A 114316-nucleotide genomic window follows, 5' to 3' on the forward strand; every position below is an offset into this window, starting at 1 on the left:
AAAGCTCCTTCAGGTTCCGAGTATGGCATATCGCAGCGGTATAATATCTGTTTGGGATGCGTACTTGAAACGGGAAAGGTAAAGTTAGGCACTTATTCCTGATTCCGCTTGAAAACAGAAAGGTATTTGAATGGATATTGCAGCGTACATGGCTGAGGTTGGGCAGCAAGCCCGAGCAGCGGCAACCGGAGTGGCTCGTTCGACCACGGTCGTGCGTAATCAGGCGCTCCTGGCGACGGCCGAGGCTCTGGATGCAGCCAGGGAAGAACTGGGCCTGGCCAATGGCAAAGACCTGCAGAGGGGCCGTGAAAATGGCCTGGATGCGGCGATGCTCGACCGTCTGGAGCTCACGCCCCAGCGAATCGATACCATGATTGAGGGCCTTCGTCAGGTTGCGTCGTTGCCGGACCCGATCGGTGCTATTACCGACATGGCCTACCGTCCCTCCGGTATCCAGGTGGGCAAGATGCGTGTTCCGCTTGGCGTCATCGGTATTATTTACGAGTCACGCCCCAATGTGACGGTCGAGGCTGCGAGTCTGTGCCTGAAATCCGGCAATGCAACCATTCTCCGGGGCGGCTCCGAGTCCATTCATTCCAACCAAGCCATCGCCCGTTGTCTTTCTGAGGGGCTGGCGAAAGCCGGGCTGCCCGAGAACGCGGTACAGGTAATCAAAACAACGGATCGCGCGGCCGTGGGTGAGTTGATCACCATGCCGGAGTATGTCGATGTGATTGTGCCCAGAGGTGGCAAAGGCCTGATCGAGCGCATCAGCCGAGATGCCCGGGTGCCGGTCATCAAGCACCTGGATGGTGTCTGTCATGTTTACATCGACAGCCATGCGGATCCGGAAAAGGCGATGAAAGTGGCGATCAATGCCAAAACCCATCGGTACGGTACCTGCAACACTATGGAAACCCTGCTGGTCGATACCGAGATCGCCGAAGATATTCTGCCGCTGCTTGCGCAGGCTTTTGTTGAAAAAGGCGTGGAGCTGCGGGGCTGTGAACGAACCCGGGCTATCGTTGACGGCGTGGGCGAAGCCACCGAGGGAGACTGGGAGGCCGAATACCTGGCTCCGGTGCTGGCGGTGCGCGTGGTTGACGGGCTGGATGGCGCCATTGAACATATCAACCGTTACAGTTCCCAGCATACCGACAGTATCATCACCGAGAACTACACGCGGGCGCGTCGGTTCATCACGGAGGTGGATTCCAGTTCGGTGATGGTTAATGCGTCCACGCGCTTCGCGGACGGCTTTGAGTATGGTCTGGGGGCTGAAATCGGTATCTCCACTGACAAGATCCACGCCCGGGGTCCGGTGGGGCTCGAGGGGCTCACGTCCCAGAAGTACGTGGTCTTCGGTGACGGGCATATCCGGACCTGATGCCCATGCATGTCATTTATGGTGGAACCTTCGATCCGGTGCATCATGGCCACCTGAGGCTGGCCCTTGAAATCAGTGACCGTCTTGGCGTGGAGTACGTCAGCCTGGTGCCCTGTCATATTCCGCCGCATCGGGGCCAGACCGGGGCTTCCTCTGGCCAGCGCCTGGCGCTGCTGAGGCTGGCGGTGGCCAACGAGCCCCAGTTACGGATTGACGACCGGGAACTGGCGCGGGAGGGGGCCTCCTACACGGCCGATACCCTGCGTCAGCTGCGGGCCGAGCTGGGACCCCGTGAGCCCCTGGTGATGGTGGTTGGCACCGATGCCTTTGCCGGGTTCGATCGCTGGCGGGAATGGCAGCAGATTCCGGAACTGGCCCACGTGGTGGTAGTCCGCCGGCCCGGTCCGGCACTGGACCCGGGGGGCGAACCTGCCCGGATGCTCGCTGAACGGGGCGTGAGCGGTCCCGAGGCTCTGCACGAGGGGGCCTTTGGCCATTTCCTCGAGCTGGATCCACCACTCTTGGATATTTCCGCCACCGGCATCCGGGAACGGATTGGTGACGGGCGGTCGCCACGCTACCTGATGCCGGATCCCGTATGGGCAGAAATTCGTCGCCTTGGGCTCTATGGTGCATGCCCCGACGGGAACTTTTAGTGCTACAATCGCGTCTGAATATGACATTTCGGGCGGCCATACCGGCAAACGCCCGTCCAACAGGGTGATTATGCAGGCAGAGCAACTGAAAGATCTGGTAATTAATGCGCTTGAAGATGTGAAAGCACAGGACATCAGCGTGATTGATGTCCGTGACCGCACCAGTGTCACCGACTTTATGGTTCTGGCATCCGGAACGTCCAATCGACATGTAAAATCTCTCGCCGACTCCGTGGTTATTGAAGCCAAAGAGCAGGGTGTGCGAGCAAGCAATGTTGAAGGCGCTGGCGTCAGCGACTGGATCCTCGTGGACCTGGGCGATGTGGTTGTTCACGTAATGATGCCTGCCACACGGGAGTTTTACGATCTGGAGCGCTTCTGGCGCGATGCTCCCGATCTTGGTGTTGCGGGCAGCGAATAATCATGCGGTTACGCCTGATCTGCGTGGGGCAGAAAATGCCCGACTGGGTCAGTACCGGATTCGGAGATTACGCTCGCCGCATGCCGCCGGAGCTACCCGTGGAACTGGTTGAAATTCCCGTCGCCCACCGGGGCAAGAATCCCGACATTCCCAGACTGATGCAGCGTGAAAGTGACGCCATCCTCGCGGCGACTGGTCCGAAAGACCGGGTGATCGCACTGGAGGTTGGCGGTCGCCCCTGGTCGACGGAAAAACTGGCGACCCAACTGGAAAACTGGCAGCAGGATGGCCGAGATGTGAGCTTTCTGGTTGGCGGACCAGACGGCCTTGCCGAAGATTGCCGGAAGCGGGCCGACCAGCAGTGGTCGCTGTCCGCGCTCACCTTGCCCCACCCGCTGGTACGCATTGTTCTGGCAGAACAGCTGTACCGGGCCTGGTCGATCACCCGCAATCACCCGTATCACCGGGCCTAGGGGCTAGTTATGCCATGGGGTGAATTCAAGGATACAGCGGCAGAACGCCGGCTCTTCCAGCGCCGGACCCTGGTAATGCTGGCTTTTGTAATGCTGGCGATTGGCGGCCTTATTGCGCGGATGTACCAGCTTCAGGTCGTCGAACACGAGGTATACACCACCCTTTCGGACAAAAACCGCGTCCAGGTTCAGTCAGTGCCACCCCCGCGGGGGCTGGTGTACGATCGTAATGACACCCTGCTAGCCGAGAACCGGCCCGTTTTCAGCGTAACGCTCGTTCCTGAGCGGGTGCAGGGCATGGATGATACCCTGGCTCAGCTTGGCAAAATCCTGGAGATTTCCGACGAAGACCGCGAACGTTTCCAGCGCCGGCTTCAGGAACCCCGTCGACCCTTCCAGGAAATTCCCCTCCGCTACGACCTGAATGAACAGGAGATGGCCCGTCTCGCCGTGCATCGTCATGAGCTTCCTGGGGTAGAGGTCAAGGCTGAGCTTGTTCGTTTCTACCCGCACAGTGAATTGACGGCCCATGCCCTTGGCTTTGTCGGGCGTATCAACCGCGACGAGTTGCAGCGGATCGATCCGGTCAACTATGCCGGCACCAACTACATCGGCAAGTCGGGCATCGAACGTTTCTATGAAGAGATCCTTCACGGTCAGGTCGGCTACCAGCACGTTGAAACCAACGCACGGGGTCGAACGCTGCGAGTGCTGGAGCGGGAAAACCCTGTGCCTGGAGAAGATCTGCAGCTGCACCTGGATCTCAGGTTGCAGCAGCGCGCCCACGAGCTACTGGACGGTCGCAGGGGCGCCATTATTGCGATTGAGCCTGATACCGGTGGCATTCTTGCCCTGGCCAGTGTGCCGGGTTTTGACGCCAATAAATTCGTCACAGGGATCAGCGTCAACGACTATCGGGAGCTGAGCGACAGTAAGGACAAGCCCCTGTTCAATCGGGCCCTGCGTGGGCAGTACCCTCCGGGTTCGACGGTGAAACCGATGCTCGCAGTAGCCGCCCTCGATAGCGGGGCCACCACCCGGGATTACACCATCTGGGATCCCGGGCATTTTCGTCTGCGTGAAGGCGGCCGGCTATGGCGGGACTGGAAGCGGACCGGACATGGCTGGGTTGATCTGAAGGATGCGGTGGCCGAATCCTGCGACGTTTATTTCTACGAGGTGGCCGTGGAGATGGGGGTGGATACCATGCACAGTTATCTGTCCCATTTCGGTTTCGGAGAAGACGCTACTCTCGATGTCTCGGGTGCCCTGAGCGGTTTGCTGCCTTCCCGGGACTGGAAACGGGCGGTCCGGAATGAGCCCTGGTATCCGGGGGATTCCGTCAATATGGGCATTGGTCAGGGTTTCATGTTGGCTACACCCTTGCAGTTGGCCACGGCAACCGCCTTGATTGCCAACCGTGGCCGATGGGTAGAGCCAAGGCTGCTGAAAGACATCAAAGGGGACCGGCCGGTCGAGGAATTCCTGCCTGCCGAGACTCACGAACCGCTCAATCTCAAGAACTCCGACGACTGGGAATACGTCGTCGACACCATGGTTGAGGTCATGCATGGGCCGAAAGGAACGGCACGCTCTGTCGGCCGGGGCGCGTCCTACAAGATGGCGGGCAAGACTGGTACAGCGCAGGTTTTCAGTCTTGCAGAAGATGAAGAATACGACGAAGAGGAAATCCGCGAGCGGCTCCGGGATCACGCGCTTTTTGTCGGTTTTGCGCCGGCGGATAAACCGGAAATCGCGGTTGCTGTGATTGTCGAAAACGGGGGCAGCGGCAGTGGTACCGCCGCGCCGGTGGCCCGGGCCCTGTTTGATTCCTGGCTGCTTGAGTACAACCAGGCCGATGGCGCACTGGTCAGTGGGGTTGGTGAGGTGGCCAACTGATGGCTTTCAAGGCGTTACTGGATTCAACCGCGAGCAATCCACTTGGCCGGCACCGAAGTATCTGGACCGCGCTGCATCTGGATCCAATTCTTTTGCTCCTGCTGCTTCTGCTGGTTTCCGGCGGGCTGTTCGTTCTGTACAGCGGCGCTGACCGGAACTTCGAAGTCGTCAAGGCCCAGGGCATACGCCTGGGTGTCGCGTTTGTGGTGATGCTGGTGTTTGCCCAGCTGGATCCTTCGGTGTTCCGCCGATGGGCGCCCTGGCTATACGCAGCCGGCATTGTTGCATTGATTGCCGTCATGCTGGTTGGTGTCGGTGCCAAGGGCGCTCAGCGTTGGCTGGCGATACCGGGGCTGCCTCGTTTCCAGCCCTCGGAGCTTATGAAACTGGTGGTTCCCATGATGGCGGCCTGGTACCTGTCCAGGCATTTCCTGCCACCGAGGTTCCGGCATGTGGCTGTGGGGCTCGCGATCGTTCTTGTGCCCATGATCATGATCATGCAGCAGCCGGATCTGGGGACGTCGCTGCTGGTGGGCATGGCGGGCATTTTCGTGGTGTTTTTCGCAGGCATCAGCTGGAAACTGATCACCGCTTTTGTGGCCCTGGTGTCCGTGTCGGCTCCGCTGATGTGGTTTTTCGTCATGAGGGAATATCAGAAACAACGGGTACTGACACTCCTCGATCCGCAAAGTGACCCCCTGGGTGCTGGCTGGAACATCATCCAGTCCAAGACGGCGATTGGTTCCGGGGGTGTGGACGGGAAAGGCTGGCTGCAAGGCACTCAGTCACACCTTGAGTTTCTTCCGGAGAGCCATACCGATTTTATCGTTGCGGTGCTGGCGGAGGAATTCGGTTTTGTAGGTATGCTGATCCTGATGACGGTGTATTTCCTGATTATCCTTCGTTGCCTCTACATTGCCGTCACGGCTCAGGACTCCTTCAGTCGGCTGCTGGCCGGTGCGCTCACCATGACGTTCTTTATCTACATCTTCGTGAATGTCGGGATGGTAAGCGGACTTTTGCCCGTGGTTGGTGTGCCATTGCCCCTGATCAGCTATGGTGGCACTTCGGGTGTGACCCTGATGGCAGCGTTTGGCGTTCTGATGTCGATCCATACGCATCGACGAATGATTGGTGCCTGACCGGTGGTCAATTGAACCATGGCGGTCGGGTAATGGTGATTGCGGCGCAGAACCCGTTACAATGATAGCCAGAGCGCCGAACACCTGACGGCGGTGCCAATGAAGTGAAGAGGAACTCCGGACAGTGAACTTCAAGCCCTCATTCTTTCTCCTGCTGACGGTTGTGGTGTCCGTGATACTCGGCGGCTGCGCGTCAGCTCCGGAAACCGACCACTCCTCTCGCTATACCCTGGCGACCGACAGGGCGCCCTCGGGCAATTTTGATGTCTCCGGGCTTGATGATGCGGTCCCGGTTTATGAGGCGCCCCGCAGGGCCGGTAATAAATCGCCCTACAAGGTCTGGGGAAAGCAGTATCACGTCCTCGACAGCAACGACGGTTATGTTGCCCGGGGCACGGCCAGCTGGTACGGGGAGAAATTCCATGGCCACAAGACGTCCAATGGCGAAACCTTTGACATGTATGCCATGTCCGCCGCGCACAAATCCCTGCGGATTCCTGGTTTTGCCCGGGTAACGAATCTGGATAATGGCCGCTCGGTGATCGTCCGTGTCAACGATCGTGGGCCTTTTCACAGCGACAGAATCATTGATCTGTCCTACGCTGCCGCTAAAAAGCTGGGCTACCAGGCCCGGGGCACGGCGAGGGTGGAAGTCGCCGCCATTACGGTCAGACCGGATGGAGCCATGTTCATCGCCGGTCAGCCCTTTTCTCCGGGAGACGCGACCCCATACGCAGAAAGCCGGGTGAAGGCGAGCGGCGACATGGCGATGAGCAACCGGTCATTGTTTGTGCAGCTGGGCTCCTTCAGCAGCCGGGACCCGGCCGAGAAGCTGCTTAGCCAGGTAAGGTCGGTGCTGGCAAACCCGATGCGTGTTCGGGCTGTTGATACCTCCTCGGGGCGATTTCACCGGGTTCAGGTGGGCCCGTTCAGCGATGAAGACAGCGCCAGGCGCACCCAGAGCCTCCTGGAAGCTCGGGGTTTCGATCAGTCCATCGTGCTGACCGATACGCACTGAGCATGGCAAACAAGACACCTTCATAAGAAACACACTTAACGACGAATGAATGGACCCATGGCCTTAAACTCTGTTTTTCGAACCCTATCTATTGTCTTTGTGTTGATGCTTGCTCTGACAGGCAAGGCGATGTCCCAGGCGGTACTGATTCCGTCGCCGCCGCAGATTGCTGGCAGCTCTTATGTGCTGATGGATCCCAAGAGCGGACGGATCATCATGGAGGAGAACAGCCACGAGCGTTTGCCGCCCGCCAGTCTGACCAAAATGATGACCGCGTATATCGTTGAGCGGGAGCTTGATGAGGGCCGGATTGCCATGTCCGACATGGTGCCGATCAGCGTGAATGCCTGGAAAACCGAGGGGTCCCGAACCTTCGTCCGGGAAGGCACTCAGGTGTCGGTTGAGGATCTGCTCAGGGGGGTGATCATTCAGTCGGGCAACGATGCCTCAGTCGCCCTTGCGGAATTTGTTGCCGGTAGCGAAGACGCCTTCGTTGATATCATGAACCAGCAGGCCCAGTTGCTGGGCATGAAAGACACCAACTTTGAAAACGCTACCGGTCTGCCGTCGCCGGATCATTTTTCAACGGCCTATGACCTGGCCATGCTGGCGCAGGCAATCATCAATGATTACCCGGAAAACTATCCGCTGTACGCTGAAAAGCACTTCACCTATAACAATATCCGCCAACCGAACCGGAACAGCCTGCTCTGGCGTGATGACAGCGTCGATGGTCTGAAGACCGGTCACACCGAGGAAGCCGGCTACTGTCTGGTTGCTTCGGCCAAGCGCAACGACACCCGCCTTATTGCGGTCGTCATGGGTACCAACAGCTCAGAAGCTCGGGCTCAGGAAATCCAGAAGATGCTGAATTACGGCTTCCGCTACTACGAGAGCGAACGCCTGTTCCAGTCCGGCCAGGAGCTGATTGAAGCCCGTGTCTGGGGTGGCCAGACTGATCAACTGTCAGTCGGCATGACCGAAGACGTCTATGTCACCATCCCCCGGGGTTCGAGAAACGATCTGGAGTCCACGGTTGACCTTGATTCTGTGATCAAAGCACCCATCAAGGTCGGGGATGAGCTGGGCCGGGTCAAGGTGTCCTATAACGGTGAGGTACTGGTTGATCAGCCGGTGCTGGCCCTGACCGAAGTTCCGGAGGGCGGATTCTTCAAACGCATCTGGGATGCCATCAAGCTCTTTTTCGTTCAGTTATTTCAGTAGGGTGATGTTGATCCCGGGGAGTAAAGCGGCATGAGTCAGCCGAAAGCACCAAAAATTGAGTTTCCTTGCGACTACGTGATCAAGGTGATCGGCAATGCAGCGCCGGATTTCACCGAGTTCGTGGTTGAGGTTGTGGAGCAGCATGCGCCCGGGATCAGCGAAACCGACATCACGGTTAACGACAGCAGCAAGGGCCGGTTTTCCTCGGTCCAGCTCAAGATTGTGGCAACGGGTGAAGCACAGCTCAAAGCCCTGTTCGAAGATCTCAAGGCCAGCGGCCGCGTGCACATGGTGCTCTGAGCCCGATGCCTGACCTGATTGTTCGATCCCTAGGGGAGCAGCCCTACCTGGAAACCTGGGAGGCCATGAAAGCGTTCACCGCCGACCGCGATGACAGCGTGGTGGACGAGTTATGGTGCCTTGAGCACCCCCGGGTTTATACCCAGGGCCAGGCGGGTAAGGCGGAGCACATCCTCGCTCCGGGGGATATTCCGGTGATCCCGGTGGATCGGGGCGGGCAGGTGACCTATCACGGGCCCGGTCAGTTGGTGATTTACCTGATGATCAACCTGACTCGAAAAAAAATGGGTGTGCGTTCCCTGGTGGATGAGATTGAACAGTCCATAGTCCGCACCCTGGCCGGTTTGGGTGTTGAGGCCGCCCCCAGGCCGGATGCGCCCGGTGTTTACGTGGGAGATGCCAAGATCGCTTCCCTCGGCCTCAGGGTTCGCCGTGGTTGTTCTTTCCACGGACTGGCATTGAACGTGGATATGGACATGGAACCCTTCCAGCGGATTAATCCCTGTGGCTATGCCGGTATGGCCATGTGCCAGGTGCGGGACTTTGTTCCGGGTATAACCCTGGCCGACGTGCAGCAACGACTGTCAGAGCAACTCGTCAACGGCCTGGCCCGCGGGGATGTCGAGTTCTGCCAGGGTTGGTAGTTCAGGCCGCCGCTTCATCCTCATAACCGCAGGCACGGTTTCGGCCCTCGGATTTGGCCCGGTACAGGGCTTCATCTGCCCGCTGAAGGAGGCGGTCGATGGACTCGGATCCCCAGATTGATGCCACGCCCACACTGATTGTGGCCTGCACCTGACCCTGCTCGGTGCTGACGGATCTTTCGGAAAATGCTTCCCGGATCCGATTGGCAGAGGACATGGCCTCCTCGGTGGTTGTCTCGGGCAGCAGTACCAGGTATTCCTCACCGCCCCACCGGGCCAGGGTGTCAACCTTGCGACATTGCTCCCGCAGTGTTCTGGCAACCAGGGTGATCAATTCGTCGCCGACGTGATGTCCGTAGTTATCGTTGACGCTCTTGAACAGGTCGATGTCCATCAGCAGTACAGAAAACGACCGGGCGTTGCGAAGGTAGCGCTGGTATTCGATGTCCAGCTGCTCGAGGGCTTCCCGTCGGTTGGCAAGGCCGGTGAGTGCATCATGCTTGGCCGCATACTCGAATTCCGCGGCCAGTTTCAGCAGGCCCAGTTTGCTGCGCCGGCGGCTCTGGTCAAGGATGTAGCAGGTGACCATCTCAAAGCCGAGAACCGCCACCATGGTAATCCGGAAACTGGTGCTGTGAGGGGGCTCAAACAACAGGTCGCCCAATGGGCTGAACAGCAGAATGACGGCTGCAAATCCGGCGCCGCAGGCGAGCACGCCAACCCGGGATTCGCTGATGTAAAAAATGATGGGAGGGTAGGCAAACAACCAGACAATGGCTGAGCCATCTTCCACTGCAAAGATCGCGAGGTAGGTGAACAGCACTGTGATCAGGGTAATGAAACCCCGTCGCTGCAGGGTTTTGTTTCCGAACAGCAGATAGGTTACAGAATTGATCGCCAGAAGGATGGCAAAGGCAACCAGCAACAGCGGCGTGATCGGATCGTTCTGCATGCTCGAACGCCAGCCAAAAAACAACAGCAGGGGAACGGCAACGGTAGTCAGCCAGTTGATCAGAATCGGGACAGGAATCTCGCCTTTGACCCGGAACTGGGACAGTTCCGTATCCGGCGTTTTTCTTGCGGATTGCGGCATGTTCGGATCTTGTTCTTGTGATAATCGTTGCTGGACCTTACGTATGTAGAAATAGTAGACCGGTTTCCTGCCAGAAACTGTGTCGAAACGTAAACGATCCGGTTGCCCAGATGTAAACCGGGGGCGGTGTTGGCACATTGGCCCCGTGGCCGCAGAAAGCCGGTCGACTCGGTTAGGTCAGCTCCCCTGACTATCCGTATAATGGAGTTAGACGCCAAACGTGGTGAAATTCTCTGATCCGAACAGGTCATTATGTCTTCCAGACGTTCAGGAAATTCGGTTTCCCGCATCAAGACAGGCAGTTTCGAGCGCAGGTTGAGCCTGACCCGTGCCGGGTTGTTTGCGGGTACCCGTATGGCTTCTCATATGGCAACCAACTGGTTCAGCAGCCGGGAAAACCGGGAGAAGCGGCACCGCGCCATGCTCTCTAACCAGGCGCGGTTCCTGGTGGATGAGCTGGGGCAACTGAAGGGTAGCGTGGTCAAGATCGGCCAGGTCATGGCCCTGTATGGCGAGCATTTCCTGCCCGAGGAAGTCACTGAAGCCCTTCACACCCTGGAAGACCAGACCACGTCACTGGAATGGCCGGCCATTGAGCGCGTTCTTAAAGACGAGCTGGGAGCAGATCGCCTGGCTCAACTGGATGTGGAACCCGAACCCATTGGGGCTGCCTCGCTGGGGCAGGTGCACCGGGCCTGGCGCAAAAGCGACGGCCTGGAGCTGGTGCTGAAGGTTCAGTACCCCGGCGTTGCTGATGCGGTTGATAGCGATTTGAATGCGGTTGCCCAGTTGTTACGGGTGGCAAGGTTGGTCAGTTTTGGCCCGGAATTCAATGACTGGCTGGAAGAAGTCCGGCAGATGATGCACCGGGAAGTGGACTATCGTCTGGAGGCGAAAACCACCGAGAAATTCCGCACCATGCTGGCCTCGGATCCGAGGTTCATCGTACCCAGGGTGCTGCCGGAATTCTCAACGGCGCACGTGATTTGTTCGACCTACGAACATGGCCATTCGGTCAGTTCCCAGGCGGTAAAAGACCTTCCTCTGGAGCGTCGGAGCGCCCTTGGCAAGGCCGCGCTGGAGTTGTTTTTCCGGGAGTTGTTCGTCTGGGGCGAAATACAGACCGATCCCAACTTCGGCAATTACCGCATCCGGATTGCTGGCGAAGAAGGTGATGACCCTGGTTACGACCGCATTGTCCTGCTTGATTTCGGGGCTGTTCAGGCCTACTCGGATGACTTCCTCAAACCGGTTATCCAGATGATCAGGGCGTCCTATGAGAACGATCTGCAGGCGGTGATTGATGGTGGCGTCAAGTTGCGCTTCATGAGCACCGAGTGGCCCGACGAAGTGCTGGAGAAATTCGGCCAGGTGTGTATGTCGGTGCTCGAGCCGCTATCCAGTGACAAGGACGCCTGGCCGGATTATGCGGTGAACAGTCACGGCGAATACCGCTGGAAGCAGAGTGAGTTGCCGTCCCGAGTGGCAAGACAGGCCGCTCGATCGGCTATCAGTCGCTATTTCCGTGTTCCTCCCAAGGAATTTGTTTTCCTTAACCGGAAACTGATCGGGGTCTACACCTTTGTTGCGGTGCTGAATTCCGAGTTCAACGGCGAGCCACTGCTCAGGAAATACCTCTACGGTGAGGGTGATGACGCGCCGGATGCCTCGGCAACAAGCCAGAGCACGAAGGCGTAGCGGGCGCCCTTGCCAATCCCCACCAGAATGACAAAGTTGAGCCAGGGCACGCGCATGATCCCGCCAACGAGGGTCAGCGCGTCACCCCCCAGGGGCAGCCAGCCCATCAACAGTGACCACTGGCCATAACGGTTAAATCGGTTCCGCGCCTTGTGCAGCTGCATTTCGCTGACCGGAAACCAGCGTTTATGCTTAAAGCGATCCACCTGCCGGCCGATAACTCCATTAACGACCGAGCCCAGCGTGTTGCCCAGCGTTGCCCAGAACCAGAGCCACCACCAGGAGTAGCCCTGGGTTATCAGGGTGCCAAGCAGGACTTCCGAGTAGGCAGGCAGCAGCGTGGCGGCAGCGAACGCGGTCAGAAATAGCGTCAGGTAGGCCACCGTGCCCTCCGTGCTTTAAGATGAAACGAACCTCCAACACTCCGCAGGTCCGGCCTTACCATGAAACAGTTATCGCTGCGCTTCAAGCTCTATGCCCTCGTTGTGTCACTGCTCCTGATCATGGGCATCAGCATTGTGGTCACGGCCCAGTTATCCCTCGGCGACATGGAAGAAAGACTGACGGCAGAAACCCGGGATACGGTGCAGGGTATTGTGATGGATCAGCTCGGCGCAACCGCCGGCAAATATGGTGAGCTGGTCAGTGGCCAGTTTGCGACCGCTTTTCGCACGCCGGAAGTCGTTCGCAACGTCATCATCCGCAATATTCAGGCCGACAGCTCCGGGCGTATCAGCCGGTCAGCCCTTCAGGAGACCGTTGGCGCGGTTCTGGAGGAGCAGAAAAGTCTGAGCTCGATCTACGCCCAGTTCGAACCGGATGGCTACGATGGCCAGGATCGCTATTTCACCGGTGGTGTTGAAGAGCATAGCAGCGACGAGGGCACCCTGGAGATTTACTACTACCGGGAGCCGGACGGGCAGGTCCAGTTCAGCCGCACAGAGGACCCCTCCACCAAGTATCTGGATAACCTCAACGAATTCGGGATCAGGGAAGCTGAGTGGTATCTCTGTTCGCGGGACACCAAAGCGCCCTGCATTATGGAGCCCTACGAATATGAAATCAGTGAGGGCTATTCCGAGCTGATGACCAGTCTGGTGGTTCCGATTCTGGATGACGGAACATTCGCCGGTGTGGTGGGTGTCGATATCAATCTTTCGACCCTGCAAAAAACCATTGCCGGTGTCAGCCAGGAGCTGTTTGGAGGCCAGTCCAGGGTCACGCTGATCAGTGAGCAGGGTCTTATCGCGGCCTCCAGCCATTATGAGTCGCACCTTGGCCGGCCTCTGCAGGAAGCTGTGCCCGATCACGGCAGCACCTTCGCAGGGCTGCACCAGGGTGAGGGCACCTTTGATGACGGTCAGACCCTTGCCGTGGCCTATCCCGTGGAGATCCGGTTGCCGGATGCCGAGTGGTCGCTGCTGATCGAGTTGCCCCGGGATGCCGCGCTGGCAAGCGTTTCGGAAATTACTGGCCTGTTGTCGGACGAAGTTGCCGCCACAGCCACTCGCCAGAGCCTTGTGGGTATCGGTGTGGTTGTCCTGGCCATTGTGGCCCTGGTGCTGCTGGTGCGCTCGGTGACCCGCCCGCTGGATGAAATTCGGGATCGTATGAAGAACCTGGCCAGCGCCGAAGGAGACCTGACCCGTGAACTGGAAATCGACACCCACGCCGAACTGATCGAGCTGGCCGGCGGTTTCAATGCCTTCCTGGCGCGTCTGAGAGAAATGATCAATGATCTGAAGGACGTGAATGTAAAGGTCCGCGAACAGGCCAGGGATGTAGGCAGTATTGCGGTCGAGACCGATGAACAGACAGGTCGACAGCACCAGGACATCGACAGCGTGGTCACCGCCATGAACGAAATGTCCGCCGCTGCAGGAGAGGTGGCAGGGTTTGCCGGCGAAGCGGCCGATAACGCCCGGATGGCCCAGGACGGCATCCGGTTTACCCAGGATACGCTGTCATCGGCGGTGAATGGAGTGAGCGCGGTGGCCAACGATATGGGCGAGGCCAGTACAGCGATCGGGCAGGTGGCCAATCGCAGCGAGGATATCAATCGCATCCTGGATGTCATCCGAGGCATCGCCGAGCAAACCAACCTTCTTGCCCTCAACGCTGCCATCGAGGCCGCCAGGGCTGGCGAACAGGGACGCGGATTTGCCGTGGTTGCCGATGAGGTCCGCACGCTGGCCTCCCGCACTCGGGAATCCACCGATGAAATCAGTACCATGATCGACGGCCTCAAGCAGGATGTGAACGGTGCCGTTTCGGTGATACAGAGCGGCGTTGATCGCGCCACCTCGGCGGTTGATGGCACCCAGGAAGCGGCCCATTCGCTGGCCACGGTAGTCGACCGGATCGGGACCATCGTTGAGCATGTAACCCAGGTGGCCACTGCGGCGGAAGAACAGAGCTCGGTGAGCGAGGAAATCAACCGCAACCTCACTCATATCGGCGATGCGGCCAACGATCTCCGGGAGCTTGCCAGCAGGGTCAAGGGCAGTGGTCAGGCCCTGGACCACGAGGTGCAGGTTCTGGAGCGTGAGCTCAGCCGGCTCAGAACATGATGGCTCGCTACTATGGCGGCGATTCAAAGCATCAATTTTCAATTACCGGGTGCCGTGTCATGATTCGCTCATACGATTTTAATCCCGGAATTTACCGCCAGAGATCTTGGAGGTGTTTATGGAGCAGGTCACGATTTACGGCCGCTCAAGTTGTGGGTTCTGTGTGCAGGCCAGGCACCTGTGTGAGGCCAGAAACATTCCCTATGTGTGGGTCGATATGATCGAGAAGGGTATGAGTAAGCAGGATATTGCCGACAGGATCGGCCGGCCAGTTTACACAGTGCCGCAGATTCTTGTGGGGAGCCAGTATGTGGGAGGTTTTGATCAGTTCTACGCCTATGTTCGAGACCATCAGGCGGAATTGGCTCGCTAGCACACAGCGATGACTCTTCAAGCAACCAAAAAAGCCTGACAGCGTAAAGTGTCAGGCTTTTTTATTCGCTGAGTCCTGCAGTGGACTAGAGTTCAAAATCCGTTTTCAGCTTCTTCTCGGTCAGCGTGTTCTGGAGCCTGGCAACCCGAGGCAAGCCATTATCGAACGGCGGGAAGCTCTCTCCGGCAATGAGGGGCTCCAGGTAGTCCCGGCAATCCTGGGTGATGCCAAAGCCATCATCGGTGATGAAGTGGATCGGCATCTTCTTTTCCTGGTTTGCCACCTCACTGAGGGGCGCTTCGCCAATCTTCCAGCGGTACGGCTTTGCCTGCTCGCGCACGATGGTGGGCATCAGCGCCTGCTTGCCTTCCAGGGCCATTTCCACCGCCGCCTTGCCTACCGCATACGCCTGTTCAACGTCGGTAGCGGCGGCAATGTGGCGGGCGCTGCGTTGAAGGTAGTCGGCAACGGCCCAGTGGTATTTGTGGCCCAGGGCCTGCTTGACCATGTTGGCCAGGGCGGGGGCAACACCACCGAGCTGGGTGTGGCCAAACGCGTCCTTGGCTCCGGCATCTGCCAGGAACCGGCCATCTTCATACTGGGCACCTTCGGAGGCGACGACAACACAGTAGCCGTATTCCTTCACACAGTGGTCTACGCGCGCCAGGAAAGCGTCGCGATTGAAAGGAATTTCAGGGAACAGAATGATGTGGGGCGGCTCGCCGTCGCCCTGTCCCGCCAGGCCGCCGGATGCGGCAATCCAGCCGGCGTGACGGCCCATCACTTCCAGGATGAACACCTTGGTGGATGTCTCGCACATGGATTTGATGTCGAGGCTGGCTTCCAAAGTGGACGTGGCAATGTACTTGGCAACCGAGCCGAAGCCCGGGCAGCAGTCGGTGAACGGCAGGTCGTTATCCACCGTCTTGGGCACGCCGATGCAGGTAATGGGATATCCCATTTTGTCCGCGATCTGGGAGACCTTGTAGGCGGTATCCTGTGAATCCCCGCCGCCGTTATAGAAGAAGTAGCCAATGTCGTGAGCCCGGAATACCTCAATCAGACGCTCATACTCGCGGCGGTTTTCGGAAATGTTCTTTAGCTTGTGGCGACAGGAGCCGAAAGCGCCGCCCGGGGTATGAATCAGCGCCTGGATGTCATCGTCGCTCTCGAGGCTGGTATCAATCAGTTCTTCCTTCAGCGCCCCGATAATGCCGTTGCGTCCGGCAAACACTTTGCCGATTTTGTCCGGATGCTTGCGGGCAGTCTGGATGACGCCACAGGCACTGGCATTGATGACGGCGGTGACACCGCCGGACTGAGCGTAGAATGCGTTCTTGATGGCCATCTCGGGCTGGAGCCTCCTGCTGGTTCGACAATGGCGCAGATGATACGCCAATCGCCGGCAATTTTCATGAGCAGGATTGCGGATAGCATGGCTCTTGACGGGGTGGGGCGGATACGGGAGGCTTGTCGGGTTTCAACTCAGAGGGCAGTTGCCGAATGCACATTCATATACTCGGAATCTGTGGCACCTTCATGGGCAGCCTGGCGGTTCTTGCCCGGGAGCTGGGCCACACCGTGACCGGCTCTGATCAGGGTGTTTATCCGCCCATGAGCACGCAGCTGGAGGCTCAGGGTATCAGCCTGATGGAAGGCTACAGCGCGGATCACCTTGAGCCCAAACCGGATCTGGTTCTGATCGGCAACGCCATGTCCCGGGGCAATCCGGAAGTCGAAGCGGTGCTTAACCGGAACATTGACTACATGTCCGGGCCCGAGTGGCTGAGCCGCGAGGTGCTTCGGCATCGTTGGGTGATGGCGGTGGCCGGTACCCATGGCAAGACCACAACCACGTCCATGCTGCTCTGGATCCTGGACCAGGCCGGGTTCGAACCGGGTTACCTGGTGGGCGGTGTTCCCCGGGATTTTCCCGTCTCGGCACGGCTGGGCAACAGCGACTTTTTTGTGATCGAGGCGGATGAATACGATAGTGCCTTCTTCGACAAGCGCTCCAAGTTCGTTCATTACCGTCCCCACACCCTGATCCTGAATAATCTGGAGTTTGATCACGCGGATATTTTCGACAACGTCGAGGCGATTGAGCGACAGTTCCATCATCTGGTTCGGACTGTCCCCTCCCAGGGCCTGATCATTCGTCCCGCAGTAGATCGCCACCTGGATAATGCCCTGGAATTGGGCTGCTGGAGCCCGGTCCAGGACACCGCCATTGGCAGCGAGACTCCTCGCATGTCGGATTGGCGGGCCGAGCTGCTCTCGGAGGATGGCAGCCGGTTTCTGGTTATTCACCACGAACAGCCGGTGGCAACGCTGAAGTGGGATCAGACCGGTCTTCACAATGTCCGAAACGCCCTGTCTGCCATTGCCGCTGCCCGCCATGTGGGTGTCACTCCCGATCATGCCGTGGCGGCGCTTTGCCGGTTCTCTGGCGTCAAGCGGCGCATGGAGTTGCTGGCAGACATCGACGGCGTGCGGGTCTACGATGACTTCGCCCACCACCCGACCGCCATTGCCACCACCCTTGAGGGCTTGCGTAATCAGGTGGGTGAGGAGCCTATCCTGGCGTTGATTGAACCGCGCTCGAACACCATGAAGCAGGGCGTTCACCAGCAGACGTTGCTGCCAAGTGCAGAAACCGCCGACCGGGTTCTGTGGGCCAACCTGAACAACATGGACTGGCTGCCGGAACTGATTTCCGGATGGCAGGCGCTGAACGCTGGTTCCGAGAGGCACAGGGTCGAGGCCTCGGTGGAAGACTTGCTGGCACGTACCCTGGAAGATCTGCCCAGCCCCTGCCACATTGTGATCATGAGCAACGGTGGCTTTGGCGGTATCCACAGTAAACTCATTGCCGAGCTTGAGCGTATTCGTGGCTGATCCGGCGTGGCCGGTGACTTTTCCTGACTGACAAGTGGCGACATCCATGAGCAACGACCAGAACCGGCCTTCTACCGTTAACCTGGCCATGACCGGCGCCTCGGGCGCCCAGTATGGTCTGCGCCTGCTGCAGTGCCTGGTATCGGCCGGCTGCCGGGTGAATGTGATGGTCAGCCGGGCCGCGCAGGTAGTGATCGCCACGGAAACCGACCTCAAGCTGCCGGGAACCCCGCCGGCCATGCAGGAAACCCTGTCTGCCTATTCAGGCGCGGAGCCGGGCCAGGTTCTGGTGTTTGGCCGGGAAGACTGGTTTGCACCGCCGGCCTCCGGTTCCGGGGAGAAAGCGCCGCTGGTGGTATGTCCCTGCAGTACGGGAACGCTCTCGGCTCTGGCGACCGGAGCCAGCAACAATCTGATCGAGCGGGCCGGTGATGTGGCCCTGAAGGAACGTCGCCCGCTGATTCTTGTGCCCAGGGAAGCGCCTTTCTCCGAGGTGCATCTGGAGAACATGCTGAAACTGACCCGGATGGGGGCCGTCATCATGCCGGCGAGCCCTGGCTTCTACCACAAACCCCAGGCAGTCGAGGACCTGGTGGACTTTATTGTTGCCCGCATCCTTGATCATCTGAATCTGCCCCAGGATCTCATGTCCCGCTGGGGCGAAGCCCGCGCCGAGGATAAGCGCAAGGCCTGAGGCTGCCCGAGACGATGGTTTTGGCCAGCCCGATTGATGCTTTTCATCATTGAGCAAACCGGGCTCCGGGCCGAGACTTGGTGAACGACAATCACAACACAGGTCATTCACCGAGGTTCACCATGATTCCACGTACTCTCTTCGACGCCGACCTAGAAGGCTTCCGCGATTCTGTCCGCAAGTTTCTGGAGCAGGAGGCTGCGCCTTACCATGATCAGTGGGAGAAAGACGGCCAGGTCAGCCGCGAACTCTGGCAGAAGGCTGGCGAGTTGGGTTTTCTGTGTCCCTGCCTGCCAGAGGAGTTTGGCGGTGTTGGCGCGGACTTCCGGTACAGCGCGGTGTTGATCGAAGAGGTCGCCAGGGCCGGCTTGACGGGGATAGGCTGGGGCCTGCACTCTGACATCGTGGCGCCTTACGTGCTCAACTACGGCTCGGACGAGCTGAAAAATCATTATCTGCCCAAACTGGCCAGCGGTGAAATGATTGGCGCCATCGCCATGACCGAGCCGGGGGCCGGCTCCGATCTGCAGGGTGTGAAAACCACGGCGGTCAAGAACGGCGATCATTACGTTCTGAACGGTTCGAAAACCTTTATTACCAACGGTCAGCTTGCCGATGTGGTTATCGTGGTCGCCAAGACCGACCCGAAGGAAGGCGCCAAGGGTATCAGCCTGTTCATGGTGGAGACCGCCTGGGAAGGATTCGAGAAAGGCCAGAACCTGAACAAGGTGGGTATGAAGGCCCAGGACACCTCCGAGCTGTTCTTCCAGGACGTAAAGGTACCTGAAAAGAATCTGATCGGTCCGGGCGAAGGTCAGGGCTTTTTCCAGCTGATGCAGGAGCTGGCGGCCGAGCGCCTGCAGGTGGCTCTGGGCGCTGTTGCCGCTGCCGAAGCTGCCTGGCAGTGGACGCTGGATTACGTCAAGGAGCGCAACGCCTTTGGCAAGCCGGTGATTGCGTTCCAGAACACCCGCTTCAAGATGGCGGAGATGAAGGCGGAAATCACCGCAGCCCGGGTGTTCACCGATCGATGCCTGGAGCTGCATCTGGACAAGAAGCTCGACATCCCCACCGCGGCGATGCTCAAGCAGCTCACAACGGACCTGCAGTGCAAGGTAATGGATGAATGCGTACAGCTTCACGGGGGCTACGGGTACATGTGGGAGTATCCGATCGCACGGGCCTGGGCAGACTCACGAGTGCAGCGGATCTACGCCGGCACTAATGAAATCATGAAGGAAATCGTTGCCCGTTCTTTCTGAACCCTGGCCGCTTGGCCTGGTCATAAGGGCAATTGAGGGCAGTGCTGGCACTGCCCGATTCCTTTGATCAGGAGAGGTACAGATGAACAAGCCGTTGTCGCGAGAAACCCGTTTCGAAGTGACCAACCTCGAAGAACTTGCACCGATGGCTGACTATTCGCTGATGGATCGCCTGAACGGTGATCCGGATGCCACGCCCGATGGCGTTGACCATCGACCAAGACAGGTCTATTCGGGGCATTATGTTCCCGTCCGGCCAACGCCCATCGCGAATCCTGACTACGTGGGGCACAGCCCCGGCTTGTTCCGCGAATTGGGTTTTGCAGACAGCCTGGCTCAATCCGATGACTTTGTCCGAATGTTCTCCGGAGACCTCTCACAGGTGCCGGCGCCCATGAGCAAAGTCGGCTGGGCCTGTGGCTATGCACTTTCCATCTACGGCACCGAATACACCCAACAGTGCCCGTTCCAGACCGGCAACGGCTATGGCGACGGTCGCGCCATTTCGGTTTTGGAAGCTGTTCTGAACGGTCAGCGCTGGGAAATGCAGCTCAAGGGGGGCGGACAGACGCCGTATTGCCGTGGTGGTGATGGCCGTGCGGTCCTGCGTTCCAGCGTTCGTGAATTCCTGGCCCAGGAGCACATGCACGCACTGGGTGTGCCGACCTCCCGGTCGCTGAGTCTCTATGTTTCTAAAACAGAGAGAGTACGGCGCCCCTGGTACTCCCCGGGCTCCCATTCCCTGGATCCCGACCAGCTCATTTCGGAGCCGGTTGCCATCTCCACACGTGTCGCCCCGTCCTTCATTCGGGTGGGCCAGCTGGAACTTTTCGGGCGCAGGGCCCGAAGGCAGGAACACCCCCGGGCGCTTGAAGAACTCGAGCAGCTGGTGCTGCACCTGATTGATCGGGAGTACCACGGCGTTATTGACCAGTCCCTCGATACGCCCACAAAAATCGTGATGCTCGCGCGGGAGTTTCGCGGCCGCCTTGCCTCGCTGGTGGCGAACTGGATCCGGGTTGGTTACTGCCAGGGCAATTTCAACAGCGACAATTGCGCCGCTGGCGGTTTCACGCTGGATTACGGGCCTTTTGGCTTCTGCGAACTATTCGAGCCGTTCTACCAGCCCTGGACCGGTGGCGGGCAGCACTTCTCTTTTCTTAACCAACCCGCAGCGGCAGAACGGAACTTCAAGAGTTTCTGTTCGGCCCTTCAGCCGCTGCTGGCAGATCACGAGAACGAACAGGCGCAACTCCAGGAGATTCACGGTGGATTTGCCGAGGTAATGCAGGCGGAGCTGGAAAAGATGTGGGCAGCGAAGCTGGGACTTGGCACTTTTGACGCCGAACTCTTCAGGGAACTGATTACGCTGATGACCCGGCCCCCAGTGGATTATACGATGTTCTTCCGGGAGCTTTCCTCCCTACCCGAAGACATCGAACCCCTCAAAAACAGCTTCTACAGATCATTGGATGAGTCAGCAGCGGCCGATCCGGAAGGGCTACTCAACCGCTGGTCAGAGTGGTTTGCCAGATGGAAATCGCAGATTGGGATCGATGGCTCTACTGGCAGCTCCCAATTCCGTGAGGAGCTATCCCGGAACATGAAGCTGGTGAACCCCAAATACACCATGCGTGAGTGGTTTGTGGTTCCTGCCTATCAGCGAGCAGCAGAGGGCGATTACCAGCCCCTGCGTGCTTTGCAGGGTGTTTTGACGCAACCCTACGCAGAGCAGTCGAATGCTGTTGAGGCGCAATACTACCGGCTGAAGCCGTCGGAGTTGTTCAATCTGGGTGGGGTTTCACACTACAGCTGCTCGTCGTGACTGAAGCCCCGCCTGGTTACCAAACTTTACAAATTGCCAAACCTATCAAGGTCTACAGCCACCACATCCCCTAAAGTAGCGGCACAACCTCTAACAAGGATAAACGGTTGCCGCGATGAAACGCCTGATTGGTCTGCCTGTTACTGCTGTCTCCCTCATCCTCGCCGGTTGCGGTGAGGAATCCGACCAGTTGCCCGTGGACGGGCGGGATTTCGATGGCGTGGAATACAGCGAACCTGCGCCTTACACGGGTAAGGTCATCGACGGCTACCTGAAGAACGCCCGGGTCTGGCTCGACATGGATGGGGACAGTCAGTTTACCCCGGGGCCTCTGGTTATCGAGCTGGATAACGGCAGGGAAGTTACCCTTGCCTCGGGGGAGCCCACCGCCATGAGTGGTGCCGGCGGTCGTTTCGCAATGGATATTTCGGAACTGGTCCTGGACCCTTCAGTGGGGCCGGATCTTGATCCACGGGATTATGCGCTGCACGCCGTAGCCCTTCCGGGTAAAACCCTTGAGGAAACGCGTAACGGGGAAGTTCCGGTGGTCAGTGCCTACCTGATGTCGGCGCCTCCGGGTGTCCGCAATATCACGCCATTAACCACACTGGCCCGTTACCGGGGCATCGTCGGCCTTGGTACCTTCCTGCAAACACCTTCCGGCGCGGCAGCGAGCCTGGCGGACCTGAATCTGGTGCGGGACTATATCCTCGCCCAGGACGAGCGCTCACATGCCTATGCCCGGGCACTGGCAAGGTTCATGGCCAGCCAGATTCCCTCTGCCTACAACGACCTGCTGGCGGCCGGAGACAGTGACGGCACGGAGCGATTCCTGAGCAGGGAAGCGGCGTTTCTATTGGGCGTATCGCTGGTGCAGAACGCTGCAGATGTGATCGCGGTGGTTGATGATGTCGCCCAGGGTGATTTTGCCAATGTCGATGTGGACGCCCTGGTGCTCCCCGAAGTGGATGTGGAATTGAGCGACCCGGTGCTGCTGACCAGCCAGAAGGTATACGCCGAGCCCTCCAATCAGGACAGCCTGCCTGCCAACCGATCCGGCCTGCAGATCTCCGCCGAGCTGGCGTTCGCTTACAGTGAGAGCGGGCGCCTGCTATCCGTCTCCGCGAACGGCTGCCTGTCATCCTCCATGCCGGAGCTGGCACGACTGATCGATGTTAACGGCTACATGGCGGACCTGGAAACCCAGTGGTTGCCCTCCGCCGCGCTTTCGGAGCAGAGCCGTCTGAATTTCGACGAAGAGGGCACGGATGAGCGGCTGGTTTTCGATTGGGGCAATCGCCGCATTCACTTCGAGACCAGCACCACCTGTCATGAACACAGGGGAATTGCAGCGGATTCAACGGAATTGGGCGGCCCTCCAGAGGTCACCTACAGCTGGACGACGGACAGCGGCGATCTGGTGGAACTGGTTGCTGAGACCAGCGGTGGCGCAAGGCGCACGCTGGTTCCGGAAACCGACAATTCCTCGTCCGTTTTTCCCGGATACCGGATTTCAGAGCAGGGCGTTGAGGTGGAGGCCGTAACCTTTTCGGCGGGTATAGACAGCTGCGCTCCACAGCAAGAGGCTGTCGACGCGAGTCAGGTTGTGACAGGCGTTCAGGCGTACCAGTTTTCCGGCTATGATCCCCAGCCTGCGGGTTTCACCGATCCGGTGCTTGAATTTGATCGACGGGAGTTTTCCGGGCCCGAACAACCGAATCTCCGCCTGTTGCGCTATGGATTCCTGGATCCGGATCTTCTACAGCTGCCCCGCGTGACTGGCGATGGCAGTTTCGAGTGGGCGATAAACTATCCGGCAGCAGACGGGCCAGGCTTTGTTGCAGAACAACCGAACCTTATCCGCGATGCCTATCTGAAAAATTACAATTCGTCCGGAGAATGCGGCCGCGAGTTTGAGGGTGTGCCCAATTCTGCTTATGCGAAGGTAGAGTTTGGTTACCAGAGGTTGTCTGAGTACCTGGTGGGACTGCTGGATTAGTCGCGATCAGTGGCAACCTGGCTTCTGGCAAGAAGACTGCGCGGATCGGATGCTATTTGAGGAAATTAACGACGTCGCCGGTTGGCTGTCTTGCCATTTCCTGAGGGAGGAAATGGTGCCGAGGAGAGGACTTGAACCTCCACGGGGTTGCCCCCACTAGCACCTGAAGCTAGCGTGTCTACCAATTTCACCACCTCGGCAGGTGATTTGCAGAAGCTTAGCTTGTTGAAAACTAAACGTTTCTGCCAGCGTTGAGGTGTGTCCCTCAACCGATGGCGCGTACTTTAATAATTCCCGCCGAGGCTGTCAAACATTTTTTCGCAAAAAGAATGGCAGGTATTTGTGCCTATTCCTTGCAGGTTGATAGGCAGGAGCTCCATCCCAACGTTATACTCCATTGCAAACGAATCTGAACTGTGCCGCGTTGGTACAGCCTCTTAACAAGGATCCGAATGGTTTCCAGGAAGAAAAACGACCGGGATCCTCACGCCAGCCGTGAGGCCCAGAAATACGAAAATCCTATTCAAAGCCGGGAATTTATCCTCGCGCATCTCAAAGAGCGTGGCGCTCCCGCAACCCACGAAACACTGTGTTCAGAACTTGGTCAGTCGTCAGAGGAGGGGATTGAAGCCCTTCGTCGGCGATTGATTGCCATGTGTCGGGACGGGCAGTTGATTTGTAACCGGCGTGGCGCCTATCTTCCCATTGAGGAAGCCGACCTGGTGACGGGGCGGGTGATTGGGCACAAAGATGGCTTCGGCTTTCTGGTGCCGGATGACGGGGGCTCCGATCTGTTTCTAACTGCCCGACAGATGCGTCAGGTGTTTCATGGGGATCGGGTGGCCGCTCGGGTTGATCGGGTTGATGATCGAGGCCGGCGCGAAGGTGTGATTGTTGAAGTTCTGGAATACCGGACCAGCCAGACGGTGGGACGCTTTTTCCAGGAAAGTGGTATCAACTTCGTTGTTCCTGAAAACGCGCGGATCAATCACGAAGTACTGATTCCCCAGGAGAATTGCGGCAATGCCCGCCACGGCCAGTATGTTGTGGTGGACATAGTTCGCCAGCCCACGGTGCGCACTCAGCCACTGGGCAAAGTTGTTGAGGTGCTTGGCGAACACATGGCACCAGGGATGGAAATTGACGTTGCCATCCGTTCCTATGACATTCCCCACAGCTGGCCGCCCGCGGTCGGTGAGCAGACGGCACAGATTCCGGAAGAGGTCACTGAGAAAGACAAGGCGAACCGGAAGGACATCCGCAATCTCAGGCTGGTAACCATCGATGACGAAACGGCCCGGGACTTCGACGATGCTGTCTATTGCGAGCCAAGGCCTCGTGGTGGCTATCGCCTGATCGTTGCGATTGCCGACGTGTCCCACTACGTCCGGCCCGGTTCCCCACTGGATGAAGAGGCGTTAAACCGCAGTACGTCGGTTTATTTCCCCGACCACGTTGTGCCAATGCTGCCAGAAAAGCTGTCCAATGGCCTTTGCTCGTTGAATCCGGGCGTCGATCGCCTCTGCATGGTGGCCGATATGACCATTAGCGCCGCCGGTAACATCAGCAGCTACAACTTTTATCAAGCGGTCATGTTCAGTCATGCGCGGCTTACCTACAACAAGGTAAGTACCATGCTGGAGCATCCGGACACCGAGCAGGGCTATAAGCTGTGCGAGCAATACGCCAACGTGCTCCCGCAGTTGCACAATCTTTATGGTCTCTACCAGTTGTTGCGCAAGGCGCGTACCGAGCGTGGTGCAATTGATTTCGAAACCACCGAGACCAAGATCGTGTTTGACGCCGACCGGAAGATAGAAGAAATCGTTCCGGTACAGCGCAACGATGCCCACAAGATCATTGAGGAGTGCATGCTGTGTGCGAACGTTGCCACAGCGCGATTTCTGAAAAAACACAAGCTCCCGGCACTCTACCGGGTGCATGACGGTCCTTCCGAGGAGCGCCTCAATGCGGTGCGGCTGTTCCTGGGTGAGCTGGGTCTGCAACTGGGTGGTGGTGATAACCCCACGTCTGCGGACTACCAGGAGTTGCTGGAAAGTATCAAGGACCGCTCGGATGCCAATGTTATCCAGACGGTGATGCTGCGTTCACTCAGCCAGGCCGTTTACAGCCCTGAAGAGGGCGGCCATTTTGGCCTTGGTTATGCGGGTTATGCTCACTTCACGTCGCCGATTCGACGTTATCCGGACCTGATCAATCACCGGGCCATCAAGTCGGTTATTCACGGAGGGAGGCCTTCCAAGGATGTGGTTCCGCCTCCCAAGCCGGATCCCGAGCTCGCCGAGTACCCGTATGATATGGCCCGGATGGAGCAGCTGGGTGAGCATACTTCAATGGCGGAACGCCGTGCCGATGATGCCACCCGGGATGTCATGGCCTGGCTGAAGTGTGAGTACCTCAGTGATCATGTCGGTGAGGAGTACGATGGCGTCATTGCCTCCGTCGTGCCCTTCGGTTTCTTTGTGGAGCTTTCTGGCGTCTACATAGAAGGTCTGGTGCACGTGTCGACGCTAAGCGGTGACTTCTTCCATCACGATTCAGCCAAGCATCGCCTCATCGGTGAGCGCACAGCAATGAGTTTCCGGCTCGGGGATGAGGTCCGTGTGAAGGTCGTTCGGGTTGGAATGGAGGACCGCAAGATCGACCTGGAGCTGATCAGCGAACCGGTCCACCGACAGGCTGATCGCGACGCGCTTGCGGTTCCTGATAAAGGCGAGCGAGGAAAGGCCAGGCGTAACTCCGGCAAAGGCGGCAAACCGCCGGGCAAAGCCAAGCCTGCACGAAAGAGTGCATCATCCGGCGAACCTGGCCTGAAGCGCCCGAGGAAGCGCCCGGCGTCGACGTCATCGAAGAAAAAGGGGCCTGAGGCCTTCGATGATAATGAAACGCCTTCTGCCAGGGATGAGCTGGTTGCGAAGGCTGCGAAGCTCGCCCTGAAAAAAGGCAAGAAGGGCAGTGGCGCTGGCAAAGGCGACAAGAAAGGCAAGCCGCGCAAATCAGGCAAGTAACAGGAAGCAGAATCAGTGTCCGGAGAATTTGTGTTTGGCTGGCACGCGGTTGAGGCTGTCCTCAAACGCGAGCCTGAGCGTCTGCAGCAGGTCTGGATCCAGACCGGCCGGCAGGATAAAAGGGTCAAGAGTATTACCGATACCCTCGATAGCCTCGGTGTGCGCTGGAAAGTTGTGCATCGCAGAGAGCTCGACGAGCGGGTGTCCGGTGTTCACCAGGGTATTGTCGCGGCCGTAAGTGAAAGCCGGGAATGGACCGAAGACGATCTCCTGGCGCAATTGGCCGGCAGTGACAAGCCGCCTTTCCTGCTTGTGCTTGACGGTGTGACCGATCCCCATAATCTTGGCGCCTGCATGCGCACCGCTGATGCTGTGGGTGTTCAGGCGGTCATTGTTCCCAAGGACAAGTCCGCTTCGCTGACCCCGGTTGCCCGCAAGGTTGCCTGTGGTGCTGCCGAGACGGTGCCCTTTGTGCGGGTCACCAATCTCGCCCGTTTTCTGCGCAGTTTGCAGGATCAGGGTGTTTGGCTGATCGGTACTGCCGGTGAGGCAAAGGCAACGCTATACCAGGCCGATTTCAAAGGCCCGGTGGCGCTGGTGATGGGGGCCGAAGGCAAAGGGATGCGCCGACTGACCCGGGAGCACTGCGACCAGCTGATCAATATCCCTATGCTCGGCCATGTCGACAGCCTAAACGTGTCCGTGGCTACGGGTGTTTGCCTATACGAAGCCCTGCGTCAACGGCTTGGTTAACCCTTGCACACAAGGGCTTCCCCGCCTAGAATACGTGACCCCTTTTTTAAGGGGTGGTTTTGTATTGTCTGAATACCGGCAATCCGAAGCCAAGCTTTTGATCAAGCCTTTCTTGTAAAGCCTTATTGATAAAGCAAAAAGAAACCGGCAGCAGAATGCTGTCAACTCCTTGCTTTCATGTTTGTCGGTCGCGGGTTCAGATCCGTGCCGGGAAAAAGGAAGCTGTTTAAACCGTAGGGAGAACTCATGCGTCACTACGAAATCGTTTTTATGGTACATCCGGATCAGAGCGAGCAGGTGCCCGCGATGATCGAGCGTTATACCGGCGTCATCACTGAAGATGGCGGCAAGGTACATCGCCTGGAAGATTGGGGCCGTCGTCACCTGGCATACCCGATCAACAAGATTCACAAGGCTCACTACGTACTGATGAACGTTGAATGTTCACAGGCCGCAATGGACGAGCTGACTCACAACTTCCGTTTCAACGATGCAATCATCCGCGACATGATCCTGCGCCGCGATGGTGCGGATACAGAACTGTCCCCGATGAAAGCTTCCGAGTCCCGTGAAGACCGTCGTGGCGGCGATGATCGCCCGCGTCGTTCAGCCGAATCTGACGAGCCACGTCAGCGTGCTGAAACCCAGGACGAAGAAGAGTAATTAACCGGAGTTGAGGAGTTAAGTTATGGCTCGTTTTTTCAGACGTCGTAAGTTCTGCCGCTTCACGGCAGAGGGTGTAAAGGAGATCGATTACAAAGATCTGGACACCCTGAAAGGCTACATCACTGAAACCGGCAAAATCGTGCCCAGCCGCATCACCGGCACCAAAGCACGTTATCAGCGTCAGCTGGCTACCGCTATCAAGCGTGCCCGCTACCTGGCACTGCTGCCGTACTCGGACAGCCACGATAACTAAGTAACAGAAACACAGGACTTGGGACCATGCGTGCACTTGCACAGTATGTAATGCGCGGTCCCCTCCAGGCCGGTGGGGTAGCAGCAGTAACAACTGCCGTACCCTTGTTGTTCTGGATTGGCGCAGCCGTTGTTGGCCTGGTCATTCTCAGGCTTGGCATCAGTCAGGGGCTCAATATCGGGCTCTGGGCATTACTTCCGGCGCTTGGCTGGAGCATTTTCGGGCAGGACCCGACCGCTCTGGCCGTGTTGCTCCAGGTGATGCTTATGGCGTCATTGATCAGGACAACGCTGTCCTGGGAAAAAGCTCTGCTTGCGGGAAGTTTTCTCGCAATCGTCACGGGCCTGATGTTGCCTGTGGTGTACCCGGGGCTGCTGGATGATCTGGTCCAGGCCGGGGTGAGTTTTTACCAACAGTACAATGCCGAAATTGCGAAGAGTCTCGGCGATGACCTCGATAAGGTTATCCGGGACACGATGAACGCGAGCATGGCAGGCACCTACCTGGCAACGGGTGTGGGCATGACCATGCTGGCGCGGGCCTGGCAGGCGGGGCTTTACAACCCCGGTGGATTCCGCAAGGAATTCCATGGCCTGAGGCTATCTCCGCCCATTGCGGTGTTGTGCGCGGTGACCATGGTAGTCGGTCCGTTCCTCGGGCTGAATTCCATGCTGCTGGCCTGGGCCGCGGGAACGCCGCTGTTCCTGGCCAGCCTGGCGCTGGTGCACGGCGTTGTTGGTTTGAAACAGCTCAGTGGGAACTGGTTGGCGATGTTCTACGTAGCGCTGATCCTTCTGGGCCCAAGTCTGATGATTCTGTTAGTGGTTCTGGCTTTTGTGGATAGCTGGCTGGATATCCGGAGGCGCATAAGTCCTGCCGGGCCGGCTGAATAAAGCACGAAGAGGTTAACGAGATGGAAGTTATTCTGCTCGAGAAAGTTGCAAACCTTGGCTCCCTGGGTGACAAGGTAAAGGTCAAGGCCGGTTACGGTCGTAATTTCCTGCTTCCTTATGGCAAGGCTGTACCTGCCACCGAAGCAAATCTGAAGGCGTTCGAAGAGCGTCGTGCCGAGCTTGAGAAAGCGGCTGCTGAGAAGCTGTCTGCTGCCCAGGCCCGCGCCGAGGCCCTCGAGGGTGCTGCTTTCACAATCAGCTCCAAGGCCGGTGAAGAAGGCAAACTGTTCGGCTCTATCGGTGTGCGCGACATTGCTGACGCGATCACTGCCGGTGGTACCGAAGTCGAGAAGAGCGAAGTTCGTCTGCCGGAAGGCCCGATCCGGGTGACTGGCGAGTACGAGATCGAGCTTCAGTTGCACTCCGACGTTGAAGTTACGGTCAAGCTGGCGGTCGTTGCCGAGTAAGCCGTTTTCCCTGAAAACGGTGTCGGGGTTTTCCCGGCTCTGGTAATACGCTGGTGGCCCTCGCTGCCTCTTTATGAGGTCCAGCGCTGGCCAACCTGACAGGCCCGAACCGCATCTCGCGGCTTTCGGGCCTGTTGCTTTCTGGTATGCTGTTAAGTCCCTGTAACCCTCTCCCATTGCTGCGGCAGGTCGCTTAAACTGTTGTGGTTGTGATGTCCAACTGAAGATGTGTTCATGGCCAAGCCCAATCTGAAGCCCGCGAGTACCGATCTCGAAACCAGTCGTATCAAGGTGCCTCCCCACTCTGTGGAAGCAGAGCAGGCGGTATTGGGCGGCCTGATGCTGGATAACCGCCGGTTCGACGAGATCTCGGAAGTGATTTCGGCCGCCGATTTCTATCGGCAGGACCACCGCCTGATTTTTGGCGCCGTGGAGCGTCTTGCCAGTGAGAGCGAGCCACTGGATGTTGTTACCCTGGCGGAATTCCTGGAGCGCGCCGGCGATATTGAGGATGCCGGTGGCTTGTCTTATCTGGCGGAATTGGCGGAGAAAACTCCGGGCGCAGCAAACATCCGTGCCTACGCGGATATTGTCCGTGAGCGGTCCATTCTGCGACAGCTGGTAGAGGTGTCCGGCAAGATTTCCGATTCGGCCTTCAACCCGCTCGGCAGGAACAGTAATGAAATTCTCGACGAGGCCGAGCGGAGCGTATTCCAGATTGCTGAAGCGAGGGTCAAGGAAGGTTCCGGTCCACAGGCCATAAACCCGATTCTGGCCAAGACCCTGAGCCGGATCGAGGAATTGTTTGAGTCTGGCGAGCAGACCACCGGTCTGACGACGGGCTTCAAGGATCTGGACGAACAGACCTCGGGCATGCAGCCCTCGGATCTGATCATTGTGGCGGGTCGTCCCTCCATGGGTAAGACGACGTTTGCCATGAATATCGTGGAGAATGCCCTGATCAGCACCGGAACGCCGGTGCTGGTGTTCAGTATGGAAATGCCGGCGGATGCCCTTGCCATGCGGATGCTCTCGTCGCTCGGGCGCATTGATCAGACCAAGGTCCGTGGCGGTAAGTTGGAAGAGGACGACTGGCCCCGGCTGACGTCGGCGGTGAGTCTGCTCAAGGACAAACCTCTTTATATCGACGATACGCCGGGTCTGAGTCCCACGGAAATGCGCTCCCGGGCCCGACGCATTGCCCGGGAAAACGACGGCAAGATAGGCCTGATCATGGTCGACTACCTGCAGTTGATGCGGGTCCCCGGCAACACCGAAGGCCGGACGGCCGAGATTTCGGAAATCTCGCGGTCCCTGAAGGGCATTGCCAAAGAGCTTAGCTGCCCGGTGGTGGCGCTGTCCCAGCTCAACCGGAGTCTTGAGCAGCGGCCCAACAAGCGCCCGGTTAACTCGGATCTTCGCGAATCGGGCGCCATTGAGCAGGACGCCGACGTCATCATGTTTGTGTACCGGGATGAGGTGTATAACGAAGACACGCCGGACAAGGGCATTGCCGAGATCATCATTGGCAAGCAGCGGAACGGCCCCATCGGCACTATCCGCCTGGCCTTTATCGGCAAGTACACAAAATTCGAGGACCTGGCCCACGGCGATTACAGCGACTATGGCGGGGAGTATTGATGCCCCGCAGCACTGTTGTCCGGATTGATCTCGACGCCCTTCGCAGGAACTACCAGACAGCCCTGAATCGGGCCGGCGGGGCGCAGGTGATGGCCGTGGTCAAGGCCGACGGCTATGGCCACGGCATAGGGCCGGTGGCCTCGGCCCTGGACAGCCTGGCCCCGAAGTTTGCGGTGGCGTGTATCGAAGAGGCGGCGGCCATACGGGAAGCGGGCCTGGCACAGCCGGTAGTCCTGCTGCAGGGTGTCCACGCCGAAGCGGATATTGATGAGTGCGCCCGGAACAGGTTTGAGCCGGTTTTCCATAGTTTCCAGCAACTGTCGTGGCTGGAGCGCCTTGAAGCACGACCGGCGTTCTGGCTGAAAGTGAACAGCGGCATGAACCGTCTGGGCTTTCATCCGGATGAGCTGGCCAAGGTAATGGGCCGGCTGCAGGCCATGAGTGCGGAGAAGGGACTGTTGGGCTTTGTGACCCACTTCGCCTGTGCCGACGATCCGGATAGTGCCATGACGGCGCAGCAGACATCGGTGTTTGAGAAGGCTACCTCTGCGTTTCCCGGACTGATGAAGAGCGTTGCCAATTCGGCCGCCCATTTTCACCCTGACCAGCCGATGTTTGACTGGAGCCGACCGGGCATCATGCTGTATGGCGGTTCGCCAATGGTTGGCAAAACCGGCCCGGAGCTTGGTCTGGAACCGGTAATGTCGCTGGAGGCACCGTTGATCAGCACCCGAATGGTGCCAGCGGGTGAGTCTGTTGGGTACGGAGCCGGCTGGGTCGCCGATCGGGATACCCGGATGGGCATGGTGGCCATTGGTTATGGCGATGGGTACCCCCGGCATGCGGGCACCAACACACCGGCGGCGATCAATGGACAGCGGATCCGGCTCATCGGTCGGGTGTCCATGGATATGCTGGCGGTTGATCTTACCAATGCACCGGATTCGAAGGAGGGCGACACTGTCGAACTCTGGGGGCGCACAGTTGGTGTTGATGAGGTGGCGACCTGTGCCGGCACCATCTCCTACGAGTTGATGACCGGTATCACCCGGCGGGTACCGCGGCAATACCGGTAGCATTCAAGAGCGCCTCGTCAGCCCGCTTCCGGTTCGTGAATGATTTCCTCGATGAAGTCGAGGATGGCAGCGAGGCTGCGGTCGTCCAGCTTTTTGAGCACCTTGTGTACGACCATCTTGCTGCCCTTGAGCATGCTGCTGATGCCCATTTTGGCCATGCCCATCATCATGTTGCTGGCATGGAGGCGGCGAAGCGGCTCCAGGAAAAAGAAGTCCAGACCTTCTTCGGTCATGTCCACAATCAGGTTGAAGAGCTTGTCGATGGCCTCCTTGTCGGCCTTGCCCCGCTCGCGCAGTTCGCCGACGGTGTAAAGGGCCCGGGTTCGCAACTCGTCGGGGATCGGCGCCACAATGTGGCTCTGTTGTTTCAGCATGACAGTTCCTGTTGTTGTATGCTCTTGAAAGAAATAGCAAAGCATTAAGTTCAGACTGCATCAGTGTAGGCGCCGGAATCCAGAAGCCATTGGCCAGACCGGTTCCGAAATACCGTCACATAAGTGATACCAGGAGGCATTGAATCCTCGTGCATGTACTTGTTGTTCACGATTACGGCCCTTTGGGGAAGGTTCTGCTGGAGCGTTTGCGGGCTACGCACCTGCACGTCAGCCCATTGCTTGTCAGTGACCCCTCCAATGCCGACCTTGATGCACTGGAGAACTGGATTCCCGAGGATACCGATCTGATTGTTAACGCACTCTGGATGGCCGATCCCGAGGTCGCCGAGAAAGACCCAGAGGGCGTCCACATGGCTGCGTTTTCGCTACCCCTGGCCATGGCGGAGTTTGCCCGTGATCGCGGCATGGCGTTGCTCCAGCTTTCCTCCTGTTACGTATTCGATGGCCGTAAGCAGAGTGGGTATATCACCTCTAACCCCGGGCAGCCGGTGAACGAATTGGGGAACTGGCAATGGGAATGCGAGCAGGCTCTGCGCACCCTGCTGCCGAGACACATTATCCTGCGAACCGGCTGGAGCCTGGCGCGATTTATACGAAAGGTTCAGGCCAGCACTGCTGCCGGTGAGGTGCTGTCATTACCTGGGCGTTGCCGTGGCCAGCCTGTGGCGGTTCGGGATCTGGCCCGGGTGATCGAGGCGGTGGTTCTTCAGCTTGATTGCGGGGCCGAGGTGTGGGGCACCTATCAGTACGCCGGCGCCGAGGAAATCAATCTCTACGAGCTCGGCCTGGCAATCGCCGGCCTTCCAGGGATCCCGGAAGGTATTCGGGTCGTGGATGAGGTGCCTGAGTGGGGGCATCTTGAACCGGTGAATACCACGCTGATCTGCACCAAGATCCGAAACACCTTCGGGATCAAACAGATGCCATGGCGCTCGGGCCTAGTGGATGAACTGGCCATGTTGAAAAAGAATAATGGAAGGGAAGTGGAGAGTGAGCCCGCCGGTTCATGAAACCGACGGACACGAAGCAGCTTCTCAGTTATTGCACTGGCGAGAAAATTCCCGGCTGACCATCTGCAGGCCTTCGATATCTAAGAGTTCGACTTCCCGGCCCCTGGCCTTGATGAGCCCCTGATTCTGGAAACGCGTGAAGACCCGGCTCACGGTTTCGACAGCCAGCCCCAGGAAGTTGGCGATGTCGTTACGTGCCATGGGCAGGCTGAAGTTGGTCGGAGACATGCGTCGGCGCTGGAAGCGGCTGGACAGCGATAACAGCAGTGCGGCAATGCGCTCTTCGGCGGTATTCTTGCTTAGCAGCATGGCCAACTGGTGACTGTTCTGGATCTCCTGGCTCATCAGGTGATACATGTGATGCTGCAGTTCCGGCAGCTTGCCAGTGAGCTCCTCCAGTTTGTCGATCGGAAACTCGCAGATGCTGGTCCGCTCCAGAGCCTTGGCGGTGCACGCATAGTTCTCACTGCCAATGCTGTCCAGACCCACCAATTCACCAGGCATGAAAAAGCCGGTGACCTGTTCTTCGCCACTCTCGGTAATAATCGACGTCTTGATGGAACCACTTTTCACCGCAAAGCACGCGCGGTAGGGCGTGCTCTGGTCAAAGATATGTTCGCCGCGGTTGAAGATTCGCCCCTGCTGGACTATGTCTTCCAGCCGGTCAAGGTCGTTCTCTTCAACTGCCAGGGGAAGGCAAAGATTGCTCAGGCTGCACTGGTGGCAAGAGGCCTTGAGGGGAGAAGCCTGACGAAACGGAATTGCTTGAGCCATACGTGATGATCCGTCCGATTTGATCCATATCAACGATGTACCTTAATACGGATAGCGGTCTTTGCCAATAATCAAGCTTAATGATCTGAGAATATAATTGTTAAAAATAAGGGCCCGGAGGCCCTCGTACCACTCATGCTTACAGTTTTTCAAATACCAGAGACGCGTTCGTCCCACCAAAGCCGAAACTGTTGGACATCACGGTGTTCAATGCACCTTCGCGACTTTTCGGACCAACTAACGGCATGTCGCTGATCTTCTCGTCCGGATCGCTGAGGTTTCTGGTGCCTGCAATGAAGCCATTCTGCAGCATCAGGAGCGAGTAGATCGCCTCCTGTACACCTGCAGCACCAAGGGAGTGGCCGGTCAGTGATTTGGTAGATGAAATGGCGGGGATGTCGGAACCAAAGGTTGAACGCACCGCGCCCATCTCGGCAACATCGCCAACCGGGGTACTGGTGCCGTGCGCGTTGATGTAGTCGATCTTGCCACGGATGGTGGCCATCGCCTGTTTCATGCAGCGCTGGGCGCCTTCGCCCGAGGGAGCGACCATGTCGTAGCCGTCTGAGGTGGCGCCATAGCCGGTAAGTTCGGCAATGATGTTGGCACCGCGTTTCTTCGCATGCTCCAGCTCTTCCAGTACCATCATGCCGCCACCGCCGGCGATCACGAAGCCGTCCCGGCCGGCGTCGAAGGGGCGCGAGGCTGTCTCGGGAGCGTCGTTGTACTTGGTGGAAAGGGCGCCCATGGCGTCGAACATCATTGTCAGGCTCCAGTCCTCTTCTTCTCCGCCGCCGGCGAACACGATGTCCTGCTTGCCCGCCTGGATCTGCTCCATGGCATGGCCGATGCAGTGGGCACTCGTGGCGCAGGCCGAAGACATGGAGTAGTTCACGCCGCGGATTTTGTATGCTGTGGCCAGACAGGCGGAAACCGTGCTGGTCATGATGCGGGGCACCATATACGGCCCGATGCGCTTCACGCCTCTCTCACGCATGATGTCGGTGGCTTCAACCTGGCTGGAACAGGACGCGCCGCCGGAGCCCGCGATCAGGCCGGTGCGGTCATTGGAAATCAGCTCTTCGGTCAGCCCTGCCTGGGCAATGGCCTGCTCCATGGACAGGAAACTGTACATGGCCGACGGGCCCATGAACCGGCGGATCTTGCGGTCGATAACGGATGTGTCGACATCCACCGAGCCTGCAATCTGGCTGCGAAAGCCCATTTCCTTATAGGTTTCGTTGAAACGGATGCCGGACTTTCCGTTTTTAAGGCTGTCCCTGACTTCATCCAGTGAATTGCCAATGCAGGACACAATGCCCATACCGGTGACGACGACGCGTCTCATAAGTTCCTCCTTACCGACCGGCCGATGTGGCCGACCTTGCGATCAATAACGTTATTTAACAGTCTAGGCGCTTTGGCCCGGATACGATATTTGACCTTGGTAAGGGGAGAAGGCCGGATAAAGCTCCATAGAGTGTTCAGCGCTTGCCGCTTCGACCCTTTCTGGCGCCTTTCTTTGCGCCGCTGGCCTCCTCGCGAGCGGCTTTCTCAGCCGCGGCTGCCTCGGCTTCCCGGGCTTCGCGCTCGACCATCTCAGGGGTTTCCAGCGAGATGCGTCCCAGAGTTCCGGCCCGGAATTCGTTGAGCAACACCTCCGATACTTTGTGCAGATCCGGGATGCCACCGCGGCCGAAGAATCTCCGCTTCTCGGCAATTCCGTCCATCAGCGCCAGGGCATCTTTCGGTAGTTCCTCGAAGCCGTAGCGGGTTTTGACCAGCTCTGGATAGGCTTCCAGAAGGTACTCGGCCTCGAACATGGCCACATCCTCAAAGTCCAGCACCGCGCTCCGAATCGCCCCGGTTACCGCCAGACGATAACCACAGGCTTCGGGAGACAGTTTCGGCCAGAGGAAGCCGGGCGTGTCGTAGAGCAGAATGTTGTTGGGCAGTTTGATGGCCTGTTGCGCCCTGGTTACGGCTGGCTCGTTCCCGGTCTTGGCCGCAGGGCGCCCTGCCAGGGTATTGATCAGGGTGGATTTACCGACATTGGGAATGCCCAGAATCATCACCCGCAGTGCACTCTTCTGGCGATCATGATCGGGCGTCATCTCCTCTGCCAGTTTGAGGATAGCCAGCGCCTCATTGCGTTGGTTATGGGTAAGCGTAATGGCGCGGACGCCGCGCTCTTTTTCGAGCCAGGCTAACCACTGCTCAGTGATTTCTGGATCTGCCAGGTCGCGTTTGTTCAATACCTTGATCAGCGGGGTATCACCGCGCAGGGCAGGTACCAGCGGGTTTTCGCTGCTGAAAGGAATGCGCGCATCAACCACTTCGATGATGAGATCCATCTGTGGCATGACTTTTTTGATCTCCTTGCGGGCCTTGTGCATGTGCCCTGGAAACCAGTTGATGGCCATCGTATCTGCTCCAGATTGGTTTGAACGGCGCCATTATGAAGGGGAATGACCAAACTTTCACATTTGTTTGAATCCCCGTGTGTGGCGGCTTTTGGCGCGGAAGACTGAGAAGTATGTACAAAAAGAGGGCTGATCGGGGTGAAAAACCGTATCCGTATGTTTTAGGGTGTAGTCCCTGAACGATGAAACCAATGTATGTCGGTGGTATTTCAATTGTGGCCACCTTGTTTATGGAGAGAGTTATGAAGCTTGCAAAATTGTTTGGTGCTGCCCTGGTTGCCCTGAGCCTTTCGGTCCCGGCCGTGGCCCAGCAGTCCGGCGGCCAGCCTGATCAGATTGACCAGTTGGCCCAGATGGTAGGGCTGACCGAAGAGCAGCAGGCCGAAATCCGCGCCATCATCGACGAGATGCAGGGCGAAATCGGCGAGCTCCGCCAGGAAGCCCGCGCGCTGCAGCAGCAGATGCAGGGTGAGATCAAGTCAGACTTTGATGAAGCTGCGATTCGCGAGCAAGCCAAAGAGCTGGGCGAAGTGACCGGCGAGATCGCGGCGCTGTCCACGCTGATGCAGGCGAAGGTAGACAGCGTGTTTACCCAGGAGCAACGCGACGAGCTGGATAAGCGTATGCAGCAGATGCAACAGCAAATGCAGCAGCGTCGTCAGATGCAACAGCAGATGCAGCAGGGGCAAGGTCAGGGTATGCAGTAATCCTGCTTTCCCTCTAGCTGGATTTGAGAAGGGCCGCATCTTTTGGTGTGGCCCTTTTTTTGGTTTGTAGCCTGCTGGTTTTGGGGGAGAACAGGGGTGTGGCGCCCTCCCAAAAACCGCTACGAGCACATCCATGTGCGCTTGGCTGTGGCCATCCTTGGCCACAGACATTTTTGGGAGGGCGCCACACCCCTGTTCTTCAAGCGGTTCAGTAATCGCTTACTGATCATAAGATTGGCTGAAAGATTTGGCGCGGAGTGTCTTTCCATAACTCCTATTTCTGAAGCTTGGCGGGTGTGGGCCTTTGACAGAATGTCGGCGGCCACGGATGGCCGACGTCAAGCGCACATGGATGTGCTCGTAGCGGTTCTGGCAAAGGCCCTCACCCGACGAGCCACCCTCGAAACCAGAAGGCTAGGAGCCCAAGCCCGAAGAAGCCCCACCCGAGCCAAAGGGTTTAACGAGAACAATGAGCCGGGGAAGCAGGGTAAGGGCCCCCACCAGAGCCATGAACATGGCAAACCCCGTAAACAACCCGAAGTAGATGGTCGGGATGAAGTTGGACAGCACCAGTATCGAGAACCCGGAGATGATAGTCAGCGAGGTGAAGAACATGGCCTGGCCGATGCTTCGGTGGCAGCGGTGCATGGTGGCGATGTAGTCGCCGTCTTTCTGGAACTCGGTTTTGAACCGATGAATATAGTGGATGGTGTCATCCACTGCGATGCCCACGGTGATGGCGGCCACGGTGATGGTCATCATATCCAGGGGGATGCCCATCCAGCCCATCAGGCCGAGTACGGAGCCTGCGGCGATCAGGTTGGGGGCGATGCCGATCAGGGCCAGCTTCAGCGAGCGGAACAGGATCAGGAACATTGCCATGATGGCGGCGAAGACCACGCCGATGGTTTTGATCTGGGAATCGAACAGGCTTTGCAGCATGTTGTTGTACATCACGGTCATGCCGGCAAAGAGCACCTGGTCTTTCGAGTAGCCCAGTTCCGTGGTCAGGTGTTCGTGGATGCGGTTCAACAGCTCCTGTCGACGCAGTTCCGGCATGGTCTCCAGGATCCGGATGCTGAATCTTGCCTGGTCGTGCTCCTCGGAGATGTAGGGCGTCAGCAGGGTGTCCTGCAGGTCGTCCGGCACGGCCGCCGGTACAAACGCCAGCTCCAGGGCGTCCAGAGGCTCGCCCTGGTTGATTCTGGCGAGGATCCCCAGGGTGGTGTTGATGGACAGTACCTTGCCGGTTTCGGGTAATCCGTCCAGATACTCGTGAACGGCTTCCAGTTCCTCCATTTTCTGGTAGGTGTACCAGGTATCCCGGTATTCCTCGCCGGCGCCGCAGTCCTCCACGAATGGATCACAGTCGCTGGCAAACGGGTCGCCGCCGTTCGCGCCTTCTGGTGGCGGGTCGTCGGTGATAACCACGTCCAGGGGGGTAGTACCGCCCAGGCGGTTGTCGATGGTGATCATGCCCTGATGGATTTCGGTGGAGGATTTGAAGTAGTCGATGAAGCTGTTTTCCACCGTCAGCTTGCTCAGCCCCATAACGCAGAGCACCGCAATCACACCGGAGCCCACCAGTACCGTCTTGCCGAAGTGCTCCGTGAAGCGGGCAAAGGCATCGGTGAAGGGAATCTGATCGGAGGTAACCCGGCTGTCCAGTGGTGGCGGCAGCAGGGTCAACAGGGCCGGGAATATGACGAAGGTAATGAGGAAGGCCACCGTCAGCCCCAGGGTCATCATCCAGCCAAAGTCGATGACCGGGCGAATGCCGCTGAAGGTGAGGGACCCGAAGGCGACAATGGTGGTGATGGCCATGTAGAAGCAGGGCTTGATCATCGCCATCACGGTGTTGCGCAAGGTGTCTTTTGCGCTGGCCTCTGGCTCGTCATGCTGGAACTCCCGGTAGCGCACGATCAGGTGAATGGTGAGCGACAGGGTCATGATCAGCAGCAGGGAAATGAAGTTGGAGGAGATAACCGTCACCGGCCACTGGGCCCACCCCAGAAAGCCAATCATCAGCCAGACCGTAAAGCCGCAGCACAGCAGTGGGACCAGCACCCAGCGCCATTGCCGGAAGATAATGGCCAGGGTGAGTAGCAGAAATGCGAGCACGCCTAGCCCGAAGGTCGAGAGGTCGTTTTCGATAAACCGGATCATGTCCGCCACAATCATGGGCACGCCGCCCAGGTGGATCTCTGCGCCATCCCGGTACTTGTCCAGTATGGAGCGAACGGTGCGGATGGTGGCATCGCGTTCCACACCGAGGGTTTCGGTAACGTCGATGAACTCCTGCTTTACCTGCTCCAGTTCTGCCAGCTCGGCTTCGGAGGCTTCGCCAGTGTCGGCCTTGTCTCTCAGGTCGTTGCGTTTTCTCAGCAACTCGAAATACCGATCCGGCGTGGGCAGGTTGACCTGTATTGCCGTGGTTTGGCCATCTTCACTGATCAGCAGGTTGGGGTAGAGTGGGTTGTTCAGCAGCGCCTCGCGGGCCGTCTCTGGGGCCACACCGTGTTCGTCGAGGGTCTTGATCTCGCTGTCCACGGTGTCCAGCGTCAGATCCGGGCTATGCAGGAGCGGCACATTCAGGATGCTGTTGGTGGATCCGACTGCGTCCAAACTCTGCAGCTCATCTCGCAACGCGCCCAGCCGGGCGAGGCCCTCTTCCGAGAACAGCTCACCCTCGGGGGTATAGGTGACGATCAGGAAATCATCCGAGGTAGTGAAGCGGCGGTTTACCTGACGGTATTGCTCCAGGGAGCGGTCGTTTTCGAGTACCAGGGATTCGGCAGAGGCATCCAGCCGGAACTCGCCGAATTTTATGGCGGCGAGCGCCAGCAAAACAGCAAAGGCCGAGAGGATGATAAACGGGTGTGGAAAAATTAGGCGGTCATACAGGGCGCGAAGACGATTCATGAACAACTACTCTGCCAGTTCAAACGAGTGCAGAGTGTGCCACAAACCTCAGTGAACCGTGACCTTTGACGAGGCTTCTTCCAGGGAATCGATCAGCATTTTCAGGCGTCGGCTCATTTCCGCGCTCTCGGCGAGCTGGGTCACCATGCTCTGGGTGGTTTCGCGGATGCCCTGCACGTTGGCTAGCACGTCGTCGGTGCCAGCGGTCTGTTCCGCGGAAACATTGGCGATTTCCTGGTTGGTGTGATCGATCCGGCTGACCACCTCGTTGATGGCTTCCAGGGCGCGTCGGCCTTCTTCGGATTCGTCAACACAGCGGGTGGCGTCCTCGGAGCTGCCGGTCATCTGGTTTACAGCCGTGTTAATGGCATTGAGAAGTCGGTCGATGGTGCCCTGAATCTGATCAGTGGAGTCCTGAACCCGTTGAGCCAGTTTGCGTACTTCATCAGCCACCACAGCAAACCCTCGGCCCTGTTCGCCGGCCCGGGCGGCCTCGATGGCTGCGTTCAGGGCCAGCAAATTGGTCTGTTCGGCAATACCCCGGATCTCGGTGATCGCGTGGCTGATTTCATGGCTGTTCTCGGCCAGGGCTTCGACGCTGCTGGCGGAGTTGCGCACCACATCCGCAAGCTTGCGGATGCTGTCGGCGCTCTGGCCGACTCGGGTGCTGCCGTCGCGGGCCGCATCGCTGGCTTCGTGGGAGAGGGTCTTGGCAATGCCGGCCTGTTCGGCAATGCCGGTGAAGCTCTGCAGCATGGTTTCGATGACTTCCGCAGACCGGTCGGCGCCCTGTTGTTGACGGCTTAGGTCGTCCCGGCGTGCTTCGGCAGCCGAGGTGAGTTCTTCAACTTCGCGATGCAGCCGATCGATGGCTTCCTTCATGCTGCGTACCACGGCCACGGTGCGGTCCTGCATGGCATTGAAGGCGCTCGCCATTTCGCCGATTTCGTCGGTGGAGTCCACCACTGCCCGCTGGCTCAGGTTGCCCGAGGACTGAACGTCGACCATGGTGTTTTTCAGGCGATTCACGTGGCGCTCGATAAACGAGATCAGCAGCTGGGAGCCGGCCATCTCCAGCACCATGAGCACCGCAACCACCAGCGCAAAGCCGGGCGCTGTATCAGCGAAGACCTGGTCGAAACTTTTGCCGGTCTGCCCCGCCATGGTCTGCATGGCGTAAAGAACCAGCAAACAGAGAACTGCAAAAACGACAATGTTCAGCAACCAGAATTTGTACTTCAGCCGGGCATTTCGCAGCAGTGTCAGCATGAATTGTTCTCAGTCGATGGCCTTCACCGGAATCTGCATGGCATTGGAGGCCTGGGGAACCTCAGGCACGGCGAGGCCAAGATTGTTTTTATCGAATACCTTATCGGCCCGGTAGCTGGAGCGGACCATAGGGCCGGAGGGTACTTCCATGAAGCCCTTCTCCAGGCCGATTTCCCGGTAACGGTTGAATTCTTCCGGAGTGACGTAGCGTTCCACCGGCAGGTGATTCGGGGTGGGGCGCAGGTACTGGCCCAGGGTCAGGATATCCACACCGATGGCGCGCAGGTCGTCCATGGTTTCCAGGATTTCCTCCTCGGTTTCACCCAGGCCCAGCATCAGGCTGGTCTTGGTGAGCACATCCGGGCGGTGCTTTTTGGCATGTTCGAGAACCCGCAGGGTTTTTTCATACCCGGCGCGCGGGTCGCGGACCCGGCTGGTCAGCCGTTTAACGGTTTCCACGTTCTGGGCAAAGACATCCAGCCCGGAATCCACCACCTTCTCAACGTCAGACATGACCGCGTCGAAATCCGGCGTTAGCGCCTCAACGGCGACTTCGGGGGTGCGCTGTTTGATGGCTGAAACGCAGGCGGCGTAGTGGGCAGCGCCACCGTCGTCCAGGTCGTCACGGTCTACCGAGGTAAGCACGATGTAGCGAAGGCCCATTAGCTCCACGGACTTGGCCGTGTTCTCCGGCTCTTCATGATCCAGCCAGCCTTTCGGGTTGCCGGTGTCTACCGCGCAAAATTTGCAGGCGCGGGTGCAGACAGACCCCATCACCATGATGGTAGCCGTACCGGCAGTCCAGCACTCACCGATGTTGGGGCAATGGGATTCCTGGCAAACGGTGCTCAACCGGTGCTCACTGACGTTCTTGCGCACGGCCTCATAGCGCTCGCCGCCGGGCATGCGTGCCCTGAGCCATTTTGGCTTCGGCTCTCGCTTTTCCGCGGTTGTGGCTTCCTGCTTCGACGACCGCTTGACGCCATCCTTGATGGCTGAGAAGCCATGTTCATTGCGGAATTTGGAACCACTGGTAATGCGGGTTTTTGCGCTGTCGCTCATTGCAACCGGACTCTCGATTCGGGCATGGGGAACCCTAAAGAGTAATGGGCTGGCGGGGGAGTTACAAGACAGATAGGGGCAATCACGGGGGTGCCGGGCACGACATTGGTCGTACCCGGTTGACCCTTATCAAGCCTGGGCTTTGTCCAGGGCCTGACTGATGTCGGCAATGATGTCGTCGACATGTTCGATGCCGATGGACAGTCGCACCAGATCCTCGCTCACACCGGCGCTCTTCAACTCCTCCGGGTTCAGCTGTCGGTGGGTGGTGGTGGCCGGATGGCAGGCCAGGGACTTGGCGTCACCGATGTTCACCAGACGCAGGATCAGCTCCAGGGCATCAATGAACTTCGCACCGGCTTCCCGGCCACCCTTGATGCCGAAGCTCAGGATGCCAGACGCCTTTCCGCCGCAAATCTTCTCGCAGGTTGCCTTGTAGGGGCTGTTGGCCAGGGTCGCGTAATTCACCCACTCCACAGAGGGATGGTCCTGCAGGAAATTGGCGACTTTCTCCGCGTTCTCGCAGTGACGTTCCATGCGCAGCGCCAGGGTTTCGAGGCCCTGCATGATCAGGAACGCATTGAACGGGGCCAGGGCAGCACCGGTATTACGCAGCGGCACTACGCGGCAGCGGCCGATGAAGGCTGCAGGGCCCAGTGCGTCGGTGTAGACCACGCCGTGGTAGGACGGGTCCGGCTCGTTCAGCATCGGGAATTTGTCGGCGCTGGCTTTCCAGTCAAACTTGCCGGAATCCACTACTACGCCAGCGACGGTAGTGCCGTGACCACCGATATACTTGGTAAGCGAGTGGATAACGATATCGGCACCGTGCTCAATCGGGCGGCACAGGAAGGGGGTGGCTACCGTATTGTCCACCATCAGCGGAATACCGTGCTTGTGGGCGATCTCGGCCCAGCGCTGGATGTCGACCACATTGCCCGCCGGGTTACCGATGGACTCGCAGAACAGGGCGCGGGTGTTTTCATCAATGGCCTTTTCCACGGCATCGAAATCGTCGTGGGCGACCATCTTGCACTCAATGCCCTGGTTCGGCAGCGAGTGGGCAAACAGGTTGTAAGTGCCGCCGTACAGCTGGCTGGTGCTGACGATGTTGTTGCCCACCTTGCAGATAGTCTGCAGGGCATAGGTGATGGCCGCCATGCCAGAAGCTACGGCCAGGGCTCCAACGCCGCCTTCTAGCTCCGCCATCCGCTCTTCCAGAACCGCATTGGTGGGGTTCATGATGCGGGTGTAGATATTGCCCTGAACTTTCAGGTCGAACAGATCGGCACCGTGCTGGGTGTCGTCGAAGGTGTAGGACGTGGTCTGGTAAATCGGCGTGGTCGCCGCCCGGGTAGTGGGATCGCTTTTGAAGCCTGCGTGCAGCGCGAGGGTTTCCGGTTTCATGTCAACGGTCCTTGCTGGTGTGTTGTTCTTTATGGGTTTCAGCCCGTGAGTATGCCACAGAGTTTCTTGTGAGAGGATCGTTGCAGCTTGGAAGGAAAAGAATCGGGGTGAGGGGTGGTGCCGAAGCACACTAGTCTTCGCGCTGCCTGCTTTTAGCCTTCAGAAAGTCGCTGATGGATGGATAGAAAAAGATCCCCAGGCAAGCCCAGAAAACGCTGATCGACACGATGGCCGCCTTCACGCTCGCGCCGGCGAAGCCAAGGGCAATGGGAACCAGTATAACGGCCAGAAACACCGTGAGTGCATGGCGAGACTTCATGATGCGATACAGCCTTGAAACGCATTGGGGCGAAGTCTCTATCTTATCCGACTCTCGGCCCCGGGATTGTCAAAGTTTGTTTAAGTGGCGTTGGGTTTCTTGGCGTCCGTGTCAGGAAATATGGTGTCGTAACACCAGGTGAATACGAACGCATGCACCAGATAGAACACCACGAATGCAACATCCAGTGTCCGCGCACAAAAGACCATGAATTTCGACGGTAAAAGCCCGTTTAATGACGCAGAACATGAAAGAATGGCCAGAAAATGGGCAATTTGTCTGTTTGATCACTATCCTTGTGCGTAGTGGTGATCTGTCTACCATTGAATGGCAGCGTTTTAGCGACTTGATGCAGTCAAAAAGCACGTACCGGAACCGCGTGCTTCGGAGGTGGAAACATGGATCGGCTTCTTTCACCCAAACTTATCCAGTTTGTTTGGTTGTCCTTATTTTCCCTATCCCTGTTTGCTGACTCGAAACGCCCCCATGTCATTGGGGTTTTCGAAGGTATCGATCGGGAAATAGCTGTTGAAGATGGCGAGCTCGTGGGACGGTTTGCGGCTTATTATCAGTGTGTTTTCGGCCGAGTGCAGGGCGATTTCCAATTCGTTGAAATGCCATTGGCCCAGATGCTTTACCGCTTGGAGAAAGGTCGTATTTCCGCTGGTTTGCCGATGGTGCAGACGGCCGAGCGGGATGAATACGCTGATTTTGGTGGGCTACTGTTCCAAACGGAGTATGTCTATCTGTTGCTCCAGGATTTACCTCCCCTTGATAGTCTGAGTGGCCTCAGGTTCGCCTTTGTCCGGCAGTTCGTTGGAGACAAGCTCTTGAGAGGCGCTGATCCCCAGGTGATTCATGTCTCTGACTGGGGGCAGGCCGTGGAGATGCTCAAGCGTGCTCGTGTGGATGTTGTTGTTCTCCCCTGGGTTCTCATCGACACCTATATGAAGGGGTATGACAAGCCTTACTTCGAGAGGACCGCCGCCTGGGTGGATCTCTCTATGTATATTTCACATCGCTTGGACGATAGTGATTTGACGGAAGATCTCCGAAAGGCAATCAGAAAATGCCGGTTTATTGCAGAGCAAAACCAGGGCAGCCGGGATATTCCTGTCAGACGTCAGGATCTGAAAAATTGACCATGATGCAGTCAAATAGATGAGCGCAGTGCCGATACGACAGCTACTATGAAAAGAGCGTTCTAAGCTGAGGATTAGTTAACTTTCACCGTTTTTCGCTTAAATGCTTTGGATAGTGCGCACTGTATTCGCACAATTGGGGGTGGGGCATGCAAAGGCTCTTATGGTTCAAGCTTTTGAATTTGCTTTTGCTTTTGTTTTTCTCTCTATCCCTGTCTGCCGATTCAGAACGCCAACATATTGTTGGCGTCTTTGCCGATATAGAGCGCGAAATATCGGTAGAAAATGGAAGGCTCGTGGGTCGTTTTGCACCTTATTACCGGTGTGTTTTTAGCCGCGTATATGGGGATTTCAGATTCGTTAACATGCCACTGGCCCAGATACTTCGACAGCTGGAAAAGGGTGGTATTTCGGTTGGATTGCCGTTAATCCAAACGGTAGAAAGGGACCAGTATGCGGACTTTGGCGGTCCCTTGTTCCAGTTGGAATATGTGTATCTCATGGTTCAGGATTTGCCGCCTTTGGAAAGTATGACCGGGCTCAGGTTTGGATTTGTCCGAAAATTTGCAGGTCTGGATCTTTTAAAAGGCGATAGCCCTAACGTGATTCATGTCTCTGATTGGGCGCAGGCGGTCGAAATGCTCAGGCTCGGTCGTGTGGATGTCGTGGTTCTACCTTGGATAATGATGGATCTCTATCTCGAAGGTTATCGAGGGCCATATTATGAACGGACCGCCGCCTGGATAGATTTGTCCATGTACATTTCCCACAAAGTGAAGGATAGCCGGCTCAAGGACGACTTCAGGGATGCAATACGAGCCTGTCGCTTGATTGGCGAGAAGAGTCATGATGCCTGGGATATCCCCGGGAGACAGCGAGATCCGGAGGGCTGACTTAGCGTCAGTGAGTTGTCTGCCGACCTTTCAGGCATTAAAAAAGCCCGACTCTCGCGAGCCGGGCTTTTATAAATACTGGTAGCAAGGGGCGGAGTCGAACCGCCGACCCCAGCATTATGAGTGCTGTGCTCTAACCAACTGAGCTACCTTGCCATTTCGCTTTGGGCATCGCCCCAAACGAGGCGCGTATTTTCAGTAAATGGGCTCTTCCTGTCAAGGCTTGGGGGCAGTTTTTCCTGAAAAATTACACGTTGAAGCGGAAGTGGATAACGTCGCCGTCTTTCACGATGTAGTCCTTACCTTCCAGGCGCCATTTTCCGGCATCCTTGGCGCCGGCTTCGCCGTTGTACTGTACGAAATCGTCGTAGCTAACCACTTCTGCCCGGATAAACCCGCGTTCGAAGTCGGTGTGGATCACACCGGCTGCCTGGGGCGCTGTGGCGCCGATTTTCACGGTCCAGGCGCGGACTTCCTTCACCCCGGCGGTAAAGTAGGTCTGCAGGCCCAGTAGGCCGTAGCCGCCGCGAATTACGCGATCCAGGCCAGGCTCTTCCATGCCCATTTCCTCCAGGAACATGGATTTTTCATCGTCTTCCAGTTCGGAGATTTCGGCTTCTATCTTGTTGCAGATGGGCACAACCACGGCATTTTCCGACTCGGCGATCTTGCGCACCGTGTCCAGATGCGGGTTGTTTTCAAAACCGTCCTCGCTGACGTTGGCGATGTACATGGTGGGTTTGACGGTCAGCAGGCAGAGCTCCCGGATCAGCGCCATCTGGTCCTTGTCGAGGTTCATGGTGCGCACCGGCTTACCCTCGTTGAGCACGGGCAGCAGTTTCTCGAACATCTCCAGCTGGGCCTTGGCTTCTTTATCACCGCTCTTGGCGACGCGCTGAACCCGCTTGATGGCCTTTTCGACGGTTTCCAGGTCGGCCAGGGCCAGTTCGGTGTTGATCACCTCGATGTCGGAGGCTGGGTCTACCTTGTTGGCCACATGAATGACGTTGCCGTCTTCAAAGCAGCGTACCACGTGAGCGATGGCATCGGTCTGGCGGATATTGGCCAGGAACTGGTTGCCCAGGCCTTCACCCTTGGACGCGCCTGCTACCAGGCCGGCGATGTCGACGAATTCCATGGTGGTAGGCACGACCCGCTCCGGCTTTACGATCTCCGCCAGCTTGTTGAGGCGCGGATCCGGCATGGCGACAACGCCAGCGTTGGGCTCGATGGTGCAGAACGGGAAGTTCTCCGCGCCAATACCTGATTTGGTCAGTGCGTTGAACAGGGTGGATTTGCCGACATTGGGAAGGCCGACGATGCCGCAGTTAAATCCCATGGAGTGCCTCTGCTGGTACTGGAAAATTTGGGCGGATTATACCGGTTTGAAACTGTGCAGGCGATTCATGGCGGCTGGTAGTTTGCCGCTGGCTGCATCCGGTAATACCCGCATGATTTCGTCGATTACGGCGTTCAGTTCCTCGGTTTCCTGTTTGCCCAGGCGGCCGAGTACGTAGCCTGTGACCCTGCGGCTGTCGCCGGGGTGGCCAATGCCGATGCGCAGTCTCTGAAAATCGTTGGTGCCCAGGTGGGCGATGGTGTCACGCAATCCATTATGTCCGCCGTGGCCACCACCTTTTTTCAATTTGGCGGTACCCGGTGGCAGGTCGAGCTCGTCGTGGGCAATCAGGATCTGGTGGGGCTGAATCTTGAAGAAGTCTGCCAGCGCCTTGATGGCCAGGCCGCTGCGATTCATAAAGGTCGTAGGATTCAGGAGGTGCAGGTCCAGGCCCTGCCATTGAATGCGGGCGTAGAGCCCGTGGTATTTCTTTTCGGGGCGGAGCGTCTGGCCCGCACTGCGGGCCAGAGCTTCGACGAAAAGGGCGCCGGCGTTGTGGCGGGTATTCTCGTAGTCAGCGCCGGGATTTCCCAGCCCAACCACCATGACAATATCCTGCGCCATTCGCCATTGCCCTCCTCAAGCCAGGAGTGATTACTCCTTGTCTTCGCCGCTCTCTTCGCCTTCTTCGCCTTCTTCGCCTTCGTCATCAACCTTGGCGCCACGCGGCTTGTGGATAGCCACAACCGGCAGGTCGTGATCTTCACCCTGGAGCAGGGCGGCGATCTTGACGTCTTTCGGCAGCTTCAGGTCGCTCAGGTGAACTACCTGGTCCATCTCGACAGTGGTCATGTCCACTTCGATGAACTCGGGCAGGTTCTGCGGCAGACAGATCACTTCAACTTCGTTGATCTGGTGGTTCGCTACGCCGCCGTGGAGCTTGATAGCCGGTGCGGTATCTTCGTTGATGAAGTGCAGCGGTACGTTGACGTGGATCTCGTGGTCCTTGTCAACGCGCAGGAAGTCAGCGTGGGTCAGGATCGGCTTGTACGGGTGACGCTGCAGATCCTTCAGGATTACGCTTTCTTTCTTGCCACCGAGCTCGATGGTCAGGATGTGAGAGAAGAAGGCTTCGTTTTCCAGGGCCTTTTTCAGCTCGTTGTGCCAGATGGCAACCGGAGTAGCGTCTTTTCCGCCACCATAGATGATGGCCGGAATTTTACGCTCCTCACGACGCAGGCGGCGGCTCGCACCTCTCCCCTGATCGTCGCGAGGAAATGCTTCGATAACAAATTCCTGAGACATGGTATTAACCTCAATCGTCACCTGAACTGCCCGCGACCAGGCGTTGGATCAGGTGATGTTTCTGAAAAGCCGGATTTTTCCGGCTGACTAAAAGAGTCGGGAGCCTGTGTAGGCTCCCGACCCGGTAACTGCTTGTAATGCCTTGATATTACGACCGTTAGGTCGCTCAGGCATTCTCGAACATGGCGCTGATGGACTCTTCGTTGCTTACGCGGCGAATAGACTCAGCGAGCAGCCCGGCCATTCCGAGGACGCGGATTCTATCACAATTATGTGCTTTGTCACCCAGCGGGATGGTGTCACAAACCACAAGTTCGTCCAGTTGGGAGGCATTGATGTTATCAATGGCCGGGCCGGAGAGAACCGGGTGGGTGATGTAGGCAACCACGCGGGCCGCGCCGTGCTCTTTCAGGGCGTTGGCGGCTTTGCACAGAGTGCCGGCGGTGTCGATGATGTCGTCTACCAGAATACAGGTCTTGTCTTTGACATCACCTATGATGTGCATGACCTGGGAAACGTTCGCTTTCGGGCGGCGCTTGTCGATGATCGCGAGATCGGCGTCGTCCAGACGCTTGGCCACGGCACGGGCACGGACCACGCCGCCAACGTCCGGAGATACCACTACGAAGTTCTCGAAGCGCTGCTTGAAGATGTCTTCGAGCATGACCGGCGTGGCGTAAATGTTGTCCACCGGAATATCGAAGAAGCCCTGGATCTGATCAGCGTGCAGGTCGACGGTCAGAACCCGGTCCACGCCGATGCTGGAAATCATGTCAGCTACCACCTTGGCGCTGATGGCAACACGGGTAGAGCGTACCCGACGATCCTGGCGCGCATATCCGTAGTAGGGGATAACGGCGGTGACTCGCGTAGCGGAAGCACGGCGAAGCGCGTCGGCCATCACGATCAGTTCCATCAGGTTATCGTTGGTGGGGTAGCAGGTCGGCTGGATGATGAACACATCATGGCCGCGGACATTCTCATTGATCTCGACGGTGGTTTCTCCGTCGCTGAAACGGCCTACAGTAGCCTGACCCATGGGAATGTGGAGTTTGCGGGCAATCGCCTGAGCCAGTTCAGGGTTGGCGTTACCAGCGAAGATCATCAGTTTGGACACGACGGCATCCTTCTCAGTATCGGCGTTTGATTCAGAAGAAGCGGGAGAAAGGTGGCTGGGGTGGCAGGATTCGAACCTGCGCATGACGGGATCAAAACCCGTTGCCTTACCACTTGGCGACACCCCAGTATCGTGCTTTTTTGGCATCATTTCAGCTCTGTTAGCTTTTTGTGTAGAGGTGATATGTTCACCCCTTTAGCTACGAACCCCGTGACGCCGGAGGGTTTGCTTTCCCAGATGATCCGGGCTGCGGATTCTGTCGGGAAACGTCCAAATATGCAAGCCCCGGTTCCGGTTAATCTTGCAGGTCCGAATTGTGAAAGCCATTCCAGGCTCTGGTTAACCTCAGGATACAGTTTGCGAACTACATCCTCACAGTCGTTTCGGTACCTCGAGGCGTCTCCCTCAAAAGCGGGCGCTATTTTGATTCTCGGGGTGTTCCTTGTCAACCCTTGCTCGGAAAAAATCTTGCCAGTGTTTATGTTGCAGCCAGGCTTGAGAACAACAAACCAGTCTTCCGGCGGATTGGCATTGGTCAGGGTTTCACCAACACCTTCACCGAAGGCGGCATGGCCACGGACAAATACGGGAACATCGGCGCCCAGCCTCAGGCCGATCTCTGCGAGTTCATCGGTGCTCAGCTCGAGTCGCCAGAGATGGTTGAGTCCCAGCAGGGTGGTTGCGGCGTTGGAGCTCCCGCCGCCAAGACCGCCGCCCATGGGTAGCCGTTTGTTAATGCCGATGGTGACTCCGGGCAGCTCGCATCGGGCCCGTTCAAGAAGGGCCCGGGCCGCGCGGATGATGAGATTGTCCTCGTCGTTAACACCAGTGACAGGCTCCGCGAGCCTTGCGCCGGGCTCTTCGGGCGTGAGGGTGAAGCTCAGATCGTCACCGTAGTCGAGAAACTGGAACAGGGTCTGGAGCTCGTGATAGCCGTCGTCCCGGCGCCCTACAATGTGCAGAAACAGATTCAACTTGGCTGGTGATGGCAGTATCAGGTCGGGTGTCATTCAGGCTGCTCCTGCCAGTCGCTCACCACCAATCGAACCCGTTTTTCTTCCTTGAGTGCGGTAATGCGGGCGGGGAGTGCGGGATAGCTGGAGAGAAAGGCCTGCCAGCGGTCGTAGCGGATCTCCCAGCCGTTCTGGCGGATGATGGCGAGGGTGCCCTGATCATCAAACAGCAGACGGTAGTCGCTGGCCGGTGATGGCAGGCCGCGAATCCACCAGGTCAGGTTCTCCAGGGGCAGTTGCCAGCCCGTGGCAGCCTCAACCAGTGCTTCCGGCTCGCCCGATCGGTAGGTTTCGCCATTTGGCAGGGTCAGCTCAATAAAGCCGGGCACGCCTTTGAGGGTTGTGCTGCCCATGCCGAGAAAGGACGAGGAGAGAGCCAGGTCGTAAGCCTCGCCGTCCTGAATCCAGTGATTGATGATGGCGGTGCCGCTGTCGGAAGGTTGTCGGACGGCCAGCTTGCCCGTCAGCTTCCAGTGATCGAGCTCATCGAGACTGGCGGCGCGAGTGGTCCAGCCTGCCGGAGGCTGGTCGGTCATGCCCTCCGGCAATGGCTCGACCTGGATCGTGGTGCAGGCGCCGAGGGTGGCAAGCACTGTCAGTGTTGCCATAATTCGGGCCAGCCTCATTCCGACTCACCGCCGTTGGTCAACCGGTCAATGGTTTCTCTGAGTACTTCGTGGTCGCTGTCCTGCTCCAGACCTTCCTGCCAGATGATCCGGGCCTGTTCTTCGGCGCCGTTCATCCAGAGCGCCTCACCGTAGTGGGCCGCAACTTCGGGGTCCGGGAAAGCGGCCCAGGCGCGGGACAGGTAGTCGAGCGAAGGTTCAATCTGGCCCTCCAGGAAGAGGACCCAGCCCATGCTGTCGAGGATGGCCGGGTTATCCGGGTCCAGTTGCAGCGCTTTCTCGATATAGCCGCGGGCTTCCCTGAGCCTGTCGGTCCGGGTGGTCAGGATGTAGCCCAGGGCATTCAGGGCTACAGCGTTTTCCGGCTCCTGCTCAATAATCTGCCTGAGGTCGGCTTCGGCGTCGGCAGTCTGGCCAATGCCGTCGTAAAGCATGGCCCGAGCGTACCGTATCTCAATATTGTCCGGATGCTCTTCGAGGGCTTCCGTCGCGGTACTCAGGGCCTCCTGTTGCTGTTCCTGATCCAGAAGCAGGTTTACCTCCAGCAGCCAGAAGTTCTCTGCCTGCCGGGGGTTGGCTTCGCGGAGCCTGCGGATGCGGTCAATGGCGTCTTCGAGCTTGCCGTTCTCGGCCAGCAGGGAGCTGGCGCGGGCCAGGGCCGGGAAATAGTAGTTGCCCTGTTCCACGCTCTGGTAGTAGCCAATGGCCTGCTCGGTGTTGCCCGCCTGGTCCTCAATGCGACCCAGATAGTAATTGGCTTCGCTGGTGTGGTGGCCCTGTTCGGCCAGTTTTGTCAGTTCTTCCCGAGCAAGGTCGGTCTGGCCATTCTCAAGGGCAACCAGGGCGTGGGAAAGCCGCAGGCCCGGCGTTTCAGGGTATCGCTTAACCAGCCTTGCAAATTCATCCTGGGCAGCCTGTAATTCGCCTTCATTTATGAGCATGCGGCCGTAAAGCGTGCCCATCTGTCGGTTGGCCGGAAATCGGCGGGTGTTGGTCAGCATGTAATCCAGGGCGCTGCTTTTCTGGCCAGTCTGATAGAGCAGGTCACCCTTGAGAATAATGGCTGGCTGGAAATTCGCATTCTCCTCCAGCAGCGGTTCAAGCCTGTCGAGTGCTTCCTGCGGCTGCCCGGTGACTTTTAATAGCAGTGCGATGCTGTATTCGAGTTCCGGCGTGTCGGGATGGCGGCCCGACATTTCTTCGTAAAGTGCAAGCAGCTCCTGCTGTTGTTCCGGTGGCAGGTTTGCGGCCATGGCCGCCAGGCTGTCGAAGTCAGCGTCGCCTCCCTGATCCATGATCCGCTCCATGTGATGAATGGCGGTCTGGAGGTCGTTTCCTTTTACGGCCTGGATGGCAGAGATACGATGTGCCTGGAGGTTGTCCGGATCGATTTCCAGCCAGAGTTCGGCCAGCTGCCTCTGGGCGTTATCGCCGTTCAGGGACTGGGCAATTCTCATGGCTCGTTCGATAACCGCCTGGTCGCGGGACTGCTTGGCAGCTTTCAGGTAATTAACGAGGGTAATGTCGTAGCGACCGCGTTGGGCCGCAATTTCGGCAGACAGTAACAGATAAAGGGTTTCAGGCTCGAAATCGGCGTATTCAACCGGCAGCTGTGGCTCCGTTTTCGTCTCGGTGGCGGCTTTTTCGCCAGGAGCAGGCGCTTCCTCAGTGCCGGTAAGGCTGGCACACCCTGCCAGTGTTAGGCCAAGCAGGCAGGTAACCAGAAACGGTACGGACTTGTGCATGCAACTTCCCATGGTCTGTCGAAAACGCATCAATAATAACCACGCTCCAGCCCCTTTCTTGAGGTAGATCGGGTCCCGGCCTCGGCCGAATCCCTATAATGGCATAAGCGTCTGATCTTGCCCAACCTGTCCGCACTTGCCGAAGCGATGGCGGTTTCGGGTGGCAGCTCAGGCCGCTGACCGTTAAAATGTCCAGTAATTGCGCGTATCTGCACCGCTCATCGGCAAAGGGTTGTAAAACCACGAAATGGCACTGGTAACGCTAGGAATCAATCATCGCACGGCCCCCGTTGAATTACGGGAGCGAGTTGCGTTTACGCCTGAGCGTATGGCGGAGGCCTTTGCCGAGCTAAGGGCAACCTCTGGCGCCTCCGAGGCAGCGATCCTGTCCACCTGTAACCGGACCGAGCTATATCTGGCGGGCGATGACGACTGCGCACCCATGGTGTTGCGCTGGATGGCCGGGTTCCACGGCCTGGATGCCGCAGAGCTGGAAGATGCGTTGTATGTGCACCGGGATGGTGATGCCGTCAGGCACATGATGCGCGTGGCCGCTGGCCTGGACTCCATGGTGCTGGGCGAGCCGCAGATTCTCGGGCAGTTGAAGGATGCGTACACCCTGGCCCGGGAGCACGGCGCCAGTGGCTCGTTCCTGTCCCGGCTGTTTGAACACACGTTCTCGGTCGCCAAGCGCGTGCGGACCCAGACTGCTATTGGCGAGAATCCGGTCTCCGTTGCTTATGCAGCGGTGAGCATGGCGCACCATATTTTTGCCGATATGTCCCGTAACAAGGCTCTGCTGATTGGTGCCGGCAAAACCATTGAACTGGTAGCCCGGCATCTTGCAGATGCAGGCGTGAAAGATTTCCTGGTGGCCAATCGTACTCTTGAGCGGGCGCAGGCACTGGCCGAATCCCGTGGCGGCAAGGGGATCGTGTTGTCCGAGATCCCCGAGCACCTGGCGGATGTTGATATCATTATTTCCTCCACCGCCAGTCCACTGCCGATTCTGGGTAAAGGCGCCGTTGAACGGGCACTGAAGAAGCGCAAGCATCGTCCCTATTTTATGGTGGATATTGCCGTGCCCCGGGATATCGAGCCGGAAGTCGCCTCACTGGACGACGTCTATTTATACACGGTTGACGACCTGCGCCAGGTTATTGAAGAAAATATACGATCTCGCGAGGGCGCGGCCCGGGAAGCGGAGAACCTGGTGGCGTCCGGGGTGCAGGATTTCCTGAACCAGTTGCGGGCGCTGGATGCGGTGTCCACCCTCAAACAGTTCCGTCAGCGGGCCGAATTGCTGCGCGATGCCGAGACCGAAAAAGCCCTGCGCGCCCTGCGTAACGGCACAGATCCCGAAACCGTGCTGCGCAGTATGGCGCGCGGCCTCACCAACAAGCTCCTGCATGAACCCTCTGTGCAGGTTCGAAAGGCCACTACAGAAGGTCGCACCGAGGTGACAGAGTGGCTGCGTGAGTTGCACCAGCTGGATGCACTGGACGCGGACACGACGACTACCCCGGAAAAACTATGAAGCCATCGATCCAATCCCGCCTCGAGCAGCTCACCGACCGCTTCGAGGAAGTCAGCGCATTGCTCAGTGACTCTTCCATTATTTCCCAGCAGGACAAGTTCCGGGACCTTTCCCGGGAGTTCGCCGAGATTGAACCCATCGTTCAGTGCTTTCAGGCCTGGCAGCAATCGCTCGATGACATCGAGGCCGCCCGTGAGCTGGCGAAAGATGGCGACGCCGATATGCGGGAAATGGCCGAGGAAGAGCTGCAACTGGCCGAGCAGAAAAGCGAGGAGCTGGATGAAGAGCTCCAGCGCCTGATGCTGCCCAAAGACCCGAATGACGGCAAGAACGTTTTCCTGGAGATCCGTGCAGGCACCGGCGGTGATGAAGCCGCTATCTTTGCCGGCGATCTGTTCAGGATGTACCTGCGCTATGCCGAGCGGCGGCGCTGGCAGGTCGAAGTGCTGAGCGAGAGCGAAGGTGAGCACGGGGGCTACAAGGAGCTGATTGCCCGTGTGGCTGGCGATGGGGTGTACGGTGCCCTGAAGTTCGAGTCCGGGGCCCACCGGGTGCAACGTGTACCGGAAACCGAATCACAGGGGCGTATTCACACCTCCGCCTGTACCGTGGCGGTGATGCCGGAGGCTGATGAAGCCGAAGCCATTGAACTGAACAAGGCAGACCTGCGGGTGGACACCTTCCGTGCGTCCGGTGCCGGCGGTCAGCACGTCAACAAGACTGACTCTGCAATCCGGATAACGCACCTGCCAACGGGCATTGTGGTGGAGTGCCAGGAAGAGCGGTCGCAGCACAAGAACCGGGCGAAAGCTCTGAGCCTGCTGGCCTCGCGTCTGCAGAACGCCGAGACTGAGCGGCAGCAGAAGTCCATGGCCGAAACTCGCAAGAGCCTGGTGGGCAGTGGCGACCGGTCTGAGCGCATCCGCACCTACAATTTTCCCCAGGGGCGGGTCACGGATCACCGTATAAATCTGACCCTATACAAACTCGACGAAGTTATTGCCGGCGATCTGGACGCTGTGGTGGTGCCCTTGCAGCAGGAGCATCAGGCCGAGTTGCTTGCCTCCCTTGCCGATGACCAGTAAATCCTCACTGACCTGCGAAGCCCTTTTGCGAGATGCCTTGGCAAGAATTAACAGTGATTCGCCGAGGCTGGATGCCGAGCTTCTTCTCAGCCACGTAACCGGACTGAGTCGGACCAGTTTCCGGGCCTGGCCTGAGCGGGAGATTCCCAATGCTCACGCCGAGGCCTTTGAAGCGCTTGTGCAAGAGCGGGTGGCTGGCCGGCCCGTGGCACACCTTTTGGGGCAGCAGGAATTCTGGTCGCTGCCGCTGAAAGTCAGTGCCTCAACCCTGATCCCGAGGCCGGATACCGAATGCCTGGTGGAAGCTGCTCTGGGTTTGCCGTTGCCCCGGCGGGCCCGAGTACTGGATCTGGGGACAGGAACCGGTGCCATCGCCCTGGCGCTCGCCAGCGAGCATCCGGAGTGGCAGATCACTGCCTGCGATGCGGTGGCTGAGGCCGTTGAGCTTGCCCTTGAAAACACTGACGCGCTGGGTCTGGAAGTTTCCGTGGTTCAGAGCTTCTGGTTTTCCGAGCTTGAGGCTGGCCGGTTTGATCTGATTGTTTCCAATCCGCCCTATATTCCGGATAGCGATCATCATCTGACGGAAGGTGATGTCAGATTCGAGCCTGCCTCGGCCCTGGTTTCCGGCAGCGATGGCCTGGATGACCTCCGGCTTATTGTTGATCAGGCTCCGGCCTGGCTGGTTGAAGACGGATGGCTTCTCGTTGAGCATGGTTTCGACCAGGCGGAGGCCGTCGCAGGGTTGTTCCATGCCCGCGGGTTTAAAGATGTTGAGAACCACCAGGATTATGGCAACCGGGATCGGATGACGCTTGGGCGATGGAGCTCCGGTGCTGCGGTCCCTGATCCGGCATTAAACAGGGGAGATGCAGATGCTCAGTGACGACGAATTATTGCGCTACAGCCGGCAGATCCTGATGCCACGGTTCGACATTTCCGGCCAGGAAAAGCTGCAGTCTGCCCGGGTTCTGGTGCTGGGTGCGGGTGGCCTGGGATGCCCCGTCGCTCTCTATCTCGGTGCCGCCGGCGTCGGGACGCTGACCCTGGTGGATGATGACAGTATTGAACTGGCCAACCTCCAGCGCCAGATCGGTTTCGAAACCGCGCAGTTGGGGGAGTCAAAGGCGGAAAGCCTCGCCGACCGGATTCGGCGGATCAATCCTCTGGTATCCGTGAATGCCCTGAATCAGCGCCTTGAGGGTGAGGCTCTGGCGCGCATGGTTGCAGAGGCGACCCTGGTGGTCGACTGCACGGATAACTTCAACACCCGCTTCGCTTTGAATCGGGCCTGCGTGGCTGCAAAAGTGCCGCTGGTGTCCGGTGCGGCCATCCGTGGTGAAGGCCAGGTTTCTGTTTACGACAGCCGGCGTGAGGACAGCCCCTGTTATCACTGTCTGTATCCGGAGCAGGGCAATGAGGATCTGACCTGTTCAGAGGCGGGGGTGATTGCGCCGCTGGTGGGAATGATCGGGGCGACCCAGGCCATGGAGGCGATCAAGGTGATTTCCGGGGTGGGGACGCCGTTGATCGGGCGGTTGCTGATTCTGGATGCGTGGGAGATGCAGTGGCGGGAGATGAAGTTGGCTCGGGATCCTTCCTGTCCGGTTTGTTCTGGCTGACTTTGGTGCTGGCGGGCTTGGGAGCTTTCGGGCTGCAGCGCCGGGGATGACCTTCCCAAAACACGCTCCTTGCGGCACATCCCTGTGGCGCTTGGGCTACGCCATCCATGGCTCCGCACAGTTTTGGGAAGGCCATCCCCGGCGCTGCGTCAGAGCCTTGGAGTAGCCCGCCCCGTTGTGTTCCTCAGTTTTTCAATTCCTGAAACTTCGCTATAGCTTCTTTCCTGCTTTCTTTCAGATCAACGATCTGGCGCGGATATCCCTTCGGAATCACGCCCCCTTTCGCCCCCGGATCGTGAATCCGTTTGCGATCCAGTCTCGCTAGCTCTGGTACCCACTCCCGGATGAAATCCCCACCGGGGTCGAATCGCTCGCTCTGGGTAACCGGGTTGAAAACCCGGAAGTAGGGCGCTGCGTCGGTGCCGGTGGAGGCGCTCCATTGCCAGCCGCCGTTATTGGAGGCCAGGAAGCCGTCGATCAGTTTTGACATGAAGTAGGCTTCGCCCAGGCGCCAGTCGATGAAGAGGTTCTTGGTCAGGTACATGGCAGTGACCATGCGCAGGCGGTTGTGCATCCAGCCGGTCTGGTTGAGCTGGCGCATGGCGGCGTCGACGATGGGGACGCCGGTGTTGCCGGTTTTCCAGGCTTCGAACTTGGCGCCCGGGGTGTTCCATTCCAGAGCTTCGGTTTCCGGTTTGAAGGCGCGGTGCATGCTGACCCGGGGGTAGTGATACAGGATGTTGATGTAGAAATCCCGCCAGGCGATTTCGGTGATCCAGGTTCCCAGGTCTTCCTGGTTGCCGCCTGCGCCCTGTGCCTGTCTGCCGGCTATAAGGCACTGCCGGCCTGAGAGAACGCCGTTGGCGAGGTAAGGGGATATCAGGCTGGTGCCGTCGATTGCCGGGAAGTCCCGTTTTTCCTTGTACGAGCCTCCGCGTTCGTCCAGGAAGCGTTCGAGCCGGTCGTGGGCAGCGCTTTCACCGGTTGCCACCAGGGGTTCCGGGGCGTCTTGAAAGGCATCCGGTATGGTGTCTATCTGTTCCGGGCTTACTGCGTTGCCCCTGGCTTGCGGGACCGGGAACAGGCCTGGATGGGTCTCGTCTATCCAGCTGCGCCAGCGTCTGGAGAAGGGCGTAAATACTGAATAGGGTTCGTCCTGTTGGGTGAGGATTTCGCCTACCGGCGCAACCGTCTGGTCCCGGTATTTGCGAACGGCTATTCCGAGCTCGTCAAATCGGTATTTGACGGCTTTGTCGCGTTTGCGTTCGTTGACACCATACTCCTCGTTGAAGTGCAGTGTTGTCACCTTGTGTTCTTCACAATGGCTCTGCAGTTTCCCGATACTGTCGTCGAAGCGGTTGGCGTAGATAAAGGACAGGGGAATGCCGAGCCGGGCCAGTTCTTCGGCCAGGGCATTGGCGTGGGCGATGACAAATTGTACCCGGGCGGGCGACCAGTCGTGTTCCTGCCATTGGTCCGGGGTGAGAATAAAACAGGCTCGCGCTGCTTCGCTGCTCTCGCAGGCGGCGGTGAGGGCCGGGTTGTCGGCAACCCGGAGATCGTTTCGGAACCAGACCAGTTGTGTCATCCGTAATCCATAGTCGTCTGAGGGATTGATATAAGTGTAAATACAGCCCGGTGTTTCAATAAAATCACCAACTTGGATATTCGCCCGCGCTGCCTGATTGGATTATAGTTAAGGCACTTTTACCGCAAATCAGTCGACCGATCTCGAGGGAGTTCTGTGGCAGGAATGGAGAACAATACCGAAGGTCGTCGTGATGGCGTGTGGGCCCAGCCGTATGTTCTGGCTTCCGGCCAGACCCAGTTTCATGAGTTGGGGCATATTCGTTTATGGGTCACCCTGCTGGATCAGGAATGGCAGGTTCGTTCCGAAATGCTGGACCTGGATACGGACCCAGCCAGCTGGACAGAAACCATCGGCCATACTCTGCCATCTGCGTCTGTGCCGCTGCAGCGGTTCATTCGGGAAAACCAGTCATCAACCGTCATGTTCCTGCCGGCTCTTGCCAACCGGCCTACCGTCATTCGGCCATTCCAGCCACTGACTATTCCCGCTGGCGGGCGATGTACAATCTATGTGGGAACCCTGCTCTGGATGAAAGTTTGCGTCGGCGACAATCAAACCGTTCTGACGGAGATCCCGCTGGCGTCGCCGTCCATGACGTGGGTGGGTCGGACTACCATGGAAGGCGAGCTTTGTTATGCCTCGCCCAGTTTTGCCAGATTGGTCCTCGAGGCCGTGCCCAAACGTCCCTGGCGAGCAGTTACCCCGGTCACGCTCATCAACCGTCGGGAAGAGCCCCTGTTGCTGGAGCGGTTCAGTCTGCCAACACCGTTGCTCTCACTGCACCAGAATGAGCGAGGGCAGTTATGGACGCCCGGGGTAACGGTTGAAGTCGAGACCGATATGAATTCCGCCAGTCTGCATGTGGAGTCGTCATTGTTTGCTGCAGCCGGTGTTTGCAAGCATGTGGCGGATGCCCGTGAGAAGGTGGCTCGTGGCCGGTTGGTGCGCGCTTTTGACCGGATGTTTGGCTGAAATGGACCAGAGGGAGTCGACGCTTTGCTCGAAACAATAGAGACAGGTGTGATGAAGGTGTTTACTGATATCGCCTGGGGGCAGTGGATCAGTTCCGCTTTTCTTGTCGTGCTCGGGCTGTTTCTCGGTTCCCTGGCCGCTCGCAGTGTCGGCCGTTTCATGGCCCAGCGCACGTCCCGCCACCATACCGTCATGGTCCGGCGGCTGGTGTTCTATGTCATCGTTCTCTTGTTTTTCGTGGCGGCCCTGCGGGAAGCCGGGTTCTCCCTGGATGTCGTGCTTGGAGCCGCCGGTATCCTGACCGTTGCCATCGGTTTTGCCTCCCAGACCTCCGCGTCGAACATGATCAGCGGTTTGTTTCTGCTGGTGGAAAAACCCTTCGAAATCGGTGACTTCATTGAGGTAGATGCCACCATCGGCGAGGTAGTCGCAATCGATATGCTCAGCGTGAAATTGCGCACTCCAGACAACTTGTACGTTCGGATTCCCAACGAAACCCTGATCAAAACCCGGGTCGTCAATCGTTCCCGGTTTCCAATCCGCCGGCTCGACCTGACCGTGGGAATTGCCTACGCTGAAGATGTAGAACGTGTAGAGAGCCTGCTGCTGGACCTTGCGGAAAAGAACCCGGTATGTCTCGAAGAGCCCAAGCCGTTTACGCTGGTAACAGCGTTTGGCCCCTCCTCCGTGGATTTGCAGTTCTCGTATTGGGTGCCCAAGGAAAAGGTGCTCGAGGGGCGAAGCGGTATGATGGTTGCGATCAAGAAAATCCTGGATCGGGAAGGCATTGAAATTCCGTTCCCGCACACCAGCGTGTATGCGGGTAGCCATTCAGAGCCGTTCCGTGTTCAGCTGTTGGGGCCGGAAAAAATCACTGAAAAGGATCTCCCGGATGTCGACAAAGACAGCTGAAGTTATAAAAACCATCCCGCCGACCCCAGCCGAGAACAAGATGAGTCTTGGTTGGCGTGAATGGGTGGCGTTGCCGGATCTGGATATCAGCCGTATCAAGGCGAAAATTGACACGGGAGCTCGAACTTCCTGCCTCCACACATTCCGGACCGAGCCCTACACAGAAAATGGTGAACGTCGCGTACGCTTCTGGGTGCATCCGGTGCAAAACGATTTGCATCAGGTTGTCGAGTGCGATGCCAAGGTGCTGGACGAGCGGAACGTCTCCGACTCCGGTGGCCACAAGGAAATGCGCCTGGTTATCGAAACCACGCTGCTTATTGGCGGCCAGCAATGGCCCATTGAAATGACGTTGACCAACCGGGATTCCATGCGGTTCCGGATGTTGTTGGGCCGCACTGCCATGTCAGGGCGCTCAGTGATCTATCCCGAAGCTTCCTATCTTGCCGGCGAACCGGCCCTAAGGACTGAAAAATGAAAATTGCGGTACTGTCGCGAAATCGTCACCTCTACTCGACCCGTCGTCTGGTGGAGGAGGGCATCAATCGTGGCCATGAGGTGAAGGTTATCGACTGCCTTCACTGTTCGATGAATATCACCTCAGCCAACCCCCAGATCCACTATCACGAGGAGGTTCTGGAGGATTTTGACGTGGTGATCCCCCGTATCGGTGCATCGGTGACCTTCTACGGCACGGCGGTATTGCGCCAGTTCGAGATGATGGGCGTGTTCCCGGTGAATGAATCTGTGGCCATCAGCCGGTCCCGGGACAAGCTGCGCTCGCTGCAACTGCTGGCCCGGAAGGGTGTGGGTATGCCGATTACCGGTTTCGCGAACAAGCCGGACAACGTTCCAGAGTTGCTACAGATGGTGGGTGGGGCGCCGGTGGTGATCAAGCTGTTGCAAGGCACCCAGGGCATCGGTGTGGTGCTTGCAGAAACCCGCAAGGCTGCAGAAAGTGTGATTGAGGCTTTCATGGGCCTGAAGGCGGATATCCTGGTGCAGGAATTCATCAAGGAAGCCGGTGGCGCTGATATCCGGTGCTTCGTAATTGGCGACAAAGTGATTGCCGCCATGAAACGTCAGGGGGCTGAGGGCGAGTTCAGGTCGAATCTTCACCGGGGCGGCACCGCTTCACTGATTCGAATTACCCCGCAGGAACGCAGTACTGCGATCAAAGCCGCCAAAGCCATGGGGCTGAACGTTGCCGGTGTGGACCTTCTGCGCTCCAGCAGGGGGCCGCTGGTAATGGAGGTGAACTCATCGCCGGGACTGGAAGGTATCGAGAATGCTACCGGCAAGAATGTGGCGGGCATGATCATCAACTGGACCGAGAAAAATCAGAAGCCCTGGAAAACGGGCACCAAGGGCGGGAGAGGCTGACCGATGGCCCGAGCGCCCTTTGAAATTGCCGGCACCGAGATTAAGGCAGGCACCCGTCAAACCGTGGAAGTGCCGGTGGCTAAGCTCTATACCCACACTCCCCTACATATTCCGGTGGAAGTGGTGCACGGGCGCCGGAACGGTCCGGTACTGATGGTGTGCGGCGCAATTCATGGCGATGAGATCAATGGCGTCGAAATCGTCCGCCGGGTGCTCACCAATTCGGCACTGAGGCATCTTCGCGGTACCCTGGTGGCGGTGCCAATCGTCAATATTTTTGGCTTTGTGCAACGCACCCGCTACCTCCCCGACCGGAGGGATCTGAACCGCTGTTTCCCTGGCAGCGAGACAGGGTCTCTGGGCGGGCGCATTGCCTATCTGCTGCGCACCCAGATCATGGAGCGGGTAACCCACATCATCGACTTGCACACCGGAGCGATCCACCGGTTCAACCTGCCACAAATTCGTGCCGAGCTGAAGAACTCGGAAACTGTACGGATGGCCGAGGCTTTTGGTGCACCGATCATTATCAATTCCGGGCTGCGCGAGGGCAGTCTTCGTGCGTACGCCGATTCACAGGATATTCCGGTGATCACCTTTGAGGGGGGCGAGGCGCTGCGCTTTGATGATGTCGTGATTGGCAGCGGTGTGAAAGGCGTGATCCGGGTTATGCGTGAGCTGGAAATGATTCCGGCGAAAAAAGGGCCCAGGGCACCGAGAAAACGGTCTGAAACCGCTGCCAACTCCCAATGGGTGCGGGCAGATATCGACGGCATCATGCGGCCGGTTGCCCGGTTGGGCCAGAAGGTGCGCAAAGGCCAGAGGCTGGCGATGGTGGCGGACCCCTTCGGCGAATCAGAAACTGCAGTGGTGTCGCCCTGCTCGGGTATCGTCATCTGCGTCAACAACCTGCCACTGGTGAACGAGGGCGAGGCCATTTATCACGTTGCCCGGTTTGACGAGCTGAGCGAGGCGGAAAAGGCCATGGATTATTTTCGTAGCAGCTACGAAGGCGATGTCGGTGATGACGTGGTTCCGGTGCACCCCTGGGATGATCGCCAGAAATAGAAAGGAGGGTCACCATGATCTGGGATCAGTCGTTGATCGAATTGGCGCCTCTGCCCAGGGGCTTTCATCTGGTAACCAATGAAATCGTGGCCCAGGCGCCGGATATGACCAACTGCGAGGTTGGGCTACTGCACCTTTTCATCCAGCACACGTCGGCCTCCCTGGCGGTGAATGAAAATGCGGACCCGGATGTACGAGGCGATCTGGAGCGCCATTTCAATGTCATGGTTCCGGAGAATGCGCCGCATTATGAGCATGTGATGGAAGGGCCGGACGTACGGGTTATATAGACACGAACTATCGTACCGGGTTATGTGGCGGAGTGTGGACATAATCACTGTCGCCCCAACAGCTCTTTCACCGGGACATCAAACATCTCTTCACTCAGGCGATTTACTAGATTCTCATCGTCCAGATACTTAGCCAGCTTGGTCGCGACACTCACCGGATGCCTTTTCAGCTCTTCAGCCATCTGCCTTACCGTGCAAGAATACTCAATCATGTCATATAGAAGGTTCTCGTCCTCTTGGCTCCAAGTCTTCCCGAAATTCCTGGGCAGCTGAAGCTCCTCGGTGATGTACCGATGATAAAATTCTTTTAGTTCCCCCATGAAAATTTCTGATGCTGTACCGTCTTGGGACACGTGCTGGTATCGACCAGAGCGCGGCCATAGGTGCCATCGACGATTGCTGTAGCTCACCAAGTACTTGTGTTTGCTTAACTTCTTATGCGTAACCCCAGGATAAAGGAGTATGGCGTCCAGCTGGGTTTGCTTTCTATCGTTCCACATTAGTCTGCCCGTCATTACTTTAGATTCCCTGATTCTATCGCAAAAATACCAAATTGAGCGATATATCCCGTGGTGATATATGCAGTGTTTGGTGATAGTTCTGTATTTTGAGCAGAACAATTATGAAAGATTCACGGTTAGTCGCGTTTGGGCAGCAGGTTCGAAAAATCAGGAAAGAGAAAGGCCTTTCGCAAGAGGCGTTAGCAGATTTGGCTGATATAGATAGAAGTTACATGGGGCATATTGAGCGCGGTGATCAGAATGTCACGCTTACTAAAATCTATCAGATTGCAGATGCTTTGAATATTCCAATAAACCAGTTATTTATTGTTTGATATAAAGATGTTAGTTTTATGATATTGTTCATTTTAGTTTTCTTTGTTTTTTTAATTATTAATTATAGATTATTGTTAGGTGCGTCTGCCTGCGGGGAGTGGTAATGTCTGAAACGGGAAATATAGAAAAGCTTGCGAAATTAATATCAAAAGATATTTTTAAATGGTTCAAGTGGAACACTTGCTTGCCGAAAGATGAAGATTGGAGTTGTGAGTCAGATCATCATAGTAAAAAAACACATCCTTCAGATGTTGTATTTTACTACGATGATCCTTATTCCGGAAATACCAAATACTTAAATACGGATTTGAAGAGTTATGCTGCTGGAAGTATAACTAAAGGTAGTCTAACGAAGGCGCTTAAAAGCCTTGCTATGTCGGTCGAATGTGCAAACATCAGTGAGAGTTGGCAAAAAAAGTTTCTTATAGATGATGTGGGTTTTGGTGATGTTTCGGGTCTCCTTTTTATTTATAATCACGATGGTTTTTACGATAAGGATTTTAAGACGGAAGTTAAAAAAATAAATTTGGACGAAGTTCGTGTCGCGGATGATAATGAGTTGATGGTTGTGGGGCCGGATTTGATTAGGCTGTTATATGATGTCGTAAGTGATATGAAGATGTTAAAAGCGGATGAGCTATTTCCGTCTTATAATGATTATACATTTTTTTATCCGGATTTGATTAGAGCCCGTAGATGTGGAGACGAGTGGGGTAAACCGGCAACAATTGAAGCCTTAACCTCACCTTGGTTAATAATAAAACACCGGTCAGGTGATAACTTTGAAAGTGGGTTTGTAGTTTATTATCACGAAAGTGGTGAAGGTGTTGATGAATTTATTTACTTGATCGATGCAATGTCTCATTATCAAATGTTTAGCGGTGACTATTCAATAAGAGTTCGTTTAACAAACGCTGCTTCAGATGCTGGTATTAATTTTGAGAAAGCTAAACATGAGTACCTTAAAATGTGGGGTAATGATGAGGCTCGGAAAAAGCAGATGGACAGGTTGGATGTCGAACATATTACCAATTTTACTAAGAGCTTCAATCCCATGGAGATAGGAATGCGAGACGATGTCTAAAGTTAACTCCGGGCCATCGATATATATACCTACTGATAAAAATATCTTCGATGCTCTTCAGCATAAGAAAGTGACTCAAGGCGAACTCGTTTCTTTTCTAAGTAGAAGAGGGATTCTAGTTTCAAGGAATATTTCAAAACAGCAGTTGACAGAAAAAATTTGTGCAATGACATTGAGTTATTCTGATTTTAACTGGGTGGCAAAGCTATTAGAAAATCCGAATCGTAAAGACAAGACGACACACTCTAAGTTGAAAGGCGATGTTGAATATAGTCAAATCTCTAGTGCTTGTGCAACGGTTAAAGCAAATCTTACGGCATCTAGTGATGACTCCGTTAAGTTGACGAAAAATGGCGATAAGACAACGCTAACAATTACTTATGTTGATCACGATTTCACGAAAACCGAACTTCGACAACGTACTGTTAAAACCTGTGAGATTCAGATAGAGCAGGCGGATGATGGAGTGGTCATGAAACTTCCATCTACAAGAAAGGCAAAGGAAGTATCCGAACAGTTGAAATCTATAATGAAAGCACAAGTGATTGAGGCTGGTGGTGCTGAGCTTGAGGAATGTTCAATTTCTTTAGAAGCACTATGTGACGCAACGATTAGGAGTCAGTTTTTTGATCACTTGATTAGAAGTGTTCCTGGTTTTGAATTTGATAATGTTTCTAGTGTAGACGTTTATCATTTTGAAAAAGAACAACGTGATGAGTTTGAAGAGGATGATGAGTCGGATGCTAGATTGGCATCATATATAAATAAGGCAGCACTTGCCGGTGAAGGTGTCTTGGACTCAACGGAGTTTAAGCAACTTCACAAGCAAGGGTTTTATATTTATAAAATAATATGGACTGCTGTGGAAGATTCTTTTGAAGGGCCAAAGGTAGAGTTTGAAGCTCAGTTCGGAAAACCAGATTCGTGTACAGATTTTAAGTATACGGTTAGAGGAGTTTATCAATATAATAGCCGAACTGCGGAGCATAATGTAACACGGAGAGCTACGACGCTATATGAGAATGAAGAGTATAACTTGAAAATAAAGGATGCGTCCGAGAAAGCTTTAGAAATAGTCATAGGGAAATTCGGAGCGTGAAATATGATTAAGGCAAAGTGGTTGTATTCTGAACTTCCTATTTCGCTAGCTCAGCTTTCAAATGCAATGAAAGATCATCAATATACTGAAAGTTCTGGCTTCGGATTTTTGCTTACAAATTCTTCCCCATCAAAATTAGTGGGTAAGTATATAGAGAAGTTGGTTCGGAAGACTTTGGTCGAAGACCCTTTCGGACATACTTCTGAAATCGAAGTTATCAGTTACTATGTCTGTCAGTTTAATTGGAGTTCTAAGTCTAATTATATGTATATATCTGAGCCTCCGCGATCTTTGAGGAAGTTCTCCAGTAAATTGCATGACTTGACTGGCTTGGGCTTGGTTTTGTCCGAAGTTAATGTTGCTCCTGATCAATGGATCGAGTTAATTGAGAGCAATGCAGATTATTTAAAAATTCTAAAGATATCTTCTTATGGTATCCGTGTGTCTCAAAACTCGACGGCCAAAATATCGGTTGCGGGGGGGAGTGATGTAAGAGATGAGTTTTCGGAGTTGGTCTCGAGTAGACGTTATTTGGTTGACAGTGTTAAGTTCGAGGCGGGGTTTTCAAACTTGATTGTAAATGGTGAGCTGACTAAGACAGGAGTTTGTCGATTAAAGTCAGCTAATGCTGGATTTATTTTAGAGAAACTGCGTGATGCATTAGAAAGTAGTTCGCGACATATATTTTATTGAAAACTATTTTTATAAAATGGTTATATTGTTAATGATTTGTTTCTAGTAGAGTAAGTTGGGCAAAGCTGATTTGGTTATTTTATATATTTTAAATTAAGAGGCTTGCCATTTTGTCCAAATTTTCTTTGGTCTTTTCCCATTTAGGCATTACTTGGTTCATCAGCCGATAAAATCGTTCACTATGATTGTGTTCGGCGATGTGGCAAAGCTCGTGCAGAATGACGTAATCAATGCAGTCTCGCGGTGCTTTGACGAGATGCGGATTTAAAGTGATGTGACCATTTGGCGAGCAGCTACCCCATTGGGTTTTCATGTTCAAAATGCGCAGTGGTGGTCGCTCTTTAACCCATAGCGCTTGCTCCAGCATGGCATCGAGTCGTTTGGCGAAAGTTTCCTTTGCGCGCACTTTGTACCATTCAGTCAGGAGCTCTTTTACTTTCGCTGCGCTCTTGAATCGTACTGACACTTCCAACCTTCCTCTGAGCAGCTTCACACCTTGTGGTTTTTCAGGTGCTTCAATCACTTTCAGCAAATACTGTTTGCCCAGATAGTAATGGCTTTCGCCACTGATGTACTTGCGGGGAGTGGTGTGCTCAAGCTGTTTACGAAAATCACGCAGTTGCTCGTAAATCCAACGGCCACGCTTTTTGACAGCACACAGCACGGCTTCACTGTCTGCATCCTCTGGGGCCGACACCACTACTCGGCAATCCGGGTAAACCTTAATCAATACTTTGTTAGTTGTTTGTGGGCGTTTAACGCGCTCAAAAGCGATGTGTTCGTCGCCATAGCGAAAGCTCATAGGTTGGCTTTTGGGCTTAATCGGTACATTCATGTTATTTAGATACCACTCAAACCAACGCGTGTGATTTGCACAATCATCTCTACAATCTTCTTGGCCTGATCCATACCGCCACCAATGGCTTTGCATTCCTGGAACATGCGTGGCAGTAGCTTTTTACGAATGTCGGCTTCGATGTTCTGTGGATTGATAGAGTTTTCCGCGACAGAGGTTTCTACCGCCTGGTCAATTTCAAAGGCAACTTTGATCCATTTATCCTGAACTTGCTGGTCGAGCACAGCTAAGGCTTCCGGCAATACCTTTTTGAAAACACCGAAATAGGCCTGAGCATGGCGATTACCGGCAAATGCATCAGGTATGTCGTTTAAGCGCCTGTCTTGAACTTGCTCTTCAAATTCACGGAACAGCATGTACTGTTTCAGTGGATGGTCGAATAGCTTTTCGGCCTCTTCAATGGCCTGGCGCAATAGCTTGGAGAACGCTTCCTGAGCGTAAGGGTCATCCCGCAGCTCTTGCTCAATCATACGTGTCACACGGGTTTTGATAATGTCGGTTTCGTTGCGGGTTTTATCTTCGCTCCAGTCTTCTGGCTGTTGCTTTTGTCCCATCTTGCCCACTTCATAAGCGCCACCGGGTTCTTTAACCTCTACGCCTACCACATGCTTATCAAGCAGTTTTTTCACTTGTTCGGCGTATTCGTCGTAATTAATCCTCTCACCGGCATCTTGCTGCACCAGTTGGCGCAGGCTGGAGAATTGCTTAACCGTTTCTTTGTAGTGGCGACGATCCTCGTCGCTAAAACTCTTGTCTTCAAAGAAGGTGGCGGATTGCAGCGCTACCTTCAAGCAGCTGGCGAAGGCTGTCAGGGCTTCGTAGAAGTCTTCACGTACCTTGAGGTGTGCGTCAACCAGCTCACCATCTCTCTCTTCAATCTTTGGTACCAGTACCTGACGCAATTGCTCAATGTCGTTCTTGTTTTTCACGCCATCGAATATCGCCCATAGCTGCTTATACAGCTGTGGCAGGCGCTTGTACTCGGTACTCATCTGGTTGTAGAGGCCGGCAATATCATTGATGTCGTAACCGCCCTGAGTGCGGGAGGCCAGATCCTGATATTTCTGGATGGTGGTATCCAGCTCAGCCAGAATGCCGCGATAGTCGATGAGCAGACCAAACTTTTTCTTCGGGTGTAGTCGGTTTACCCGTGCAATCGCTTGGATCAGGTTGTGCTCTTTCAGGGGCTTGTCGATATAGAGCACGGCGTTTTTCGGCTCATCAAAGCCGGTGAGTAACTTATCAACTACGATGAGTATCTTCAGTGAATCATCTTTGTCGAAGCGTTCTATCAGGTGTTTGGTGTAAGCTTGTTCATCTTGGCTGCCAATATTGTCTTTCCACCACTGGGTCACTTCCGGTGTGGTGGCTTCATCGACAGCGGTATTGCCTTCACGGCTATCAGGCGGGCTCATCACAACGGCAGATTCAAACAAGCCTGCTTCGTCCAGATACTTTTTGTACTTGATCGCAGAGGCCTTACTGTCGCAGGCTAACTGGCCTTTCAAACCTTCGTCGATGTTCTTTACGAAATGGTTGGCAATATCCAGGGCAATCAAACGAATGCGGTCATCCGCACCGTATACCTGGCCTTTTTTGGCAAACTTGCGCTTTAGGTCGGCCTTTTGCTCGTCTGAAAGCCCTTCGGTAATACGCTCAAACCAACTGTCGATGGCACGTTCATTCACATCTAGGTCGGGAATGCGCTCTTCATATAGCAGAGGTGTAACAGTCTGGTCTTCCACCGCGCGTTGCATGGTGTAAGCATGCACAATGGGGCCAAACTTATTGGTGGTCTTGTCGTCTTTTAACAGTGGTGTGCCGGTGAAGGCGACAAAGGCAGCATTCGGCAGCGCCTGCTTCATACGGATGTGGCTTTCACCGCCCTGGCTGCGGTGGCCTTCGTCAATCAGCACAATAATGTCAGAGCTGTTGTTTACACACTCTGGCATTTTGGTAGCGGTATTAAACTTCTGGATCAGTGAGAAGATGATCCGCTCTGTGCCTTTACCAATCTGTTCAGCCAGGCGTTTACCAGAGGTGGCCATTGCTGCTTCTTTGTCTTTTTTACCGGCCAGTTCACCGCCCGAGGCAAAGGTTTTGCTCAGCTGGGTTTCCAGGTCTACCCGGTCAGTCACCACCACAATACGGCATTGCTTCAGGCTTTCGTGCAAGATCAGCGCCTTACTTAAAAACACCATAGTGAATGACTTACCCGAACCTGTGGTATGCCAAATCACACCGCCTTCACGGCCACCAGTGCTACTTCGGGTATTGATGCGCTCAATCAGTCGCTTAATACCAAACACCTGCTGATAACGGGCGACAATTCTGCCAGCCTTTTTATCGAACAAGGTGAAGTAACGGGTCATCTCCAACAACCGGGCAGGAGTTAACAAGCTGATCAGCAGTTGATCTTGCCCAGTCACAGCAAGCTCCCCCGGAGCGGTCAGGCTCTGGTACCAATCCAGGTCTTTTGCCGGACGGTGGCTGAATAAGCCTGCTAACTGCTCATTTTTGAGCGTTTTGTTTTTGATGGCGTACATCTCGGCATCGGAGATGTCTTCTTCACGCCAGGCGGCCCAAAACTTAGCGGGTGTGCCACAGGTACCATAGCGGCCTTCGTTGCCGTTTATGGATAACAACATTTGGCTATAGGCGAACAATAACGGAATTTCATCATGGCGCTGATTACGCAGGCTTTGCGAAATGCCTTCGTCAATGGTGGGGCCTTTCTTGGCATTGCCATCGGGGCGCTTGGCCTCAATCACAACCAGGGGAATACCGTTCACAAAGCAGACAATGTCGGGTCTGCGGCTTTCTACGCCGCCCGAGCGGGTAACGGTAAACTCTTCAGTGAATACAAAGCTGTTATTGGCCGGGTTTTGCCAATCAATCAGAGCAACCGTCGGGCTGGCCTTTTTGCCATCAACAAACTCAGTGACGGAGATGCCGTACAGCAGGTGGTTGTAGAGGCGCTCATTAGCAGTTAGCAAGCCTTCGTTAAGCGCCGGGCTGCACACCTCGGCAATCAGGTTGTCGATAGCCTTTTCAGACAGCTGGTAGCTCTTACCGGCAAAGGTAAAGCTGCGCTTTTGCAGTTCACCACGCAGCACCTGGCGCAAAACCACTTCATCGGCTTTACCGCCACGGGCAGCTAACGCGAGTTCAGGAGAGAGGAACGACCACCCGAGGTTGGTCATCAACGTCAGCGCCGGTAATTTGGCACTGTATTCTTCCTGAAATTTGGGTGTGTATTGTGTCATTCGTTATCTCTCTTCAACCCCTGATACCCGAGGTGCAGCTTCGGGTTATGGCTTAGATGCTGTACAAATAAGGGTGGTGATGTCGGAAATGGAACAAGCTAAGCCGATGATAATCACGAGAATCGTTAGCCATAACGACAAAGGAATCTTGTCACGGAAAAAACTGAACTTGAGTTGCTCGTTTACCCATTCAATTTGGTGTTCCCAATAGAACTTATAGTGTGCATACCAGTTGCTAAACAAAATTTGTTTGCTGATACATGCCGGATAATAACGATTCTCAATTTCTGAAAGCTCTTTCTGTAATTCTGAAAAGTCACTTTCTTCGTCAATATTTTTAACCTTGAGGTAAAGTGCTTTCAGCTCGTTATACAGCTTGGTAAGAGCTACACCTGACTGCTCATAGGATGATTTCTTATGGTCATACAGGCTGATGTAGAGGCCAACAACACCCAATACGATAAAAATCGCTGAGATTAATTCCGTTGATAGCCCTTTTACTGCAAGTGCTAAAATGCCGAAGGCCATCGATGAAAAACTAATCAAACCAGGTGCCTTTTCAATAATGTCGTAGGTAGCAAAGTGTTTCTTAGCCCCAAAGCCCACATCGTAGCCTTTTTCAGCAATGCTTTTTAAAAGATCAGACTTGTTCATGTTATTTCTCTACTGAATAGGGACATCAATGGATGCGCGGGCCACGACAATGCCATCTTGGATTGCATAGCACTCAACAAAGTGTTCGCCTTGGAATGTTGTAGATTCGTTTTTCGTTCTGTAGCCGTCGTCGTTGACAATTTGACCTCGAATTTGGTCTTTTCTCTGAGCTACAGTGCCACGATTGAGGACTTTCCATTTTAGAGTGAAGACTCCTGGCACATCACACTCCGTAACTCTGAACAGGAGCTTTTTATTGGCAAGAAGAGGGATCTTTTTCATCAACATAAACCCAAGTGAATTCTCCCTAAAACCGTTTTGAGATACATCGCAGTCCAAACTGATGTTGTATCGAATATCAACTGGATATTGATCTTCGATGAATTCTTCAGTGTTTCGCCAAGACGCCGATGCTTTCTCTACAGACTCTTCCACAGCTTTTGCCGACGGGAAAGGTCGTCCATAAACCTTCTTCCACTTGTCATTTTGATTGCTGCTTCCTTCTGCCTTTATCGCATTCAGGCAAAGTTCATAGGCTTCCTTGGCCTTCTTTTGAAACTTTTTCTTAACCTTTACGTTTTGGTTGCTACCAGGGGCTTTATAGTGATCTTGATCTGGTAATTCGGACAGGTACTTGAAAAAATCACGACTCAACCAGTCAAAGTAGATATAGCCTTTATCGTCATATTCACTGGTTGATTTTAAAAAGTTAAAGGCAAGTGTATCTATCAATAGCCCACCCATTACTACGCCATGTTTGTTTCGCCAGGCTCTGGCCATTTTACACAGCAGTCGTAAATTCTTGTTTTTCTGATCATTAAGGTCTTTTACGGCTTTCATCTCTTGACGCGGTTTGGTGACCTTCCAACTACCACCATTGTAGGTGTCAGGGTATTGGAAATAGCTTTCACCATCATCGCCAGTCTCTTCAAAAACCGGTTGAACTTCGACATGGAAGTTCTGATATGTCACCGTTACAACTAGGCGATCAACCCGAACATCTGTTTTGGGGTATCTAGCCTTAATGGCGTCCTTAACGTCAGTTAGAAGTTGAGATTGTTTACCATTCTTGTAGGTATCCCACTTAGATTTAGGCATGATATACAGCATATCGAGGTCTGAAATTCCCTTGATACCTGTGTACCTACCATAAGAACCAACTTGTAACGTATTGGCAGTAGTTGATTCTGAATCACGAAATTTTTGATTCAGGCTTTTCGTAATCTCACCATAACGAAGCGAAACCTGATCTGCGTTATCAACCTTCAGGTTGTTGAGAAAATCCTTGAATATATCCGCTACTGACATTACGACCTCACTTCTTATCTGTTGGTGGGTGAGGGTCATTCCCATAGCTATTACCAGCTCGGATTTTTCCGTCAGTACCGTGAATCTTGGTGTCCGATTGCTGATTACGAGCGATCTCTTCAGCGATTTCGATGGCTTCTTTTTGTGTCTTGGTGACCTTGGTCGCTTTTGAGTTGCCAGCGCCTTTTACAGCCCACCCACCTGGATGTTTCACTACGTGTTGATTCTTACCTTTTGCCATTACGCAACCTCCTTATTATCAATTTTTACCCGTCGCTTACCCGTCAGTAACTGCTGCATCAGGGAAATTTTCTCTTGCTTTAGCGCTTCAAGCTTTTGTTGCAGAGCGTTTATCAACTCATCGCTACTATTGAGAACTTTGGCGATTTCGATTTGTTCCTCGTAGTGTGGGCAATAAATACACAAACCTGAAACATCCGATGAGTTTATTGCTGGGTAGTTGGTACCGACTACAAGTGCATTGATTTGACCTGTTATGTGAGAGCCGAATAAATAGTGGTAAACGTAGTCGCCACAAGTACCTTTTTTGGGAGTCAGGACAGCGAATCCCGTAGACGCAATACAATGTTCGTGTTGCTCTCTTACTTTCGCAAATCCTTGAAGGTTTGGTCGAACGGTTGCTAGCAAAATATCCCCAGGTGAAACTATCCTTCTTGCTCGACTAGGAGATGTTTTGAATATGTGTCTTTCGAGGGCACCAAGGATTGTCCCCGTTCCGACGTCAGAAAGGGATATATAATCGAATTCCAAGTTTGGATCAGTTTTCGATCCCAAGCTCTTTCGATCAATTTCTAGCAAATCTGAAAAGTGGTAACGTTTGAATTCTCCATTAAATCTAACCCCATTCTTATCCAACAGGCGTTTCTTTCCAGTGAGCAGCTGCTGCATCAGGGCTTTTTTCTGCTCCTGGCTATTCGCGAGCAGTTGTTCGGTGGTGGTGATGGCCTTATCCCAGGTAGAGAGGATTTTGGCGATTTTTCTTTGTTCCTTGATGTCGGGAATTGTGACTGGAATTCGAGCAAAATCATTAAAATACAAACGCAGACGGTCTTTCGTCAGGCCATACGAGTAGGCCCAAAATAGGTAAATCATTCGAGGAGTTTTGAACAAGTACTCGGCATAGAGCGAATCTATTTTTGCAGTTGGTCTGAGTACAACATAAGCTGGACTGACCAACCCATTAACGCTGGCTCTCCCCAAAGCTCCTTGCCAAACACGCATCATGTTGTAAGCAATATCTCCGCTTTGGACTAGCAAATGCTCGCTAGCTTCCAGATTTGTTTCCGTTCTTCTATCCAGTTGATCTCTTACAATCAATCCATTGTTCAAAGTAACTGACAGAAGGGGAAGGCCTGCTTCACCTTTTTTTCTGCTGGATTTAAAGAGTTCACCCAGATGAGTGCTTGGATTACTGGCCATAACCCAACTCCTCCAGATACTTGGCCATCTCAATTTCAAGCTCGGTCAGTTGCGCCTTAAGCTGCTCACGTTCGGCGCGTACCGCCATCAGGTCAATTTCTTCCTCTTCTTCAAAGGTATCGACATAACGCGGGATGTTCAGGTTGTAATCGTTCTCTTTGATTTCATCGGCGCTGGCGACATAGGCGTATTTGTCAACGCTTTCACCTGCCTTGTAGGTAGCGACGATCTTGGCGATATTCTCTTCTGTCAGCAGGTTCTGGTTCTTACCGGCTTTGAAGTCACGACTGGCGTCGATAAACATCACGTTGTCGTCGCTCTTGTTTTTCTTAAAGAGCAGGATTGCCGCCGGAATGCCGGTGCCGTAAAACAGCTTTTCTGGTAAGCCGATCACGGCATCGAGCAGGTTTTCGTCAATCAGTTGCTGTCGAATTTTGCCCTCAGACGAGCCACGGAATAACACGCCGTGTGGCACTACCACGCCCATGCGGCCGCTTTTGGGTTTGAGGGTTTCGATCATGTGCAGGATAAAGGCGTAGTCACCTTTGGTTTTTGGCGGTACGCCACGGCGGAAGCGGCTGAACTTGTCGTGCTCGGCTTCGTCGTGGCCCCATTTATCCAGGCTGAACGGTGGGTTGGCTGTCACAATATCGAACAGCATCAGATCGCCGTTTTTATCGAGCAGCTTGGGGTTGCGGATAGTATCGCCCCATTCAATTTTGTGGTTGTCTTCGCCGTGCAGGAACATATTCATTTTGGCCAGCGACCAGGTGGAGCCAATGGCTTCCTGGCCATACAGGGCGTATTGCTTGCTGCCGTGATTCGCTACGACCTTGCGACCGCACTTCATCAGCAGCGAGCCAGAGCCACAAGCCGGGTCACAGATGCTGTCACCCGGTTGTGGGTCTAACAGCTCGGCGATGAGATCCGAAACTTCTGGCGGAGTATAAAACTCACCGGCTTTCTGGCCACCGCTGGCCGCGAAGTTTTTAATCAGGTATTCGTAGGCGTTACCGATCACATCCAAGGTGCCAACACGGCTGGGTTTGAGATTAAGTTCGGGCTTGGCGAAGTCTTCCAGCAGGTGGCGCAGAATGGTGTTCTTTTGCTTCTCTTCACCCAGTTTGTCGGTGTTGAACGAAATGTCCTGGAACACGCTTTTACCGGCGTCTTTTAGTTTGGTGCCGTTGGCTTCTTCAATGGCGTGCAGCGCCTGGTCGATGCGCTCACCATTACCGGGTTCGTGACGGCGTTCGTACAGGGCGTAGAAGCTAGCCGCTTTGGGCAGTACAAAGCGCTCGTTTTTCATCATCTCTTCGATGAGTTCCGGCTCGTTGCCGTACTCGGCCTTGTAGCCATCGTAGTGATCCTGCCATACATCGGAGATGTACTTGAGGAACAGCATGGTGAGGATGAAGTCTTTGTAAGTATCGGCGCTGATGGTGCCACGGAAGGTATCGCAGGCGTTCCACAGCGCTTTGTTGATGCTGTCTTGGTTAATCTTGTCGTTCATCCATTGCTTCCTTTTATGTGGGGCCAATCAATGGCTGGCCCGGTTCAAGTCTTAAATTCGTTGTGCAGGCTGTTTAGTGGCCATGCGCCTGGTATAAGTCGTTGGCGATTGCGCCCATCATGCGCTCACCGTTGTTTACTAGCCTCTGTATCAGCCTCTGCTCTTCACCCAAAGTGTTGGCCATCGCAATAATTGCTCGCTGCTTGGCAAGGGGCGGAACAACGACTGGGGCATCTTCCAGCACACTGCGGCGAATACTTTTTGTTAGGGTGCCTTCGGCATTTTGCTCAAAGTAACGTTGAGCCGGTGCCTGATTCAGTAACCACACCATAAACTCGGGCAGGATGTCTTTCTTCTTCAGGTTGACCACAAAAAAATGGGGTGCAGCAACGGCCTGCTTACCCGTAGAAGCCAATAACTGATCCACCTGCACGGCGTAGTTATGGCTGCCACGAGCGGCCACTAAAATATCACCTGTGGTGAGGTAGTCGGGTTCACGCTTGCCGGTTAGCTCTGTTTCTAAACAGTCTGACCAGCGAATCCCTTCGGTTAGCGAGACATCCTTCATCTGAACCGCGACCACAGCAGAGCCTGGCACTTCAGGGATTTTGCCCCGAAATGGATAGCCTGCATTGATGGTTGCGATCTGTTTCAGCTTCACGTCTTCACCTATTCATAGCCAATGATGCAGAAATAATCTGTTGATCCTGGTTAAATGTCAAGCTAAAGTTGTTTCATCGCCTTTGATGCAAAGAAAGTTGCTCGAGGGCTTTTTGTTGGGTAGGGTTATTACATCATTGTCTATGAAGCAAAATTTTCGTGTCAGAGTTGAGGTGGTTCGCAAGCTGGAATGCTATGAGCCGTCAACGGTAGAACTTATGGGTAGCCATTTATGCAGTGCTGCCGCCAAAGGTCGTGACTACTATCGGCACCCGGCGCAAGACGTGGCACATGATGTGTTTTACCACTACCCGATGATTGTTGACCCGGATGGTTCGCTCTGGGCAGAGGCTAATCGCTATCTGCTGAGCAGATTGAACGGATTTGTGCCTGCAAAACGGCGGACTCTCGAATCTATAGCGGGGGATCTGGTGCATTTCAGGCAGTGGTTGCTGGAAGAGGAGATCGATTTTCTGACCGTATCGGCCCGGCCCAGGGCAAGACCTACGTACCGTTATTGCACTTATTTGCACGATGAAATTCGTCAGGGAAAGTTAAAGGCACGCACGGCTAAACGTCGTATGAGTAGTTTGCAGAACTTCTATCGTTGGCTTGAAACGGAAGGTTTTAAGTTTGACCATCCGTTGTGGCTTGAAGATGAGGCCGCACTGATGTTCAGAGATGCGCGAGGTTTTCAGCGCAGAAAGTCAGTAAAAAGCACAGACCTGACTCGATCGTTCAGGATAGTGAAGAGCAATGATGACTACAGCGAGTGCATTGATGATGGCGGTAAACTGAGGCCATTACCAAAAGATGAACAAGTGGCCTTAATTCAAGCTCTGAAAGCCATTGGTAACACCGAAATGACATTGGCGTTCTTTCTTGCTTTGGCGACTGGCGCACGGTTGCAAACTGTTTTCACGCTTCGTCGGCAGAATTTTTTGGATGAGCCATATAAAGGCGCTGTGTCTCATAGGATAAAAGTCGGTGCCGGAACACCGGTCAGCACCAAGTATGGCAAGCAGATGGTGTTGCTTGTACCGCTATTTCTGTATCGCCGGGTGCAGATTTACATGAATTCTGAGCGATGCCGTCAACGGATTGGGTTGTCGAAGCATGTATATCCAGAAGATGGCGATCAATATCTGTTTCTGACCCGCGCTGGTCAGCCTTACTACATGGCTGAGAATGACCCTTTCGCGTTCTTGTATCGAAGCCCGCCAAGGGGTAACGCCGTCACTCAATTCATTAGGCAGCAATTAAAGCCAGAGCTTTACCGCCATGGGTACGAATTTGAATTCCGTTTCCATGATCTGCGGGCGACCTTTGGAATGAATCTGTTGGAAAGTTTTGTTAACCAAATGTCGAAGGCCGAACCCAGTTTGGCTGTAAAGGCAGATATGACAAAAGCCCTGATGCTGGTTCGTTCCAGGATGGGACATACCAGTATTCGGACGACAGAAGCCTACTTAAACTACCGCGAAAAATACCGGGTCGCGCTTAATTTGCAGTCGGAGTATGAGGCTTACCTTGAATCCATGTTGAATGAGGTAAATACCGATGACGTGGAGTAAGCGAAAGACTGTTTCCTATACCATCGAACAACTGCCCACAGATGAAACCGGGAAAGTTGTACTGATAGACCCTTCAGCTGTGAAGGTTTTTATCCCAGGATATAAATATGCTATGGATATAGGTAGTTGGTGTTACACGGAACGAAAAAGGATTGATAGAGCCAGCAACACTGATGCCTGTGCGAGCTTTTATGTTGATAAGCAATCTTATAGGGTGGAAAGGTTGGGCTTTATTTGTGGTTATCTTGATTATCTCAAGAATCACCTGGCTTTGGGAAAATCCCCTAATACTTTGAAAACAGCGGTTGGACAGTTTCAAACATTTGTTGAATGGTGTAACAAGAATTATGTGTCGTGCTTTGATGCAAAAGAGCACTATGTTCAAGCAGTTCATATGTTTTCAGAAGAAAAAATATCCCTCATAAGAAAAAGTAAAATAAACATCAATACCGCAGCCACGATGCAGCTTGTTGTTATTACTGTCGGTAGAGGGATATACCATGATCCATATGGGGATTTGTTTCGGTTTGTTAGAAGGATAAGGCGATCATATCGAGCAGTAAATCGAACGGTTGTTCCAGAGGATGTCGCTGTTAGTGATTCTCTGAAGGTTTATATGCAGTTGTTTACACAATTATCTGACTTTGTATTGAAATTCGAAATGTATCCCAAAAAAGTATATGTGGGAGATGAATATTTCTGGTGCTTTCCCTCTTCAATTCCGTTTGCTGGGCCTTCAAGTTTCAATCAAAAGAATGGACTAAACAATAAATTCATTGCGTATGATTATATAGGTGGCCGTGTTAGAACATTAGAGGAAATAGCTTTTTTGTCGAGCACTAATAACTCATGCTCTCATAAGGCATCGTATGCGAATGCTGAGAATAATATAAGGCTGGCGAATGAGGATAGATTTCATCGGCGTAGGGTTGATGCGGCGACTATGGCGATACAGTCATTTATTATGCTTTTCTCGGCAAATACAGGAATGAATCTTGGTCAAATAATTGATTTGCCATATGAAGAGGATTACCGGGCTATAAAATCAAAGATGGGTTTTAAAACGATAAAGTACAGAGCCGGAGGGAGAGATGTAATATTTCATATATCGTCATGGTTTTATGTTCACTTTAAAAAGTATCTTCTTCTAAGGCGGTATCTTTTAGAAGCGACAGGCAGGGACGTTTTTTCATTTTTATTTGTTACCTGTACCAGTGGAGAGTTGAAGAAAATAGGTATGAACTTATCTACTTATTACCACAATAGGTTGAAGGCATGTTTTAACATTGATGAAAAGATAACAACAAGAATGTGGCGAGCGTATAAAGGGGATTGGTTGATACGCAATACTGATGTTTCAACGTCTGCAATGTTAATGCAGAACTCACCGATTACAATTCTTCGTCATTATTCTGAGGGAAGTGAATCTAAAAACTCGTCCGAAATATCTCAGTTTTTTGATGAGTATAAGCACATTATCTCTGGTGGATATCAGGGTTGTGAGAAGATCCCTGTCGGGCATTGTGCTCAAAGGGCTCCTAAACTTGTTTATAACTCGGCAGTAAAACCTGATTGTAAGTCATTTGAAGGCTGTCTGTTTTGTGAAAACTACAGAATAGTTGCCGACAAAAATGACTATCATAAGCTTTTGAGCTTTAAGTACATCCTGTCTGAAGTCAGAACAATAGCCTTTTCCGAAGAGCATTTTATAAATGTCATCCAGCCTGTGATTATGCAGATTGATGTGTTTCTTGATGTTATTAAAAGAAACTATAAGGGATCGATATTGGATTTGCGCAAAATAGAACGATCTGTAAGTGATGCAGAAATTCTATATGAGTATTGGCAAGAAAAGCTTCTAACTTTGATTGATATAGGGGCTCTCTCGTAATGAAGCATTCATATCAAGCAAATTTTTCAAGTTTTTTGTCGGGAGAGGATGTTCGAAACCCTGATATATTTTATTTGCGCGATAATAAGCGGCCAGTAGATACATTTGTCATATCTCGAGATTCTAACGGATCTGCTAAGTCTATATACTCTGATGATATTTGGGACTTGAGAGGGTATCGACTTGCAGGAGATTCAGGGTCAGCTAAGATAGATTTCTCCTTTGCAAGACTTAGTCAACGGCATGAAGCAAAATGGATGACATTTTTGCTTATCTATATAGTCGAGGGTGATACAAGTTTTGGCATAAGTATTCCGACTATAATGGATTATGTTAAAGTTTTCAGGCGCCTTTTTCGATATTCTGATAACGAAGGTTTGATTATTGGGGAAGTTCTTTCAAATGAAGATGAGTTGAAAAGGTTCATTAATAATATTGAAACCAAAGGCCTTCTTTCCAGCTTTTCTTCTATACTGGGCCACTTCATAAGGATTCCTAGTGAGATATCTGGATATAGGATAACAAGTTCGTATTATAAGTACTTTTCACTTGACAAAGCTAAAGGCTACCCTGTTTCTTTACAACACCCTGTAATTCCTCCGCGGATACTGTCATCCTTGATTGACGAATTAGATTGTTTTCTTGATTTAGTATCAAAGTATATTGATCGTATTTGCGATTTTTTTTCTCAAATTATAACAGATCCTCTTTTTGCACGATGCGAGGCGAAGCAGAGGCAGTATGGCGTGCTAAAGTCTCATATGCAGCCATTTTTTCAAGATGCAAGCGCCATATATGGCCTTGAGGAAATATTTTCCAAGTTTGAGATACGTAATATTCCTTCGTTGAGTAAATTTATCACAAGGATTCAACATGCTTGTCGAATATATATTCATATATATACCGGGATGAGGAACTCAGAAGTTTTAAGCTTGGCCGTTGATTCTCTTAAAATTAGTGGAATGGGAACTGGTAGAACATATAAGTTTATTGGATTTACCAGCAAGTTTGTGGGGCAGAAGAAAAAAGTTTCTTGGGTGACAAGTAAAAATGTTGTTTTGGCTTTTGATGTTGCTAAGAGAATTGCGAGTTTAATTATAAGTCATGCTGATATTTCCAGTTCGGAAAAGCCATTGTTTATTAGTATCAAATATCTAAAATTAACTGGCCCTTCGCCAGATTCTGATGAGCCGATTGTTTTAGCTAGATCTGGCAGTAAAGCGCAAGAGATATTTAATTATTTCGGTGAGTCGAAGTTCATAATTTCAAATCATGACTTTGAGCATCTTTGTAATGTGGACCCTTTTAGATCTTGGTCAGATGAGAAACTATTTAAAATAGGTTCTGTCTGGCGATTTACGACACATCAGTTTAGAAGAACATTAGCTTTTTATATTTCACAATCTTCTAACGTTTCCCTGCCAGCCCTGAAAAGTCAGTTGAAGCATCTCACGCGAGAAATGTCTTTGTATTATTGCAGCGGGTCTCCTCTGTCTAAGGATTTTGATCATATGGATCATTTCTCTCATTTTCTGATTAAAGCTAAACCAGAAGCGGATACGATTGCTTATGCGGGATTATTAGACGATACAACTGAACCGCTATTTGGAGCTTACGGGAGGTTTATAAATAGAAATGATGCTAATAACAGTTTTTGTAGTCTTGACCGGGATGACTTAGAAAAGAGTTTCAAAAAGGGTGAGATTGCATATAAAGAGACACCTCTGGGGGCATGTATGACGACATCCCCATGTGACAAAAAACTACTTCGCCTGGTTTCTGCCTGTATTAGCTGTGATAAGGCAATCATAAAACCAAGTAAGCTGGAACGAGTCATTGCGCGTCAAAGGATCTTTGTTGATGAGCTAAAAAGCAACGGTGATTCGAGCATCGCGCTTAGAACCGAGTTGTCAGAACTAGAAGATCTCGAAAGTTACCAGCGTCGGATCGCTCTTTTGAGAAATAAGGGGGGCTAGCATGAAAGAATACTGGGAAGCACTAGAACGCTTGAAGGCAGGGTGCCCAAGCCGAGTTCCGCTAGGCTCTTCGATTAACAAGGACACCGTTGCATTGGAGGCTGGCAGAAAGCGTGGGTCAATTAAGAAATCCAGGAGCAGCTTCGGGGAATTGATTGCGGCAATTGACACTGCGAGCGGAGAGGTTGATGTACCAGCTAACAAACCTAGTGATTTACTTCGAAAAGCCAGAGCAGAGAAGCAAAATTACAAAGAACTCTATCATCAGGCTCTGAATCGAGAGTTGATGTTGCTTGATAGGCTGGTCCGCTTGGAGAAAGAGTTGGCCCGCTTTTCAAATGTGGTGCCTATTAGAGAATAGAATTATGTGGATTCAAAAAGAAGTAAAAATCTCACCCAAGAGACGAGGATTTCATCTGATTACAGATGAAATCGTAAGGCAGGTACCAGAGTTGTCCCAGGTATCTGTTGGGCTTGCTCATATTTTCATCAAGCACACCTCTGCGTCTTTGACGATCAACGAAAACGCAGATCCTACCGTGCGTGGAGACTTTGAAAGCTTCTTTAACCGTGCGGTTCCCGAAAATGAGCCCTATTACAAGCATATTTATGAGGGAAGTGACGACTTGCCCAGCCACATTAAGGCCAGTCTGCTTGGGAGTAGTGTTTCTGTTCCTGTGTCTGACGGGAGCTTTAACATGGGAACCTGGCAAGGTATTTATCTATGTGAGCATCGTAATCATGGTGGCTCCCGTTCGCTGGTTGTCACGATTCATGGAGAGGGGTAAGTGAGCAAGAAAGGGAATCCAATAATTTATATCGGTGGGCCGGGATATAGATATGAAGATTTTGAGCCGTTAATTGGCAGTATTGATGAGCATATAAAAGAGGTGCTATCAGTATTGAAAGCTGAAAACGTTAAGGGTGCCACTTCGAATATTAAAATGGTCGTCGATGTATTTAACCCAGAGAAAGTAGGTGCTTTTGCAAAAACGGTCGATATCTGCAATGGAACATATTACGCTGAAATGACGGCAGGATTGTCATATCACGTATGGCTAGCCTCTCGTGTGTTTGAAACGGATTATGACTTTTTGCCATGGTTAAAGAGTATCAAAATCAGAGATAAAAATTTAAAGAAGAGTGGGCGAAAGAAATTAATTGCTGACTTTGCATATTACCTTTGTAGCTATGCAATCATTCTTCATGAGCTATCTCATATTTACCTTGGACATACTGACTTTCTTAAGTCAAAGAGCAGTTCAGAGGTCTTGAATGAATTTCCTGATGAGAGTGAAATCGCTAGAAATGATTTGACGGTTAGGTATGCGTTTGAAGCTGAAGCTGATCGTCAATCAATCGAGTTTCTAATGGCGTTTCTAGAAGGTGCTTTGGGAAAAGATGGAATGGGAATCCATATTCGGTTTCCGAGTCGTTTGGCTGTGTATGAGTTTGTGATTTATGCATTAACTTCACTGACGGCACTTTTGCAGCAGATGTCTTTAGGAGTAAAGAACACTGTTCATCCTGATGCCAATGTCAGACAGTACATATTTTACTCGTCAGTAATTGCCTATCTGAAGAAGAGACAACCGGATTTGAGCAATGTCCTCGAAACAAAGATTCCAATATGGGCGATGGAAGCAGGTAAGAAGATGGGAATACTTAAATCTCATGATCCTTTCGATGTTATGCGTACGGCCTTAGATTTAGCTAAGGTTGATGACATTTTGAAAGAGTCAGGGGTCCGGGAGTTCCAACACAAGATGTATACTTCTGAAGGTATGGACAGTTGAGTCCATACAGGCGTTTTAAGATGTGGACAGGTGGTATCGGACAATGGCCATGAGCTGTGTGGGGTTAAGGGCGAGGCCATATGGACACATCATCCGTATGGTGGATATGCCGGCCCATATCAAAAGCATACTGATCGGTCCCTCCCTGACCCTGCCGGTCAGTCATGGTCATCTGGCCCTGGGAACCTGGCAGGGGCTTTACCTCTGCGAGCACCGGGACCGGGCCGGAAGCCGGCGTATCGTGGCAACCTTGCAGGGACGCTGGTAACCCTGCGCTTGTGCTGCCCCGATGCCGTGGAACGTGTTGGTCTTCACCCATTGGCTCTTGCTGATGGGTGGATATCCACCCATTTTCAGCCCTGAATCCTCTCCTGAATTCACTAATGCTCTGTTTTAAATAATTAATTCGGAACTGGTCTGCTCCTTGCTCTTGGGAATACCCACCGAGGCAACATAGCTTCGTTGAGCACCCAACAAACAAAATGAAACGGGAGCATTCTCTATGAAAACCCAAGCCGTAATGGCGGTAGCATTCGCCTCCACCTTCGCCGTCGCAACCCCCGCAGCAGCCCAGGACCGTTCAGACTGGCCCACCAACTTCACCGTTGGTACTGCCAGCCAGGGTGGGACCTACTTTGCCTATGGTTCCGGTTGGGCCAACTTTGTGGCTGAAAACCTGGGCGTCTCCGGTGGCGCAGAAATCACCGGCGGTCCGGTGCAGAACATGGCGCTCGTGCATACCGGCGACCTCAAATTCGGCCTGACCACCATGGGTCCCGCCCGTGAGTCCATGGAGGGTAATAGCCCGCTGGCTCCGGGTATGATGATGGACAATGTCTGCGCCATGTTCCCGATGTACGAGACGCCGTTCTCGGTAACCGCGCTCTCCAGCTCCGGCATCACCTCCATTGCTGATATTCCGGATGGCGCGACCATAGGCTTCGGGCCGGCCGGTTCCACCTCCGATACCTACTTCCCGCGCATGATGGAAACCCTGGGTGTGAACTTTGAGCGCCGTAACGGCAGCTGGTCCGATCTGGGTGGTCAGCTCCAGGATGGCCTGATTGACGTGGTGGCTTTCGCGGCAGGTATCCCTATTCCGGCGGTCAGCCAGCTGGAAGTCCAGACTGATGTGAATATCATCGGTATGACCGATGCCGAGGCAGAAACCATTATCAATAACTTCCCGGTCTCCGAATTCATCATCCCTGCGTCCACCTACCAGTCCCTGGATGCACCTTCCCGCGTGGTGTCCATGTGGAACTTCGCGATGGTTAACTGTGATGTGTCCGAAAGCTTCGTGTATGAGATCACCAAGCTGACCATGGAGAACAATGACAAGATGGTTTCCATCCACAAGGCGGCCCGCAATTCGGTTCCCGAGAACTACACAAAGAACAACGTTCTGCCCTGGCACCCGGGCGCGGCACGTTGGTTTAACGAGAACGGTTACCCGATCGAAGACAGCAAGATCAAGTAATAGTGCTCAGGCGGGGGGCGGCCTGGCGGCCCCCCGCAAATTAAGACCAGCAGGGTTCTGGTCCCGATTTGCCTGCAAGCAGGGTGTGTCATGACTACCGAACAAAACTCGAAAGATCTTCCGGACATCGAAGTGGGCGAGGACCATGTGCTCGCACACAACGTGGATGATGAGCCGGTCGAAGCCAACCGTCGCCTGTTTGAAGGCGGCTTGCTGAAATTTGTCGCCATGCTGGCGATCGCCTATTCAGCCTTTCACCTGTATTCCCTTAACATAGCGCCCCTTGAGACCTGGTCGTTCCGGATCGTTCACATCGCCGGCGCTCTGGTACTGGGTTTCGTGCTGTTTGCCGGCGCCCGGTTCGTATCATCCGAAGAGGGTGGTGCCCGCCATCGGTGGACGACCTGGATCAGTGCTGGCGCCATGCTGCCGGCTCTCTATGTGTTGTATCAGACGTTCTCGTTCTGGCAGATGGTCCAGAATGGCGCCATGCGAATCCCTGCTGAACTTGAGGTGTGGCACTTTGGCTGGCCTTTGCTGGCGGCAACCGGTGCCGGCATTGTCATGAGCTGGTTTCACCAACGCGAGCGATCGGTGTTCAGCGTTCCCGATCTGGTGCTGATCGCCTGCTCGCTGGCCGTTGCCGCTTACTTTCTGGTGGTCTACAACACGTCTATGCGTATGTCGACCGGTACGTCCTTCGCGCCGGTAGGTATTTCCTTTGCCGCTATTGCGGGTACCGCCTTGATCATGGAGCTGACCCGGCGTGTTGCTGGCATGGCGCTGGTGATCATCGGCCTGGTTTTCCTGGCTTATGTGTTCGCCGGCCCTTACCTGCCGGGTTTTCTTGGCTACCCCGGTCTTTCCGTACAGCGGTTCTTCAGCCAGGTCTACACGGACGCCGGGATTCTCGGGCCAACCACCGCAGTGTCCTCGACCTACATCATTCTCTTCATTATTTTTGCCGCCTTCCTGCAGTCCTCGAAGGTGGGCGACTACTTCGTGAATTTTGCATTTGCTGCGGCTGGCCGTTCCCGGGGTGGCCCGGCCAAGGTCTCGATCTTCGCGTCCGGTTTGATGGGTATGATCAACGGCACCAGTGCCGGCAACGTGGTCTCCACGGGTTCACTGACGATTCCGTTGATGAAAAAGGTGGGTTATAGCAAACAGTCTGCCGGCGCTGTCGAGGCGGCTGCGTCTACTGGCGGGCAGATCATGCCACCGATCATGGGCGCCGGTGCCTTTATCATGGCTGAGATTACCGGCATTCCCTACACCGAGATTGCTATTGCGGCGATTATCCCGGCGATCCTGTATTTCGCCTCGGTCTACTTCATGGTGGATTTTGAGGCCGCCAAGACAGGTATGCGCGGCATGCGTGAAGATGAGCTGCCGAAGCTCAAAACCATGATGAAGCAGTGCTACCTGTTCGTGCCGATCATCATATTGATCGTGGCGCTGTTCATGGGTTACTCGGTGATCCGGGCAGGTACCCTCGCGACTGTTTCTGCCGCTGTGGTGAGCTGGTTGTCTCCCAACAAGATGGGCCTGCGGCAAATCCTTCAGGCGCTGGAAATCGCGTCCTACATGGCAATCCAGATTATCGTGGTGTGCGCCGCGGCCGGGGTTATCGTGGGCGTAATCTCCCTGACCGGAGTTGGTGCACGCTTCTCTGTGTTGTTGTTGGATGTTGCTGCCACCAGCCAGCTGCTGGCTCTGATCTTCGCCATGTTCATCTCCATTCTGCTGGGTATGGGAATGCCCACCACGGCGGCTTATGCGGTTGCTGCCTCGGTGGTAGCTCCGGGCCTGGTGCAGTTGGGGATTGAGCCGCTGACCGCTCACTTCTTTGTGTTCTACTTCGCTGTGGTGTCGGCGATCACGCCACCGGTTGCGCTTGCGTCCTATGCTGCGGCAGGGATTTCCGGCGCCAACGCGATGGAAACCTCCGTGGCCTCGTTCCGGATTGGCATTGCAGCCTTCATCGTGCCCTTCATGTTCTTCTACAACAGTGCTCTGTTGATGGAAGCGGGGTGGTTCGAGATCGCAAGGGCGCTGGTAACCGCAACGTTTGGTGTCTACATGCTGTCTGGCGGTGTGCTTGGCTGGTTTGCGAGGGTTTCTGCTTCCTGGGTAACCCGAGTCCTCCTGATTGCCGCCGCGCTACTGATGATCGAGGGCGGGCTCTGGACAGACCTTACCGGTATTGCCCTGGCGGTTCTGGCCTTCGTCATCCAGAAACAGCGGAAAGCTCGCCTTGCCACGGCAGGTGTCGTGTAAAGAGGCATGGCTGCGAGGATCTGCGACAGAACAACCGTACCCTGTTAGCCAGGGTACGGTTGTTCTGGCTTCAGCCTGCCTATACTCTAGCGGCTTTCCGCGGTTGTTCAGGAATCGGATGCTATGTCCTACCGGATCGGTGCTGTTCTTGTTTTCCTTGCCACACTGGTTGTGTCCTGGCTGCTTGGAGGCTGGGTCGGATACCGGCAGGTGGAGCAGGAGAGCCTGGAAGAGTCGTTCCGTTACCGGCAGCTGGTTGCCAATGAGTTGAACCGGTATCTGCCGGTCCCCGAGTTGATGGCAGAGCATCCGCTGCTTGAACGGGCGCTGACTGACCCGGGTAATCCGGACGTTATTCTCGAGGCCAACGAGCAGATGCAGCGTATGGCCACCATTGTGGGTAGCTCCGACGTTTACCTGATGGATGTAAACGGCCTGACCATCGCCGCCAACAACTATCAGCAAGCCGACAGCTTTGTCGGCAGCAACTACGCTTTCCGGCCCTATTTTTCAGAAGCAGTGTCTAATCGGGATTCGGCCATCTATTTTGCTTTGGGGCTTATGTCGGGAGTCCGCGGCCTGTACTTTTCACATCCTGTCATCGACGACTCGGGCCGTCTTCTCGGAGTGGTGGCCGTAAAGGTTCTTGTTCATGAGCTGGAATCCCAGTGGGATCGGCCTGCTTCTCTCAGGGAAGCAGAAATGGTCGTGCTGGATGACGCTGGTATCAGTTTTCTGGCAAGCAAACCCAATTGGTTGTATCGGAACTTTTCAAATGCGGGGGTGGCCCCGGACGCGGCTTCCCGTCAGCGTTATCCGGACCGCGACCTGAACCCGATCGAATTCGATAACCTGGGTAAGCCCTGGGGCTTGTCGGAGAATTCCACTGCCATCAATATTCTTGAAAACGGCGAGGTCAGAGAGTATCTCAGCGTTCGAACGCCGCTGCCGAAACTGGACTGGAATCTTCAGGTAATGGTGAGCACGCGCTCTGTGGTCTGGACCCGTCTTGGATTTCTGGTTGGTGGTACCGCGCTGTTTTTTGGTGGTCTTCTGACCTGGCTTTATCTGCGCGAACGCTACCGGCGCGAAGCTGAACTTGCCTTGCGAGGCGAGCAACTGGAGCGCAGCGTGGCCGAGAGGACCGCAGACCTGGAGAACTCCAACCGCAAGCTGGTGGAAGAAATTCGGGAACGTGAACGCACCCAGAACGAACTTCGGGAAACCCAGCAGGAGTTGATTCAGGCGGCAAAACTGGCGGTGCTAGGACAGATGTCTGCAGGGCTCAACCACGAAATGAACCAGCCTCTGACGGCCATTCAGACCTACGCACGAAACAGCCGGCGCTTCCTTGAGAAAGGCGCAAGCGAGATGGTCGATGCTAACCTGTCAGAGATCATCGTCCTGTGTGACAAGATGGCGGAGCTGACCCGGCAGTTCAAGGTGTTCGCCCGCAAATCCGAGGGCCCGCCTGCAGTGGTCGATCTCCGGCAACCGATCGATGCTTCGTTGAAAATTATCGTCGCCCAGCAATCGAGCTCAGAGATCGACATCCAGTGGCGCCGCCCGGAGGCGCCGGTGATGTGCCACGGCGACTTGATCCGGATAGAGCAGGTCATGGTCAACCTGATGGCCAATGCGGTTCAGGCGGTTGAGGGTGGCGAGCGACCGGAAATCCGGATCGATATAGAAGAGACCGAGCATTGCTGGAAATGTCTGGTCCGTGACAATGGGCCCGGGTTGCAGGGCGACACCGAACAGATCTTCGAGCCCTTTTTTACCACCAAGTCGGTCAAACAGGGCCTGGGCCTGGGGCTTTCCATATCGCGCCAGATCGTGGATGCGCTGGGTGGCAGCCTGATCGGCCGCAATCGCAAGGACGGCCCCGGCGCCGAATTCGTTGTAACCCTCAAGAAGCGGGAGGCCACGGAATGACAGAATCTTCGGTAATCTTTGTGGACGATGATCCACACATCCGCCAGGCCATTGCCCAGACGCTGACCCTGGAGGACATGCCGGTCAGCTGTTTCGAGGGGGCGCCGTCGGCACTCAAGCACATCAATGCCGAGTATGACGGTGTGGTTCTGTGTGATTACAACATGCCGGATATGAACGGCCTGGAGATGCTGGACCGGATCCGGGCGATTGATGACACCATTCCGGTGATCATCCTTACCGGCCAGGGGGACATAAGCACAGCTGTTACGGCAATGCAGCAAGGGGCGTACGATTTCATTGAAAAGCCCTTTGATCATGACGAGCTGATTGAGCTGCTTCGCCACGCCCTTGAGAAACGACACCTTGCCCTCGAAAACCGCCGTCTCAAGGCCCAGTTGCGTCACCTGGCCAAGCCAGGCCCCCGGATGCTTGGCGATTCGCCGTCCATGCGGAAAGTCATGGCCACTATTGATCCGATTCTTGATATCTCCGCCAATATTCTGCTGCATGGAGAGACCGGGTCGGGTAAGGACGCGCTGGCCCGGTATATCCATGAGAACAGTGGCCGCAGTGCCCATAATTTTGTCGCAATCAACTGTGGGGCGGTCCCCGAGAACCTGATCGAGAGCGAACTGTTTGGCCACGAGGCCGGTGCCTTCACCGGAGCGGAGAAACGCCGTATCGGCAAGATCGAGCATGCCCACAAGGGCACCCTGTTCCTGGATGAAGTGGAAAGCATGCCCATGCCGTTACAGGTTAAACTGTTACGGGTGCTGGAGGAGCAACGGGTAGAGCGCCTGGGTAGCAATCAGGTTCAGGAAGTGGACGTCCGCATCATTGCTGCCACCAAGGCCGACCTGAAAAAACTCAGTGACGAGGGCGAGTTCCGGTCTGATCTCTACTACCGTCTAAACGTTGTGAAAGTGGATATTCCGCCGTTGCGAGAGCGCAAGGAAGACGTGCCGATGCTTTTTCACCACTTCGTACTCATTGCGGCCGCTCGTTACGATCGCGAAAGCATTCCCCTGGATGCCGGCCAGGCGGCCCGGCTGATGCAGCATTCCTGGCCCGGCAATGTTCGTGAACTCAGGAACCTGGCGGAGCGCTATGTGTTATTGGGGCCTGCAGCACTGGACGAGAATGAGCCGTCGGATGCCGGCAACGTAGCGGGCCGCCAAACGCTGGCTGAAATGATGGATGGTTTTGAACGCTCTGCTATTGTCAGCGCCCTCAACGCCAGCCACGGCAGCATCAAGGACACCATGGTGCAGCTCGGTATTGCCCGTAAAACCCTGTACGACAAGATGCGCAAGCACGGGCTGGATAAAGCCCAGTTCAAGGACTGAGCTACAAAATTTTACCGTCTCGGTTACCGGGCAGAAACAAACTACGCATTATCATCAATGATAATTCCGGCGGGTTTTTCGTAGTCTTGCGGGTTTTTCCGTGCCGGGCCACCCGGCTCCCTGAGTGTTCAACCTGAAAGACGACCAGCCATGAAAAACCTGACCATCCAGACACGGGTGCTATTGCTGGCCCTGGTGCCGGTGATTGTTCTTACCGCATTCCTGACAAGCTACAACCTGAATCAGGCCAGATTTATTGGCGAGGAGGCCGTTGCCGGCTTCTCCTCCGATATGGAGGAGAGCAAGCGGCAGGAGCTGCAAAATTATCTGGCCGTCGCCAAGTCCTCTATCGCGCATCTCTACAATCAACCGGGCTCCGCGGACGATCCGGAGGTTCGCGAAAAAGCCTGGGAGATACTCCGACAGCTTCGCTTCAACGATTCGGGAAGTACCGGTTATTTCTTTGCCTATGACACCAAAGGCGTCAACGTAATGCACGGTGTTAACCAGTCGCTCGAGGGCAGGAATCTGTGGGATTTCCAGGACCCGAATGGAACCTATCTCATTCGTGAGTTGGTGAAGGCGGCGCGTGGTGGCGGCGGCTACGTTCCCTATGGCTGGAAGAACAGCGATACCGGGGAAGTGGCCCCCAAACTGGGTTACGCAGAAATGCTGCCAAAGTGGGGCATTATGATCGGGACCGGATTCTGGGTTGATGGCCTGGAAACGCAGGTCACCGAGATGGAAAACCATGTTGGCGATTCCTTGCGCGACGCGATCATCGGGTCAGTCACCACTTCACTGATTGCACTGGCGCTGATCGTCCTGCTTGCCCTGGTTGTGGTACGCAGCATTATTCGTCCCCTGAAATCTGCGGTTTCAGCGATGAACGATATTGCCAGTGGTGATGGCGATCTGACCCGGCGCCTGGACGTTTCCGGCAAAGATGAGCTTGGACAGCTGGCCACCGCCTTCAACAGTTTTGCCGACCAGGTCCATGGACTGGTTGAGCGGGTACTGTCATCCACCCGGACACTGAACGAGGCCACGGCTGACCTGAATCAGGTCATGACCGAAGCCGAACAGGGTGTTGAGCGGCAGAAGTCCGAGAGTGATCAGGTTGCCACGGCCATGAATGAGATGACGGCTGCAGCCCAGGAGGTTGCCAGCAACGCCAGTGAAGCCTCCACGGCAGCCGACCATGCCAATGGGCAGGTCTGTGACGCCCAGGGTCTGGTGCACCAGGCTACCGAGGTCATTGGTGGGCTTTCAGAGCAGGTCAGTGAGGGGGTTCGCGTTATTGAACAGCTGGGCGCTGACTCCCGTCGCATTGACAGTGTGCTTGAGGTCATTCGTGAAATTGCCGATCAGACCAACCTGCTGGCGCTCAACGCGGCGATCGAAGCAGCACGAGCCGGTGAGGCCGGGCGAGGTTTTGCCGTGGTTGCCGATGAGGTGCGCACGCTGGCTCGCCGGACCCAGCAGAGTACCCAGGAAATCCAGGACATGATTGAGCGGTTGCAGTCCGGTGCCGGCAATGCGGTCAAACTGATCGGCTCAATCAGTGAGCGCAGTGAAGCAACCGTTGAAGAAACCCGCCAGGTGAACGAGGCGCTGCAGCGCATTGGTCAGGCGGTGGCAACAATCACGGATATGAACACCCAGATTGCCAGCGCTGCGGAAGAGCAGACCAGTGTTTCTGAAACCATTAACCAGAATGTGCACGAGATTGTTGCCATTACCGAACAGACGGCCCAGGGAACCCGCCGAGCCGGTGACGCAACTCAGCGCCTGAAGAATCTGGCGTCGGAGATGTCGGATGAGGTTAGTCGCTACCGGGTCTGATTCCAGCCGGTAATCTCGGGGGAAAGGGCAGAACGCGCGTTCTGCCCTTTTTTTGTATCTGTGTCCCGTCCTGGACTGTCAGAGATTGGCTTCGGCAAACTCCGCCAGGACCGAGCGGGGTACACCCTGCAGGTGGATGTGGGCGCCATGGCGGAAGCCCTTGAAGCGCTCGGTCATATAGGTGAGGCCAGAACTCAGGGCGCTCAGATAGGGTGTATCGATCTGCGCAAGGTTGCCCAGACAGATTACCTTCGAGCCATTACCTGCCCGGGTAATAATGGTCTTGATCTGGTGCGGCGTCAGGTTCTGGGACTCGTCTATGATGATCAGGCTGTGCTGGAAACTGCGGCCCCGGATGTAATTCATGGACTTGAAGTGCAGGGGTACCTTGCTGAGGATGTAGTCGACGCTGGCGGTCATGTTCTCGTCGTCTTCGTGGAGCGCTTCCAGGTTGTCGACGATGGCGCCCAGCCAGGGCTCCATTTTTTCAGCCTCGGTGCCGGGCAGGAACCCGATGTCCTCATCCAGCCCCTGGGTGGAACGGGTGGCGATAATGCGCTTGTAAAGCTTGCTGGCCACGGTCATCTCGATACAGGCGGCCAGGGCCAGGATGGTTTTACCGGAACCGGCAGAACCCGTGAGATTGACCAGATGGATATCCGGGTCCAGCAGCAGGTTCAGCGCCATGGCCTGATAGATGTCCCGGGGTACCAGCCCCCAGACTTCCTCGTTCATCAGGTCGTGCTGGTGCAGATCCTTGATGATCACCTGGGTGTCTGAAAGGTCTACCACCTTGCCGACAAAGCCCATTTCATCGATCACAAACTCATTGATGTTGAGCTTTGCCAGTTCTCCCTCGCGCTTGAGGATGTGCTCGGTGGTGCCTTCCCGCTGAACGGTCTCTACCTTCTCGATGGTGTCCCAGAAAGAGTTTGGAAATTCCCGATAGCCCTTGGGCAGAAGATCAATGTCATCAAGCAACTGGTCGTTGTGGTAGTCCTGCGCCTCCACGCCAAAGCCCCGCGCCTTCAGGCGCATATTGATGTCCTTGGACACCAGGATAATATCCCGGGACTTGTGGCGGTTCTGGAGGGCGGCCAGGGTATTGATGATCTTGTTGTCGTTCAGGTGCTCGGGCAGTGAGTGGTTGCCGCTGTCACCGGTGCTCATCAGGATCGAAAGACTGCCCAGGGGCTCGGCCTTCTTGCCACGAACAATGGGTACACCCTTTTCGATGACCTTTGGGCTGGCATCGCCCAGCAACTTGTCGATGTTGCGAATCGCCTGCCGGCAGTCAGCGGCCACGGCTTGCTTGCCGGATTTGAGGCTGTCGAGTTCTTCGAGGACCGTCATCGGAATGATGACATCGTGTTCTTCAAAGTTGAGGAGGGCGTTCGGGTCGTGGATCAGGACGTTGGTGTCGAGGACGTACATCTTTCTGCGAGCTTGCGGTGCTCTGGGCATAGGTGGCGCTACCTCTCTGGTGGCTCAGTCGTTATTGGCGCAGCGTTGCGTGAGTTCCTCATCCGAGATCACTTTCAGCATATCGTAAGTCGTTATGATGCCGGTAATTTTTGAATCATTGGTGACAAAGATCCGGTGCAGGTGCTCGCGCATCATGATATTGGCAATGTCGCGCACCGGCGTCTTCTCGTCAACAGATAAAACGATCGGGGTCATGATGTCACGAACTTCTACCGGCACCTTCCCCATTTCTTCAAAGATCACCATCCGCAGACGACGGGCTTCCTCGCGTTCCTCTGGTGTCAGATGCCTGTCGGCATCGGAGCGAGTGGCGTTCCAGCGGAATTCGGTGATGTCTTTCAGAGTGGCAATACCGACAATCTCGCCATCGTCGTCGGTGACAGGGCTGCCGGTTATTTCGTTGTCGGTGAGAAAGCGTGCCAGGCGGTCCATGGTCCAGGATTGGGGAACGGCCTTTATACTGGGTGTCATGATCTCGTAGGCGAGAACGGTCATTGATCTGGGCTGCCTTATGAAGTCCTTTCCGAAAGCTTAGCGCGTGATCCCTTGCGCGTCATCCCTTCACAGGTCTGACGGGTCAGGAACCGGGCGGACTGATGCCAATGAGTTGGCCATCCTCATCGTAGACCAGTTGATAGCCGCGATATTTGTCCCTGTTGGCAACGCGTTCGAGCTCTTCCATGGAGCGCACCGGAATATCCACCAGCAGCGAGTTCACCAGCCATCCCGGAAGTGAGCCATTGGGATCCGTGTGCTGAACCCAGACCATCCTGGTTTTGTCTCCTTCCGGGGTGAAACGGTACAGGGTGTCGGACCGGTCGACCCTGACCCGGCTGCTGCTCTCTGCCCGCTGATCGGGCATAGCGTTGAGATCCATGACAATCTCACCAGAAGCCCGGTCGCCCCGCGTCCGGATGCGCAGCACATAGTCCCGGTCGGTCACCGGCCATGGCATGTCATTCACCGAATAGGCAAAGCGATCATGGAACTCGCCATCGCCGAAGGCATAGGATTCAGAACAGTTGTGCACCCACTCAACACAGGAGCCGGGATTGGCCATGACGGCCATCAGGTTTTCGATGGGTGCATCGAGAACCGCCACGGCCTTGAACGCCTTAAAGCTGGAGTCAGGCTGCTCGATGGTATACACCCGGATATGATCGGCTTCCTTTCGCAGTGTCCATTGCTCGTCGGTTTCAGTGGGCAGTTCAGCCCGGGCACTGGCGGCAACGGCAAATACCAGCAGTGCACAGATAAGCCCGCTGATGACCGAGGCCCAGCCCGTAATGCCATGGGCTATGCTCTTTCTCATAGGGTACACTTCCTTGCAGATGGTGGGCCGAGTCTAGCATGAGGCTTTTACTGGCATGGCCACAGAAACAGTGGATTGTGAACCAGGTAGCGACCCGCTGATACGATTTACCGAATTGGCCTGATCTGACGACGACTATGACCATGGAAAAGCTGATCAACGGCAAAGGACAGATAGTTCCCGGGGTGCTCGATGAACCGGTCAAAGAGATTAACTACCTGGACTATGACCTGCGTACGGTAATGGACCGCCCCCGTTCACGGCTGGCCCGGCGGTGGCGCTTCAACCAGTTCCAGTTCGTCAGCGCCATGGGTCCGGGATGGGTGTTTGGCCTGGCGGTGGTGGATCTTAAACTGCTGGGAAACGGGTTCTTCTACCTTTACGATTTCGAGACCGGCCAGATGATGGAACAATCGTTCCTTCAGCCATTGGCCAGGCAGACCCGCATTGAACCGCTGCCAGAGGAGGGCGTGGCAACATTCAGCAAAGGCGAGGTCGACGTGCGAATCGCGCCAACGGCTGATGGCCGGACGATTGCGGTGTCCGCCCCGGGTGATATCCGTATCGAGCTTACTTTGAAAGAGGATCGGGACCCACTCCGCCTGGTGTGTCCGGCCGGTTACAATGGCTGGGTGTTTACCCGCAAGTCAGCTGGCTTGCCGGTGGAAGGGGAAGTGCGTTGGGATCACCGCATCTGGCGCTGCGACGAGGAGACCCGGGGCACTATTGACTGGAGCTGCGGCTTCATGCGCCGGGAAACCGCCTGGAACTGGGCCTGCCTGGCGGGTCAGCTTCCGGATGGCCGGATTGATCTGCATTTTGTTCCGGCCGGTGTCCGCAAGGAAAAACTGAACGCCTGGGTGCTGGCATCCAACTTCCGGCAGTATGTGGGCACCTTCAATGGAACGGTGACGGATGAGGCTGGCGGGAAAATCGAGGTTAAAGGCCTGCGAGGACTGATGGAAGATCACTTCGCAAGGTGGTGAGAGATGGCCTGGCCCGCCCCATTCTATCCGGGACAGGCCAGATCACACCGTTTATCGTTCTGGTAGCGTGACGTTCAGCTCCAGTACCGAGCAACTTTCGTTACGGTCCACTTCAACCTGAACCATGTCGTCACTGATCTGGACGTACTTGCGGATAACCTCTAGCAGCTCCTGCTGAAGCTGTGGCAGGTAATCCGGTTGTTCGCGCTGGCCCCGCTCGTGGGCCACGATAATCTGCAGGCGCTCTTTGGCAACGCTTGCGGATTTGTTTTTCTTGCCCTTGAAATAATCGAGGAAACTCATCCTTTAGCCCCCCTTGAACATCCGTGAGAAGAAACCCTTCTTCTGGGACGTCATGAAACGGTGTTCCCGCTCCTCACCCAGCAGGCGCGCGACGGCGTCTTCATAGGCCTGGCCAGCATCGCTGTCCTCTTCGAGGATGACGGGCAAACCCTGGTTTGACGCATTCAGTACAACCTGGCTTTCGGGAATGACACCCAGCAGCGGAATTGCGAGGATCTCCTCCACATCCGCTACAGACAGCATCTCGCCCTTTTCAACCCGGGCCGGGTTGTAGCGCGTCAGAAGCAGGTGTTCCTTGACCGGATCCTGGCCCATTTCGGCGCGGCGGGACTTGCTCTGCAGAATGCCCAGAATTCGGTCGGAATCCCGGACCGAGGACACTTCGGGGTTGGTGACCACAATCGCTTCATCGGCGTAATACAGCGCCATCAGAGCACCATGCTCAATGCCGGCGGGGGAGTCGCAGACGATGTAATCGAAGGTCTCGGAAAGCTCGTTGATCACCTTCTCGACGCCTTCTTTGGTCAGTGCTTCCTTTTCCCGGGTCTGGGAGGCGGGGAGAATGTAGAGGGTATCGACCCGCTTGTCGCGGATCAGGGCCTGGTTCAGGGTTGCTTCGCCCTGGATCACGTTGACGAAGTCGTACACCACGCGACGCTCGCAGTTCATGATCAGGTCCAGATTGCGCAGGCCAACGTCAAAATCGATGACCACTGTCTTGTGGCCCCGTTTGGCAAGGCCGGTGCTGATCGAGGCGCTGGTGGTGGTTTTGCCAACGCCGCCCTTTCCTGAGGTAACGACAATAATTCTAGCCAAGGTTCTGTTCCTGTTTCTCGGTGGATTCGTCGTGTCTGCCGAATTGTCCGGTCAAGTTATTGTATTCAGCTTCAATATCAGGCCTTGTCCAGTGGCGTTACCACCAGCAGGTCGTCCCTGAGCTGGATTTGCACAGCGCTTTTCCAGCCATTGTCCTGAAGATCTTCGGAGATTTTATAGTGTCCCGCGATGGACACAAGCTCCGCCTCAAGGGATTGGCAGAAAATTCGTGCGGATTCTGCCCCATGGATGCCGGCCAGCGCCCGGCCCCGGAGCGGACCGTAAACATGGATGTTGCCTGCCGCCAGCACTTCGGCGCCGGCCTGTACCGGCGCCAGAATAACCAGGTCGCCTTCCGGCGCGTGGATCTGTTGGCCGGAGCGTACAGGCTGGGAGATGATTTTGGCTGGAGGTGGGTCACCGGCAGCGCCAGTAGAGGCTGTGCCAACCGCCGCTTCCGCTTCCTCCGCGACAGCCTGCTCCGCTTCATGGGCGCGGTCCCGCTGGCCGTTGCCCGGCAGCAACGCCAATGCAGCTCCGCGGGCCAGGCGGCGCTGATCGTCGCTGCCACCGCGCACGCCAATGACGTGGATGTTGTTGCGCCGACAGGTACCAATGATTTTGAAGAAATCCAGTTCGCTATCCAGCCCCTGGTATTTCTCGAGACTGATGATGAGCGGAATGTCCTTGAAGAACCCCGGTGCCTGGCTGATCTTGTCTCGCAGTACGTCTTCGAACTCGCCGTCGTCAAAGTAGTAGAGCTCCAGGGCTGTCATGGACACGCTGGCGCTTTTTAGCTGAAAACCCTGTTTTACCCCGGAGGTGGCGGTATCGCTCATGAAGGAGTCTCTTCCCTGGTGATGTTGTCGGTTGGGTTCGGGCGTTGCCGGAGCGGCACGCCTTCAAATCGGATGCCTGACCATCCGGTGCTGATGAACTGTCGGATGTTGCCGTGGCTCTCACCGGTCGGGTCGTCCAGAACCTGCTGATAGTGCTCGGCAAACAGTTTCAGTGTGTCGACTTCACTCAAATTGCAGTACTGGCCCAGACCAAAGATCCGGCAGGACCCGGCATTCTCGCCTTCGGCGTTTACCAGCGGGCCGTTCCGGAAACCACAGGGCTGATACTCGAAGTGCTGTTCGATCAGGGCCAGGGAGTCTTTGAAGCTGGCATGACCAGCGTCCAGGGATGCCAGGTGAATCCTCACGGCATCGTTAACGCTCATTATTTGTGTTCCTGCTTGGGGCCTGTCTGATAGAGCGCCTTCCACTCCTCGTAGGGCATGCCGTAGATTTCTTCGCGGGCCTGGGGATCAGAGATCTCGAAACCCCGCTCATCCGCTTCTGCCCGATACCATTTCGATAGACAGTTACGGCAGAAACCCGCCAGGTTCATCAGGTCAATGTTTTGCACCTCCGTGTTCTCTCGCAGGTGCTTGACCAGGCGACGGAAGGCTGCGGCTTCAATTTCAGTGCGTTCTGCTTCAGGAATCGGATTGCTCATATTGGCCTCGCAATGGTTGATGCGCCGTTTATCAGGAATCCTGACATTCTCTGCATGTTAGCTTAAGATACAAGGCTGTATAAATGTACAGAGAATCGACGCGAGCCCCCTGATTATGCCACAACGCAAGATCATCCATGTGGATTGTGACTGCTTCTATGCGGCCGTGGAGATGCGGGACGATCCCAGCCTCCGGGAGGTGCCGCTGGCAGTGGGCGGTGATGGTGGACGGGGCGTGGTAACTACCTGCAATTACAAGGCCCGAGCTTACGGTGTGCGTTCGGCGATGCCCGGCAGCGAGGCACGTCGCCTTTGCCCGGGACTGGTGACCGTCCCGACGGATATGGGACGCTACCGGGCGGTCTCACAGCAGGTGATGGCGATCCTGCGGGAAATGACGGATCTGGTGGAACCGCTCTCTCTGGATGAAGCTTTTCTGGACGTTTCCGATGTGACCGATCACAAGGGCAGCGCTACGCTAATGGCCCGACACCTACGGGAGCGGGTACGCAGGGAAGTGGGTATTACCATTTCCGCCGGCGTGGCGCCCAATAAATTTCTCGCCAAGATCGCCAGCGACTGGGAAAAGCCGGACGGGCTCTTTGTGATCCGCCCGGAGGACGTTGAAGGTTTCGTGCAGGGATTGCCGGTGGAAAAGCTGTTCGGGGTAGGGCAGGTGACGGCCTCGAAACTCCACGCACTGGGGGTCAAGACCTGCGGGGACATGCAGGCGCTTGGGGCTGATGTGTTAATCGAGCGCTTCGGGAAGCAGGGCTACCGCCTCCACGAAATGGCCCACGGCCGGGATGACCGGGCCGTCGTGGTGTCGCGGATCGCCAAGTCAGTCAGCGTCGAGCGGACCTTTTCCCAGGACTTGCCGGACATGGCCGCCTGCGAAACCGTTATGGCCTCCCTGGTAGCCGACCTCAACCTTCGTCTGTCGCGCAAGGCGCGCAGGAAGCCGATCCATAAACTCTTTATCAAGATCCGCTACAGTGATTTTTCAACCCATACCCTGGAGCGGGTCCGGGAACAGATCAAAGAGCCCACCCTGGAAGATTATCTGCCGCTGCTGGCGGAACTGGTGACCAACCGGCAGCGACCGGTTCGGCTGTTGGGTCTCGGTGTGCGTTTTCGCAATGATGACGCCCCGGTCACCCAGTTGCGTTTGTTTGATTAGAAGTGCAGCCAGTTCATGGCCATGTAGCCCATCAGCCCGCCGATCAGAGCGCCCGCGGCGACGTCGCTGGGGTAGTGCAGCCCCAGGACTACCCGTGATGCGGCGACACTAAGGGTAAATGGCAGCACTATCGTTGCCAGCGCCGGTTCGGCCAGGGTGAGCATAACCTGGAAGCAGGCAGCGTGAAGGGTATGGCCGGAGGGAAAACTGTAGCGATCCAGGGGTGGTGTGCTGCAGTCGATGGCAGGAAAGGAAATGAAAGGGCGTTCCCGGATTAGCCAGCGCTTCAGAAGCTTGTAGCTGACGGTACAGGCAAGGCCGGTCAGCGCCATGAGCAGCGCTAGCCCTGGCCCCGAGGCCGGATAAAGAAAAGGGATCGACAGGATCAGGGCATACCAGAACCAGCCGTCACCCAGTCGGCTTACCAGCCGGAAATAGCCGAGGACTGGCCGGAAACGAACAGCCCGGTTAATAGTCTGGCAGAAAGCGAATTCGCGCTGGTCTGCCAGTTCAAAGAAGCGAGACGCTTTGCTTGTTGATGGCATGGTATCCGGCCTTTTCGGGTTGATTGAAAACCAGTTGTTCAAACTGTTCGATCTGGGACTTCCAGCTCTGTTCCAGGGCGTCCAGCCTTGCCTGGGCCCTGATACGGTTCAGCAAGGTCGGCTGATCGGCCAGTCGGAGTGCACTGTCGACGTAAGCCTCGTCCTGATCCAGCGGCACCTTCATGCCGTTTTCCTCGTGGCGGATGTGTTCGGCTGCTGCCGCGTCGTCAAAGCTGACAACACCCAGGCCGCTGGCCATGGCCTCCAGTACCACGTTGCCAAAGGTGTCGGTCTTGCTCGGAAACAGGAACAGATCGCCCGAGGCATAATGTCGGGCCAGGTCGTCTCCCCGCCGGGTGCCGCAGAACACGTAATCAGGGTGGCGCTCGGCCAGTTGACGCCGAAGCGGGCCGTCGCCAACAAGGATGAACCTGGCCTGGGGATGAAGGCCGCGGATGCGTTCAAAGCAGGCGACCGCCATGCGCAGGTTTTTCTCCGGCGCGAGCCGACCCACATAAAGGATGGCGCGGTCATTGGCCTGCAATCCCCAGGATTCTCGTAGTGCGCTGTCACGCTTATGGGGCGTGAAGCGGTGACAGTCGACGCCCCGACTCCAGAGACCGGTTGCCGGGATGCCCATGGCTTTTGTCGTCTGCTGCATTTTTCGGGTGGGCACCAGGGTGATGGCGGTGCGATTGTGGAACCAGCGGCCGTAGAGACACAGTAAACGCTCAAGCATGCCAACGCCGTAGTAGCGGCTGTAGCTGTGGAAGTTGGTGTGGAAGCCGGAGCTGACCGGAATACCCGTCTGGCGCGCAGCTGATGTGGCAGCGACACCCAGTGGTCCCTGGGTGGCAACATAGACTGCGTCCGGGCGGTCGCCGGCCAGGAGTTTTTTCAGGTGGCTGGTCCGGGCGAGGCCAAAACGCAGGTCCGCATAGCCAGGCAGAGGCAATCCGGTCACCACATGCTCACGGGTGAACAGGGCCTCGCCGGCGCTGGCAAAGTTGCCTTTGCGCTCATGCTGCTGCCGTGGCCGTATAACTGTCACCCGATGCCCACGCTGCATCAGCCCCTGGCAAAGATGCCTGAGCGTATTTGCCACACCATTGATTTCCGGCGGAAAAGTCTCCGAAACAATGGTAATGTGTTGTTGGCGCCGGGTGGCCTGCATGGTCTCGGTCACGGTGTTTCCTGTGCTTCCTTTGACATGCCCCTACTATGAAAAGCTGGCATGACAGTTATGCGACACTCCCGTGACATTCCCTTTACCCGTTAACCGAACCGAATCGGAGACGATATGCAAACGAGAAAGCTTGGCAAGACGGATCTCGACGTTACCCTGATTTGCCTGGGTACCATGACATGGGGTGAACAGAACACCGAAAAGGAGGCGTTTGAGCAACTGGATTACGCGGTAAACGAGGGCATCAACTTTATTGATGCCGCAGAGATGTACCCCGTTCCGCCCCGGGCGGAAACCCAGGGGTTGACCGAGACCTATCTGGGAAACTGGCTTGCCAGTAGAGGCAAACGCAACGAACTGGTGATTGCCTCCAAAGTAGCGGGGCCGGGCAATGGCCTGAAGTACCTGCGTAATGGCCCCCGCCTTACCCGCGATCACATTCATGAAGCCTGCGACGCCAGCCTCAAACGCCTGCAGACGGATTACATCGACCTTTACCAGGTGCACTGGCCGGATCGCAGCACGAATTTTTTCGGCAAGCTTGGCTATGAACACAACCCCGAGGAGTCCTTCACGCCCATCGAGGAAACCCTTGAGGCACTGGATGAACTGGTGCGCTCTGGCAAGGTGCGGCACATCGGGCTGTCCAATGAGACACCCTGGGGCACTATGGAGTACCTCCGCCTGGCTGGCCAGAAGGGCTGGCCGAGGGTGGCCAGTATCCAGAATCCTTATAATCTCCTGAATCGTTCATTCGAGGTGGGGATGGCGGAAATCGCCCACCGGGAGCAGGCCGGCTTGCTGGCTTACTCGCCCCTGGCCTTTGGCATGTTGTCTGGCAAATACCTCGGCGGGAAGTGGCCGGAAAAAGCCCGAATGACCCTCTACGAACGTTTCAGCCGCTATACGAGTGGTCGTGGTATGGATGCCACCCGGGCTTACGTCGAGCTGGCCCGTGAAAACGGCTTGTCCCCTGTTCAGATGGCGCTGGCGTACGTTAACAGCCGCAGTTTCGTAACCAGCAATATCATCGGTGCCACGACCATGGAGCAGTTGCGGGAGAACATCGGGTCGGCGCAGATCTCTCTTAGCCCATCAGTACTCGAAGCTATTGAGTCTATCCATCAGGAGTTCACTTATCCCTGTCCCTGAGTTCGCTGGTTTTCGGCTTTTACCTCCGGTCATCAGGCGCTGGCCGGAGGCGCTGTTACACTCTGAAATATCGGGGATCATAAATTGACAAAAACATGCTGATCTCGTGACAAAAAGTCGGCGTCTTTGTGTGCAGATTCACATCTTTCCGGCCTGTAATCATTAGACTTAAGCCTAAGGTATCCGTAGACTCCCGTGTCGGAAAAAAGGTCTCAGGCAGTGTCATGATTATTCGCATCTTTGTCGCATTACTCGCTCTCAATCTCGTTGCTTTCGTCGTTCGCGCCGAAGCGTCCGAGCGCGTATTCGAGCAGGTCGAGAGCACGACAACCAGCGAGCAGATCTTCGAAGTGCAGGAACGGGTATCCGGCGATTTCGAAGAGGAGAGTTCTGACGCCTTTACTGAAATCGGTTCCCGCTTGCTGAGCCTGACGCTTACCCGTTCCAAGCACTCCGGCAAACACTACGCATCTGATCCGGCACAGGCTGACCATGGCATTGCACTTCTGAATGAGGGCGCCTGCCTGAATCTGAAGTGGAACTTCTGAAACTCAAACCCCTGTTCTTCAGCCCCTGACTCCCCCAAATCGGACAAACCGCAGAATCATGATCTGGCGCATTGTCTGTGTCCGATCGACGTGTGATCATCGCCGCTAGTGTCCCGTCTGGTTAGTTCGCTGACCTACTGAGCCACTGAGAGCCTTGAGAGCAAGGCGCGATGGCGAAGGTTTGGTGGTTCCAAATCGAGTCAGCGCAACGCAGTAGGTCAGCGAACTAACCAGACGGGACACTAACATGCTGATTAGCCGATAAGGAGCTTGGTAATGGCGGGTGATAGAGGGCAGTTATCGAATGATGTGAATGCCTGCGTTGATGAGGTGATTCGCCGGGTTGGCAAGGAAATCACACTGGGGTTGCCGCTCGGGCTCGGGAAGCCGGTCCGCTTCGTGAACGCGCTGTACCAACGGGCCAAGGACGATCCGGAAATTCGTCTGCGTATTGTGACGGCGCTGTCGCTGTTGGCGCCAAAGGGTGGTTCCTCACTGGAGAAGCGCTTCATGGGGCCATTTGTAGAGCGCCTCTATGGTCGAATCCCGGAACTGGCCTATGCCCGTGATGTCTCCGCCAATCGCCTTCCCCAAAATGTCCAGGTCTCGGAATTCTTCTTCAAGGCCGGTAGTTACCTGAACAATCGTTCCCAGCAACGGCATTATGTTTGTACCAACTACACCCACGCAGTTCGCGATCTGATGGCTGTTGGGGTCAACGTGGTCGCCCAGATGGTGGCGCCAGGCGAAGCGCACGGACAGCCCGGGCTAGTCAGCCTGAGTTGCAACCCCGACCTGACCCTGGACCTGATTCCGCTGCTGCGGGAGCGGGAAGCAGCCGGCTCGCCGGTTGCTCTGGTGGCCGAGATGAACAAAAATCTTCCCTGGCTAGGACACCATGCGGCCATCGAGGCAGACCGTTTCGATGTGCTGCTGGATCAACCCTCCAGCGATTACCCGCTGTTCTCGGCCCCCCAGATGTCGGTCAGCCCGGAAGACCACATGATCGGGTTTTATGCCAGTACCCTGTTAAAGGATGGAGGCACCCTTCAGGTTGGTATCGGCTCGCTGGGCGCTGCTCTGGTCCACAGCGCGATCCTCCGGCACAGTCACAACGATGCCTGGCGGAAAGTGTTTGATCATCTGAACGTTGACCAGAAGTTTCCGGTGGTCAGGGAAGATGGTGGCACAGGGCCCTTCGAAAAAGGGCTTTATGGTTGCAGCGAAATGATGGTGGATGGTTTTCTGTACCTGATGCAGGAAGGCATACTCAGCCGTGAAGTGTACGATCATGCTGGTCTTCAGGCGTTGCTCAATCGTGGTGACATCAGCGAGGAGGTTTCGCTCGAGACGCTGGATGTCCTCCGGCGGGAGAAGCTGATCGATAGCCCACTCCGGGCAAAGGATGTCCATTGGCTCGCACGGCATGGGATTTTCCGGGAGTCCGTTGAATTCAAGGGCGGCCGGCTACGGGTTGGAGACCAGTCGGTGGAGGGTGACCTGGATAACCCGGAAGCCCGCGAGGCCATCGAAACGCTGATTCTTGGTGAGCGGCTGACGGGTGGTATCGCCATGCACGGCGGTTTTTACGTTGGTCCCGAGCAGTTTTACCAGTACCTCCGCGAGATGAACGACGAGCAGCGTGCAAAAATTTGCATGACCAGCGTGAATTTCATCAACCACCTGTACGATCACCCGTTTGGTGACCAGAAGCTGAAAGCCGCGCAGCGCGTTCATGGCCGCTTTATCAATTCGGCCATGATGTACACCCTCAACGGCGCCGGAGTATCGGATGGCCTTGAGGATGGCCGTGTGGTCAGCGGTGTTGGCGGTCAGTACAACTTCGTTGCCATGGCCCACGAGTTGCCGGGCGCCCGTTCGATCCTGTCGCTGCGTAGCACTCGCTCATCCCACGGCAAGGTGCATTCCAATATTGTCTTCAATTATGGTCATTGCACCATTCCCCGGCACCTGCGGGATATTGTGATCACCGAGTACGGAATTGCTGACCTGAGGGGGCAGTCCGACGAGCAGGTTTTCCTCCGGCTGATCCGCATTGCCGACTCCCGGTTCCAGCAGGAACTCCTGAAAAAAGCCCAGAAGGCAGGGAAGGTGGATCCCGGGTTCAAGCTGCCTGCCGACTGGTGTAACAACACGCCGCAAGCAATTCGGCGCGCTGTTGCGGCTGCGGGGGATGCCAGCCTGTTCCCGCCGTTCCCGTTTGGCAGGGACTTTACCGACGAAGAGCTGACGTTGGGGAAAGCCCTTAAGGGGCTCAAGGCCGCAACGGCCACTCGTCGTGGTAAAATATCAACCCTGTTACAGGCCCTCCGGGCCCGGGATGACGAAGGCCGTTATGGAGCCCTGCTTGAGCGCATGGGGCTGAGCGACCCTTCAGGATTGCGGGACAAGCTGGATCAGCGACTGGTTATTCATGGCCTGCAGCAGCTCGAAACACCACCGGATACAGGAAACTCCAAAACCTGATGACAGCTTCACAAGCAAGACCCGACGTTTTTACCGTTCACTACGTACTGAAAAACAAGATCGGCGAGCTGGTTGATACTTCCGAGGGCAGTGAGCCTCTGCACTTTGTCTACGGCAGCCCTGAGATTATTGAGGGAATCCAGCAGGCGGTGAAAGACCGCAATGTTGGGGATTGCCTGGAAGTAACGGTGCCACCCGCCATGGCGTATGGCGAACACAAGCCGGAACTGGTGCGCAAGGTGCCGCGCTCATTGTTCGAGGGCATTGAGAACCTGCAGATTGGTATGAAGTTCCAGACCAATACCGGCGATGAAGCGCAGATCGTGCAGGTTGTCGGGATCGACGGCAACCTGGTAAAGGTGGATGCCAATCACCCACTGGCGGGATTCACCCTGTACTTCGATCTGGAGATCGTCGGCCGCCGCGAAGCGACGGAAGATGAGGTAGCCCAGGGACGTCCTCTGTTCTGAGCAGATTTGTTTCCTGCTGGTCGAACTTGCCACTGTAAACCCGCGTTAGGCCGTCGAGCACTGTTTGTCGCAGGCTGGCGGCCAGCTCCGCGGTCGGCACTTCCTCTGGCGATTGCACCGGTTCGTGGAAAACAACGTCGACCCGTGCAGAGGGCTGTCTGAGCATTCGCAGCAGGTGGCTGTGGAACTCATCCTCTCCGATAAAGGGAGCCAGATGGTCAGGTCGGCCGTCTCTGCGATAGGTAATGGTCACTGGCTGGATTGGTGTTTTGCTTTCCGGGGCGGCCCTGAGCAAGAGGCCATGGAAAGGCAATACGGTCAGGCCTGCGCTGGTGGTTCCTTCCGGGTATACCAGGACATTCTCTCCGGCCTGCAAATTCTCGATGATCTGTCCCCGAACGCGTCGAGCCTGGCCACCCCCGCGATGAATGAAGAGCGTGCCGGCCTGTCGTGCCAACCAGCCAATGAGCGGCCACTGGCCGACCTCCGCTTTCGACAGGAAGCGAATCGGCGCGAGGCTTCCCAGAATCGGAATATCCGACCAGCTGATGTGGTTGCTGACGAATAGTACGGTATCGTTCGATGGCGAGCCGTGCTGATGAATGTTCAGTCCCAGGCATCGGCAGGCCCATCGGAAGCAGAATCTTGCCCAGGGGGTACGATCAATGGTTTTGCGGGTAACCATTTCAGTGATCCGCAAACCGGCGGCCAATAGGGTGGTGGCCGCGAGAAAGGCCACAAAGGCCGTCACGCGAACGCAGAGTCTCAGCCAGTTCATTGATCAACCCCCAGGATTCAGGACGCCGTGCGCATGAAGTGTCGGCTGTAGCGGCCGGCCAGTTTGCTGACTTCCAGCAAGACCAGCAAATCCGCACAACGAAAATCCGGATCCCAGCAGGGTTCACCGCAGACCCGGGCGCCGAGGCGCATGTAGGCTCGGATCAGGGCGGGGACGTCCACAGGGCGATCGTTGTCCCGGGTGTGGGTCAGGTGCGGCATTGCCCGGAGCGGTTTGACCACAAAGGCCGGGTCGGCCAGGTATTCGTTCTGGAGATGGCGGGCGATGCGCCAGGCCTTCAGCCCTCCGTCGGACATACCGATACTCGCGCAGCCGATCATGTAGTCAACACCGCGTTCAACCAGATATTCGGCGACTGCCGACCAGAGCAGGCTGATGGTTGCACCGTTGCGGTAGTCCGGGTGAACGCAGGTGCGACCCAGTTCGGCGATGGTTCCAGGGAGTTTGTACAGGGCGCTCAGGTCGAACTCGCCGGCGGAGTAAAACCCGCCAACGGCTTGCGCGTCTGCCTGATGCAGGATTCGGGTGGTTGCGACCAGATCGCCGGAATCCAGGTCGGTTACGATCAGGTGATCACAGACGGTGTCGAACTCGTCGGCGTCGATTCCTGGCGTCTGTGCGCCCAGATCGCTGCCATACTCTTCCGAGAAGACCCGGTAACGCAGCCGCTGGGCGGCCTCAACCTGTTTCGGGCATCGGGTCATGTCGGTTTTCAGGCGACGGGCGCTGCGGCGGGCTTTCGCGGTTTGTGTGGTCATGGCGTCGTCTCTTTTGTTTCCATTTCCCGACAAGCCTATGAAGCCGGTATGACACATCGGTGACCGCGACGTGACGTGTCTGTGACACCAGGGGGTGAATGGGCGTTTGCGGGAGCTGTGTCACAGGGTGTAACGAAGCACCGGTTCCATGTATATTTCTGAATAGCATGTATAATTGCTGTTACAGCAGGTTGCCTGTATTGTCAGGTACACAGAATGACCTGAAACCGGAATAACAAAACCAGAGATGGATGGCGTGGAACAGACAAACGAAAGTTGGCGAATTCTGATTGTCGAAGACGACGAGCGGTTGGCGGAATTAACCCGCGAATACCTTGAAAGCAACGGGTTGACTGTCTCCCTGGAAACTCACGGCGGCCCCGCAGTAGAGCGGATCCGTAACGAACAGCCTGATCTGGTGGTGCTGGATCTGATGTTGCCGGGTGAAGACGGGCTGTCTATTTGCCGTAGGGTGCGCCCCTTCTATTCCGGCCCAATCATTATGCTGACTGCCCGCACTGATGATCTGGATCAGGTGCTTGGTCTGGAAATGGGGGCGGATGATTACATCGGCAAACCAGTCAAGCCGCGGGTTCTGCTGGCACGCATACGTGCCATGCTGCGTCGGGTTACCGAGACCGGGCAGAGTGCGGGTGACGAGGCAGGCGGCGAAGAACCGGTGCGTCTCCAGTTCAACGATCTGGTCGTAGACCGCTCCATGCGCGAAGCCTGGTTGAATGATGAAAGCATCGATCTGACCAGTGCCGAATTTGATCTGCTCTGGTTACTGGCGAGCAACGCCGGTCGCGTACTCAGCCGGGAAGAGATCTTCACCGCGTTGCGCGGCATTGAGTACGATGGTCAGGACCGTTCCATTGATGTTCGCGTGTCCCGGATTCGTCCCAAAATCGGCGATGACCCCATCCATCCGCGGCGCATCAAGACCGTTCGCAGCAAAGGCTACCTGTTCGTAAAGGAAGCCTGACGATTCAGTCTTTGGAGCCGGTGTGCCCTTCGCCCGCACGCCGGTGTTCCATGCCAGGGTTGGTATCATGCCCCTGAAGTTCTTTCTCAAGCTCTACGCCCGCCTTGCCGGCCTGACTGCGTTGGTGGTCCTGTTATGTGTCCTGCTGTTCACCGGTATCAATACGGTACGCTCGCAGTTCTGGCACGAACGATTTCCTGAGCCCCTGATGCGCTGGCTGGCGACTGCTCCGGCGCCCGTTCAGCAGTATCATTGGCTTACATCGACAGTGGATCTTCGCGTCGGCGCTCCTTCCCGGTTCAACCTGTCCCCGGTGGCCCTGGAGCGGCTTGGTTACGGCCAGGTGGTTGGTATCGAGAGTGACGTGGGATATCGGGTACTGGTTACCGGGCTTGCCGGGGAGGTTTTGCAACTTCGTCTGAGCGAGCCATACAGGGACGTATCAGAGACCATAGGACTGATCTTCCGGTGGCATCTCGATTCAGCCTCGGTGGACGATCGTCTGAATGTTGCCTCTCAGATGGCCCGGTCTCTCAACGTGGAAGTCTACCCTCTGGACGATGCCGACCTGTTACCGGACCCGGACGTTCTGGATCAGGTTGCCGAACGTGGTCTTGCCTTCTATAACGACGATTCGGACGGTTGCGGCCGGGTGATTGTCCAGCTTGCCGATGGCGAGCTTTACCGGATCGATATGCCCCCTGCGTTCAATGCCTGGGCATGGCCGGTTGTCCTGCTGCTGGTGCTGGTGCTGGGTGGGGTGCTGGCTGTCGCCCTGTTCCTCGCACTCCGGGAGGTTGATAGCAATCTCAGAACTGTCGAGTCTGTGGCGGTGCGAATCGCCCGTGGCGAAATGGGTGCCCGGGTCCAGACCGGCGAAGGGACGCTGGTGACGCGTCTGGCCTCGTCATTCAACGGGATGGCCGAGCACATACAGCGCCTGGTACAGGTGCAGCGGGAAATGATCCATGCCGTATCTCACGAATTACGTACCCCGGTGGCCAGGATTCGCTTTGGCGTCCAGATGATTGAAGACTGCCAGGACCAGGCTGCGCTTCAGAAGCAACTGGATGGCATTGATGGCGATATCCAGGAGCTGGACGAGCTGATCGACGAGATCCTGACCTACGCCCGACTGGAGCAGGGTGGTCCGGTATTTTCGCTTCAGGAAAATTCGGTCACCGATATTGTCCGTCAGGTGGTTTCTGAACAGCAGATGGTTCGGCCCGAGTTGGATATTGAGGGGAACATTGATGAGATCTCCGAGCGTTGGGCGTTGTCGGATATCGAGCCTCGGTACCTGCATCGGGCGATCCAGAATCTGGTGGGCAATGCCGGCCGCTATGCTGCGGGCAAGGTATTGGTAAGTTGCCACTTTGATGAGGACAACTGCCGCATCGACGTTGAGGACGATGGGCCCGGCATTCCCGAGGACGACTGGGAGAAAGTCTTCACCGCGTTTGCCCGTCTGGATGACAGTCGCACCCGTACTTCCGGAGGTTACGGCCTTGGTTTGTCTATTGTACGCCGCATCCTCTACTGGCATGGGGGCCACGCTTTTGTCAGTAGAAGCGACACGCTTGGGGGCGCAAAATTCAGCCTGGTCTGGCCTAGAAAAAAACCTGTGGACTCAATTGTGTGATGCAGGGCTCATTGCCTCACCTGATGTAACAATGCGACTACACAAGCACTACGGAAGTTTTCCGCTGCCTGATGAATAATCGGATGCGTAAGGGATGACTTTTGAGGTTGTAGTTCTTACGAACTTTCCTTGTTTCATTCGTCATTTGAGGGCCGGTCTTTCCGGCCCTTTTTTTATGCCTGTTCCCAAATTCCGTATCGGTCACCCTTTACCGGCTGCTCTGCTGTTAGAATCCTCGAAAACAACAGGAGGCCATTCATGACCCGTTATCTGCTTGCCATCGATCAGGGGACAACCAGTTCCCGAGCCATTGTCTTCGACCAAACGGGAAACAGCGTTGCCAGCGATCAGCAGGAATTTCACCAGTATTTCCCCAGAGACGGCTGGGTAGAACACGATGCTCGAGAGATCTGGGACAGCACCCTGGCGGTGTGTCGTGGAGCGCTCGAAAAAGCAGGCATCGAAGCCTCAGAACTGGCGGGCATTGGCATCACCAACCAGCGAGAAACAACGGTAATCTGGGACAGGGCAACTGGCGAGCCGATCTACCACGCCATTGTGTGGCAGGATCGACGAACGGCGTCCTGGTGCACCAAGCTGAAATCTGACGGCCATGAGGACATGGTTGTCGACCGTACCGGGCTGTTGATTGATCCTTACTTCTCGGCCACCAAGATAGCCTGGATTCTGGATAACGTGGAAGGTGCGCGGCGTCGGGCCGATTCCGGTGAACTGGCATTCGGGACTGTGGACAGCTGGCTGCTCTGGAATCTGACTGGTGGCAAATCCCACTTTACCGATGCCACCAATGCGTCAAGAACCGCCCTCTTCAATATTCACGAGCAAGACTGGGATGACGACCTTCTTGCCCTTTTCCGTGTACCCCGCGTCCTTTTGCCAGAGGTTCTGGACAGCTCTGCAGATTATGGCACTGCTGAAACGCGGTGGTTAGGTGCTCCGGTGATGATTGCCGGTATTGCTGGAGATCAGCACGCGGCCCTGGTAGGGCAGGCGTGCTTTAGTCCTGGCATGGCCAAAAGCACCTATGGTACCGGTTGCTTCCTTATGCTCAACACCGGCGATGACGCCGTTCGGTCCGAGAACCGGCTGCTGACGACCATGGCCTATCGCCTGAACGGCAAGCCCTGTTACGCGGTGGAGGGCAGCATTTTTGTCGCCGGTGCTGCCATGCAATGGCTGCGGGACGGGCTCAAGTTGATCTCTCACGCCAATGAATCCTCGGCCCACGCGGAGGCAGTCGGAGTCGACAATCCGGTGTACCTGGTCCCGGCGTTTACCGGTCTGGGGGCACCTCATTGGGACCCGCACGCACGCGGCGCCATTATGGGCCTGACCCGGGATACTGGAATTGGCGAGATTGTTACCGCAGGCCTTCAGTCGGTCTGTTATCAGACGAAGGATCTGGTGCGTGCGATTCAGAACGATGGTGCCCGACTTGAATCGCTGCGCGTGGATGGCGGTATGGTGGTGAACGACTGGGTGATGCAGTTTCTGGCCGACATACTGAATGTCACCGTTGATCGGCCGCGGGTAACAGAAACGACCGCTCTTGGCGCGGCCTACCTTGCGGGGCTTCAGACCGGTGTTTTCGATAGTCTTGAACAGATTTCCGGGCTGTGGGAATGCGAGCGGCAGTTCCACCCCGAAATGCGCCCGGCTCTGAGAGAATCGCTTTATGCTGGCTGGCTGGATGCCGTTGAGCGGGTCTGCAACAACTAGTTGGTGGCCTCAGGAGGTGCGTTCGAAGGCGATCAGGTGATCAGCCTCGACTCGCACCGGAACATGCTCGCCCAGATTGAAATCCAGGTGGCTGCGGAACAGGGCCTCGAATTCCGTGTCTTCGGAGCACCGGAAACGGTACAGGGTTGAAGTGCCGGCAAAGGTTTTTTCAACGACCTTTGGCTGCAGATCCGAATCAGGGTCGTGGACAATGTCATCAGGGCGGATCAGCACGTCCACCAGGGTGCCGGGCTCCCATCGGTAGGCCCGGTTACCATGGATCACGCCCAGTTCGGATTCGATAGTGTCCGGCCCGAGGGCGGTGCCGGGGATAAAGCCGCTCTGGCCGACGAAACTGGCCACGAAACGATTCGCCGGTTCATGGTAGAGGTTGTAGGGGACATCCCACTGCTGGATCCTGCCGTCCCGCAACACCGCGACCTGATCGCACATCGCGAAGGCTTCCTGCTGGTCGTGGGTGACCAGGATGGCACTGATGCCCAGAGTCTTGAGAATTTCCCGTACATCCAGGCTCAGGCGCCGGCGCAGATCCGCGTCCAGGTTGGAAAAAGGCTCATCCAGCAGGATCAGGGTCGGTTCGG

106 protein-coding genes, 3 tRNA genes and 1 pseudogene (1 of these 110 cut by a window edge) are annotated in these 114316 nt (G+C 55.5%); 65 read left to right on the plus strand and 45 right to left on the minus strand.

Annotation, left to right across the window (positions count from 1 at the left end; genetic code table 11):
* The first annotated feature begins 130 nt into the window (after positions 1-130).
* The 10 genes from SIC15_RS04720 to lipB all read left to right on the plus strand — a co-directional run bounded on the left by SIC15_RS04720 (position 131) and on the right by lipB (position 9164).
* Entirely contained in the window at positions 131-1387 is a 1257-nt protein-coding gene (locus tag SIC15_RS04720) for a glutamate-5-semialdehyde dehydrogenase (RefSeq protein WP_412537161.1), read from the plus strand.
* A gap of 5 nt (positions 1388-1392) precedes the next feature.
* On the plus strand, positions 1393-2043 hold the full coding sequence (gene nadD / locus SIC15_RS04725) for a nicotinate-nucleotide adenylyltransferase (RefSeq protein WP_412537162.1): 651 nt from the start codon (positions 1393-1395) through the stop codon (positions 2041-2043).
* Between the two features lie 70 nt (positions 2044-2113).
* A complete protein-coding gene (gene rsfS / locus SIC15_RS04730) occupies positions 2114-2464 on the plus strand; it encodes a ribosome silencing factor (protein ID WP_064227041.1) in 351 nt (116 codons plus the stop codon).
* Between the two features lie 2 nt (positions 2465-2466).
* Complete coding sequence (gene rlmH / locus SIC15_RS04735; protein WP_069183963.1) at positions 2467-2937, plus strand: 23S rRNA (pseudouridine(1915)-N(3))-methyltransferase RlmH; 471 nt, start codon at positions 2467-2469, stop codon at positions 2935-2937.
* A 9-nt stretch (positions 2938-2946) separates the two neighbouring features.
* Complete coding sequence (gene mrdA, locus SIC15_RS04740) at positions 2947-4836, plus strand: penicillin-binding protein 2 (RefSeq protein ID WP_153634582.1); 1890 nt, start codon at positions 2947-2949, stop codon at positions 4834-4836.
* The gene (gene rodA / locus SIC15_RS04745) at positions 4836-5978 is read left to right on the plus strand and encodes a rod shape-determining protein RodA (protein ID WP_153634581.1); all 1143 of its coding nucleotides are present in this window, start codon (positions 4836-4838) and stop codon (positions 5976-5978) included. Before mrdA ends, rodA begins: the two co-directional genes overlap by 1 nt.
* Before the next feature lie 124 nt (positions 5979-6102).
* The gene (locus SIC15_RS04750; RefSeq protein WP_412537163.1) at positions 6103-6996 is read left to right on the plus strand and encodes a septal ring lytic transglycosylase RlpA family protein; all 894 of its coding nucleotides are present in this window, start codon (positions 6103-6105) and stop codon (positions 6994-6996) included.
* A 57-nt stretch (positions 6997-7053) separates the two neighbouring features.
* The gene (locus SIC15_RS04755; RefSeq protein ID WP_069183959.1) at positions 7054-8220 is read left to right on the plus strand and encodes a D-alanyl-D-alanine carboxypeptidase family protein; all 1167 of its coding nucleotides are present in this window, start codon (positions 7054-7056) and stop codon (positions 8218-8220) included.
* 30 nt (positions 8221-8250) lie between these two features.
* A complete protein-coding gene (locus tag SIC15_RS04760) occupies positions 8251-8520 on the plus strand; it encodes a YbeD family protein (protein WP_069183958.1) in 270 nt (89 codons plus the stop codon).
* A gap of 5 nt (positions 8521-8525) precedes the next feature.
* Positions 8526-9164: a lipoyl(octanoyl) transferase LipB gene (gene lipB / locus SIC15_RS04765; protein WP_305966651.1), complete on the plus strand. Its 639-nt coding sequence runs from the start codon at positions 8526-8528 to the stop codon at positions 9162-9164.
* Between the two features lies 1 nt (position 9165).
* On the opposite strand, the gene SIC15_RS04770 is transcribed toward lipB, so the two are convergent.
* On the minus strand, positions 9166-10257 hold the full coding sequence (locus tag SIC15_RS04770; protein WP_412537164.1) for a GGDEF domain-containing protein: 1092 nt from the start codon (positions 10255-10257) through the stop codon (positions 9166-9168).
* A 252-nt stretch (positions 10258-10509) separates the two neighbouring features.
* Here SIC15_RS04770 and SIC15_RS04775 point away from each other — a divergent pair, with 252 nt between their 5' ends.
* Entirely contained in the window at positions 10510-11955 is a 1446-nt protein-coding gene (locus SIC15_RS04775; protein WP_069183955.1) for an ABC1 kinase family protein, read from the plus strand.
* Here the strand turns inward: SIC15_RS04775 and SIC15_RS04780 are convergent.
* Positions 11895-12338 carry a YqaA family protein gene (locus SIC15_RS04780; protein WP_064227051.1) on the minus strand — a complete coding sequence of 148 codons (444 nt, stop codon included), beginning with the start codon at positions 12336-12338 and terminating at the stop codon, positions 11895-11897. The two genes, SIC15_RS04775 and SIC15_RS04780, sit on opposite strands and share 61 nt — an antisense overlap.
* Before the next feature lie 60 nt (positions 12339-12398).
* Between SIC15_RS04780 and SIC15_RS04785 the strand changes: the two genes are divergently transcribed.
* Both SIC15_RS04785 and SIC15_RS04790 read left to right on the plus strand, forming a co-directional pair.
* Positions 12399-14525 (plus strand): methyl-accepting chemotaxis protein, encoded by a 2127-nt coding sequence (locus SIC15_RS04785; protein WP_069183954.1) that lies wholly within the window; start codon positions 12399-12401, stop codon positions 14523-14525.
* Positions 14526-14643: 118 nt separating this feature from the next.
* Complete coding sequence (locus SIC15_RS04790; protein WP_064227053.1) at positions 14644-14898, plus strand: GrxA family glutaredoxin; 255 nt, start codon at positions 14644-14646, stop codon at positions 14896-14898.
* An 85-nt stretch (positions 14899-14983) separates the two neighbouring features.
* Here the strand turns inward: SIC15_RS04790 and SIC15_RS04795 are convergent, their stop codons facing one another.
* Positions 14984-16246: a 6-phosphofructokinase gene (locus SIC15_RS04795; RefSeq protein WP_305966648.1), complete on the minus strand. Its 1263-nt coding sequence runs from the start codon at positions 16244-16246 to the stop codon at positions 14984-14986.
* A gap of 155 nt (positions 16247-16401) precedes the next feature.
* Here SIC15_RS04795 and mpl point away from each other — a divergent pair, with 155 nt between their 5' ends.
* From mpl to SIC15_RS04820, 5 genes are all read left to right on the plus strand, one after another.
* Positions 16402-17796, plus strand: coding sequence for a UDP-N-acetylmuramate:L-alanyl-gamma-D-glutamyl-meso-diaminopimelate ligase (gene mpl, locus SIC15_RS04800; protein WP_069183952.1), 1395 nt, complete (start codon positions 16402-16404; stop codon positions 17794-17796).
* 46 nt (positions 17797-17842) lie between these two features.
* Entirely contained in the window at positions 17843-18490 is a 648-nt protein-coding gene (locus tag SIC15_RS04805) for a flavin prenyltransferase UbiX (RefSeq protein WP_412537165.1), read from the plus strand.
* Positions 18491-18612: 122 nt separating this feature from the next.
* Positions 18613-19752 (plus strand): acyl-CoA dehydrogenase family protein, encoded by a 1140-nt coding sequence (locus tag SIC15_RS04810; RefSeq protein WP_069183950.1) that lies wholly within the window; start codon positions 18613-18615, stop codon positions 19750-19752.
* 82 nt (positions 19753-19834) lie between these two features.
* Positions 19835-21577, plus strand: coding sequence for a protein adenylyltransferase SelO (locus tag SIC15_RS04815; protein ID WP_412537166.1), 1743 nt, complete (start codon positions 19835-19837; stop codon positions 21575-21577).
* Between the two features lie 115 nt (positions 21578-21692).
* Entirely contained in the window at positions 21693-23576 is a 1884-nt protein-coding gene (locus SIC15_RS04820; protein WP_412537167.1) for a hypothetical protein, read from the plus strand.
* A 113-nt stretch (positions 23577-23689) separates the two neighbouring features.
* Here the strand turns inward: SIC15_RS04820 and SIC15_RS04825 are convergent.
* Positions 23690-23776, minus strand: a tRNA-Leu gene (locus SIC15_RS04825).
* Between the two features lie 252 nt (positions 23777-24028).
* On the opposite strand from SIC15_RS04825, the gene rnr reads away from it, so the two are divergent.
* From rnr to alr, 8 genes are all read left to right on the plus strand, one after another.
* Complete coding sequence (gene rnr / locus SIC15_RS04830) at positions 24029-26605, plus strand: ribonuclease R (RefSeq protein WP_412537168.1); 2577 nt, start codon at positions 24029-24031, stop codon at positions 26603-26605.
* Positions 26606-26620: 15 nt separating this feature from the next.
* Entirely contained in the window at positions 26621-27358 is a 738-nt protein-coding gene (rlmB, locus tag SIC15_RS04835; protein ID WP_412537169.1) for a 23S rRNA (guanosine(2251)-2'-O)-methyltransferase RlmB, read from the plus strand.
* A gap of 246 nt (positions 27359-27604) precedes the next feature.
* Positions 27605-28021, plus strand: coding sequence for a 30S ribosomal protein S6 (rpsF, locus tag SIC15_RS04840; protein ID WP_069184037.1), 417 nt, complete (start codon positions 27605-27607; stop codon positions 28019-28021).
* A gap of 25 nt (positions 28022-28046) precedes the next feature.
* The gene (gene rpsR, locus SIC15_RS04845; protein ID WP_007154918.1) at positions 28047-28277 is read left to right on the plus strand and encodes a 30S ribosomal protein S18; all 231 of its coding nucleotides are present in this window, start codon (positions 28047-28049) and stop codon (positions 28275-28277) included.
* Positions 28278-28303: 26 nt separating this feature from the next.
* On the plus strand, positions 28304-29170 hold the full coding sequence (locus SIC15_RS04850) for a hypothetical protein (RefSeq protein ID WP_069184038.1): 867 nt from the start codon (positions 28304-28306) through the stop codon (positions 29168-29170).
* 20 nt (positions 29171-29190) lie between these two features.
* The gene (rplI, locus tag SIC15_RS04855) at positions 29191-29637 is read left to right on the plus strand and encodes a 50S ribosomal protein L9 (protein WP_064227062.1); all 447 of its coding nucleotides are present in this window, start codon (positions 29191-29193) and stop codon (positions 29635-29637) included.
* A 234-nt stretch (positions 29638-29871) separates the two neighbouring features.
* On the plus strand, positions 29872-31278 hold the full coding sequence (gene dnaB / locus SIC15_RS04860; RefSeq protein ID WP_041644976.1) for a replicative DNA helicase: 1407 nt from the start codon (positions 29872-29874) through the stop codon (positions 31276-31278).
* On the plus strand, positions 31278-32354 hold the full coding sequence (gene alr, locus SIC15_RS04865) for an alanine racemase (RefSeq protein WP_412537170.1): 1077 nt from the start codon (positions 31278-31280) through the stop codon (positions 32352-32354). Before dnaB ends, alr begins: the two co-directional genes overlap by 1 nt.
* A gap of 17 nt (positions 32355-32371) precedes the next feature.
* Here alr and SIC15_RS04870 read toward each other — a convergent pair whose 3' ends face one another.
* Positions 32372-32728: a hypothetical protein gene (locus SIC15_RS04870; protein ID WP_136629773.1), complete on the minus strand. Its 357-nt coding sequence runs from the start codon at positions 32726-32728 to the stop codon at positions 32372-32374.
* 149 nt (positions 32729-32877) lie between these two features.
* Here SIC15_RS04870 and SIC15_RS04875 point away from each other — a divergent pair, with 149 nt between their 5' ends.
* A complete protein-coding gene (locus tag SIC15_RS04875; RefSeq protein ID WP_069184040.1) occupies positions 32878-33759 on the plus strand; it encodes an SDR family oxidoreductase in 882 nt (293 codons plus the stop codon).
* A gap of 24 nt (positions 33760-33783) precedes the next feature.
* Here the strand turns inward: SIC15_RS04875 and fnr are convergent, their stop codons facing one another.
* The 3 genes from fnr to ylqF form a co-directional block, all read right to left on the minus strand.
* Positions 33784-34533 (minus strand): fumarate/nitrate reduction transcriptional regulator Fnr, encoded by a 750-nt coding sequence (gene fnr, locus SIC15_RS04880; RefSeq protein WP_153634566.1) that lies wholly within the window; start codon positions 34531-34533, stop codon positions 33784-33786.
* 139 nt (positions 34534-34672) lie between these two features.
* Entirely contained in the window at positions 34673-35881 is a 1209-nt protein-coding gene (gene fabB, locus SIC15_RS04885) for a beta-ketoacyl-ACP synthase I (RefSeq protein ID WP_209398845.1), read from the minus strand.
* Between the two features lie 136 nt (positions 35882-36017).
* On the minus strand, positions 36018-36956 hold the full coding sequence (gene ylqF / locus SIC15_RS04890) for a ribosome biogenesis GTPase YlqF (RefSeq protein ID WP_412537171.1): 939 nt from the start codon (positions 36954-36956) through the stop codon (positions 36018-36020).
* Positions 36957-37198: 242 nt separating this feature from the next.
* Here ylqF and SIC15_RS04895 point away from each other — a divergent pair, with 242 nt between their 5' ends.
* Complete coding sequence (locus SIC15_RS04895) at positions 37199-37663, plus strand: Spy/CpxP family protein refolding chaperone (protein WP_412537172.1); 465 nt, start codon at positions 37199-37201, stop codon at positions 37661-37663.
* A 414-nt stretch (positions 37664-38077) separates the two neighbouring features.
* Here SIC15_RS04895 and SIC15_RS04900 read toward each other — a convergent pair whose 3' ends face one another.
* The 5 genes from SIC15_RS04900 to SIC15_RS04920 all read right to left on the minus strand — a co-directional run bounded on the left by SIC15_RS04900 (position 38078) and on the right by SIC15_RS04920 (position 44642).
* On the minus strand, positions 38078-40585 hold the full coding sequence (locus SIC15_RS04900) for an efflux RND transporter permease subunit (protein ID WP_412537173.1): 2508 nt from the start codon (positions 40583-40585) through the stop codon (positions 38078-38080).
* Between the two features lie 48 nt (positions 40586-40633).
* A complete protein-coding gene (locus tag SIC15_RS04905; protein WP_412537174.1) occupies positions 40634-41854 on the minus strand; it encodes a methyl-accepting chemotaxis protein in 1221 nt (406 codons plus the stop codon).
* A 9-nt stretch (positions 41855-41863) separates the two neighbouring features.
* The gene (gene lipA, locus SIC15_RS04910) at positions 41864-42916 is read right to left on the minus strand and encodes a lipoyl synthase (protein WP_412537175.1); all 1053 of its coding nucleotides are present in this window, start codon (positions 42914-42916) and stop codon (positions 41864-41866) included.
* A gap of 129 nt (positions 42917-43045) precedes the next feature.
* A complete protein-coding gene (locus SIC15_RS04915) occupies positions 43046-44323 on the minus strand; it encodes an O-acetylhomoserine aminocarboxypropyltransferase/cysteine synthase family protein (protein WP_136629779.1) in 1278 nt (425 codons plus the stop codon).
* Positions 44324-44453: 130 nt separating this feature from the next.
* Positions 44454-44642 carry a hypothetical protein gene (locus tag SIC15_RS04920; protein WP_412537176.1) on the minus strand — a complete coding sequence of 63 codons (189 nt, stop codon included), beginning with the start codon at positions 44640-44642 and terminating at the stop codon, positions 44454-44456.
* A gap of 398 nt (positions 44643-45040) precedes the next feature.
* Here SIC15_RS04920 and SIC15_RS04925 point away from each other — a divergent pair, with 398 nt between their 5' ends.
* Complete coding sequence (locus SIC15_RS04925) at positions 45041-45784, plus strand: substrate-binding periplasmic protein (RefSeq protein ID WP_412537177.1); 744 nt, start codon at positions 45041-45043, stop codon at positions 45782-45784.
* 149 nt (positions 45785-45933) lie between these two features.
* Positions 45934-46677: a substrate-binding periplasmic protein gene (locus tag SIC15_RS04930; protein WP_412537178.1), complete on the plus strand. Its 744-nt coding sequence runs from the start codon at positions 45934-45936 to the stop codon at positions 46675-46677.
* Between the two features lie 79 nt (positions 46678-46756).
* Here the strand turns inward: SIC15_RS04930 and SIC15_RS04935 are convergent.
* From SIC15_RS04935 to SIC15_RS04975, 9 genes are all read right to left on the minus strand, one after another.
* Positions 46757-46833, minus strand: a tRNA-Met gene (locus tag SIC15_RS04935).
* A 91-nt stretch (positions 46834-46924) separates the two neighbouring features.
* Positions 46925-48016 carry a redox-regulated ATPase YchF gene (gene ychF, locus SIC15_RS04940; protein ID WP_412537179.1) on the minus strand — a complete coding sequence of 364 codons (1092 nt, stop codon included), beginning with the start codon at positions 48014-48016 and terminating at the stop codon, positions 46925-46927.
* Between the two features lie 36 nt (positions 48017-48052).
* Complete coding sequence (gene pth / locus SIC15_RS04945; protein WP_291909887.1) at positions 48053-48640, minus strand: aminoacyl-tRNA hydrolase; 588 nt, start codon at positions 48638-48640, stop codon at positions 48053-48055.
* Positions 48641-48670: 30 nt separating this feature from the next.
* Entirely contained in the window at positions 48671-49321 is a 651-nt protein-coding gene (locus SIC15_RS04950) for a 50S ribosomal protein L25/general stress protein Ctc (RefSeq protein ID WP_069184053.1), read from the minus strand.
* A gap of 166 nt (positions 49322-49487) precedes the next feature.
* Positions 49488-50438, minus strand: a complete 951-nt coding sequence (locus SIC15_RS04955) for a ribose-phosphate diphosphokinase (RefSeq protein WP_008176348.1) — start codon at positions 50436-50438, stop codon at positions 49488-49490.
* 52 nt (positions 50439-50490) lie between these two features.
* Positions 50491-50565, minus strand: a tRNA-Gln gene (locus SIC15_RS04960).
* A 19-nt stretch (positions 50566-50584) separates the two neighbouring features.
* Entirely contained in the window at positions 50585-51448 is an 864-nt protein-coding gene (gene ispE, locus SIC15_RS04965; RefSeq protein ID WP_412537180.1) for a 4-(cytidine 5'-diphospho)-2-C-methyl-D-erythritol kinase, read from the minus strand.
* Entirely contained in the window at positions 51445-52077 is a 633-nt protein-coding gene (lolB, locus tag SIC15_RS04970) for a lipoprotein insertase outer membrane protein LolB (protein ID WP_412537181.1), read from the minus strand. Before lolB ends, ispE begins: the two co-directional genes overlap by 4 nt.
* Positions 52074-53822: a tetratricopeptide repeat protein gene (locus SIC15_RS04975; RefSeq protein ID WP_412537182.1), complete on the minus strand. Its 1749-nt coding sequence runs from the start codon at positions 53820-53822 to the stop codon at positions 52074-52076. Before SIC15_RS04975 ends, lolB begins: the two co-directional genes overlap by 4 nt.
* Positions 53823-54069: 247 nt before the next feature.
* On the opposite strand from SIC15_RS04975, the gene hemA reads away from it, so the two are divergent.
* From hemA to SIC15_RS04995, 4 genes are read left to right on the plus strand one after another with little or no spacing between them, the layout of a single operon-like run.
* Positions 54070-55359, plus strand: coding sequence for a glutamyl-tRNA reductase (hemA, locus tag SIC15_RS04980; protein ID WP_153634555.1), 1290 nt, complete (start codon positions 54070-54072; stop codon positions 55357-55359).
* On the plus strand, positions 55356-56444 hold the full coding sequence (prfA, locus tag SIC15_RS04985) for a peptide chain release factor 1 (RefSeq protein WP_069184058.1): 1089 nt from the start codon (positions 55356-55358) through the stop codon (positions 56442-56444). Before hemA ends, prfA begins: the two co-directional genes overlap by 4 nt.
* Positions 56434-57330, plus strand: coding sequence for a peptide chain release factor N(5)-glutamine methyltransferase (gene prmC, locus SIC15_RS04990; RefSeq protein ID WP_412537183.1), 897 nt, complete (start codon positions 56434-56436; stop codon positions 57328-57330). The genes prfA and prmC overlap by 11 nt, the downstream gene beginning before the upstream one ends.
* Complete coding sequence (locus SIC15_RS04995) at positions 57320-58066, plus strand: molybdopterin-synthase adenylyltransferase MoeB (protein WP_412537184.1); 747 nt, start codon at positions 57320-57322, stop codon at positions 58064-58066. Before prmC ends, SIC15_RS04995 begins: the two co-directional genes overlap by 11 nt.
* Positions 58067-58250: 184 nt before the next feature.
* On the opposite strand, the gene phrB is transcribed toward SIC15_RS04995, so the two are convergent.
* Positions 58251-59654: a deoxyribodipyrimidine photo-lyase gene (phrB, locus tag SIC15_RS05000; RefSeq protein WP_412537185.1), complete on the minus strand. Its 1404-nt coding sequence runs from the start codon at positions 59652-59654 to the stop codon at positions 58251-58253.
* A gap of 165 nt (positions 59655-59819) precedes the next feature.
* Between phrB and SIC15_RS05005 the strand changes: the two genes are divergently transcribed.
* From SIC15_RS05005 to SIC15_RS05030, 6 genes and pseudogenes are all read left to right on the plus strand, one after another.
* Positions 59820-60629: a hypothetical protein gene (locus SIC15_RS05005; RefSeq protein ID WP_412537589.1), complete on the plus strand. Its 810-nt coding sequence runs from the start codon at positions 59820-59822 to the stop codon at positions 60627-60629.
* A 51-nt stretch (positions 60630-60680) separates the two neighbouring features.
* Positions 60681-61541 (plus strand): mechanosensitive ion channel family protein, encoded by an 861-nt coding sequence (locus SIC15_RS05010; protein ID WP_412537590.1) that lies wholly within the window; start codon positions 60681-60683, stop codon positions 61539-61541.
* On the plus strand, positions 61522-62019 hold the full coding sequence (locus SIC15_RS05015) for an ATP-dependent zinc protease (RefSeq protein WP_069184063.1): 498 nt from the start codon (positions 61522-61524) through the stop codon (positions 62017-62019). The genes SIC15_RS05010 and SIC15_RS05015 overlap by 20 nt, the downstream gene beginning before the upstream one ends.
* Positions 62016-62924 carry a 30S ribosomal protein S6--L-glutamate ligase gene (gene rimK / locus SIC15_RS05020; protein ID WP_069184064.1) on the plus strand — a complete coding sequence of 303 codons (909 nt, stop codon included), beginning with the start codon at positions 62016-62018 and terminating at the stop codon, positions 62922-62924. Before SIC15_RS05015 ends, rimK begins: the two co-directional genes overlap by 4 nt.
* A 3-nt stretch (positions 62925-62927) precedes the next feature.
* Positions 62928-63992: a succinylglutamate desuccinylase/aspartoacylase family protein gene (locus tag SIC15_RS05025; RefSeq protein WP_069184065.1), complete on the plus strand. Its 1065-nt coding sequence runs from the start codon at positions 62928-62930 to the stop codon at positions 63990-63992.
* Positions 63993-64006: 14 nt separating this feature from the next.
* A pseudogene (locus SIC15_RS05030) lies at positions 64007-64267 on the plus strand (YjbQ family protein); the annotation flags it as partial.
* A gap of 59 nt (positions 64268-64326) precedes the next feature.
* Here the strand turns inward: SIC15_RS05030 and SIC15_RS05035 are convergent.
* Positions 64327-64797 carry a hypothetical protein gene (locus tag SIC15_RS05035; protein WP_412537186.1) on the minus strand — a complete coding sequence of 157 codons (471 nt, stop codon included), beginning with the start codon at positions 64795-64797 and terminating at the stop codon, positions 64327-64329.
* A 107-nt stretch (positions 64798-64904) separates the two neighbouring features.
* Between SIC15_RS05035 and SIC15_RS05040 the strand changes: the two genes are divergently transcribed.
* From SIC15_RS05040 to SIC15_RS05055, 4 genes are all read left to right on the plus strand, one after another.
* Entirely contained in the window at positions 64905-65117 is a 213-nt protein-coding gene (locus tag SIC15_RS05040) for a helix-turn-helix domain-containing protein (RefSeq protein ID WP_412537187.1), read from the plus strand.
* 104 nt (positions 65118-65221) lie between these two features.
* The gene (locus SIC15_RS05045; protein ID WP_412537188.1) at positions 65222-66202 is read left to right on the plus strand and encodes a hypothetical protein; all 981 of its coding nucleotides are present in this window, start codon (positions 65222-65224) and stop codon (positions 66200-66202) included.
* Positions 66195-67301, plus strand: a complete 1107-nt coding sequence (locus SIC15_RS05050) for a hypothetical protein (RefSeq protein ID WP_412537189.1) — start codon at positions 66195-66197, stop codon at positions 67299-67301. Before SIC15_RS05045 ends, SIC15_RS05050 begins: the two co-directional genes overlap by 8 nt.
* 3 nt (positions 67302-67304) lie before the next feature.
* A complete protein-coding gene (locus SIC15_RS05055; RefSeq protein WP_412537190.1) occupies positions 67305-67994 on the plus strand; it encodes a hypothetical protein in 690 nt (229 codons plus the stop codon).
* Positions 67995-68082: 88 nt separating this feature from the next.
* On the opposite strand, the gene SIC15_RS05060 is transcribed toward SIC15_RS05055, so the two are convergent.
* The 8 genes from SIC15_RS05060 to SIC15_RS05095 all read right to left on the minus strand — a co-directional run bounded on the left by SIC15_RS05060 (position 68083) and on the right by SIC15_RS05095 (position 77692).
* Positions 68083-68829 (minus strand): M48 family metallopeptidase, encoded by a 747-nt coding sequence (locus SIC15_RS05060; RefSeq protein ID WP_412537191.1) that lies wholly within the window; start codon positions 68827-68829, stop codon positions 68083-68085.
* A 5-nt stretch (positions 68830-68834) separates the two neighbouring features.
* Positions 68835-72116 carry a type I restriction endonuclease subunit R gene (locus SIC15_RS05065; RefSeq protein WP_412537192.1) on the minus strand — a complete coding sequence of 1094 codons (3282 nt, stop codon included), beginning with the start codon at positions 72114-72116 and terminating at the stop codon, positions 68835-68837.
* A 45-nt stretch (positions 72117-72161) separates the two neighbouring features.
* Positions 72162-72770: an SLATT domain-containing protein gene (locus tag SIC15_RS05070; protein ID WP_412537193.1), complete on the minus strand. Its 609-nt coding sequence runs from the start codon at positions 72768-72770 to the stop codon at positions 72162-72164.
* A gap of 9 nt (positions 72771-72779) precedes the next feature.
* Positions 72780-74078, minus strand: a complete 1299-nt coding sequence (locus SIC15_RS05075) for an SMODS domain-containing nucleotidyltransferase (protein ID WP_412537194.1) — start codon at positions 74076-74078, stop codon at positions 72780-72782.
* 7 nt (positions 74079-74085) lie between these two features.
* Positions 74086-74319: a DUF2188 domain-containing protein gene (locus SIC15_RS05080; protein ID WP_412537195.1), complete on the minus strand. Its 234-nt coding sequence runs from the start codon at positions 74317-74319 to the stop codon at positions 74086-74088.
* On the minus strand, positions 74319-75518 hold the full coding sequence (locus tag SIC15_RS05085; RefSeq protein ID WP_412537196.1) for a restriction endonuclease subunit S: 1200 nt from the start codon (positions 75516-75518) through the stop codon (positions 74319-74321). Before SIC15_RS05085 ends, SIC15_RS05080 begins: the two co-directional genes overlap by 1 nt.
* Positions 75508-77031 carry a type I restriction-modification system subunit M gene (locus SIC15_RS05090; protein WP_412537197.1) on the minus strand — a complete coding sequence of 508 codons (1524 nt, stop codon included), beginning with the start codon at positions 77029-77031 and terminating at the stop codon, positions 75508-75510. The genes SIC15_RS05085 and SIC15_RS05090 overlap by 11 nt, the downstream gene beginning before the upstream one ends.
* 73 nt (positions 77032-77104) lie before the next feature.
* On the minus strand, positions 77105-77692 hold the full coding sequence (locus SIC15_RS05095) for a hypothetical protein (RefSeq protein WP_412537198.1): 588 nt from the start codon (positions 77690-77692) through the stop codon (positions 77105-77107).
* A gap of 40 nt (positions 77693-77732) precedes the next feature.
* Here SIC15_RS05095 and SIC15_RS05100 point away from each other — a divergent pair, with 40 nt between their 5' ends.
* From SIC15_RS05100 to SIC15_RS05155, 12 genes are all read left to right on the plus strand, one after another.
* Complete coding sequence (locus SIC15_RS05100) at positions 77733-79265, plus strand: tyrosine-type recombinase/integrase (protein ID WP_412537199.1); 1533 nt, start codon at positions 77733-77735, stop codon at positions 79263-79265.
* Entirely contained in the window at positions 79252-81156 is a 1905-nt protein-coding gene (locus SIC15_RS05105) for a hypothetical protein (protein WP_412537200.1), read from the plus strand. Before SIC15_RS05100 ends, SIC15_RS05105 begins: the two co-directional genes overlap by 14 nt.
* Positions 81156-83132 (plus strand): hypothetical protein, encoded by a 1977-nt coding sequence (locus SIC15_RS05110; protein WP_412537201.1) that lies wholly within the window; start codon positions 81156-81158, stop codon positions 83130-83132. Before SIC15_RS05105 ends, SIC15_RS05110 begins: the two co-directional genes overlap by 1 nt.
* A gap of 1 nt (position 83133) precedes the next feature.
* Positions 83134-83493 carry a hypothetical protein gene (locus tag SIC15_RS05115; protein WP_412537202.1) on the plus strand — a complete coding sequence of 120 codons (360 nt, stop codon included), beginning with the start codon at positions 83134-83136 and terminating at the stop codon, positions 83491-83493.
* A gap of 4 nt (positions 83494-83497) precedes the next feature.
* On the plus strand, positions 83498-83920 hold the full coding sequence (locus SIC15_RS05120) for a secondary thiamine-phosphate synthase enzyme YjbQ (RefSeq protein ID WP_412537203.1): 423 nt from the start codon (positions 83498-83500) through the stop codon (positions 83918-83920).
* On the plus strand, positions 83921-84928 hold the full coding sequence (locus SIC15_RS05125; protein WP_412537204.1) for a hypothetical protein: 1008 nt from the start codon (positions 83921-83923) through the stop codon (positions 84926-84928).
* A 43-nt stretch (positions 84929-84971) separates the two neighbouring features.
* A complete protein-coding gene (locus tag SIC15_RS05130) occupies positions 84972-85196 on the plus strand; it encodes a YjbQ family protein (RefSeq protein ID WP_412537205.1) in 225 nt (74 codons plus the stop codon).
* A 234-nt stretch (positions 85197-85430) separates the two neighbouring features.
* Positions 85431-86408, plus strand: coding sequence for a TAXI family TRAP transporter solute-binding subunit (locus SIC15_RS05135; RefSeq protein WP_069184067.1), 978 nt, complete (start codon positions 85431-85433; stop codon positions 86406-86408).
* A 90-nt stretch (positions 86409-86498) separates the two neighbouring features.
* Complete coding sequence (locus SIC15_RS05140; protein WP_069184068.1) at positions 86499-88688, plus strand: TRAP transporter permease; 2190 nt, start codon at positions 86499-86501, stop codon at positions 88686-88688.
* A gap of 123 nt (positions 88689-88811) precedes the next feature.
* On the plus strand, positions 88812-90623 hold the full coding sequence (locus SIC15_RS05145) for a sensor histidine kinase (protein ID WP_069184069.1): 1812 nt from the start codon (positions 88812-88814) through the stop codon (positions 90621-90623).
* Positions 90620-91972, plus strand: a complete 1353-nt coding sequence (locus SIC15_RS05150; RefSeq protein WP_069184070.1) for a sigma-54-dependent transcriptional regulator — start codon at positions 90620-90622, stop codon at positions 91970-91972. Before SIC15_RS05145 ends, SIC15_RS05150 begins: the two co-directional genes overlap by 4 nt.
* A gap of 150 nt (positions 91973-92122) precedes the next feature.
* Complete coding sequence (locus SIC15_RS05155) at positions 92123-93817, plus strand: methyl-accepting chemotaxis protein (protein WP_153637260.1); 1695 nt, start codon at positions 92123-92125, stop codon at positions 93815-93817.
* Between the two features lie 78 nt (positions 93818-93895).
* Here SIC15_RS05155 and SIC15_RS05160 read toward each other — a convergent pair whose 3' ends face one another.
* From SIC15_RS05160 to SIC15_RS05170, 3 genes are all read right to left on the minus strand, one after another.
* On the minus strand, positions 93896-95281 hold the full coding sequence (locus SIC15_RS05160) for a PhoH family protein (protein ID WP_205632665.1): 1386 nt from the start codon (positions 95279-95281) through the stop codon (positions 93896-93898).
* 24 nt (positions 95282-95305) lie between these two features.
* The gene (locus SIC15_RS05165; protein WP_412537206.1) at positions 95306-95797 is read right to left on the minus strand and encodes an HPP family protein; all 492 of its coding nucleotides are present in this window, start codon (positions 95795-95797) and stop codon (positions 95306-95308) included.
* A gap of 82 nt (positions 95798-95879) precedes the next feature.
* On the minus strand, positions 95880-96614 hold the full coding sequence (locus SIC15_RS05170; protein ID WP_136629264.1) for an START domain-containing protein: 735 nt from the start codon (positions 96612-96614) through the stop codon (positions 95880-95882).
* Between the two features lie 137 nt (positions 96615-96751).
* Between SIC15_RS05170 and SIC15_RS05175 the strand changes: the two genes are divergently transcribed.
* Positions 96752-97600, plus strand: a complete 849-nt coding sequence (locus SIC15_RS05175) for a DUF2804 domain-containing protein (RefSeq protein ID WP_412537207.1) — start codon at positions 96752-96754, stop codon at positions 97598-97600.
* 51 nt (positions 97601-97651) lie between these two features.
* On the opposite strand, the gene minE is transcribed toward SIC15_RS05175, so the two are convergent.
* From minE to SIC15_RS05200, 5 genes are all read right to left on the minus strand, one after another.
* A complete protein-coding gene (gene minE, locus SIC15_RS05180) occupies positions 97652-97903 on the minus strand; it encodes a cell division topological specificity factor MinE (protein ID WP_064227083.1) in 252 nt (83 codons plus the stop codon).
* 3 nt (positions 97904-97906) lie between these two features.
* Entirely contained in the window at positions 97907-98719 is an 813-nt protein-coding gene (gene minD / locus SIC15_RS05185; RefSeq protein WP_069184076.1) for a septum site-determining protein MinD, read from the minus strand.
* A gap of 77 nt (positions 98720-98796) precedes the next feature.
* Complete coding sequence (gene minC, locus SIC15_RS05190) at positions 98797-99558, minus strand: septum site-determining protein MinC (RefSeq protein ID WP_305966623.1); 762 nt, start codon at positions 99556-99558, stop codon at positions 98797-98799.
* Positions 99555-99944, minus strand: coding sequence for a HopJ type III effector protein (locus SIC15_RS05195; RefSeq protein WP_153634546.1), 390 nt, complete (start codon positions 99942-99944; stop codon positions 99555-99557). The genes minC and SIC15_RS05195 overlap by 4 nt, the downstream gene beginning before the upstream one ends.
* Complete coding sequence (locus SIC15_RS05200; protein ID WP_069184079.1) at positions 99944-100222, minus strand: DUF1244 domain-containing protein; 279 nt, start codon at positions 100220-100222, stop codon at positions 99944-99946. The genes SIC15_RS05195 and SIC15_RS05200 overlap by 1 nt, the downstream gene beginning before the upstream one ends.
* 115 nt (positions 100223-100337) lie before the next feature.
* Here SIC15_RS05200 and dinB point away from each other — a divergent pair, with 115 nt between their 5' ends.
* The gene (gene dinB, locus SIC15_RS05205) at positions 100338-101402 is read left to right on the plus strand and encodes a DNA polymerase IV (protein WP_412537208.1); all 1065 of its coding nucleotides are present in this window, start codon (positions 100338-100340) and stop codon (positions 101400-101402) included.
* Here the strand turns inward: dinB and SIC15_RS05210 are convergent.
* Both SIC15_RS05210 and SIC15_RS05215 read right to left on the minus strand, forming a co-directional pair.
* Positions 101399-101947 (minus strand): phosphatase PAP2 family protein, encoded by a 549-nt coding sequence (locus tag SIC15_RS05210; RefSeq protein WP_412537209.1) that lies wholly within the window; start codon positions 101945-101947, stop codon positions 101399-101401. The two genes, dinB and SIC15_RS05210, sit on opposite strands and share 4 nt — an antisense overlap.
* Positions 101913-103121, minus strand: a complete 1209-nt coding sequence (locus SIC15_RS05215; RefSeq protein ID WP_412537591.1) for a glycosyltransferase family 4 protein — start codon at positions 103119-103121, stop codon at positions 101913-101915. The genes SIC15_RS05210 and SIC15_RS05215 overlap by 35 nt, the downstream gene beginning before the upstream one ends.
* A gap of 126 nt (positions 103122-103247) precedes the next feature.
* On the opposite strand from SIC15_RS05215, the gene SIC15_RS05220 reads away from it, so the two are divergent.
* From SIC15_RS05220 to SIC15_RS05235, 4 genes are all read left to right on the plus strand, one after another.
* Positions 103248-104285 (plus strand): NADP(H)-dependent aldo-keto reductase, encoded by a 1038-nt coding sequence (locus SIC15_RS05220; RefSeq protein ID WP_412537210.1) that lies wholly within the window; start codon positions 103248-103250, stop codon positions 104283-104285.
* A 224-nt stretch (positions 104286-104509) separates the two neighbouring features.
* Positions 104510-104833 carry a hypothetical protein gene (locus SIC15_RS05225; RefSeq protein ID WP_412537211.1) on the plus strand — a complete coding sequence of 108 codons (324 nt, stop codon included), beginning with the start codon at positions 104510-104512 and terminating at the stop codon, positions 104831-104833.
* A gap of 276 nt (positions 104834-105109) precedes the next feature.
* The gene (locus SIC15_RS05230) at positions 105110-107320 is read left to right on the plus strand and encodes an acetyl-CoA hydrolase/transferase C-terminal domain-containing protein (protein ID WP_412537212.1); all 2211 of its coding nucleotides are present in this window, start codon (positions 105110-105112) and stop codon (positions 107318-107320) included.
* Positions 107320-107790: an FKBP-type peptidyl-prolyl cis-trans isomerase gene (locus SIC15_RS05235; RefSeq protein WP_008176279.1), complete on the plus strand. Its 471-nt coding sequence runs from the start codon at positions 107320-107322 to the stop codon at positions 107788-107790. Before SIC15_RS05230 ends, SIC15_RS05235 begins: the two co-directional genes overlap by 1 nt.
* Here SIC15_RS05235 and SIC15_RS05240 read toward each other — a convergent pair.
* Both SIC15_RS05240 and SIC15_RS05245 read right to left on the minus strand, forming a co-directional pair.
* Positions 107708-108568, minus strand: a complete 861-nt coding sequence (locus SIC15_RS05240) for a lysophospholipid acyltransferase family protein (RefSeq protein ID WP_412537213.1) — start codon at positions 108566-108568, stop codon at positions 107708-107710. The two genes, SIC15_RS05235 and SIC15_RS05240, sit on opposite strands and share 83 nt — an antisense overlap.
* 17 nt (positions 108569-108585) lie before the next feature.
* Complete coding sequence (locus SIC15_RS05245) at positions 108586-109347, minus strand: GNAT family N-acetyltransferase (protein ID WP_412537214.1); 762 nt, start codon at positions 109345-109347, stop codon at positions 108586-108588.
* A gap of 247 nt (positions 109348-109594) precedes the next feature.
* Between SIC15_RS05245 and SIC15_RS05250 the strand changes: the two genes are divergently transcribed.
* The 3 genes from SIC15_RS05250 (at position 109595) to glpK (ending at position 113714) form a co-directional block, all read left to right on the plus strand.
* Positions 109595-110332: a response regulator gene (locus tag SIC15_RS05250; protein WP_412537215.1), complete on the plus strand. Its 738-nt coding sequence runs from the start codon at positions 109595-109597 to the stop codon at positions 110330-110332.
* 22 nt (positions 110333-110354) lie between these two features.
* The gene (locus SIC15_RS05255; protein ID WP_412537216.1) at positions 110355-111974 is read left to right on the plus strand and encodes an ATP-binding protein; all 1620 of its coding nucleotides are present in this window, start codon (positions 110355-110357) and stop codon (positions 111972-111974) included.
* A 258-nt stretch (positions 111975-112232) separates the two neighbouring features.
* A complete protein-coding gene (gene glpK / locus SIC15_RS05260) occupies positions 112233-113714 on the plus strand; it encodes a glycerol kinase GlpK (RefSeq protein WP_412537217.1) in 1482 nt (493 codons plus the stop codon).
* A 9-nt stretch (positions 113715-113723) separates the two neighbouring features.
* On the opposite strand, the gene SIC15_RS05265 is transcribed toward glpK, so the two are convergent.
* On the minus strand, positions 113724-114316 hold the 3' portion of the coding sequence (locus SIC15_RS05265; protein WP_412537218.1) for an ABC transporter ATP-binding protein. 481 nt of this gene lie beyond the right edge of the window; the window shows 593 of its 1074 coding nt (coding positions 482-1074); its start codon lies off the right edge, out of view; its stop codon occupies positions 113724-113726.

The organism is Marinobacter sp. MIT932201, from assembly GCF_047123295.1.
GTDB lineage: Bacteria > Pseudomonadota > Gammaproteobacteria > Pseudomonadales > Oleiphilaceae > Marinobacter > Marinobacter salsuginis.

Bases quoted from the DNA above. Each gene is read 5' to 3' on its own strand.
- SIC15_RS04720 (WP_412537161.1), top strand. From the start codon at position 131: ATGGATATTGCAGCGTACATGGCTGAGGTTGGGCAGCAAGCCCGAGCA.
- nadD (WP_412537162.1), top strand. From the start codon at position 1,393: ATGCATGTCATTTATGGTGGAACCTTCGATCCGGTGCATCATGGCCAC.
- rsfS (WP_064227041.1), top strand. From the start codon at position 2,114: ATGCAGGCAGAGCAACTGAAAGATCTGGTAATTAATGCGCTTGAAGAT.
- rlmH (WP_069183963.1), top strand. From the start codon at position 2,467: ATGCGGTTACGCCTGATCTGCGTGGGGCAGAAAATGCCCGACTGGGTC.
- mrdA (WP_153634582.1), top strand. From the start codon at position 2,947: ATGCCATGGGGTGAATTCAAGGATACAGCGGCAGAACGCCGGCTCTTC.
- rodA (WP_153634581.1), top strand. From the start codon at position 4,836: ATGGCTTTCAAGGCGTTACTGGATTCAACCGCGAGCAATCCACTTGGC.
- SIC15_RS04755 (WP_069183959.1), top strand. From the start codon at position 7,054: ATGGCCTTAAACTCTGTTTTTCGAACCCTATCTATTGTCTTTGTGTTG.
- SIC15_RS04760 (WP_069183958.1), top strand. From the start codon at position 8,251: ATGAGTCAGCCGAAAGCACCAAAAATTGAGTTTCCTTGCGACTACGTG.
- lipB (WP_305966651.1), top strand. From the start codon at position 8,526: ATGCCTGACCTGATTGTTCGATCCCTAGGGGAGCAGCCCTACCTGGAA.
- SIC15_RS04770 (WP_412537164.1), bottom strand. From the start codon at position 10,257: ATGCCGCAATCCGCAAGAAAAACGCCGGATACGGAACTGTCCCAGTTC.
- SIC15_RS04775 (WP_069183955.1), top strand. From the start codon at position 10,510: ATGTCTTCCAGACGTTCAGGAAATTCGGTTTCCCGCATCAAGACAGGC.
- SIC15_RS04785 (WP_069183954.1), top strand. From the start codon at position 12,399: ATGAAACAGTTATCGCTGCGCTTCAAGCTCTATGCCCTCGTTGTGTCA.
- SIC15_RS04790 (WP_064227053.1), top strand. From the start codon at position 14,644: ATGGAGCAGGTCACGATTTACGGCCGCTCAAGTTGTGGGTTCTGTGTG.
- SIC15_RS04795 (WP_305966648.1), bottom strand. From the start codon at position 16,246: ATGGCCATCAAGAACGCATTCTACGCTCAGTCCGGCGGTGTCACCGCC.
- mpl (WP_069183952.1), top strand. From the start codon at position 16,402: ATGCACATTCATATACTCGGAATCTGTGGCACCTTCATGGGCAGCCTG.
- SIC15_RS04805 (WP_412537165.1), top strand. From the start codon at position 17,843: ATGAGCAACGACCAGAACCGGCCTTCTACCGTTAACCTGGCCATGACC.
- SIC15_RS04810 (WP_069183950.1), top strand. From the start codon at position 18,613: ATGATTCCACGTACTCTCTTCGACGCCGACCTAGAAGGCTTCCGCGAT.
- SIC15_RS04815 (WP_412537166.1), top strand. From the start codon at position 19,835: ATGAACAAGCCGTTGTCGCGAGAAACCCGTTTCGAAGTGACCAACCTC.
- SIC15_RS04820 (WP_412537167.1), top strand. From the start codon at position 21,693: ATGAAACGCCTGATTGGTCTGCCTGTTACTGCTGTCTCCCTCATCCTC.
- rnr (WP_412537168.1), top strand. From the start codon at position 24,029: ATGGTTTCCAGGAAGAAAAACGACCGGGATCCTCACGCCAGCCGTGAG.
- rpsF (WP_069184037.1), top strand. From the start codon at position 27,605: ATGCGTCACTACGAAATCGTTTTTATGGTACATCCGGATCAGAGCGAG.
- rpsR (WP_007154918.1), top strand. From the start codon at position 28,047: ATGGCTCGTTTTTTCAGACGTCGTAAGTTCTGCCGCTTCACGGCAGAG.
- SIC15_RS04850 (WP_069184038.1), top strand. From the start codon at position 28,304: ATGCGTGCACTTGCACAGTATGTAATGCGCGGTCCCCTCCAGGCCGGT.
- rplI (WP_064227062.1), top strand. From the start codon at position 29,191: ATGGAAGTTATTCTGCTCGAGAAAGTTGCAAACCTTGGCTCCCTGGGT.
- dnaB (WP_041644976.1), top strand. From the start codon at position 29,872: ATGGCCAAGCCCAATCTGAAGCCCGCGAGTACCGATCTCGAAACCAGT.
- alr (WP_412537170.1), top strand. From the start codon at position 31,278: ATGCCCCGCAGCACTGTTGTCCGGATTGATCTCGACGCCCTTCGCAGG.
- SIC15_RS04870 (WP_136629773.1), bottom strand. From the start codon at position 32,728: ATGCTGAAACAACAGAGCCACATTGTGGCGCCGATCCCCGACGAGTTG.
- fnr (WP_153634566.1), bottom strand. From the start codon at position 34,533: ATGGCTCAAGCAATTCCGTTTCGTCAGGCTTCTCCCCTCAAGGCCTCT.
- fabB (WP_209398845.1), bottom strand. From the start codon at position 35,881: ATGAGACGCGTCGTCGTCACCGGTATGGGCATTGTGTCCTGCATTGGC.
- ylqF (WP_412537171.1), bottom strand. From the start codon at position 36,956: ATGGCCATCAACTGGTTTCCAGGGCACATGCACAAGGCCCGCAAGGAG.
- SIC15_RS04895 (WP_412537172.1), top strand. From the start codon at position 37,199: ATGAAGCTTGCAAAATTGTTTGGTGCTGCCCTGGTTGCCCTGAGCCTT.
- SIC15_RS04900 (WP_412537173.1), bottom strand. From the start codon at position 40,585: ATGAATCGTCTTCGCGCCCTGTATGACCGCCTAATTTTTCCACACCCG.
- SIC15_RS04905 (WP_412537174.1), bottom strand. From the start codon at position 41,854: ATGCTGACACTGCTGCGAAATGCCCGGCTGAAGTACAAATTCTGGTTG.
- lipA (WP_412537175.1), bottom strand. From the start codon at position 42,916: ATGAGCGACAGCGCAAAAACCCGCATTACCAGTGGTTCCAAATTCCGC.
- SIC15_RS04915 (WP_136629779.1), bottom strand. From the start codon at position 44,323: ATGAAACCGGAAACCCTCGCGCTGCACGCAGGCTTCAAAAGCGATCCC.
- SIC15_RS04920 (WP_412537176.1), bottom strand. From the start codon at position 44,642: ATGAAGTCTCGCCATGCACTCACGGTGTTTCTGGCCGTTATACTGGTT.
- SIC15_RS04925 (WP_412537177.1), top strand. From the start codon at position 45,041: ATGGATCGGCTTCTTTCACCCAAACTTATCCAGTTTGTTTGGTTGTCC.
- SIC15_RS04930 (WP_412537178.1), top strand. From the start codon at position 45,934: ATGCAAAGGCTCTTATGGTTCAAGCTTTTGAATTTGCTTTTGCTTTTG.
- ychF (WP_412537179.1), bottom strand. From the start codon at position 48,016: ATGGGATTTAACTGCGGCATCGTCGGCCTTCCCAATGTCGGCAAATCC.
- pth (WP_291909887.1), bottom strand. From the start codon at position 48,640: ATGGCGCAGGATATTGTCATGGTGGTTGGGCTGGGAAATCCCGGCGCT.
- SIC15_RS04950 (WP_069184053.1), bottom strand. From the start codon at position 49,321: ATGTCTCAGGAATTTGTTATCGAAGCATTTCCTCGCGACGATCAGGGG.
- ispE (WP_412537180.1), bottom strand. From the start codon at position 51,448: ATGACACCCGACCTGATACTGCCATCACCAGCCAAGTTGAATCTGTTT.
- lolB (WP_412537181.1), bottom strand. From the start codon at position 52,077: ATGAGGCTGGCCCGAATTATGGCAACACTGACAGTGCTTGCCACCCTC.
- SIC15_RS04975 (WP_412537182.1), bottom strand. From the start codon at position 53,822: ATGCACAAGTCCGTACCGTTTCTGGTTACCTGCCTGCTTGGCCTAACA.
- hemA (WP_153634555.1), top strand. From the start codon at position 54,070: ATGGCACTGGTAACGCTAGGAATCAATCATCGCACGGCCCCCGTTGAA.
- prfA (WP_069184058.1), top strand. From the start codon at position 55,356: ATGAAGCCATCGATCCAATCCCGCCTCGAGCAGCTCACCGACCGCTTC.
- prmC (WP_412537183.1), top strand. From the start codon at position 56,434: ATGACCAGTAAATCCTCACTGACCTGCGAAGCCCTTTTGCGAGATGCC.
- SIC15_RS04995 (WP_412537184.1), top strand. From the start codon at position 57,320: ATGCTCAGTGACGACGAATTATTGCGCTACAGCCGGCAGATCCTGATG.
- phrB (WP_412537185.1), bottom strand. From the start codon at position 59,654: ATGACACAACTGGTCTGGTTCCGAAACGATCTCCGGGTTGCCGACAAC.
- SIC15_RS05005 (WP_412537589.1), top strand. From the start codon at position 59,820: ATGGAGAACAATACCGAAGGTCGTCGTGATGGCGTGTGGGCCCAGCCG.
- SIC15_RS05010 (WP_412537590.1), top strand. From the start codon at position 60,681: ATGAAGGTGTTTACTGATATCGCCTGGGGGCAGTGGATCAGTTCCGCT.
- SIC15_RS05015 (WP_069184063.1), top strand. From the start codon at position 61,522: ATGTCGACAAAGACAGCTGAAGTTATAAAAACCATCCCGCCGACCCCA.
- rimK (WP_069184064.1), top strand. From the start codon at position 62,016: ATGAAAATTGCGGTACTGTCGCGAAATCGTCACCTCTACTCGACCCGT.
- SIC15_RS05025 (WP_069184065.1), top strand. From the start codon at position 62,928: ATGGCCCGAGCGCCCTTTGAAATTGCCGGCACCGAGATTAAGGCAGGC.
- SIC15_RS05035 (WP_412537186.1), bottom strand. From the start codon at position 64,797: ATGACGGGCAGACTAATGTGGAACGATAGAAAGCAAACCCAGCTGGAC.
- SIC15_RS05040 (WP_412537187.1), top strand. From the start codon at position 64,905: ATGAAAGATTCACGGTTAGTCGCGTTTGGGCAGCAGGTTCGAAAAATC.
- SIC15_RS05045 (WP_412537188.1), top strand. From the start codon at position 65,222: ATGTCTGAAACGGGAAATATAGAAAAGCTTGCGAAATTAATATCAAAA.
- SIC15_RS05050 (WP_412537189.1), top strand. From the start codon at position 66,195: ATGTCTAAAGTTAACTCCGGGCCATCGATATATATACCTACTGATAAA.
- SIC15_RS05055 (WP_412537190.1), top strand. From the start codon at position 67,305: ATGATTAAGGCAAAGTGGTTGTATTCTGAACTTCCTATTTCGCTAGCT.
- SIC15_RS05060 (WP_412537191.1), bottom strand. From the start codon at position 68,829: ATGAATGTACCGATTAAGCCCAAAAGCCAACCTATGAGCTTTCGCTAT.
- SIC15_RS05065 (WP_412537192.1), bottom strand. From the start codon at position 72,116: ATGACACAATACACACCCAAATTTCAGGAAGAATACAGTGCCAAATTA.
- SIC15_RS05070 (WP_412537193.1), bottom strand. From the start codon at position 72,770: ATGAACAAGTCTGATCTTTTAAAAAGCATTGCTGAAAAAGGCTACGAT.
- SIC15_RS05075 (WP_412537194.1), bottom strand. From the start codon at position 74,078: ATGTCAGTAGCGGATATATTCAAGGATTTTCTCAACAACCTGAAGGTT.
- SIC15_RS05080 (WP_412537195.1), bottom strand. From the start codon at position 74,319: ATGGCAAAAGGTAAGAATCAACACGTAGTGAAACATCCAGGTGGGTGG.
- SIC15_RS05085 (WP_412537196.1), bottom strand. From the start codon at position 75,518: ATGGCCAGTAATCCAAGCACTCATCTGGGTGAACTCTTTAAATCCAGC.
- SIC15_RS05090 (WP_412537197.1), bottom strand. From the start codon at position 77,031: ATGAACGACAAGATTAACCAAGACAGCATCAACAAAGCGCTGTGGAAC.
- SIC15_RS05105 (WP_412537200.1), top strand. From the start codon at position 79,252: ATGACGTGGAGTAAGCGAAAGACTGTTTCCTATACCATCGAACAACTG.
- SIC15_RS05110 (WP_412537201.1), top strand. From the start codon at position 81,156: ATGAAGCATTCATATCAAGCAAATTTTTCAAGTTTTTTGTCGGGAGAG.
- SIC15_RS05115 (WP_412537202.1), top strand. From the start codon at position 83,134: ATGAAAGAATACTGGGAAGCACTAGAACGCTTGAAGGCAGGGTGCCCA.
- SIC15_RS05120 (WP_412537203.1), top strand. From the start codon at position 83,498: ATGTGGATTCAAAAAGAAGTAAAAATCTCACCCAAGAGACGAGGATTT.
- SIC15_RS05130 (WP_412537205.1), top strand. From the start codon at position 84,972: ATGGCCATGAGCTGTGTGGGGTTAAGGGCGAGGCCATATGGACACATC.
- SIC15_RS05135 (WP_069184067.1), top strand. From the start codon at position 85,431: ATGAAAACCCAAGCCGTAATGGCGGTAGCATTCGCCTCCACCTTCGCC.
- SIC15_RS05140 (WP_069184068.1), top strand. From the start codon at position 86,499: ATGACTACCGAACAAAACTCGAAAGATCTTCCGGACATCGAAGTGGGC.
- SIC15_RS05145 (WP_069184069.1), top strand. From the start codon at position 88,812: ATGTCCTACCGGATCGGTGCTGTTCTTGTTTTCCTTGCCACACTGGTT.
- SIC15_RS05150 (WP_069184070.1), top strand. From the start codon at position 90,620: ATGACAGAATCTTCGGTAATCTTTGTGGACGATGATCCACACATCCGC.
- SIC15_RS05155 (WP_153637260.1), top strand. From the start codon at position 92,123: ATGAAAAACCTGACCATCCAGACACGGGTGCTATTGCTGGCCCTGGTG.
- SIC15_RS05160 (WP_205632665.1), bottom strand. From the start codon at position 95,281: ATGCCCAGAGCACCGCAAGCTCGCAGAAAGATGTACGTCCTCGACACC.
- SIC15_RS05165 (WP_412537206.1), bottom strand. From the start codon at position 95,797: ATGACCGTTCTCGCCTACGAGATCATGACACCCAGTATAAAGGCCGTT.
- SIC15_RS05170 (WP_136629264.1), bottom strand. From the start codon at position 96,614: ATGAGAAAGAGCATAGCCCATGGCATTACGGGCTGGGCCTCGGTCATC.
- SIC15_RS05175 (WP_412537207.1), top strand. From the start codon at position 96,752: ATGACCATGGAAAAGCTGATCAACGGCAAAGGACAGATAGTTCCCGGG.
- minE (WP_064227083.1), bottom strand. From the start codon at position 97,903: ATGAGTTTCCTCGATTATTTCAAGGGCAAGAAAAACAAATCCGCAAGC.
- minC (WP_305966623.1), bottom strand. From the start codon at position 99,558: ATGAGCGATACCGCCACCTCCGGGGTAAAACAGGGTTTTCAGCTAAAA.
- SIC15_RS05195 (WP_153634546.1), bottom strand. From the start codon at position 99,944: ATGAGCGTTAACGATGCCGTGAGGATTCACCTGGCATCCCTGGACGCT.
- SIC15_RS05200 (WP_069184079.1), bottom strand. From the start codon at position 100,222: ATGAGCAATCCGATTCCTGAAGCAGAACGCACTGAAATTGAAGCCGCA.
- dinB (WP_412537208.1), top strand. From the start codon at position 100,338: ATGCCACAACGCAAGATCATCCATGTGGATTGTGACTGCTTCTATGCG.
- SIC15_RS05210 (WP_412537209.1), bottom strand. From the start codon at position 101,947: ATGCCATCAACAAGCAAAGCGTCTCGCTTCTTTGAACTGGCAGACCAG.
- SIC15_RS05215 (WP_412537591.1), bottom strand. From the start codon at position 103,121: ATGCAGGCCACCCGGCGCCAACAACACATTACCATTGTTTCGGAGACT.
- SIC15_RS05220 (WP_412537210.1), top strand. From the start codon at position 103,248: ATGCAAACGAGAAAGCTTGGCAAGACGGATCTCGACGTTACCCTGATT.
- SIC15_RS05225 (WP_412537211.1), top strand. From the start codon at position 104,510: ATGATTATTCGCATCTTTGTCGCATTACTCGCTCTCAATCTCGTTGCT.
- SIC15_RS05230 (WP_412537212.1), top strand. From the start codon at position 105,110: ATGGCGGGTGATAGAGGGCAGTTATCGAATGATGTGAATGCCTGCGTT.
- SIC15_RS05235 (WP_008176279.1), top strand. From the start codon at position 107,320: ATGACAGCTTCACAAGCAAGACCCGACGTTTTTACCGTTCACTACGTA.
- SIC15_RS05240 (WP_412537213.1), bottom strand. From the start codon at position 108,568: ATGAACTGGCTGAGACTCTGCGTTCGCGTGACGGCCTTTGTGGCCTTT.
- SIC15_RS05245 (WP_412537214.1), bottom strand. From the start codon at position 109,347: ATGACCACACAAACCGCGAAAGCCCGCCGCAGCGCCCGTCGCCTGAAA.
- SIC15_RS05250 (WP_412537215.1), top strand. From the start codon at position 109,595: ATGGATGGCGTGGAACAGACAAACGAAAGTTGGCGAATTCTGATTGTC.
- glpK (WP_412537217.1), top strand. From the start codon at position 112,233: ATGACCCGTTATCTGCTTGCCATCGATCAGGGGACAACCAGTTCCCGA.